Origin of the sequence: Streptosporangium sp. NPDC004379 (assembly GCF_042873875.1) — a bacterium.
In the GTDB taxonomy this organism is placed as follows: domain Bacteria; phylum Actinomycetota; class Actinomycetes; order Streptosporangiales; family Streptosporangiaceae; genus Streptosporangium.
In genome coordinates this window covers 50,358-164,533 of sequence record NZ_JBIAMC010000011.1, presented here as the reverse complement: position 1 = coordinate 164,533, position 114,176 = coordinate 50,358, and the positions used below count along the sequence as shown (strand labels likewise).

The window sequence follows — 114,176 nt, the reverse complement described above, 5'->3', positions numbered from 1 at the left end:
GACCGCCCATCGTGCCCGACCGCCCGCCGCGCCCGCATCCCAATATCCCGGCGCCCCTTCTCCCGGGCTGGAGACGTCCGGGAGAAGGGGCGGGTCTCCGGACCTCCTCGGGTCGGGAGACGCCTGGGAAAAGGGCGGGTCCCCGGACGTCCTCGGTCCGGAGACGCCCGGGAAAAGGGGCGGGTCCCCGGCCGCCGAGGCGGCCGGGGACCCGGGTGAGAGGGATCAGGAGGAGGCTAGTTGATCGCCGGGTAGGCGTTCTTGAGCAGCTCCTGGAACTGGGCGGAGAACCACTGGCCGGAGATCGGCGCGTTCGGCAGGGCACCGCTCAGGTTGTTGCCGTTGCGCGCGTTGCCGGTGTAGGTCGGGTCGCACATCCGGTCGAAGCCCTTGCCCTCGTCGTTGGGGATCGCGGAGCTGGAGCCGTCGGACTCGCCCGGAGGCTTGATCCAGACGTAGGCGTCGAGGCCGGGGGCGGGGTTGGCCTGCGGGCGCTCACCGAGGCCGGCGCCCTTCTGGTTGCACCAGTTGCCGGCGTGGATGCGCCGGTCGACCCGCGACTGGTCGACGAAGGTGTTGACGTCGGTGGAGGTGCTGGGCGCGGCCGGACGGGCCGAGCCGCCCCAGCCGTTGCGGGAGGTGTCGATCAGCATGCCGAGGGTGGACTTGAAGCCCTTCTGGATGAGCAGGTTCCGGAATGCCTGGGCGTAGCTGAGCTCGTCGACGTAGAAGTTCCAGTCGACCCACTTCGACTGGCGGACGGTCTGGCCGTTCACCGTCGTGTTGATGGTGAAGTGGGGCTCCTTCAGCGCCGAGTAGTTGGCGGTGTTGGTGATGAAGCCGTCCACGCTGTCGAAGCCGGCGGCGGTGCCGGAGACGGTGCTGGCGAACAGGTCGGCCGAGGGGCCGAAGTTGGTGTCCCAGCCCAGCCAGCCGTGGTGACCGGCGTCGACGTAGGTGTAGACGTTCTTGATCGCGTGGAGCTTGTCCAGCGCGTAGCGGACGCCGTCGACGTAGGCGCCGCTCGACTTGGCCTCCTGGCAGTCAGGCACGTTGAGGTTGGTGACCAGGTTCGGCAGCGAGTCGATCTCGACGATCGACACGATCCGCAGGGCCGCGTACTTCGGGTCCTTCATGATCGCGGCGATCGGGTCGATGTACTCGGTCTTGTAGCGGGTCAGGCCGTTCTGGGAGATGCGCAGCTCGCCGTTGGAGGCCAGCGCCGAGCAGTCGCGGTTCGGCAGGTTGTAGATGACGAACTGGACCGTCAGCGGCTTGCTGCCGTTGGCCGCGTCCTGCTTGACCGCCTCGTCGAGGTGGGCGCGCAGGCCCTTGGCCGAGGAGGTTCCCTCGATGGCGGCGATGCGGTCCAGCCACACGCCGGTCGAGATGTCGGCCACGGCGGCGCCGCCCGGCTCGGCCTTGGCCTTGGACGACCAGTCGGGGTTCACGTAGCCGGTGGCCCCGGCGTAGGGGTTGTCGACGTGCTCGCCGGGCGGCGGCGTGGTGACGTCGTCGTCGTCCTCGGTCGCGGTGACGGAGGCGCCGGTGTGGCCGGTGGCCGCGGCGGAGATGGTGGCGGTGCCGTTGACCTGGTCGCTGTCCTGGGCCGCCGAGACCGTCACGTTCTGCGCCGTGTTCCAGTTGCTGGGCGTGAAGGTCAGCGTGGACGGCGTGATCGTGATGTCGGTGTCACCCGTCTTGGTCAGGTTGACCGTGACGTTGGAGGTGGGAGCCGCGCTGAGCCTGAAACCGACCGTCTTGGAGCCGCCCTCGGGCACGGTGACCGCGGTCGAGGTGGCGATGATCGACGGGGTTCCGGTCCCGCCGCCGACGGTGAAGGGCACCGCGGCGGTCTCCTTGGACAGCGCCGGGGAGGCGTTGTCGTAGGCCTTGGCCTTGGCGGTGTGGCTGCCGGCCCCCACGTTCGCCGCCGAGAAGCTGTACGGGGCGGTGGTGTCGGTGTTGACCAGGGTGTCGTCGATGTAGAACTCGACCTTGCTCACCCCGCCGTCGTCACTGGCCGTCGCCGCGAGCGGCACGGCCGAGCCCGCCGGGATGGAGGCGCCGCTGGCCGGGCTGGTCAGGCTCACCGTGGGCGGCTGGTTGGTCGGGGTGGTCCCGCCGCAGGTGACGCCGTTGACCGTGAAGGAGGTGGGCTTGGGGTTGCTCCCGCTCCACGATCCGTTGAAGCCGATGCTGGTCGACGCGCCGGTGGCGAGGCTGCCGTTCCAGTCGATGTTCTTCGCGGTGACCTGGTTGCCGCTCTGGCTCCAGGTGGCCGACCAGCCCTGCTGCACCTGCTGGGTGCCGGGGAAGGCGAAGCCGAGGGTCCAGCCGTTCAGCGGGTCACCGAGGTTCTTCAGGTTGATGTTGGCGGTGAAACCGCCCTGCCACTCGTTGGTGGTGTAGGTGACGTCGCACGAGACGGCGGCGTGCGCCGTCGCGGCCGGGCCGGCGGCCAGGCCTGCGGCGGCCACCAGCAGGGCCGTCGAAGTCGCGGCCCGGTGCAACCAGGCGCGGCGACGCGGATGAGAGCTCATTCTCGATCATCTCCAGGACGTGGGTGGGAGCGCTCCCATAGTCCGGAGGTTTCGGGAATGTGTACAGGGTGTTGCACGGCGGAGACGGCCCGCCAGAGCCGTCCCCGCCGCTGACCTCACCGAACGCCCTTCGGGTCCGATGAAAGTTTCAGCCGTCTACGCCTTCACCGCCGCCATGGCGGCCCCCACGATGCCCGCCTCGTTCAGCAGGGCCGCCGGGACGACCGGGGTGCGCAGCCGTACCTTGGGCAGAAACTTCTCCGACTTCTTGCTGACCCCGCCGCCGACCACGATCAGCGCCGGGGAGAACAGCATCTCCACGTGCCGCAGGTACTCCTCCACCCGCTCGGCCCACTTGTCCCAGCTCAGGTCGTGCGCCTCGCGCGCATGGTCGGAGGCCCGCCTCTCGGCCTCCTTGCCGTGGAGCTCCAGGTGCCCGAGCTCGGTGTTGGGCACCAACCGGCCGTCGGCGAACAACGCGCTGCCGATCCCGGTGCCGAACGTCAGCATCAGCACCACCCCGGCCGTCTCCCTGGCCGCGCCGTGCGTCATCTCGGCCACCCCGGCCGCGTCGGCGTCGTTGAGCACCGTCACGGGCAGGCCCGTGGCCTTGGCGAACAGAGCCCGCGCGTCCAGGCCGATCCACGACCGGTCCACGTTGGCGGCCGACATCGTGACCCCGTCGACCACGACCCCGGGAAAGGTGATCCCGACCGGCCCCGTCCACGCGAAGTGCCCGGTGATCTGCGCGACCACCTCGGCGACCGCCTCCGGCGCGGCGGGGTCCGGGGTCGGGACGCGCAGCCGGTCCCGGGTCAGCCGCCCCGTCGCGACGTCCACCGGGGCGCCCTTGATCCCCGAACCTCCGATGTCGATTCCCAGCGCCTCCATGGCGTCACCTCCCTGCCGGGCTCCCTTCCCCGCGGCGGGCGGGTGATGCCCGCCCGCCGCCGCCTGTCCGGGTGACCGCGGTCGCCGGCCTCCGGGCACGGGAGCGGTCCGCGGGCCGCGTCGGTCACCGGACCGGCGGGACCCCCGGTCCCCGAGCGCGGGAGCCGTGCCCGTACCGGCCACCGGTGGTGTCAAGGCCGCTGATACTCGTCTGCAGGTGCGGTCAAGCCCGCTGAAAGCACGTCATAACACACTGCGTGCACCACCTCAGGAAAGGACCGCTCCGATGACCGCCACCCGTCTCCTCACCGGCCTCGCCCTCGCCGCCGCCGCCGTGCTCTCGGCCGTCTCGCTTCCCCCTGCCGCCCAGGCCGCCCAGGTCACCGCCCCCGCCGACACCGGAGCCGCGGCCCCGGCCACCGTCTGGGGCCCCCGGTACTCCCCGGGGCGCGGGGCCAAGGCCTCCGGCTCCCTGCGCGCCACCGGCGAGGACCACGCCGACATCCCCGCCGCCGAGACCGTCCGGATCTCCGGGCGCGTCCAGGACCTGACCCGCGCGAGCTCGACCTGCGGCCTGGCGGTCTTCCGGATCACCTACCGGACGCCCGGCGGGGACCTGCCCTTCACGCACCGGACCGTCCGCGACTGCTCGTACGGCACGCCGAAGTCGTTCACGTTCGACCACCACGACGTCTACCAGGTGGAGCTGAAGGTCTGTTCCGAGGCCAGGTCGGCCCAGCCGTCGATCAACTGCCTCTACGCCGGCACCTGGAAGGTGCTCTACCTGTCGCGCTGACCTCCCGCGCCCGGCCGTTCCGTGATCCGGCCCGCCTCGACGTGGATGTGCCGGGCGGTGTGGACCGCCTCCAGCATCCGCCGGTCGTGGGTGACGAGCAGGAGTGTGCCGGGGTAGGCGGCGAGCGCCGACTCCAGCTGCTCGATCGCGGACAGGTCGAGGTGGTTGGTCGGCTCGTCGAGGACCAGGAGGTTGACGCCCCGGCCCTGGAGCAGCGCCAGGGCGGCGCGGGTCCGCTCCCCCGGCGACAGCGTGGCCGCCGGGCGCAGCACGTGCGCGGCACGCAGCCCGAACTTCGCCAGCAGCGTCCGCACGTCGGCGGGCGTCATCTCCGGTACGGCGGCGCCGAAGGCGTCCACCAGCGGCTCGTCGCCCAGGAACAGCCCCCGCGCCTGGTCCACCTCCCCGACGACCACGCCGGGGCCGAGCGAGGCGTGGCCCTCCTGGAGGGGGAGCCGCCCGAGGAGCGCGCCGAGCAGGGTGGTCTTGCCCGAGCCGTTCGCGCCGGTGATCGCCACCCGCTCGGCCCAGCCGATCTGCAGGTCCACCGGCCCGAGGGTGAACCCGCCGCGCCGGACCACCGCGCCGCGCAGCGTGGCGACGACCGCCCCGGACCGGGGGGCCACGGCGATCTCCATCCGCAGCTCCCACTCCTTGCGGGGCTCCTCGACCTCCTCCAGCCGCTCGATCATCCGCTCGGTCTGGCGGGCCTTGGCGGCCTGCTTCTCGGTCGTCTCGGTGCGGAAGTTCCGGCCGACCTTGTCGTTGTCGGTGGCCTTGCGCCGCGCGTTCTTGACGCCCTTCTCCATCCAGGCGCGCTGCGTCAGGGCCCGCTGCCGCAGGGCGGTGACGGTGCCCTCGTACTCGTCGTAGGCGTCGCGGGCGCGCTGCCGGGCGATCTCCCGCTCGGCGAGGTAGCCGTCGTAGCCGCCGCCGTAGGAGCGGACCTGCCGCTGGGCGAGGTCGAGCTCCACGACCCGGTCGACCGTCCTGGCGAGGAACTCGCGGTCGTGGCTGACCAGGACCGTCCCGGCGCGCAGGCCGGCGACGAAGCGTTCGAGCCGTTCCAGGCCGTCGAGGTCGAGGTCGTTGGTGGGCTCGTCCAGCAGGAAGACGTCGTAGCGGCTGAGCAACAGGGACGCCATCCCGGCCCGGGCGGCCTGCCCGCCGGAGAGCGCCGCCATCGGCAGGCCGAGGTCCACCGTCAGGCCGAGCTCGGCGGCGACCTCCCCGGCCCGGTCCTCCAGGTCGGCCCCGCCCAGGGCCAGCCACCTGTCCAGGGCGACGGCGTACTCGTCGTCGGCGCCGGGCCGCCCCTCGACGAGGCCCTCGGTCGCGGTGTCGAGGGCGCGCTGCGCGGCGGCCACCCCGGTCCGCCTGGCCAGGAACGCGGCGACCGTCTCGTCCGCCCGGCGCTCACGCTCCTGGGGGAGGTAGCCGACGGACGCGGTGGGCGGGCTCAGCCGTACGGTGCCGTGCTCGGGCGGCAGCAGCCCGGCCAGGATCCGCATCAGGGTGGACTTGCCGGCCCCGTTCACCCCGACCAGGCCGACCACGTCGCCCGGGGCGACGACGAGGTCCAGGCCGGAGAACAGGGCGCGGTCACCGTGGCCGGCGGCGAGGTCCTTCGCGACGAGGGTGGCGCTCATGACGGCAACGCTATCGGCCACGCCGTCCGGACCTCTCCACGTTTTCCGACCGTACGGCGCCGCCGGACCCCTTCCGCGCCCGGCAGAACCCGCCGCTTGGGACCTTCCGCCCCTCCGAACACTCCCTAGAAGATTTCGTAAATTCCGCTGATTTCGGGAGATGGCGCACTACGCTCTGCCTAAAGATCTTCACACGGGATCTTTCGGGGCTTTCGGGCGGAGGCGGGGCATGGCAGATGAAGAGTGGGCACGCCGCGGAATCGACGTCAACACTCCCAGCGTCGCCCGCCTGTACGACTACTACCTGGGCGGCAAGGACAACTTCGCCTCCGACCGCGCCGCGGCCGAGGAGATCCTCACGGTCGCCCCCGAGGTGCGCACGGCCGCGCGGGAGAACCGCGCCTTCCTCGGCCGGGCGGTCAGGTTCCTCGCCGGCCAGGGAATCCGGCAGTTCCTGGACATCGGCACCGGCCTGCCCACGCAGGGCAACGTCCACGAGGTGGCCCGGCAGATCGCACCGGACTCCCGCGTCGCCTACATCGACAACGACCCGATCGTCCTCACCCACGCCAGGGCGTTGCTGCAGGAGGACCAGCGCCGGGTCATCGTCACCCCCGGCGACCTGCGGACCCCCGAGAGCATCCTCAAATCTCCGGAGATCCAGGACCATCTCGACTTCTCCCAGCCCATGGCCGTGCTACTCGTGGCGGTCATGCACTTCATCACCAAGGCCGACGATCCCCGCCGCATCGTGGCCACACTGCGCGACGCCCTGCCCTCCGGCAGCCACCTGGTGCTGTCCCACGGCACCCGCGACTCCCGGATCGAGGCCGTGGACAAGGGCACCAGCGTCTACAAGCGGGCCAACTCCCCCCTCGTCCTGCGGTCCCGCCAGGAGATCACCGAGCTGTTCGACGGATTCGACCTGCTGGAGCCGGGGGTGGCCTGGCTGCCGGAGTGGCGGCCGGAGGACCCCGCGCTCCACGAGGACCCCTCACGGTCACTGATCCTCTGCGGGGTGGGGAGAAAGCCCTGATGGCGGTCGGCTTCGGGCTGGCGGTGCCGCAGTACGGCCGATTCGCCCGCCCCGAGGCGGTGGTCGCCGTCGCCCGGGAGGCCGAGGCCCGGGGCTTCGACGGCCTGTGGGCGGGCGACCGGCTGCTGACCCCGCTCTCCCCCCGGGACCGCTACCCGGGCGGCGACGGCACCATCCCGCCGGAGCACCGCACGTTCCTGGACCCGCTCGCGGTCCTCACCACCGCCGCGGCCGTCACCTCCCGGATCCGTCTGGGGACCAGCACGCTGAACGCCAACTGGTATCCCCCGGTGCTGCTGGCCCGCTCGCTCACCACGCTCGACGTGCTCAGCGGCGGCCGCCTCGACGCCGGGCTGGGCCTCGGCTGGTCGAGGGACGAGTACGCCGCGGCCGGAGTGCCCTGGAAGGGACGCGCCGCGTGGCTCGACGCCACGATCGACACGCTGGAGGCGGTCTGGCGCGACGACCCGGTGGCCGTCACCGCGCCCGGCTGGAGCATCCCGCCGAGCCACATCGACCCGAAGCCCGTCCAGCGCCCCCGCCCGCCCCTCCTGCTGGCGGGTTTCTCCCCCGCCGCCCTGGAGCGCGTCGGCCGCCGTGCCGACGGCTGGCTCGCGGCCGCCATGCCGGTGCCGCTCCTTACGGGCATGCGGGACGCGATACGGCGGGCCGCCGAACGGGCCGGACGTGACCCGGACGGGATACGCGTCGTCGTACGGGCCAACCCGGTCGTCACGGGGACGGCCGGCGCGACCGTGGAGGAGGTCGGCGGGCGGCTGCGGGCCATCGCCGAGACCGGCGTGCAGGAGATCTTCGTCGATCTCCAGCTCACCGCGCGCGACCCCGCCCACCTGCTCGACCTCGCCGAGACCCTGCGCGAGACCGTCCTCCGCTAGCTGCTGTCCTCCCCTGCCGGGACGTGCTGCTCGGCGGGGCTCTCCGCACCGGGGCGGGTCACCCGGCGGCGCCCTATCGGCCGTACGGCGGTCAGCGGTCGCGCCGGGTGACCAGGCGGGCGAGCGTGGCCAGCTCGGCGACGGGCCGCCGCACCGAGCCCGCCGCCTCCAGATGGCCCAGGGCCCGGCCCAGCAGCTCACCGGCCCGCTCCCGGCTCCAGGCGCGGGCGCCCGCGGCCTCGACGAGGTCCGCGGCGCGACCCAGATCGGCCTCGGTCAGGGGCTCCTCCCTGGTGTAGAGGCCGGCCAGCTCCCGCCCCGCCGCGGTGCCGGAGGTGAGCGCCGCCACCACCGGCAACGACTTCTTACGGCTCCGCAGGTCGGAATGGACGGGCTTGCCGGTCACCGCGGGATCGCCCCAGATGCCCAGCAGATCGTCCACGAACTGGAACGCCAGCCCCAGATCCGCGCCGAAGGCCCGCAGGCCCTCGACACGCTCGGGGTCCGCGCCGCCGAACAGCGCGCCGAGCGCGCACGCGGCGGCCAGCAGCGCGCCGGTCTTGCCCGCCACCATGTCCAGGCACTCGTCCAGCTCGACGTGCCCGCGCCTTTCGAAGGCGACGTCGGAGTGCTGGCCCTCCAGCAGCTCCTGGACCGCGGCGCCGAAGATCCGGGCCGCCTCCGGAGCCGCCGGGCCCCCTGCCGCGAGCACGCCGAAGGCCAGCGTCAGCAGGGAGTCACCGGCCAGGATCGCCGGGCTCACCCCGAAGACGGCCCACGCCGTGGGGCGGTGGCGGCGGGTCCGGTCACCGTCCATCACGTCGTCGTGCAGGAGGGAGAAGTTGTGCGCCAGCTCGACGGCCGCCGCCGCGGGCAGCGCCGCCGCGGCGGCGCCCCCCACGGCCTCCGCCGCCAGCAGCGCCAGCGCGGGCCGGATCGCCTTGCCGCCGTCCGCCTCGACGGGACCGCCGTGCTCGTCCCACCAGCCGAAGTGGTAGCCGGCGATGTGCCGCATCGACGGGGGCAGCCCGTCGGCCGCCGGCCGTATGACGGACTCGACCATCCGGCGGCTCCAGGTCAGCACCTCGGCCGCCGATCGGCCCTCGGCCGCCAGCTCGACAGCGGTCATCTTTTCCCTCCAGTGTGTCCCCCGCCCCCGCGGGGGACCTCGCTCTTGCCCGCGGCCACCCCGCGGGACGGTCAGTAGTGGCCGAGCTCGACGTCCTCCAGCACACCGAGCGCGTCGGGGACCAGGACGGCGGCCGAGTAGTAGGCGCTGACCAGGTAGGAGATGATCGCCTTCTCGTCTATACCCATGAAGCGCACCGACAGACTCGGCTGGTACTCGTCGGGGATGCCGGTCTGGTGCAGGCCGACGACCCCCTGGTGCTCCTCCCCCACCCTGAGGGCGAGGATCGAGGTCGTCCGGTTCGCCGTGATGGGGATCTTGTTGCAGGAGAAGATCGGGATGCCGCGCCAGGCGGGCACCGTGTTGCCGCCGAGGTCGATGCCCAGGGGGTAGAGTCCCCGCCTGCTGCACTCCCGGCCGAACGCCGCGATGGCCGTGGGGTGGGCGAGGATGAAGTGGGTGCTCCTGCGGCGGCTGATCAGCTCGTCCAGGTCGTCCGGCGTGGGCGGTCCGCCGCGGGTGTGGATCCGCTGCTTGAGGTCGGCGTTGTGCAGGAGGCCGAACTCGGGGTTGTTGACCAGCTCGTGCTCCTGGCGCTCGCGCAGCACCTCGATCGTCAGACGGAGCTGCTCCTCCACCTGGTTCATCGGGTCGTTGTACAGGTCCGCCACCCTGCTGTGCACGCGCAGCACGGTCTGCGCCACGCTGAGCTCGTACTCGCGGGGCGCGAGCTCGTAGTCGACGAACGTGCCGGGCAGGTCGGGCTCTCCGCTGTGCCCGGCGGCCACCTCGACGGCCGCCTCGCCGTACCGGTTGCGGGGGCCCCGGGGCTCGGCCAGCAGGCGCAGGTGCGCCTGCAGCGCCTCGGAGCGGCCGTTCACCTCCTGGAAGGCAGCCAGCGGCAGGATCATCGCGATGCCCGAGGTGACGGCCCTGGCGGTGAACTCCCACTCGTCGTGGGGGTCGGTCAGGGTCTCGTCGCCGAAGTGGTCGCCGCCGGCCAGCGTCCCGAGGACGACCTCGTCGCCGTAGGGACCCGTGCCGATCTTGTTGACCTTGCCGTGGGCGATGATGACGATCTGGTCGGCCGGCTGCCCGGCCTGCACCAGGACGTCTCCGGGCGCGAACTCGCGCTGCTCGAACCGCGCGGCCAGCGCCTCCAGCGTCTCCGAGTCGTCGAAGGTCCGCAGCAGCGGCAGCTCGCACAGCTCCGCCGGGACGACGCTGATCCGCGACCCCGTGGTGACGAAGCTGACCCGCCCGTCTCCCACGGTGTAGGTGAGCCGGCGGTTGACCCGGTAGGTGCCGCCCGAGACCTGCACCCACGGGAGCATCTTCAGCAGCCACCGCGAGGAGATCTCCTGCATCTGCGGGACCGTCTTGGTCGTCGTCGCGAGATTGCGCGCCGCGGCCGTACTCAGGCTGAGCCGCCCCCGGCCCGCGTCGGACTCCGTCACAACACACACCACCTATCCGCACTCGTATCGAAAGGGGGGAGGAACGAAACATGGATCGGAAAATGCGGAATCGACAGATCGCCGGCGGTCGAATCAGCGAGACTTCCAGCGCCCGTAGCGGTCGATCATACCGACCGGCGTCACGGACGGGCTCAATTTTGGGTTCCCGTTAAATGGCCTGTCAAGCTCTGGATATCGCTTGGCAAATTACAAAAAACGCTATTTTCCCAAATCGACCGCAGATAATGAGAGGTGATTTATACCGACATCTCCGGCTCCGCACCGCCGGCCGGACAGGCTCCCGCCGACGGCCCGCCGTTCCCGCACCGCCTCGTTCCGCCCTCGTCCCGACCTGGCCGAGGCCGCGCCGGCCTCCACCGGCCCCGCCGGCCCCCGCCGATCCCCTCCGTTCCGGCCGGTGCCCACGGGCCCTCCACCGGCCCGGCCCGGCGCGACCGGCACCGGAGACGTCCCCCTGGAAACCGCGCCCCCTCCCCGCATCCGGCACGGCCGCCCGCGGAACCACCGGGAAAATGCCCTTCCAACCCGGCTGGGATCATCATCATGGAAATAATCCGAAAAAACGGCGTCGCCCGCGGAAAACCCACCGGCGCCCTCCGCCCGCGACCCGGCGGTTTTCCCGGCGGCACACCGGTGAATCCTCCGGAAACGGGTGTCCGGCCCCGCGCGGCGGGTAGGGGCACCCTCCCCGCGGCGCGGACGCGCCGTGCGGGGACGGCTCTCACCGCCCCCGCACGCGACGTCCTCCCGCGGCGCGGACGGCCCCGCCGGTACGGCGCGGCGCGGCGACGCCGTACCGGGAAGGACACACGACCGATCATGAGGAGAAGCAGGTGACCCACGAAGAACGGCCCACCGGTCCCGCCGGGGGCCGGGCCCCCTCCGGCCCCTCCGAGGACCGCACCGCCCCGGACGTCGACGACGTGACGGCCGAGGCGCTCGGGAAGCTCTCGGAGGCCCTGGAGACGACCGAGCGCGCCCGCGGGCACCTCTACTCCTTCCACCAGCTCACCGGCCATGCCGACTTCCAGCTCGACGAGGCCGTGGAGCTGCTGCGCGCGGCGGGGCACACCGAGCTCGCCGACACCCTGTCCGAGGAGCTGATCGGCCGCGACGTGCTGCCCGGCCACTGGTCGTTCCAGATCGTGGAGGGCTACGACGACTCCTACTACCGCCTCTTCACCGACCTGGAACGGCGGATCAGGGAACGGCTCGCCGGCGGCCGCCGGCACATCCACGAGGCACGGTTGCGGGAGCGGCGCCGCACCCCGGCCCCCCGCTCCGGCGGATGAGGCCCCTACGGGCGGCCGTCCCTACGGGCCACCGGTCCCGGCCTGGCACGACGCTCCGGGCCGGGGTCCCGCCCACCCGGCGGGCCCCCGGCGCACGGGCCGGGGAAGGCGCTCGCCGTGTCCCGGGGCCGCGCGCCGTACAGTGGGCCGCATGAGCGTAGTCGAAACGGTGGGGCTGGTCCTGCACCCGAGGCGCGACTCCAAGGAGGCCATCGACACGATCGTCGAGTGGGCGAGCTCGCGGGGTGTCACGGTGTACGGCCTCACCGACGAGGTCGGGCGGATCCACTGCAGCGCCGTGCCGGTCGACACCCAGCAGCTGGTGGAGCGCTGCGACCTGCTGGTCAGCCTGGGCGGCGACGGCACCATGCTGCGCACCATGCGGCTCATCGCCGGACGGCCCACCCCGATCCTCGGCGTGAACCTCGGCAAGCTGGGCTTCCTGGCCGAGATCGACGTCGACGAGCTGACCTCGGCGCTGCAGGCGATCGAGGACTACCACTACATGGCCGAGCCCCGCATGGCCATCCGGGCCACCCTGCCCGACGGGGAGACGGTGACGGCGTTCAACGACGTCGCCATGGTCCGCATCCCCGGCTGCGGGCTGGCCGCGGTGGCGGTGTCCGTGGAGGACCACCCGTTCGTCCGTTACGCGGCCGACGCCGTGATCGTGGCGACCTCCACCGGATCGACCGCGTACAGCTTCTCGGCGGGCGGGCCGATCGTCTCCCCGATGGTCGAGGGTTTCCTGGTCGTGCCGTCCGCCGCGCACTCGGCCTTCAACCGGGCGCTGATGCTCTCCGCCGACGAGAAGCTCACCCTCGAGGTGCTGCCGACAAGCGGGCAGCTCGCCCTGGAGGTGGACGGCGCGATAGGCACGCACCTGACGGCCGGCGACCGGATCACGGTCACCGCGGTGCGCGCCGCCGCCTGGGTCGTACGGCTCGGCGGCTCCAGCTTCTACGAGCGCGCCCGCCGCAAGCTCCGCGTCAACGGCAGCGCCGAGATCGACCTGTAGACGGGGACCGGCCGGCCCCCGCCCCGGACGCCTTCGGGGACGGGGGCCGGCCGGCCTGGGACGCGCGGCCCCGGTTCCCCCGGGCGGCTCAGGCGGACGGGGACGAGCCGTTCACCGTGAGGATCCGCTCGGACGTCTCGATGGCGGGGAAGGTCCCGGTGTCGATGATCCCGTGCTCCCGGTACGCGGCCTCGATGAGGGCGTGGGCGCGGGGCTCCAGCTTCCACAGCGCGCGGAGCTCCCGGGCGGCGGCCGGCGAGATGCCGGTCTCGTGGGCGATGTCGGCCGCGCGGGGGACGAACTTCCGGTCGATCTGCCGGTCCCAGTACTCCCGCGCCGCCCGGATCAGGGCCGCGCGCTGCGCCGTGTCGACGACCGGCGCGGGGTCCGGCGCCGCGCCGTCGGCGGTTGCGAGGCCCTCGTCGTCGTCATCGTCCAGCAGCACCGCCGAGGCCGGCGCGGCCGCGGGCAGCGCCCCCTGGGCGGCCGGCGCGCCCGGGGCGGCGGGCGTCTCCTGAGGCTCGGGGGCCCACGGGACGGGCGGCCGCAGGTCGATCAGCGCCGAGGTGTTGAACAGCGCCCCGATCTGGGACAGCAGCGCCTCCTGACGGGCCGGGTCGGCCGCCAGCCCGGTGTGCTCCACCGCCTGGTCCATCGCGCGGTCCAGTTTGGCGAGAGCGGCGCGCATCTTACGGTCGGACGCCCCGGCCGCGCGGAGCGCGCGGGCGCGCTTGGCCGCCAGGGCGACCCGGGTCAGCCTCCGGTGGGCGTCCACCTCGCTGGCGGTGCGGTCGCTGACCTCGGCCAGCCCGATCCGGACGAGCATGCGCTCGGGGGTCATCCGCCAGTTGATGCGGGAGCGGCCGGTGATGCGGTGCCGCTCGATCGCCATGCCGCGCTCCCACAGCCAGGCCGCCACCAGCGGGGCGGAGAGCCGGAAGACGGCTTCGGCGACGCTGCGGGCGTCCATGCTCGACAGGACGGCGGTCAGGCCGGTGAGCGCCCACACGGCGACGCCGTCGATGCCGGCGGAGAAGTTCTCCCTCATGTTGCGGCGGGCGCGCACGGCGCTGGTGACCACGGCGACCTCGATGAACGCGAACAGCAGCAGCCGCAGCGGCCCGTCGAAGCCCAGGACGTCGCCGGAGAAGCGCCACATGCCCTGGGCGGACACGCCGGTGGCGATGCTGGCCGCGACGATGGTGAGGATGTCCTCGGCGGGACGGGGCGCCACGTGGGCACGGAGGAAACGGCCGGCCGCGCGCAGGGCGGCGCGGAGCGCGAAGCAGACGAGGGCCAGGACGGCCAGGGCGAGCACACAGATGACGGCCGTCAGGACCGGCTGGTCCGAGGTGAAGGTGGTGATCTGATCGATGGGAGGCATCAGTTGCGGTCCGTCGGTCTCGGGGTCCGGCAGGAGATCTCCAGATCATCCCAGAATGTTCGCCGCGTTTCGCGTGAAACGGATACTCATTCCAGTGACTGGAGTGACATTCTGTGATGTTCCCGGCGGCCGGTCCGGGGTCAGGCGATGGTGATCAGTCTGATGAGCTGCTCGCGGAAGTGGTCGTAGTCGTCGACGGCCCCGAGCAGGATGTTCGAGGTGCGCTCCTCCCGGCGCGCCTTCGCCAGTACCTCCCGCCCGCCGGGGGTGATCTGGACGAGGAGGCGGCGGCGGTCACGCCCGTCCGTCTCGCGCGTCACGTATCCGGCCCTGCGCAGCCGTTCGATCGTCTTGCTCATCGTCTGGTCGGTCACCCGGCACAGCGTCGCGAGCTCCCGCTGCGAGAGGCGGCCCTCCACGAGGTGGTGCAGGGCGATCAGCCCGGCATGGGTGAGGTCGTGGGCCGTGAGGAAGTCGCCGAAGCGTCCCTCCACCAGCCGCGCGGCCACCGACAGCAGGCGGCCGGTCGGCCAGGAGTGGATGTCCGCGCGCACCTCGTCGGGGCGGCGGACGACCTCCCACGCGTCCTCCCTGCCCTCCGTGCCCTCCGGGTTCCTCCCGCCGTCCGCCGGACCGGGGTTCTTGCCGCCGTCCGCCGGAACCGGGTCTCTCGCGTCCTCCGCCGGGCCCCCGGCCGCCCCTTCCGCCACGGGTCCAGTTTTCCAGAACCGCGGGCCCCGCGGTCAACCGACGTCTCCGGTGACGGGCATGCCGGTCACCGGCCGCCCGGTGGCCGCCGCCACGGCCGAGGCGACGGCGGCGCTCGCGGGTGGGTAGGCCAGCTCGCCGAGCCCTCCGGGAGGGGCCGACGACGGAAGCACGGTCACGTCGATCCGCGGCACCTGGCCGATGCGCGCCCACGGGTAGTCCGCGAACGACGACTGCGTCACGCGCCCGTCGCGTACGGTGACCCGCGCGCCCAGGACGGTGGAGATCGCGTCGCAGACACCGCCCTCGACCTGGGCGCGGACGCCGGAGGGGTTCAGCGCGGTGCCGACGTCGACCGCGGCGGTCACCCGCTCGACGGTGAGGCCGCCGCCGTGTTCCCGCACGTCCGCCACGATCGCGATCGCCGAGTCGTAGTCCAGGTGACAGGCCGCCCCGCGCCCTCTTCCGCGCCCCCGCAGGGGACGGCCGGCGCGGGACGCGGCGGCGTCGAGCACCCGGCGCAGCCGGGAGCCCTCGGGCAGCAGGCGGCGGCGGAACTCCACCGGGTCGGCTCCGGCGCGCCCGGCCAGCGCGCTCAGGAAGCACTCCTCCGCGTAGACGAAGGGACCCGCGTACACCGACCGCCAGAACCCGGTGCGCAGCGGCGCCGGGCTCAGGGCGACGTCCACCTTCCCGGGGACCTCGTAGGGGAAGTGGTCGCCGCTCGCGAGAACGAGCGCCGGGTCGTTGAAGATCGGGACGGTGGTGAGCGGCCAGGTCGCGACCGAGTGGGACCGCCACGTGGGCCTGCCCGAAGCGTCGGTGACGGCGGTGAGCCGGTGGGCGGACATGGGCCGGTAGGAGTCGTGCCGCATGTCGTCCTCGCGGGTCCACACGACCTTGACCGGCGCTCCGGCCGCCCGGGAGCAGGCCACGGCCTCCAGCACGAAGTCGAACTCGATGCGCCGCCCGAACGCGCCCCCGGCGAGGGTCGTCTCGACCGTGACGGCCCCGGGGTCGAGCCGCAGGATCTGGGCGAGCCTGGCGCGCAGGCCGCCGGGGTCCTGGGTGGGCGTCCACACCGACAGGCGGCCCTCGGCGGTCAGGTGCGCGGTGGCGTTCATCGGCTCCATCGGCGCGTGGGCGAGCAGCGGCAGCCGGTAGGTCGCCTCGGCGGTGACCGGGGCGGGCGACGGCCCGGCCGGGGGCAGGGCGGCCTCCAGGCCGTCCAGCCACAGGCGGCTGTCGGCCTGGGGAGAGCCGCCCGCCCAGGTGACGGCCAGCGCGTCGCGCCCGCGCAGCGCGGCCGCCGTCGTGCGCGCCACGACCGCGACCCCGCCCGCCGTGCCGCCCGCCGGTTCGAGCCGCACGACCGTGACGACCCCGGGTACGGCGCGCGCCGCGGCGTCGTCGAGGGCGGAGACGGACGCCCCGAGCCACGGCGGCCGCCGCACGACGGCGACCAGCCCGTCCGGGCGGACGACGTCGATCCCGTAGCGGGCGCGGCCGGTGACGATGTCGCGGGCGTCGACGCGCGGCACGGGGCGGCCGACCACCCGCCAGTCCTCGCGGGGAACGGGCGTGACGGTGACCGTGGCCGGGTCGATCGCCGCCGCCTCGGCCACCAGTTCGCCGTAGGAGAGCCTGCCGTGCCGCCGATGGCGCACGTGTCCGTCACGGGCCTCGCACTGTTGCGCCGGGACCCCCCACCGCGCGGCCGCCGCCGCGACGAGCAGGCAGCGCGCGGTGGCGCTCGCCGTACGGAGCGGCTCGGTCATCTGGCGCACCGACGTGGAGTTCGCCACCATCTGCGGCCCGTACCTCTCGGTGTCGCCCGGGGCCTGCCGTACCCGCACCGTCTCCACGGCGACGCGGAGCTCCTCCGCCACCAGCATGGCGGCCACGGTGCGCAGGCCCTGACCGGAGTCGGGGCGGGGGACGGTGACCGTGATCTCGCCCTCGGCGGTGACGCGCACGAAGACGCCGGGCTCGAACGGCGCGGGAGGCTCGCCGGGGGCCGGGGCCGCCGGGGCGGGGCCGGAGCCGGCGCGCTCGGGCAGCGGCACGACGACCAGAAGGGCCGCGCCGCCCAGCGCGGAGAGGAATCCCCTCCGGTCCATCACCGCTCCTTCCTGGCCAGCCGCGCGGCCAGCCGTACGGCCTCGCGGATGCGGGTGTAGGTCCCGCAGCGGCACACGTTGTCGCGCAGCGCCCGGTCGATGGCGTCGTCGCCGGGGTCGGGGTCGGCGGCCAGCAGCGCGACCGTGGACATGATCTGTCCCGGCTGGCAGTAACCGCACTGCGCCACGTCGCGCTCCAGCCACGCCCGCTGCACGGGGTGGTCGCCATCCTCCGACAGGCCCTCGATCGTGGTGACCCGGCGGCCGTCGGTCTCTGCCACCGTGCGGACGCAGGGGCGCGCGGCCTCGCCGTCCACCAGGGACACGCATGCTCCGCAGGCCCCCACCCCGCAGCCGTACTTGGGGCCGGTCAGGCCCAGTTCCTCGCGCAACGCCCATAGCAGCGGGGTGTCGCCCGGCAGGTCGAGCTCGTGATCGACGTCGTTGACGCGCAACCGGTAGGTGGGCACTCTCGCCTCCGCGGGCGGCCGGGAACGTTCAGGTTACTGATCATCCTGTCCGGGGCGGCGGGTGTCCGCAAGGGGATGTTCAGCCGGCTGTACGATTTGGCATGATGTTCAGCGTGCTGAACGATATGCGTGCCGCGAGCCCGGGCCGCGTCCTGTTCTGGGGCGTCGCCGCCAGTGCCGTCCTGACCGGGCTCGTGTGGCTGCTGGGCCAGCGCCTGGAGGACTTCCGGCTCACCCTCCTGCCCGACCAGGGCGCGTCCTGGTACTACTGGAAACTTCCCGATCCCACCTTCTGGAGCCGGGCCACGGCGTGGATCGGCTACGCCGCCCACCAGCTCGCCGCCTGGGGCCTGATCTACTACGCCCAGACCAGGGTGCGCCGCTACGCGGTGGGCCTGCACCCGGTGAACGTCGTGGCGCTGGCGGTCAACTTCGGCTTCATCGTGTTGCACACCCTGCAGACCCACCTGTTCTACGACGGTCTCGCGCAGGATGTTTCGATCTTCAGCTCGCAGGGTTCGGTGGTGATCCTGCTGGTCGTGGTGCTGCTGATGGAGAACCGGCGCCGCGGGCTGTTCGCCGGCCGCCCGGCGCCCATCTCCGCCGAGGTGGTCGGGTTCGCCCGCAGATACCACGGCTACCTGTTCAGCTGGGCCGCGATCTACACCTTCTGGTACCACCCGATGGAGAACACCAGCGGGCACCTGATCGGCTTCCTCTACATGTTCCTGCTCCTGGTGCAGGGCAGCCTCTTCCTGACGCGGGCGCACGTCAACCGCTGGTGGACCGCGTCACTGGAGCTCATGGTGGCGGTGCACGGCACGCTCGTCGCGGTGATGACCTCCGGGCCAGGCGGGGCGTGGCCGATGTTCCTGTTCGGCTTCCTCGGCGTCTTCGTGATCACCCAGATGCACGGCCTCGGGATCCCGCGCGGCGTGCGGTGGCTGCTCGCCGCCGCCTACGTCGCCGCCGTCCTGGCCGTCTACGCCGGACGCGGCTTCGGACGGGCCGACGAGGTGGTGCGGATTCCCGCCATCGAGTACCTGCTGGTCGGCGTCCTGGCGGTGCTGCTCTGGCTCGCTCTGCGGATCGCCCGGATGTTCCGGGCGGCCGGTACGGCCGGGCCGGGCGCCGGGAAACCTCCCGGCGACGCCGTCGCCCCCGCCCGGGAGAGCCTCGGCGGACCCGTCGGAGAGACCGCGGACGGACCCGTCGGGGAGGCCTCACGCGGACGCGTCAGCCGGGCCCGGAGCGGCCGGGAGCCGTCGGAGACCGCCGCCGGCGGCGGGGACGGCGTCCCGCGGCCGTGACCGGAACCCCCGATGTCCCGCCTCCGGCCGCCTCCGGCCGTAGATCCGCACCGCACGCCTCCGGCGCGGGAAAGGACTCCTCCGGCCTGGAGAAGAACCCCGCGGTCCCCGCCCGCGGATCCGGGCGGGCCGTCCCGCGCGCCGCGGCGGACCCCCCGTCACGTCTTCGCCTGATCGCCGTCCTGCCGTCCGCGGCGTGCGTCGCCGTACCGGTGTGGGTGGTGGCGACCCGGTGGCCGAGCCTGGTCGCCGCCCACCCGGCGTACCCGGTCACGCTCGGCGTCGTCGCTCTCGCGGGAACGCTCGCGATCGTCCGGACGGCCCGGCGGCGGCGCGCGCCCACGAGGGCGGGCCACCGTACCGGGTGGATCGCGTGGACCGGCCGGGTGGCGGGCGCGCTCGTCACGGCGGCGGTGCTGTTCGCGCTCGTCTGGCTGCGCCCGTTTCCCGCCGGTGAGACCGCCGTGGCGGTGTCCGAGGGGAGGTCCGGATCCGGGACGGCGAGCGGGACCGCCGGCACGCCGCCCGAGGGGTCGTCCGGGTCCGGAACGGCGGGCACGGCCGCCGGGGCGGTCGCCGTGGTCCACTCCCCCACCCGGATCGAGCTGCGTCCGAGCGTGCCCCGGGGCCGGAGCGGCCTGGTCTTCTACCCCGGCGCTCGGGTCGATCCCCGCGCCTACCTGCCCCTGCTCCGTCCTCTCGCGGAACGGGGCCACCTCGTCGCGGTGGTCAAGGCGCCGTTCGACTTCGCCCTGCTCGCGACCGGCGCCGCCGCGGACGTGCTGGACGACCACCCGGAGGTCAGCCGGTGGGTCGTCGGAGGTCACTCCCTCGGCGGCGTGGCCGCCTCCCAGTACGTGAGCGGGCACGACGGCAGGGTGGGCGGCCTGCTGCTGTGGGCGTCCTACCCGGTCGACGACCTGTCGGGCCGGACGGATCTCTCGGTGTCCTCCGTCTCCGGCGATCGGGACGGCTTCACCACCCCGGAGGACATCCGTGCCTCCCGGGAACTGCTGCCCGCCGCGACGCGCTTCGTGACGGTGCCCGGCGCGGTGCACGCCTTCTTCGGGGACTACGGCCCGCAGCCCGGTGACGGCGAGCCCGCCACGACGCGTGCCGCCGCGCAGCGGGAGATCGTCGCCGCGAGCGCGGCGGCACTGGCGGCACTCGGCTGACCCCGGCCGGGTTGCCGGAGCGGACCGGGACCCACTCGCGATGGAGCGGACCCCGGCCATGCGGTCACCCGCCGGCCGCGAGGACCTCCAGGATGCCCTCGCCGTACTTCGCCAGCTTGTTCTCGCCGACGCCGCTCACCTCACCCAGCTCCGGCAGCGACGACGGGGAGCGGGTGGCGATCTCGCGCAGCGTGGCGTCGTGGAAGACCACGTAGGCGGGCACGCCCTGCTCCTTGGCGGTGGCCGCGCGCCAGGCGCGCAGCCGCTCGAACACCGGCAGGGCCTCCTCCGGCAGCTCGGCCGGTACGGCGGAGCGCGTTTTAGCGGCCTTGGCGGGCTTCGCGGCCCGCGCCGCCCGCGCGGGATCGCGCCGCAGCGGGACCTGCCGCCTGCGGCCCAGCACCTCCCCGCTCGCCTCGGTGAGCACGAGCGTGCCGTAGTCGCCCTCGACGGTCAGCAGGCCCTGCGCCAGGAGCTGGCGCACGACGGCGCGCCACTCGCCCTCGCCCAGCTCGGTGCCGATCCCGAACACCGTCAGGGAGTCGTGGCCGTGCTGGAGGACCTTGGGGGTGCTCCGGCCGAGGAGGATGTCGATGATCTGCCCGGCGCCGAACTTCTGGCGCCGCTCGCGCTGGAGCCGGAACACCGCCGACAGGAGCTTCTGGGCGGCGATCGTGCCGTCCCACGCCTCCGGCGGCGTGAGACAGGTGTCGCAGTTGCCGCAGGCGTCGCCCCGCTGGCCGAAGTAGTCGAGCAGCCGGGTCCGGCGGCACTCGACCGTCTCGCAGAGCGCGAGCATGGCGTCGAGGTGGGAGGCCAGACGGCGACGGTGGGCGTCGTCGCCCTCGGAGGTGTCGATCATCCTGCGCTGCTGCACGACGTCCTGCAGGCCGTAGGCCAGCCAGGCGGTCGAGGGCAGGCCGTCGCGCCCGGCGCGGCCGGTCTCCTGGTAGTAGCCCTCGATGGACTTGGGCAGATCGAGATGGGCGACGAACCGCACGTCGGGCTTGTCGATGCCCATGCCGAACGCGATGGTGGCGACCATGACGACGCCGTCCTCGCGCAGGAAGCGCGACTGGTTGGCGGCGCGGGTCTGCGCGTCGAGCCCCGCGTGGTAGGGCAGCGCGGTGAACCCCTGCTGGACCAGGAACTCGGCGGTCTTCTCCACCGAGGCCCGCGACATGCAGTAGACGATGCCGGAGTCGCCGGGGTGCTCGGCGCGCAGCAGCTCCAGCAGCTGCCGCCTCGGCTCGTTCTTCGGGACGATGCGGTACTGGATGTTCGGGCGGTCGAAGCTCGCCACGAAGTGGCGGGCCTCCCCGAGGTTGAGCCGGGTTGCGATCTCCGCGTGGGTGGCCGGGGTCGCGGTCGCGGTGAGCGCTATCCGCGGGACGTCGGGCCAGCGCTCGTGCAGGGTGGACAGCGCGAGGTAGTCGGGCCGGAAGTCGTGGCCCCACTGGGCCACGCAGTGCGCCTCGTCGATGGCGAACAGCGAGATCTTGCCGTTGCCGAGCAGACGCAGCGTCTGCTCGGACCGCAGCCGCTCCGGCGCGAGGTAGAGCAGGTCGAGCTCCCCGGCGACGAACGCCTCCTCCATCCGGGCGCGCTCGTCGGACTCCTGGGTGGAGTTGAGGAAACCGGCGCGCACCCCGAGCGCGGTCAGCGCGTCGACCTGGTCCTGCATCAGCGCGATGAGCGGCGAGACCACCACGCCGGTGCCCGGCCGGACGAGGGCCGGGATCTGGTAGCACAGGGACTTGCCGCCGCCGGTCGGCATCAGCACCAGCGCGTCGCCGCCCGCGACGACGTGGTCGATGATCTCCTGCTGGCCCTCCCGGAACGAGGGGTAGCCGAAGACGCGCTGCAGCACCCGCGCCGCCTCGCTCACCTCGGAGCCCACTCCGGAGCCCGGCTCGGGATCCACCTCGAAGCCCGGCTCGGGGCTCACCCCGGGGCTCACCCCGGGGCCCGGCTCGGGACTCGGCTCGGGACTCGGCTCGGGACCGCTCTCAGGCGAAGACATCGCGTCATTCTATGAGGCCCCCGGAGCCTTCCGGGGAACACCGGCCACACCGGTCCCCATCCGGACACGCGACTCCGTGACCCCGGTGACCCCGGTGACCCCGGTGACCCCGGTGACCCCGTGGTCGGGTGCCTCGCGAGAGAGGCCCGCCCGTTCGGAGCGGCCCGCGGGTCCGGGAACGGCCCGCGTTCCGGCCGCGAGAAGGCGGCCCCACCCCAGGCCGACACCGGAACTTTATCTTTGCTTTATCCGTCATCAGGAAAAAGCCGGATCCTTCCTAAAAGAAAGGTGGAACGCCGATCGACGCTTCAGGTCCGCTTTCCGGATACGAAGGGGAGCTCCGCCCGCGGAGCGATCACACCGGCCGGTCGTCACGCCCGGAGACCGTGCTCACCTGGGACGGCGACACGCTCGTGGCGGCCGACCCCGCCAACGCGCGGACGGTGCGGCTCACGCCCGCCGCGTTCCGCCACTACTGGTACGAGCAGGCGCTCGCCGAGGTGAACGGCAAGAAAAAGGAGCCCGCGGTCGTCGGCGGGCTCGCGTTGCTGGACGGCGACGGCCTGGTGCTCCTCGACCTCCCGGGCGAGTGGCGGGGGTGGGAGGTGCGACGCTTCGCATCCGTGCGAGGGGTGCCCGTGCACGAGGGGCCCACGGGCCGCCCGGAGCCGGTGCGGGTGGCGCTCGCCAGGCGCGCGCCCGGGTGGACGCGGCTCACCGGACGCTCGCACCCCCGGCCGTCCCGGCGGCGAAGGATCGCGGTGCTCTGCCTGGGCGTCGGGGGTCTGCTGGTGATGGCCTACGTCACGGCGACGCTGGGCGGAGCCGCCTGGCGCGCGCTGTCCTGGCTGGGCCGGTTGCTGCTGGACGGCGTGGAGCACAAGTGGCTGCTGGTCGTCTTCGGCCCCCTGGCCCTCCTGACGGGCCCGCTGCGCCAGAGGCTCCACCGTCTGTTTCATCGTCTGCACACCAGGCGCGGCACCGCCCTGGGACCGCCCGGCGGCCCCTTCCTCTTCATCGGCAGGGGCGACGTGCTGCGCATCCACCCCGCTCCTCCGCTGGCCGCCGACAGGCTGGCCATCGGCCTGGGGCCCCGGGACGTGGCGGGTCTGCTGCTCTACCGGTACGAGAGCCTGCGCGGGCTCTTCGTCTTCGATGTGAACGGCCGCCCGCTGCGCCACCTGCCCGGCCCCTGGCCGCCGGAGGAGACGTATCGCTTCGCCGTACGGCACGGCCTGGGCTGCGAGATCCGCGCCCTGAGCCGGGAGGAGTACCTCGACCTCACCGCCCGCGTCCGCGACGCGCTCCCCTGACACCGTGACCGTCCGCCCCGCGCGAATCCGCAAGGGGCCCTCCGTCCGACGGCGGCCGGGGTCCCGGCCGGGACCGGCGGGAGCGGAACCTTGGCACCGCGGAGCCCCCTCCGCCAGGATCGGATCATGGACTACACCGTGGAACCCGTCGCCCACGTGGTGGGCGGGAGGGCCGAGAGGTTCGAGGACCACTGGCGGGACGTGACCGCCGTGATCCGCGTGGCGGACCACGTGCCCGCCGACGCGACGCTCGGCCTGTCGGACTTCTCCCACCTCGAGGTGGTGTTCCTCTTCGACCGGATCGATCCGGCCACCATCGACCCCACCGCCGCCCACTCCCGCGGCAACCCCGCCTACCCCGTGGTCGGCATGTTCGCCACCCACCGCCCCCACCGGCTCAACCGGCTCGGCGTCTCCCGCTGCCGCCTGCTGCGCGTCGAGGGCCGCGACCTCCACGTCGCGGACCTGGACGCGCTGGACGGCACCCCCGTCCTCGACATCAAGCCCTACATGCGGGAGTTCGCCCCGCAGACCCCCGTCCGCCAGCCCGGGTGGAGCAGCGACCTCATGCGCGACTACTACCGCTCCCCCGGAGAGGACCCAACGTGACCCTGGTACTGATCCACGGCGGGCTGTGGGAGGACGGCATGGACGCGGAACGGTTCTGGGCCGCCTCCGGCGTCATGGGCGCGTTGCGCGGGCACGGCCTCGCCGTACACGCACCGGACCGGCCGGAACGGCCGGAGAGCTGGGATGAGGAGGCCTCCTGCCTGGAGGAGACGCTCCCGGACGGACCGCTGACCGTCCTGGGCGCCTCCAACGGCTGCACGACCGCGGTACGGCTGGCACTGACCCGTCCCGGCCATGTCACCCGGCTGATCCTGGCCTGGCCCGCGACCTGCGGAGATCCGAGGGCCGACGGTTACGCCCGCGAGCACCTCGCCGCGCGGGGCGCGTCCACCGGCACGATCGACCGCCTGCTGGCCGGGCAGACCCTGCGCGGCGTCACCGACGCCGAACTGGCCGGGCTCACCGTCCCCGTGGGGGTGGCACCGCCGATCCCCAACCCGTTCCACCGGCGCTCGACCGTGGACGCGCTGCTCACACTGGTCCCCGACTCGGTCGAGATCGGGCCCGGGACGCCCGAGCCGCCCCGGCCGGACTTCCCCGCCCACCGGGAGGCGTTCGTCTCCGCCGTGCTCGGCTTCGTCCGCTGACCGCTGACCGCTGACCGCCGCGTCCGGCGGCCGGGGACGCGGAGGGTCCGGGCGGGGAGTCGTCCCGCCCGGTTCCTCCGGTCACGCGGTCACGCGGTCACGCGGCCATGCGGCCCCGGAGCGGCGGTCAGTCCTTCCGGAGGGCGATGCGTGCGATCCGCTCGGCGGTGCTGAAGTCTCCGGCCGAGACGAGGTTCTTCATCACGCCGACGCTGGTCCCGGTGGCGGTGTCCGCGAAGGCCGCGGTGCCCCCGCTGCCGCCCATCCCGAACACGGTCGGCCCGAGGTCGAACAGGCCGACCGCGTAGCCCAGCCCCATCTTCGCGGGGTTGCCGGCGACCTCGTCGACGCCCTCCACCGCCACCGACGACAGCTCGCGCAGCCGTCCGGGTGACACGAGCGCCCCGTTCAGCAGCGCGTCGTACATCCGCGCCACCGCGCGGGCGGTCATGGTGCCGCCCGCGGGGATGTCGGAGGTCAGCACGTCGGCGCGGTTGCCGAACGCGGCGTCCGGCATCGCCGCCATGGGCGCCGCCGTGTAGCCGTCCACCACCCGGAAGAACGGGATCTGCGCCAGCATCTCGGCGGGCATCTCCATCGCGGGCGTGGCGTCCTCCAGCCGGGCGAGCCGGCCGAGCTCCGGCTCCGGGACGCCGAAGAACAGCTCCCCGGCCACGCCGAGCGGTTCGGCGATCTCCTCCCTGAGCACCTCGGAGATGCGCCGGCCGGTCACCCGGCGGACGACCTCGCCGAGGATGTAGCCGTAGGTCTGGGCGTGGTAGCCGAACCGGGTTCCCGGCTCCCACCACGGCGCGGCGGCGGCGATCGCGGCGCACATCCGGTCCCAGTCGCACAGGTCCTCGGGCGTGGTGTCGACCGGCAGCCCGGGAACCCCGGTCGAGTGGGTCAGCGCGTGCCGTACGGTCGCCTTCTCCTTGCCGTGTGCGGCGAACTCGGGCCACACGTCGGCGATCGGCGTGTCGTAGTCGAGGGCGCCGCGCTCGGCCAGCACGTGGACCACGGCCGCGGTCACGCCCTTGCCCGTCGAGGTGGCGTAGACGGGGGTTCCGGCGGTGAGGGGGCGGCCCGTCTCCGTGTCGGCGACGCCCGCCACGACGTCGGCCACGAGCTCGCCGCGCCGGTAGACGGCCACCTGCACGCCGCGCTCCGCTCCGGACCCGACGAGCTCGTCGACGGCCGCCCGCAGGTCACGCTGAAGATCGGTCATGGTGGTTCCTCTCTCGAAGTCCCCTGTTCGGGGTCACCCACCCATGAGACGAGGGAGACACGGAAAAGGAATCGGTCGCCGCGGCACGGCTTTCCCGGGACCGGCCGCCGCGGCACGCCCACCGTGGCCGTCCGCGCGGCGCCGGGTCATCCGTACGGCGGGCTCGTACGGATGACCCGGCGCCGGGCGGCTCACAGCGCGGGTGGCAGCCCGAACCGGTCGAAGACCTCGTTCCCGTACGTGGTCACCTGGGTCACCAGCCCGTCCTCGATCCGCAGCACGCCGAGCCAGGAGGGGCGGAAGTCCGGATCGCCGGCCCGGCGCAGGTACGCGGCGGCGGCGGGCTGGCGGTTCGCCCGGACGGGCAGGACCCGCCAGTCCCCCCACGCCTCGGGGCCGATCATGGCCGGGGTCCAGGCCGCGACGAAGGTCTCGCGGCCCAGCAGCCAGATGGGCCGCGGCGGCATCGTCTGCAGGACGTCCTCGCGGAGCACCTCCAGCAGGACGGCGGGGTCGGCGTGTTCGATGGCGTCGATGTAGCGCCGCAGGACGGCGCGTTCCCGCGCGGTGGGCTCGGCGGAAGGGGCCCACTCCAGCCGCCGTGCGGGCAGGTGCCTGCGGAGCGTCGGCCGGGCCCGCTGCAGGGCGCTCTTCACCGCCGCGACGGTGAGGTCCAGCGCCTCGGCGGCCTCCTGCGCCGGCCAGCCGAGCACGTCGCGCAGGATCAGCACCGCGCGCTGCCGGGGCGGCAGGTGCTGGATCGCGACCAGGAAGGCCAGCTCGATCGTCTCGCGCTCGATGACGGTGTCGGCGGCGTCCAGCAGCGTGTCGGGGTACGGCTGCAGCCACGGGACCGCGCCGGAGGACGGCGGGTCGAGCCCGGGGTCGGCCGCGGCGGGCGCCGGTCGCGGCTCCGGACGGCGAGGGTGTGCCCGCAGGTGGTCCAGGCAGGCGTTGGTGGCGATCCGGTACAGCCAGGCCCGCAGGCCGTCGCCGTCGCGCAGCGTGTCGCGGCGGCGCCACGCCCGCAGGAGCGTCTCCTGCACCAGGTCCTCGGCCTCGTCGAAGGAGCCGAGCATCCGGTAGCAGTGCACGTGCAGCTCCCGCCGGTGCTCCGCCAGGCGCTCGTCCAGCCCGTCCACGGCCGTCACCCCGTCCGGGGCGGCCGTCCGGCCCGGCGGACGTCCCTCCGGGGCCCGGGGGGCGTCCGGGGCGGGCGGTCTCGTCCCGATCTCCACCATGGCGGGCATGCTAGCCGTTCCGCCCGCTCTGCGGCCTTGCATCCGGATGCCGCCCACGATGAACGTCAACCCATGGTTGACGACCCTTAATCGTCAACTTATGGTTGACGATATGGAGAACCCGATCAATCCCACGAACCCGGTCAGGCTCGACGACATGATCGAGGCGATCAGAAGGGCGCACCCCGACGCGCTCGACCAGCTCTCCGACGCGGTCATCGCCGCCGAGCACCTCGGCGAAGTGGCCGACCACCTCATCGGCCACTTCGTGGACCAGGCACGCCGGTCGGGCGCGTCCTGGACCGATATCGGCAGGAGCATGGGCGTCAGCAAGCAGGCGGCCCAGAAGCGTTTCGTCCCGAAGGTCTCGGACGAACCGTTCAACCTCGACCCCGCCCAGGGGATGAGCCGGTTCACCGAGCGGGCGCGCAACGTCGTGGCGGCGGCCCGCCGGGAGGCCCACGAGGCCGGCGACGATGAGATCCGCCCGGAGCATCTGACGCTCGGGCTGCTGAGCGAACCGCAGGCCATCGCCGCCAGGGTGCTCGCCGAGCACGGCGCGCCGCCGGACGCCGTACGGCGGGCCGCCACCGCCACGCTGCCCCCGGCGGCCGACCAGGTGCCCGATCCCGTCCCGTACGGCTCGCAGACCCGCAAGGCCCTGGAACTGACCTACCGGGAGGCCCTGCGGCTGGGCCACAACTACGTGGGGACCGAGCACATCCTGCTCGGGCTGCTGGAGCTGGAGAACGGCACCGGCCCGCTCTCCGGGCTCGGCGTCGGCAAGGCCGCCGTGGAGGCGGACATCATCGCCGTCCTGGCCGCCTTCACAGCCCGGAAGCAGAGCTGACGGCCGGGAGACTAGTGACGCACCCGTTCCGGTGGTGACGGGCTCCCGGCCCGGAGACCCGTCACCTCGGAAGCCCGCCGGTCCGGGAGTTCGCGCCGCGCACGGACCGGGGAGAGGAAGACCGGCAGAAAGGCCGTCGCCAGCAGGACTCCGCCCGTCCAGAGGGTGACGCGTACGCCGGCCAGCTCGCCGACCAGGGCGGCCACGGCCGCGCCGACCGCGAGGGCGCCGGTGAGCAGGAACCGGAAGGTGGCGTTCATCCGGCCGAGGAGGGCGTCCGGGGTCATCCGTTGCCGCAGGCTCACACCGAGCACGTTGTCCATTCCCGTCTTGAACATGGCCAGCAGCCAGCCCGCCCCCGCCACCCACAGCCAGGCCCCGCGGCCGACGAGCGGCACGAGCAGTCCCGCCGGGGCCAGGCACAGACCGGCGACGCCGAGCGTGCGGCCGTAGCCGAGCCGCCCGGCGCACGGCGGAGTTCGCCCGGACGAGCCCCTCACGGCCGACCAGCTGCGGCAGCACGCTCTGCGAGCCGACGTCGAAGAACACGGTGGCGCAGCCGTTCAGCAGGACGACCGCGTAGAGCTGCCCGAGTGTGAGCGCCCCCAGCCACCAGGCCAGCGGGACGGAGGCGAACAGCGCCGCCCGTACCAGGTCCGCGGCGATCAGCACGCGCCGGTGACGCATCCGGTCCACCCACGCTCCGGCCGGCAGGCCGATGAGGAGGAAGGCGGCGGTGCTCAGCGCGGCGAGCGTTCCGACCTGGCCCGGGCCCGCGTCGAGGGCCGACACGGCGATGAGCGGGACGACGACGTAGCCGACGTTCGTGCCGAGCTGGCTGAGGGCGGTCGCGGTGAACAGCGTCCTGAAGTCGGAGGACCGCCACGGGGAGTCGAGGTTCACGACCCGCTCTCAACGGGGGTACGGTTCCCGGCCGCCGTCCTGCCCACCGCGGGGGTCTCGCCCTCCACGGGGGCCTCGCCGCCCGCGGAGGCCTCCCTTCCCGAGGGGACCTCACCGCTCACGGAGGCCTCGCTCTCCGGAGAGACCTCGGACCTCGCGGGAGCCGGCGACGACGGTCGCCCGCGCCTCCGGCTCATCCCGACGCCGACGACCACGACGATCATCCCCGTCATGACCCGGGGCCCGAGATCCTCGCCGAGCACGACGGCTCCCAGCATCAGCGAGACGACCGGCAGCAGGTACCCGACGGCGGCGGCGCCGGTCGGGCCCTCGTCGGCGATGAGCCGGTAGTTGAGGTAGAAGGTGAACCCGGTGCTGAAGATCCCGAGGATGACGACGGCGGCCACCGCCTCGGCGCCGAGGGCCGCCGGGACCGCGCCCCCGGTGAGCAGGACCGGCACGCTCAGTCCCGCGGCGGCGGTGAGCTGGGCCGCCGAGAAGGCGATGGGAGCACCGCCCTTCCCGGTGAGCGTGCGGTCCATGTACGCGAAGGCGACGGCGTAGCTCGCCGCCGCGCCGAGCAGGGCGAGGGCTCCCCAGCTCAGCAGCCCGGCCCGGTGCCAGGGAGCGAAGATCAGCAACGTGCCGGCGAACCCGAGCAGCAGCCCGGCCAGCCGTACCGGATGGAGCCCGCGCTCGGTGCCGGTGGCGAAACCGATCAGCAGGGACCACAGCGGGGTCGTCGCGTTCAGGACCCCGGCCACTCCGGAGTCCACGGTCTGCTCGCCGACGCCGAAGAGGAAGAACGGCAGGGCGTTGCAGAAGAACGCGGCCACGACCAGGTGTCCCCAGGTCGCCCGGTCCCGCGGGAGGCGCTGGCGCGCGGCGCGGGCCAGCACGAACAAGACGCCCGCGCCGAGCGCGGCGCGGGCGAAGGTGATCTGGATCGGGGTCAGCCCGTGGTTCAGCGCCAGTTTGATCCACAGGAAGGCCGACCCCCACAGCAGCGCCAGCATGCCCATGCGCACCAGCGAGCCTCGTTCACCGAACATCCTTTTCCTCCCGTTCCCTCTGGCATGCACGCTGCCGAAGTTCACCTGGAAGGACAAGTGAAAAGTTGTGGACCAACCTTTAAACTCTGCTACATGCTTGATGTGCGGCGCATGCAGGTCCTGCGCGCGGTGGTCACCAGCGGGTCGGTGACCGCCGCGGCGGCGAATCTCGGATACACCCCTTCCGCCGTCAGCCAGCAGGTGGCGGCGCTGGAGAAGCAGGCCGGCATCGCACTGCTGGAACGCGTCGGGCGCGGCGTGCGGCCCACGGCGGCCGGGCGGTTGCTGACCGAGCACGCGGCGGCCATCGGCAGGCAGGTGGCCGCGGCGGAGACCGCCCTGGCCGACCTGCGCGACGGGCGCACGGGGCGCCTGACGGTCCGCTACTTCGCCACCGCGGGCGCCACCGTGATGGCCCCCGCGCTCGCCCGGCTGCGTGAGGAGCACCCGGGCGTGCGGGTCGACCTCGCGACGACCGACCCCGCCGATCCGCTGCCGGAGGTGACGCGGGGCCACGCCGACCTCGCCATCGTGGTCCGGCCCCACGGCGGTTCCCATGAGGGAGTACGTTTCGTCCACCTGCGCGACGACCCTTACCGCGCCGTCCTGCCCAAGGGACACCGGCTCGCCGCCAAGCGGGTCCTGGACCTGGCCGACCTGGCGGCCGAGCCGTGGGTCGGCGGGGAACGGCCCGGCCCCTGCCTCGACGCCGTGATCGACGGCTGCGCCGCGGCGGGCTTCAGCCCGAACGTCGTGGTGGAGGGCGACGACTACGCCACGGCGCAGGGATTCGTCGCCGCCGGCCTCGGAATCAGCCTGATCCCCGAGCTGGGGCTGACCCGCCGCCACCCCTCCGTCACCGTGCGGAGGATCCGCAGGCCGGAACCGGTACGGGCCATCCACGCCGCGGTGCGGGAGACATCGCTGGGCCAGCCCGCCCTGGAGGCGTTCCTCGCCGCCCTGCGGAGCGCGGCCGCGCGGTGACCGTACCGCTATCGTCCGGTCTCGACCACGGGCGGTCCCACCTCGTGCTCTTCGATCAGCCGTTTGGGCGCCGTGAGGCACCACGCCTCGGTGACCAGCTCGAACAGCTCCTCGGCGTCGATCCCGGCCAGGTGCACGACGACCCAGCCGAACCGCCCGGCGGTGAACTGGACCTCGAAGACCTCCGGCCGCTCGGCCACCAGCGCGATCTGCTCCTCGATCGTCGCCTTCAGCCCGACCGTCTCGGTCCTCTCCCACAGGTAGCCGAATCCGTTGCCCCGCACCTTCAGCGAGATCCAGTCACCGCCGGGGCTCTGCTGGACCTCCGGCAGCCGGTCCAGCATCCCCAGGAACTCCTCAACACTCACACCCATGGCCGAAGACCTACCAGAGCCCTCCGACATTCGGCGCGTTCCGCCGCCTCACCCCGGTACGGCCCGCCGGAAACGAGCGACGAATCCGGCACGCCGCACCGCAGGCGGGAACCTTCCGTCCTCGGATGCGAGACGCCGTAGGGCCCCGGGCTGCCGGCGGGGATGACAGACGGGGCGGGACGCCGGAACTGTCGGTGGGGCGGGGGATGATGCCCCGATCGAGTCACGCGCCCGAGGAGAGGAGCCCGTCATGGAGACCGTGGTCTCGGCGGACGGCACCCGCATCGCCTTCGAGAGGCTGGGCGAGGGTCCGCCCGTCGTCGTGGTGGGCGGTGCGACCTGCGACCGTACGGTGACCCGCCCGCTGGCGGAGAGGCTGGCCCGGCGCTTCACCGTGATCAACTACGACCGGAGGGGCCGCGGCGACAGCGGGGACACCACTCCGTACGCCGTCGAGCGCGAGGTCGAGGACATCGCGGCCCTCATCGTCGCGGCCGGCGGCACCGCGTTCGTCTACGGCCACTCCTCCGGCGCCGCCCTCGCCCTGCACGCGGCGGCCCGCGGCCTGCCCGTCGGCAGGCTCGTCCTGCACGAGCCGCCCTTCTCCCCCGGCGGCGAGCGGGGGCGCGTGATGCGCGAGACCGCGGACGAGGTCGGGAAGCTGCTGGCGGAGGACCGGCGGGACGACGCGCTCGCACTGCATCTGTCGATGACGGGCATGCCGCCGGAGGCGGTCCGGGAGATGCGCCACCGGTCATGGTGGGCCGGCTGGGCGGCGAAGGCGGTCACGCTCCCCTACGACTACGCGGTCCTCGACGAGGCCGGCCGGGGCGGTGTGACGCCGGCCGAGCAGGCCCGCGGCGTGTCCGCCCCCACCCTGGTCGTCTGCGGCGGGGCGAGCCCGGCGTGGCTGCTCGACGAGGACCGGCGGGTCGCCGACGCCCTGCCGGACGGACGGTACGTGCTCCTGGCGGGTCAGGAGCACGTCGTTCCTCCGGAGGTCCTCGTCCCGGTGCTGGCGGAGTTCTTCGCCGGCTGACCGAGCGGGCGGTCGTCGGCGGGCTCCGCCGGACGGGCGCGTAGGGCGCCGTGTGACGACGACACCCGCCACGGGATACGGCGGCTGTCGTCCCGTCTCGTCCCGGAGGCCGAGCTGAGGCCGAACCCGCGGAGCGGATCGCAGGAGCGGTGACACCTGGGGCAGGTGGTGCGCATAAGCGCGTTGATCACGGGTAGTCCGGGCTGGCCCGAACGAGACGAAAGGAGTCTCCCATGTCCACCCTCACCCTTCTCCTGCTGATCCTCGCCCTCGCCTGCTTCGTGCTGGCCGCGTTCAACATCGGCGGTCCCCGGGTCAACCTCATCGCCCTCGGCCTGGCCCTGTGGGTGCTGACCGAGCTGATCCCGAAGCTCGGCGACCTCTGACCGCGCGGCGGGAGGCCGTTCCCTCCGCGTGAGCCCTCCCGCGGCGCACGCCGCGGGTCACGTCCTCTCCGCCCGCGTCCGCCCTCCCCGTCGGCGCTCGTCTTCCCCGCAGTCGCCGTACGGGTGAGGGCGGACGCCGGGCGTCAGAGGCGGTAGACCCGCGTGGCCGTCCCGCGGAACACGGCGTCGCGCTCGGCGGGTGACAGTCCCGCGTCCGCCAGCAGCGACGCGGCGGCGTCCGTCCAGGCGGGCAGCGACCCGGCCAGGAGGCAGACGGGCCAGTCCGAGCCGAACATCAGCCGGTCGGGCCCGAAGGCGTCGAGCACGACCTCCGCGTACGGCCGCAGCCGCGCGGCGTCCCAGTCGTCCCACCGCGCCTCGGTGATCATTCCGGAGAGCTTGCAGGTCACGTTGGGCAGGGCCGCCAGCTCGCGGATCAGCCCGGCCCAGGGGTCGAGCCGCCCGTCGGCGATCGGCGGCTTGGCGACATGGTCCAGCACGAGACTCAGGCCGGGCAGCGCGCGTGCCGTCTCGATGGCGGCGGGCAATTGGCAGGGCAGGACCAGCAGGTCATAGCTCAGCCCGGCGTCCGCCACCCGCCGCAGTCCCCGTCGCACGTCGTCGCGGGCCAGCCAGCGCGGGTCGGACTCGGCCTGGACGAGGTGCCGGATGCCGCGCAGCAGTTCTCCTCCCGGTGAGGCGCGCAACGCGTCGAGTTCGCCGGCGAGGTCGGGCCGGGTCAGGTCCGCCCAGCCGACGACGGCGCCGACGGGGCCGGGCCGCGCCGCCGTCGCGAGGAACTCCCGGGTCTCCTCCGCGTCGGGCAGCACCTGCACGAGCACCGACGCGCCGATGCCCGCCCCGGCCGCGGCCTCCGCGTAGTCGGAGAGCGTGAAGTCGCGGCGGATGGGCGACATCCCGGCGGGGTCCAGCCATGCCTGGGGACGCCGGGCCAGGTCCCAGAGGTGATGATGGGCGTCGACGTACGTCATCGCAGTGCCTCCCGCGCCAGCTGTCTGAGGGGTCTGCCGGTGGCCGCGGCGAGCTCGGCCAGGTCGTCGTACTCGGGTTTGGCTCCCCACGGCCCGTGTTTGATCCGGACCGTCCGGCCGTACAGCTCGACGGTCTCGAAGCGCCGGGGCAGCATGAGCTTGTCCACCGTGCCGCGGCGCAGCCCGAGGGTGCCGGTCTCGGTGAAGATCAGGTCGCAGAGGCGGTCGGCCAGCGCGGGATCGGCCAGGACGTGCAGGACATGGGCGGGACGGCCCTTCTTCATGACGGCCGGGGTGACCCAGGCGTCGGCGGCGCCGGCCGCGAGGGCCCGCTCGATGACATGGCCGAGGGTCTCGCCCGTCACGTCGTCCAGGTTCGTCGACAGGACCACCTGGGCCCGGGACTCGTACACCGGTTCCGGCGCCGTCCCGGCCGCGGGCCCGGCGGCCGACCCGGCCTGCGGCGTCCCGGCCGCGGACTCCGGAGCGGTCCCGAGCTCAGGAGCGGTCCCGGGCTCCGGAGCGGTCCCGGGCTCCGGAGCGGTCCCGCCGGTCGGTCCGGGCCGCGTCGTGCCGGTCGCGGGCCCGGGTACGGCCTCGGCCGCCGGTCCGGCCTGCGCCGTCCCCTCCGGGGGTTCGCCGAGGATCGCCACCGTCACGTTGGGCCGGTCGGGCAGCACGCGGGTGCCCGCGCCGTACCCCGTGGCCCGGAGGGTCATCTCCGGCGGGGGGCCGTACACCGTGTGGAGCGCGCGGAGCAGGGCCGCCCCCGTCGGCGTGACCGTCTCCCCCGGCGCCGCGTCGCCGCGGACCCGGGCCCCGGCGAGGAGCGCGAGGGTGGCGGGCGCGGGCACCGGCAGCACCCCGTGCCGGGTCCGTACGGTGCCGGAGCCCATGGGCAGCGGCGCGCAGTGGACGCGCGTGACGCCGAGTTCGGCGATCGCCGCCGCGCAGCCGACGATGTCGACCAATGTGTCGTGCCCGCCGAGCTCGTGCAGGTGCACCTCGGCGACCGGCACGCCGTGCAGGGCGCTCTCGGCCTCGGCGATCGCGGTCAGGGCGGCGCCGGCGACGGTGAGCCCCGTCCGGGCCGCCATTTCGATCAGCTCCGAGGCGGCGCGTTCGGTGGCGTCGTCGTCGACCTCGACCCGGACGCGGGTGGCGACGAGCGCGCCGGTGCGGACCCGCTCGGCGTCCAGCCGCCAGCCGGTCAGACCGGTCGCGGCGACCGCCTTCCGCACGCCGTCGAGCGAGGCGCCGGCGTCCAGCAGCGCGGCGAGCAGCATGTCCCCGGCGAGGCCGGTGAAGGGGTTCAGATAGAGGATCATGGCTGTTCCCCGACCGTCGTCTCCGACGGGGAACCCACGGTTTTCCCGGTGAGAAGGATCATGCCTGTTCCCCGGCCGCCGTCTCCGTCGGAGAGCTTGCCACCGTCTCCCGTGAGGAGCACGCCGACGTCTCCGGTGAGGAGCCCGCGGCCGTCTCCTCTGGGGAGTACGCCGCCGTCCTCGCCGGCTTCCTCGTGAGGCGGTAGGCGGCGAGGGCCGCGCCGAACCCGGAGTCGATGTTGACCACGGTGATCCCGGCCGCGCACGATGTGAGCATGGCGAGCAGGGCCGTCACGCCCTCCAGCGCGGCGCCGTACCCGGTGGACGTGGGCACCGCGATCACCGGCGTCTCGACCAGGCCGCCGACGACGCTCGCCAGCGCCCCCTCCATGCCCGCGATGACGATCACGCTGTCGGCCGCGCGCAGGTCTCCGGCGGCGGCGAGCACCCGGTGCAGCCCCGCCACGCCCACATCCCTGATCACCGTGGTCCGCAGGCCGAGGGCGGACGCGACGGCCGCGGCCTCGGCGGCCACCGGGCCGTCCGCGGTTCCGGCCGTGACCACGGCGACCGTGTGCCCGATCGGCCGTGCCCGCCGCCAGGTCAGCAGCCGCGCGTCCCGGTCGTACCGGCCGCCGGGGACCCGCTCCGTCACGGCCTCGGCGGCGTCCGGTCCGACCCGGGTCACGAGGACGGGCCCGGTGTTCCGGTCCAGCAGCGCGGTGACGATCCCGATGATCTCGGCCACCTGTTTGCCCGGGCCGTAGACGATCTCGGGCAGTCCCTGGCGGGCCTCGCGGTCGAGGTCGAGGCGCGCGTATCCGAGGTCGAGGGCGCCGCTCACGGCTTCTCCTCTCGCGGCGGTCTCCGGCGGAACACGGTCACCCTCCGGCGAGGTAGGGGATGGTCATGGGCCCCTCCGGCAGGACGCAGACCCGTCCGGGCAGGGCGCGCACGGTGGCGGCGACGTCCTCGGTTCGCTCCAGGTGGGCGGCGGCGAGGTCGGCGTCGCCGAGGTGGGAGGTGTGCATGATCACGCGGGCGTGCCGCTGGATGCGGGCCTGGATCTGCACCTGCCACTGGTCGGGCACGGTCTCGGTACGGCGGGAGATCTCCTCGAACAGCGCGTCCGGGGAGGCCGCGGAGGTGAGGACCTCCCGGTAGGAGCCGTGGTCGGGGAAGCCGTCCCGGCACTCGGCGGCGCAGACGATGGTCCCGCCGGGCCGGACGACCTGGGCGGCGGCGCTCATGCCCTTGACCGCCTGGTAGAGGTTCTGGTCGAGCGGGAAGCCCGCGTTCGTGGTGACGACCACGTCGAAGGGCTCGGCGACCGGGCGCATCGCGGCGGCGCGGGCGGCGGCCGTGGCGGCGGCGTGCATCGGCGCCAGGTCGCCGCCGAACGCCCGCACGATCCGCTGCTCGCGGTTCAGCACGACGTCGAGGGCGAAGGTGACGCCGGTCGCGGCGGCTATGGCGCGGACGTCGTCGTGGACGGGGTTGCCCTCGATGACCCCCCAGGTGGCCCGGGGGTCTCCGATGCGGGCCGCGTCGTGCAGGGTGAGCACGGTCTCCAGGGCGGCGAGGCCGGGCGCGACCAGCTTCGGGCCGCCGGAGAACCCGGCGAAGAAGTGCGGCTCGACGAACCCGGTGGTGATCCGCACGTCGGCGTCGGCCCACTCCCGGTTCAGCCAGACGGGGACGTCCCTGCCGTGGCGGCCCATCCACTTCAGGGAGGAGGCGTCGCGGGCGTCGTGGTTGACGATCCGTACGGTGTCCGCGACCTCGTCGCCGAACATCGCGCGCAGCTCGGCTTCGGTGTTGCCGCGGTGCGTGCCGGTGGCCACCAGGATCACGACGTCGTCCAGGCCGACGATTCCGTCCAGCTCGGCCAGGATCGCCGGGATCATCAGGTGGCGCGGCTGGGGTCTCGTGCCGTCGCAGGCGGAGATCGCCACCGTCTGGCCTGGGCGCACCCGCTCGCGCAGCGGCGGGCCCGCGACGGGTTCGCGCAGGGCCCGTCGCAGCTCGGCGGCCTCGTCGGCCACGGCGGGCCGGGCGACGGGTGTGATCACTGTCGTGCGGTCGTCCGGCAGGTCCACCGCGAGACCGTCGGTGCCGTAGGCGAGCTCAACCCGCATCGTCCAGCTCCCTCCACAGTTCTCCGGGCACGGGGACGGCGGCGAGGTCGAGGTCCTCCCGGATCTCCTCCGCGCTGCGCGCCCCGATCAGGACCGTGGTGACGGCCGGGTGCCGGTGCGGGAACCGCAGGGCCGCGGCGGGCAGCGGCACGCCGTACGAGGCGCAGATCCGCCCCAGCCGCCGGGCGCGCTCCACCACCTCGGCCGGGGCGGTGTCGTAGTCGTAGGTTGTGCCACCGGCCAGGACGCCGCTGTTGAAAACCCCTCCGGCGATCACGGCGACACCGCGCCGGTCGCACTCGGGCAGCAGTTCCCCCGCGGCGGAGCGGTCGAGCAGCGTGTACCGTCCGGCGACGAGCACCGCGTCGAGGTCCGTCTCACGGACGAACCGGGTGAGCATCCCGGCCTGGTTCATCCCGGCGCCGATCGCGCCGACGACCCCCTGGTCGCGCAGCTCGGCCAGCGCCGGGTACGCCTGGCCCGCGGCCTGCTCCCAGTGGTCGTCGGGGTCGTGGATGAACACCAGGTCGAACCGGTCGAGCCCGGTGCGCCGCAGGCTGTCGTCCAGCGAGCGCAGCACGCCGTCGCGGCTGTAGTCGCGCACCCGCACGTAGCCGGTGCTGCCGGGGAAGCCGTCGGCCTCGCCCTCGCCGGGGACCAGGACGCGGCCCACCTTCGTGGACACGACCGCCTCGGCCGCGCCTTGCGGCAGGCCGCGCAGGAAGCGGCCGAGGCGCTCCTCGGCGAGGCCGGTGCCGTAGTGCGGCGCGGTGTCGAAGTAGCGGATCCCCGCCTCCCACGCGGCGGCGAGGGTCCGCTCGGCCTGCTCCTCGCTCACCGGGGAGAACAGCCCCGCCAGCGGGGCGGTGCCCAGGCCGTACGGTCCCAGCCGGGCCGCGAGGCCGGGGCCCGGCCGGGCCCCGGACGCCCCGGAGGCACCTGGTGCGGCTTCCGGAGCGCCGGGGCCGGAGTCGGCCGCCGCTTCCGGGGCACCGGAGCCGGAGCCGGGCACCGATTCCGGGGCACCGGGGCCGGAGCCCGCCGTCATGACGACACCGGCCGCAGGCGCAGGCCGGCCATCCCGCCGTCCACGGCCAGCTCGATCCCGACCGTCGACCCCGACCTCGGGCTCGCAAGGTACGCCACCGCCTGGGCGACCTCCTCGGCCGTCACCAGGCGGCCGTGCGGCTGGCGCGCGGACAGCGCGGCGCGCTCGGCCGCCGGGTCGGGGGCGGCGTCCAGCAGCCGCCCGACCCAGGGGGTGTCGACGGTGCCGGGGTTGACGCAGTTGACGCGGATGCCCTCGCGGATGTGGTCGGCCGCCATCGCGCGGGTCAGCGCGAGCACCGCTCCCTTGGACGCCGAGTACAGCGCCCGCTGCGGCAGCCCGGCCGTGGCGGCGATCGAGCAGGTGTTGACGACCGCCGCGTGCGGGGACTCACGCAGGTACGGCAGCGCCGCCCGGGTCACGCGGGCGATCCCCACGACGTTCAGGTCGAACACGCGCAGCCACTCGGCGTCGTCGTTGTCGGCGACCGTGCCCTGCGCGCCGATGCCCGCGTTGTTCACCAGCACGTCGATCCGGCCGTACCGCTCCGCCACCGCCGTGACGGCCGCGCGCACGGCGGCGTCGTCGGTCACGTCGCAGACGAACTCGGTGTCCCGCAGGTCCAGGACGGTCACCCGGGCGCCCCGCGCGGTCAGCTCCTCGGCGACGGCCCTGCCGATGCCCGAGGCGCCGCCGGTGACGACGGCCACCAGACCGTCGAACTCCCCCTGGCTCATGCCGCCCCCTCGCGAAGCACCCCGCGCCCGGCGATCCGCCCGGTCATGCCGCTCCCTCGCCTAGAGGCTCGGGATCGCATTCGCGAAACGCCCCGTACTCACTGATTCGCTGGCTCATGCCTGCCCCATCCGCTGACGCTGACGGCCCAGGCCGTCGATCTCCAGCTCCACCACGTCGCCCTTGCGCAGGTACGCCTCCGGGCCGCGGCCGAGCGCCACCCCCGCCGGGGTGCCGGTGTTCACCACGTCGCCCGGCTCCAGCACCATGAACTGGCTGAGGTACCAGATCACGTGGTGCACGCCGAAGATCTGGTTGCCGGTGCTCCCGTCCTGGCGGAGCTCGCCGTTCACCCACAGCCGCAGGCCGAGCGCCTGCGGGTCGCCGACCTCGTCCGCCGTGACCAGCCACGGGCCGAGCGGGTTGAACGTCTCACACGACTTGCCCTTGTCCCACTGGCCGCCGCGCTCGTTCTGGAACTCGCGCTCGGACACGTCGTTGGCGATCGCGTACCCGGCGAACACGTCCGCCGCCTCCTCGGGGGAGGACAGGTAACGGGCCGTGCGGCCCAGGACCACCGCGAGCTCGACCTCGTAGTCGGTCTTCACGCTGCCGCGCGGGACCAGGACCTCGTCGTCGGGGCCGACCATCGTGTTGGACGCCTTCATGAAGACGACCGGCTCGGCGGGGATCGCGGCCCCGGTCTCCTCGGCGTGGTCGGAGTAGTTCAGGCCGATACAGATGATCTTTCCGGGCCTGGCGACCGGCGCGCCGATCCGCTCGTACGGCCCGGCCTCGGGCAGCTCGCCGGCGTCGAGAGCGGACCGTACGCGTTCGAGGCCCCCGCCGGCGAGGAACGCCCCGTCGATGTCCGCCGTCAGCGACGACAGATCGAGCACCCGGCCGTCCGGCCCCAGCGCACAGGGCCGCTCCCGGCCCTCCGGTCCCACTCTCAGCAGCTTCACGGTCGCCTCTTCCAGCAATTCACCCGATGTATCGGACCGGTCGAGCCTCCCATATTCATCGGGTCGAAGTAAAGCTTCTCCCTTACCATCACGCGGGCATGGCTTGACCGCATCTGGAGCGCAACGTACTGTCCGCCGTATTCGTTGGATGAATTTGGAGCAGGCATGCCCACCATCACCTCCGTAGACGTGATCGACATCAGGTTCCCCACCTCGGCCACCCTCGACGGGTCGGACGCGATGAACCCCGACGGCGACTACTCGGCCGCGTACGTCGTCCTCGGCACGGACGGCGATCTGTCGGGGTACGGCCTGACCTTCACGATCGGGCGCGGCAACGACCTCTGCGTGACGGCGGCGCGGCAGATCGGCGCCCGGCTGGCCGGCCGCGACGTGGACGAGCTGGCCGGGGACCTCGGCGGCCTCTACCGCGAGATCATGGCCGACAGCCAGATGCGCTGGCTGGGCCCGGAGAAGGGCGTGGTGCACCTGTCCGCCGCGGCCGTGCTCAACGCCGCCTGGGACCTCGCCGCGCGCCGGGCGGGCAAGCCCCTGTGGCGGTTCGTCGCGGACATGTCGCCCGAGGAGCTGGTGGCCGCCTGCGACCTCAGCTACCTGTCGGACGTGCTCACCCCGGCCGAGGCCGTGGAGATGCTCGCCGCGCTCGCGCCCACACGCGGGGAGCGGATCGCCGAGCTCACCGGACACGGCTACCCCGCCTACACCACCTCCCCGGGCTGGCTGGGCTACGACGACGGCAAACTGCGGCGCCTGTGCCGTGAGGCGGTCGCCGACGGCTGGACCCATGTCAAGCTCAAGGTCGGCGCGGACGTCGAGGACGACGTGCGCCGGCTGTCCATCGCCCGGGAGGAGCTGGGCGACCGCACGCTGATGATCGACGCCAACCAGGTGTGGGACGTCCCGCAGGCCGTCGAGTGGGTGAACCGGCTCGCGCCGTACGGGCCGCTGTGGATCGAGGAGCCGACCAGCCCCGACGACGTCCTCGGCCACGCCGCGATCCGCAAGGCGGTCGCCCCCGTCGGCGTCGCCACCGGAGAGCACTGCCACAACCGCGTCATGTTCAAGCAGCTCCTCCAGGCCGGGGCCATCGACTTCTGCCAGATCGACTCCTGCCGCCTGGCGTCGGTCAACGAGATCGTCCCGGTCCTGCTGATGGCCGCGAAGTTCGGCGTGCCGGTGTGCCCGCACGCGGGGGGCGTGGGCCTGTGCGAGCTGGTCCAGCACATGTCGATCATCGACTACGTCTGCGTGAGCGGCAGCCTGGAGGGGCGGGTCCTGGAGTACGTGGACCACCTGCACGAGCACTTCACCGACCCCGTCCGCATCGTCCGGGGCCGCTACCTGCTGCCCGAGGGGCCCGGCTACGGCGCCCGGATGCACCCGGAGTCGGTCGCCGCGTACCGTTACCCCGACGGCGAGCAGTGGGGGGTGTAGCGGGATGGGCGTCGTGGAGACCGCCATCGACACCGTCAAGCAGCTGATCATCGATGGCGAGCTGCGGCCGGGCCAGAGGCTCCCGGTGGAGAAGGACCTGGCCGAGCAGCTCGGCGTCTCCCGCAACACGCTCCGCGAGGCCGTACGGGCCCTGACGGCGATGCGGGTGCTGCAGACGCGCCAGGGCGACGGGACCTACGTCACGAGCCTGTCCCCCGGCCTGCTCCTGGACGGGATGAGCTTCGTCGCCGACCTGCACCTCGACGCGGGCGCACGGCAGTTCCTGCACGTCCGCCGGCTGCTGGAGCCGGAGGCGACCGCCCTCGCCGCGACCCGCCTGCCCGGTGACGTCCTGGACCGGCTCGGCGACGTGCTGGCGGAGGCCGAGCGGCTCGCCGGACGACCGGACGTGGACCACGACAAGCTGATCGTCCTGGACCAGGAGTTCCACAGCCTCATCACCGCCCACTGCGGCAACCCGGTGCTCGCCGCGGTGATCGAGAACATGTCCGGCCGCACGGTGCGGGCGCGGGTCTGGCGCGGGATGACCGATCCCGGCGCCCTCCTGCGCACGCTGGGCGAGCACCGGTCGATCCACGCGGCGCTCCTCGCGCGGGACCCCGACCGGGCGCGCCTGTACGCGGCCGTCCACATCCTGGGCGTGGAGGAGAGCCTGGCCGGCGACGCGCCGACGGAGACGGGAGACCCGGATGAGTGACGAGACCCGGACGGACGACAAGGCTCCGGCGGGCGGCGAGCCCCCGGCGGACGACGAGGCCCCGGCGACGACGGACGAGGCGATCGACCGCCTGACCGGGCGATTGCGGCGGGAGAGCGGCGTGGTCGTCGCCTACTCGGGCGGGGCCGACTCGGCGCTGCTGGCCGTCATGGCCTCCCGCGTGCTCGGCGCGCGGGCGCTCGCGGTGACCGCCGTCTCCCCCAGCCTCGCCGCCTCCGAGCGGGCCGCCGCCCGCGGGTTCGCCCGCCGGTACGGCCTGGCGCACCTGGAGGTGTGCACGGACGAGGCCGACCGCCCGGAGTACGCCGCCAACGGCGCGGACCGCTGCTACCACTGCAAGTCGGCGCTGTTCGACGCCCTCGGGCCGCTGGCGGCGGCCATGGGGGCCCGGATCGCCCTCGGCACCAACCTCGACGACCTCGGCGACCACCGGCCGGGGCAGCGGGCGGCGGCGGAGCGCGGGGCGATCGCGCCGCTGGTCGACGCCGGCCTGACCAAGGCGGACGTCCGCGCGCTCAGCCGCGAGCTCGGGCTGGTCACGGCGGACAAGCCCGCCGCGCCCTGCCTGGCCTCGCGGGTGAGCTACGGCGACCCGGTCACCCCGGAGGTGCTGCGCCGGGTCGAGGTCGCGGAGGCGGCGCTGCGCGACCTCGGTTTCCCGGTGTGCCGGGTGCGCGCCCATTCGGGCGGCACGCTCGCCCGCGTCGAGGTCCCGCGGGACGACATCCCGCGCGCGGGCGAGCTGCGTGAGCGCGTCGACGCGGCCGTCCGCGGCGCGGGCTTCACCTTCTGCTCGCTGGACCTGTCGGGCTTCGCCTCCGGCCGCCTCAACGCGTTGCTGCCGCTGCTCCCTTCCTAGGTTCTGTTCTGTGGACCTTTTCGCCCGCCGCGGTCGTCCAGGCGGGGATCCGCAGAACAGCACCCGGATTCCGTTCCGGTACGGCCTCCGGTCAGCCCACGGCGTAGGCGCGGGTGATCGTCTGGGTCAGGCGGGTGCCCGCCGTGTCGGTCACGGCCGCGCGCAGGGAGACGAACCCGGCCGCGGACGGGTTCCGCAGCACGGCGGTCCAGCCGGAGCCGGTGCGGACGAGCGGGACGGGACGCCAGCTCGCCCCGTCGTCGGCGGACATCTCCAGGCGGATCGACCTCGTCTCCGCCGCGGCGGCGCCGGGGTTGCGCTCGATCCACACGGACATGCGCGTCACGCCGCCCCGCTTGGCGCGGTTCGAGTCGTCCAGGCCGTCGGGGCCGTAGCGGACCGCCGTCAACGGCAGCGGCTGCGGCTTCTCCGTGTTCGCGGACCGGAACGTCCAGGTGGACTCCACCCCGGTGGAGAGCGCCGAGTGCGACACCTGCCTGCGCATCGAGGCGGTGAGCGTGTAGGCGCCGGCCCCGGCGGGGAGATCGGCGTGGAGTTCGCATCCTTCCGGCCGGTAGATCTCACAGCCGGCCAGGTCGGCGCGGGCCAGTGTCTTCCCGTCCCGGGTCAGGGTGGCGGCGCCGGTGGCGGCGGTGTCCGACCCCGTCCTGCCCGGACGCCCGTCGGCGAACAGGCCGACTCCCGAGAAGGTCAGCTCGTCGCCGGTACGGTTACCGCCCGGCAGCAGGAACGACGGGCCGGTGACCGCCGCGTTCCAGACCTCCCCGCTCTCCCCGCGCTTCGCGCGCCGACCGCCGTCGAAGGTCAGGGAGGTGCCGGTCTGGAGGCCGCTCTCGTAGGTCACCCCGGGGGTCCGGTACTGGACGAGTGTGCCGGGCAGGGGGAGGTCATAGACCAGCGGTGTCAGGGACGAACCCGGGAACTCGGGAAAGAGCGTTCCGGCCAGCGGCATCCCCGTGGCCGCCACGCCCGAGGCCCGGTAGGTCGTGGAGATCTTCGCCAGTTCCTTCCGCCTGGCACGGTGGACGGGGTCGCCGGGGATGCCGTCGGTGTGACGGTCGACGAGATCATAGACGTACGGGCTGGGCGAGACGTCCCTGCTCAGCCACAGGGTCCTCAGCGTGTAGGTCAGGCCGGGCCGGCGGACGGGGACGACGAAGAACCCGGTGTTGGGGTCCAGGCTCGTGAACATGTTGAAGTTCCACGCGCCGTGGGCCAGCCCGAACTCGAAACCGCGCCGGATCTGGGCGCTCGGGTCGTCGAGCGTGACCCCGGTCGCCCTGCCCTGACGCGCGTCCACCGTCAGCCGGACGCCGTCTCCGTCGACCCTGAGCGGGGAGTCGGCGGCGGTGTCGGCCCGCTTCCCGTCGATCTTCTCAAGGGTCTCGGTGTAGACGTTCCAGTCGCCCTTGGGGAGCCGTACCGTGGCCGTGCCGTCGTGGAACACCGGCTCGATGACGGTCCCGGTCGCCGGGTCGTAGATCTGCGCCATCCAGGGATCGACCGGTTGCCCCTGCCTGCCGACGACGGTGACGGTGACGTCGTAGGACTCGGGCTCGACGTAGGCGCCGGCCACGGTGCGGATCACCGTGTCACCCGCGTTGGCGGTGACCGTGCCGGCGTAGTCGCCCGGGGCCTTGCCGGTGGCGTCGATGGTGAGCGTGACCGACGCCTGTCCCCCGGCGGGCACGTCGAGCTTCCGGACGCCGAGTCCGACCGCCTCTCCCCCGCCGGTCAGGTCGAGGCTCACCGGCGTGTCGCCGGAGTTGGTGTAGGTGATGGTCCCGGTCCTGCGGCGCTCCTTCGGGCCGTCCCAGGGGAAGGCCGCCCAGGCATCCGTCGCCTGCGCCGTGACCTGCTGCCTCAGGGAGCGGGCCACGTCCACCCGCCCGGTGCCCTGCCGGTACGGCGTGGCCCCGGCCGAGGGTGCGGCGCCGCCGGTCAGCGCGGCCTTGAGCCGCTGCCCCGTCCAGTCGGGGTGACGCTGGGCGAGGATCGCCGCGGCCCCCACCACGTGCGGCGTCGCCATCGAGGTTCCGGACATCGCCACATGCGTGCCCTCGGCGGTGCCCGCGGCCGCCGCCGCGACGATCTCGACGCCGGGCGCGGTGAGATCCGGTTTCACGGCGTGGTCACCCACCCGGGGGCCGGCGCTGGAGAAGCCCGCCACCCGGTCGTCCCTGTCGACGGCGCCGACGGTGAGGGCCGCGTCCGCGCTGCCCGGACTGCTCACCGTGCCCGGTCTGCCGTTGTTCCCGGCGGCCACGACGAACAGCGTGCCGGTCCGTTCCGACAGCGTGTTCACCGCCTGTTCCAGGGGGTCGAGTCCCGGCTCGTCGGGGCTTCCCAGGCTGAGGTTGACGACCTTGGCCCTGACCTCCAGGGCGGCCCACTCCATGCCCGCCAGGATGGCGGAGTCGACGGGCCCGGCCGGTCCGCCGACCTTCCCGATGGCCAGCCGCGCGCCCGGGGCGACGCCCCGGTACCTCTCGTCGTTGCCCGCGATGGTCGAGGCGACGTGGGTGCCGTGGCCGAGGTCGTCGCGGACATCGGGCTCGTCGCTGAAGTTGCGCGCCTGCGTCACCACGCCCTTCAGATCCGGATGGTCGGGGTCGTAGCCGGAGTCGAGGACGGCGACCGTGACGCCCTCCCCGGTCATCCCCTGCTTCCACGCCTCGGTGGCGCCGATCTGCGCGGTGCTCCGGTCGAGGGTGAAGGACCGGCGGCCGTCCAGCCAGATCTTCGCCGTGCCCGCGGCCAGCGTACGGGCGCCGCCCGCCATGTCCTTCCACGCCTGGGCCGCGCCGCTCTTCGGCAGGCTGAGCGTGGTCATGCCGAGGCCGGCGAGCCCCTTGACGTCCTGCGCGCTCCTGAGGGCGGGGGCCTGGCCGGTGCCCGACTGCGTGATCAGCGGGATGTCGGCCCGGTCGGCGTCGCCGTACCGCCACGCAAGCAGCCGGGTGACGTCGAACAGCCGCCGGTCGAGCGTCCCCCTGGTGAGCAGGGGCTGGGCGTCGGACGGCACCACGTACAGGTGCCCATCACGCACCTGGCTCCTGAAGCCGACGTCCTGGCGGCCGGGGCCGGGCTCCACCCGGTGCCCGCGGCCGGTCACCACGACCCGGTCACCGGTGATCAGGGTCACCCCGTTCGGCTGCCGGGAAGGGGCCTGTGACGCGGGGGCGGGTGTGGGCGTGGGGGCGGCGCTCGCGATCGCCGTCATCGCCACGACGGCGGCGAGGAGCGGTCTTCCAAGGATCATGACCCGTCACCGCCCGTCTGCGGAAGCCGGTCCGTCCAGTCGGTGGTCAGCAGGAGGAGTTCGTAGGGGGACCCCGACACGCTTCCGTCGTTGCCCAGGAGGTAGTTCGTCCGGGTCACCCGGGCGGTCTCGGGATCGACGACCAGCGTGATCTCCTCTCCGACGTCGGGGTTGGGGATCAGCAGTTTCCGGCCGCCCTCCACCGCTCCCGCGTCCCGGACCCCCGGGACGGCGGCGAGGCTCCGGAACGCCGCGGAGCGGGCCTTCGGCGGCGTCGGCAGCTCCGAGATCAACGCGATCAGAGGAATGGTGGGGTCCCCTCGCTGTTCGGAGAGGAGCATGTTCTCCTCACGTCCCCGAAGCCCGGCGATCCACGCGTTCAGCGCCTCGGGATCCTCCGGCAGCCCTTCGAGGTCCTCGAAGCCCACCTTGGCGCCCTTGAGCATGAACGGGTCCGGGTCCGGGTTCGGGGCCGGTACGACGGCGTCGGGTGGATCACCCGGCTCGCCCCTGGTCCAGCGCCTGCCGTCCCGGACGGTCCAGCTGTCCATGGGCGGGATCTCCGGATCCTGCCAGTCGGACCTGACGTGCCAGTAGGTCCCGGAGTCCTGCGGCGCTTTCTCCGCGCTGACGGCCGCCATGAGCAGGACCTCCCTGCCCTGGGCCGGCGTACCGGCGGGCGTGGTCCCCCCGGTGGCGAGCACGGCGACGGCCGCCGCGGCGGCGACGGCGGCCAGGCCGAGCCCCTGCGTGAACCACCCGATCCGCCGGGGCGCGCGGCCTCGCATCCCGGCCTGGAGCCGCCGCCTGCTGCGAGCGACCGCCTCGGCGGGCGGTTCGGGCTTGGCCAGCAGGCCGGCGAGCGGGGTCAGGTCGTCATCCACGGATCATCTCCTTGTCGATGAGGGCGAGCATCTTCGCGCGGGCCCGGCTGAGCCTGGAGCCCACGGTGCCGACGGCGATGCCGAGTGCCTGGGCGATCTCCTCGTAGCCGAGCTGGCCCAGCGCCACGAGAAGCAGGACGTCGCGCTCGCCCCCGGAGAGCGCGGCGAGTGCCCTGGCCAGGTGCGGCTGCATGCGCTGGGCGGCGACGGAGGTCACGACCCGGCTCTCGTGGCCTTCCGCGTCCGGTTCCGGCCCCAGCCGGGCCAGCGCCCGGTAGTGGCGGGTCTCCTTGCGCCGGTGCCTGGCGATGAGGTTGGTGGCGAAGCCGAACAGCCAGGGCCGCAGGCTCCCGAGTTCCGGGTCGAACCGGTCGCGCCGGCCGAAGGCCAGCAGGAACGTCTCGGCGGTGATGTCCTCGGCGATCTGCGTGTCCAGCCGGCCGGCCACGTACCGGTAGATGTCGCGGTAGTAGCGGTCGTGCACCTCGGTGAACAGCTCGGGGTCACGCCGGTACCGGGCGACGAGTTCGGCGTCGGTGACCGGTTCGCTCACTGCCGCGATCAAATTCTCTTCTCCGACATGAGCCTTCCTTCCGGATTTCGGTTGCGATCACCCATCCTTCGCCGCAGGACCGGATCTTCTTCCCATTCGGCCGGATCCGGCGTATCACCGCTGGAACGCGAGGTGGGGAGCCGGAGACACGACGGACACGACGAACCGGGCCCGCCGTTCAGGCGGACCCGGTGAGTGCCTCTCCGGTGTGCGGTTCCTCGCCGCTCAGGCGAGCCCGGCGGATCCCTTCCCGGCTCCCGGGACGCGGCCCTCCCGGCCCGGCAGGCAGAGCCAGGCCGAGACCAGGCCGCCGAGCGCGCAGACGGCCCACAGCGCCCACTCGTCCAGGGCGTACACCGCGCCGCCGATGATCGGTCCGACGCCGGTGCCCGCCGCGATGGCGGCGCCGTACAGGCCCTGGTAGCGCCCGGCCATGGCGGGCGGAGCGAGGTCGCTCAGGTGGGCGCTGGCCATCGAGGCGTACAGCATCTCCCCGAGCGTCCACAGCAGTACGGTGGCCGCCAGCCAGCCCATGCCGCCCGCCAGGCCGGTCAGGGCCAGGCCGGCGCCGGTCAGGACGTTGCTCAGCGCGAGGACGTAGCCGGGGGTGCGGCGGGAGACCAGGCCGGTGACCGGCAGTTCGAGCAGCAGGACCAGCACGCCGTTGAGGCCCATCAGCAGGCCGAAGTCGGCCGCGGACAGGTGGTGCGCGTCGATGTGCAGCGGCAGGCCGACGGTGGACTGGATGTAGACGAACTCGGCGATCAGCGTCATGAGCAGGAAGCGCCGCAGGCGGCGGTCGGCGAGCGCCCGGCGGTAGCCCGGCTGCGGCGTCCCGGCGGCGGGGTCCGGCTCCGGGTCGTCCGGGGCGCGGGCCACGTCCCGCAGCAGGACGGCCGCTATGGCGGCGAACAGCAGGCAGGCCACGGCGTTCCCGACGAACAGCGCCACGTAGGACACCGTGGCCAGGAACCCGCCGAGCACGCCGCCGATCGCGGCGCCGACGTTCATCGCGAAACGGTGCACGGCGAAGGCCGCCAGCCGCTGCTGGGTGGTCGTCGTGGCGTCCATGAGCAGCGCGGCCGACGCGGGCCGGTAGACCTGGGAGGCCGTACCGGCGAGGAAGGCCAGCGTGACCAGCACGGGCAGCGAGTCCGACGCCGGGATGGCGGCCGTCGGCCCCGCCGTCGCCAGCATGGACGCCACGATGGTCCAGCGGCGCCCGATCCGGTCGGCGAGGTAGCCGCCGACCGCGTTGCCGAGGACGTTGCCCAGCCCGGCGCCGCCGAGCACCAGCCCGGCCGCCGCGGGCGGGATGTCCCGGCTGGTGAGGTAGAGGACCATGAAGACCGGCAGGAAGTTGCCGACCCGGACGACCAGCATGCCGAGGCCGAGGATCCACACCGGCGCGGGCAGCCGCCGTACGGTGTCGCGGAAACGGGGACTGCTGTCGTCCGACTGCGGCGCGCGTACGCTCACGGGACCGCCTCGGTGCGGATGGCGACCATCGCCGCCAGCCGCTCGCACGCGGCGGCGGCCTCCTCGGCCGTCCCGCCCCGCGCCAGGACGTGCCCGACCCGCTCCTCGCTCCAGGTGAGCGGGGGCACCTCGTCCCCCGGCCGGACCGAGATCTCCAGCTCCACCAGCGCGGGGTCGGCGAGGACGTCCTCGACGCCGGTCACCTCGGTCACCCTCCCCGGGGGCGGGGTGAGGAAGCGGATCGCGGCGCCGGCCCGCGGCAGGGGCGACCTGGTCAGCGGCTCGATGAGCCCGAGCCGCGAGCCGAGCGCGTGGCGGTCCATGTCGACGCCGTAGGCGATCTCGGTCAGCTCGTTGATCCGGTCGCCGCCGATGCGGGTGTGCGACTCGATGATCCGCGGTCCTCGGCCGGTCAGCTTGACCTCGGTGTGGCCGGGGCCGTCGCTCAGGCCGACCGCGTCGAGGAAGGTCATGACCAGCCGTTCGACCTCGCGCAGCAGCGGCTCGGGGTGCCGGCTGGGACAGGAGTGGCCGACCTCCACGAAGCCCGGCCCGCCGAGCACCTTGTCGGTCACGCCGACGAGGACGTGGCGGCCGCCGAAGCTCAGCGTCTCCACGCTGATCTCCGGCCCGTCGAGGAACTCCTCCATGAGGAACCGGTCGAGGGGCCCGGCCAGGTCGGACCTGTCGAACCGCGCCTCCAGCTCGCGGAAGCGCGCCGGGATCGCCGCGAGGTCCGCCTCGTCGCGTACGGCGAACACGCCGATGCTGCCCGCCTCGCAGACCGGTTTCACGAAGATCGGCAGCCCGTGGGCCGCGACGAACTCCCGCAGGTCCCGCTCGGTCTCCCCCACGGCGGCGGCGACCGGGCTGACGCCCAGTTCGTTGAGCCGCCGCCGCATCCGCCACTTGTCCAGCAGCAGGTCAACCGTCTCCAGCGAGTGCCAGCCCAGCCCGAGCATCCGGTCGATCTCCGCGGCGGGCCGGACGCCGAGCTCGTACAGCGACACCACGCCGTCGAAGGGATACGCCCGGTGGAGCGCCCGCACCAGCGGCAGCAGCCGTCCGGTGTCGGTGTAGTCGACGAGCAGCGCCTGGTCGACGTAGGGCCAGTGGGCCCGGTCGTACTGGCCGGGCTGCTGGATGTAGACGACGCCCATGCCGAGCTCGTGGGCCTTGCGCACGAGCTTGGGCCGGCCGCCGATCAGGGCTATCCTCGGCCGTCCGGTCCCGTCGCCGGTTCCGTGTGACGTCGCGTGCCCGGTCTCATGTGACATCGTCGGTCCTCCTCCGGTCGGCCCGCGCATCGGCGAAGGGCATCTCCGCCAGCGCCGCACGATCGATCTTCCCAGGCCGGTTCAGGGGAAGACGGTCAAGCCACACGTGGAAACGCGGAACCATGTGCCGCGGCAGACGGTCGCGGAGGCGGCCGGAGATCTCCTCATCGGACAGCGGCGTGCCGGCCAGGAAGGCGACGAGGGCCGCGCCTCCGGGGGCGTCCCGGCGCAGCAGCACCGCCGCGTCGGCCACCCCCGGGCATTCGCGCAGGGCGTGTTCCACCTCTCCGATCTCGACGCGGAACCCGCTGATCTTGATCTGGTCGTCGGTGCGGCCGAGGAAGACGTACTCCCCGTCGGGCCGCCGCCGTACGCGGTCCCCGGTGGCGTACATGCGCCGGCCGGGGGCGCCGGCGAACGGGTCGGGCAGGAACACCGCCGCAGTACGGCCGGGCAGCCCGAGGTATCCCCTGGCCAGGCCGGCGCCCCCGATGTACAGCTGGCCCGCCGCCCCGTCGGGGACGGGGTTCAGCTCCTCGTCGAGGACGTAGGCCCGGACGCCCCGGATCGGCCTGCCGATCGGCGCCCAGCGGGGCGTGGACTTGTCGCAGCGGTACCACAGGGGCGCGACCGAGGTCTCGGTGGGCCCGTAGCCGTTGTACACGACCAGCGGATCGGCGTCGGCGAGGCCGGGCCCGTCGAGCTGGGAGCCGCCGGTGATCACCAGCCGTACCCCGGCCCCGGCCAGCCGCGGCAGCAGCGACCCGCCGTAGGGGCCGAGCACCGCGGCCGGGATCTCCAGCACGGTCGCCCCCAGCGCCCGTACGGCGTGCGGCATCCTGGTCGCGGGCAGGTCGCCGGGGTCGGGGACGGCGACGCAGCCGCCGCAGCACAGCGGCATCAGCACGTCGTGCATCGTGCTGTCCACGGTGACCGCGAGCGTCCACAGCATCACGTCGTCCGGCCTGATGAGGTCGAGGTCCTCGATGGAGGCCGTCACCAGGTTGGCGAGGCCCTCGTGCGGCACGCCCACGACCTTCGGGCGGCCGGTCGAGCCGGAGGTGGTGATGGCGTAGGCCAGGTCGAGCGGGTGCGGCGCGGCCGGTGGGACCTCCGCCTCGTCCTCCGGGTCCGCCAGCGTGGGGTCGTCGATGAGCTGGGCTCCGGGCAGCCACCCGGCGGGGGCGGCGGCGAGCACCTGGCGGCATCCGGCGCCGTCGAGGATCTCCCGGTTGCGCGGCGGCGGGTCGCCGGGGTCCAGCGGCAGGCAGGCCGCTCCGGAACGCAGGATGGCGACGATGCCGATCAGCGCCTGCGGCCCGCGCGGCGCGACCAGCCCGATGATCCCGCCGGGCCCGGCGCCGCCGCGCCGTAGCCGGGCGGCGAGGCGGGCCGTGATCCGGCCGAACTCCGCGTAGGTCCACGACCCGCCGGAGGTCCTGACCGCGGTGGCGTCCGGCCGTTCCCGCACCTGCCGTTCGAACAGGTCGCACACGGTCGGCGTCACGTGGCCTCCCGCAGGCTCCGCGGCCGCATGTCGGTCCAGTTCGCGTCGATGCGGGCCAGGCACTCCGCCTTCGGCGCCGGACTCCCCACGGGCCGCCAGCCCGCGGGCAGGTCGCGGCCGGCCGGCCATATCGAGTACTGGTCCTCGTCGTTGACCACGACGAGGAACTCTCCGTCATCGGACATCTCGCGCTCGGTCCTCTCTCAACGCCCAGGAGATCGCCTCCGGGAGCACCGACTCCCAGGCGGCGTAGGTGTGGCCGCCGTCGCCGTACTCGCACCGCACCGCGTGGCCGGCGGCGGTCAGCTCCTCGCCGGTGCGTTTGACGGCCTCGACCAGGTCGAGGCCGTCGTCGAGCATGATGTCCGCCTCCTCCCGGCTCGCGTACAGGAAGAGCCGGGCCGGGGCGGAGGCCGCCGGGCCGAGCCGGTGCTCGCTCAGCGGGCCGGACAGCGCGACCGCCCCCTCGAAGGCGTCGGGGCGGCGCAGCGCGGCGCGGACCGCCGCGACCGCGCCGAGGCTCGCGCCGACCGCGACCGCCCGGCCCGGCCGCCACCGGTCACCCAGCCGGTCGCGCAGTACGGGCAGCAGCTCGTCGGCGAGCAGGTCCGGGTAGGCGTCGTCGAGGAGCTCCCGGCGGCGGGACGACCAGTCGGCGGGGCTGAGGAAGACCGCCGCGGCCGCGGGGACGCGGCCGTCGCGGACGAGCCGGTCCAGGACCGCCGGGAGGCGCATGACGTCCGCGAAGTCCGAGCCGTCGAGGACGACCAGGGTCCTCGTCACCGCGGCCGTGCCGTCCGGGACGAACAGGTCCACCCGCCGGTCGCCGCCCAGGGTCCGGCCGTGCCAGGTCCGCCGTTCCAGGCGGAGGCCGGCGTCGAGGGCGGCGTCGGCGGCGGGCAGGGTCTCGGTCAGGAGCGCCGCGGCGTAGGCGGCCGGCGTCCGGTGGCGCATCATGAGGCGGAGCGGCACCTCCCGGCCGAGCAGCCGCCGGACGGCCGCGGTGGCCCGCGGCACCAGCAGCGAGTGGCCGCCGTGGTCGAAGAAGTCCTCTCCGGCCGCGAGGGGGCGGCCCAGCACCCGCGACCAGGCCCCGGCGACGTTCGCCTCCAGGCCGTTTCCCGGCGGCGCGGCCGTACCGGGGTGGGGCGGGGCGGTCGACAGGTCGACCGGTGGCAGGCTCGCGCGGTCCACCTTGTTGTTGGGGGTCAGCGGGACGCGCGGGATCCGGACGAGGTGGTCGGGGATCATATAGGCGGGCAGCGTCTCGCGCAGCCGGTCACGCAGCGCCGCGACGTCCCCGGACCTGTCCGCGCCGTCCGTCACGACGTAGGCGACCAGGGCCGGGCCGGTGGCCGTCTCGGCGCGGACCACGACGGCCGAGACGGCCCCGTGGCGCAGCAGGGCGTGCTCGACCTCGCTCGTCTCGATCCGGTAGCCGCGGATCTTCACCTGGCGGTCGGCGCGGCCGAGGAAGTCGACGGCGCCGCCGGGCAGCCGGCGGCCCACGTCCCCGGTGCGGTACATGCGGGACCCCGGCGGGCCGTACGGGTCGGGGAGGAACGCCTGCGCGGTCAGCCCCGGACGGTCGTGGTAGCCGCGGGCCAGGCCGTCGCCGGCGAGGTGGATCTCGCCGCGCATGCCGTCCGGGACGGGGCGGAGGTCGCGGTCCAGGAGGTACAGGCGGGTGTGGGGGATGGGGTGGCCGATCGGCACGCGGCCGTCGCCGGGCTCCCCGTCGAAGACGGTGGCCAGCACGGTGCACTCGGTGGGCCCGTAGGAGGCCGTGACCCGGCAGCCGGGCAGCAGCTCGCGGGCGGCGCGGAAGCTCCTGGGGTTGACCACGTCGCCGCCGACGACGAGCTGCCGCAGGCCGGACAGTCTCCGCAGGTCCCGTTCGGCGAGGAGGTCGAGCTGCGGGGAGACCAGTTTCAGCGTGGTCACGCCGTGGTCGCGGACGACGGCCTCCAGGTCCTCCAGCAGGGCGCCGGTGCCGGTCACCACCACGCGCCCGCCGTGCGCGAGCGGGGCCCACTCCAGGACCGACACGTCGAAGGTGAGCGGCCCGGCCTGCAGGAACGTCGTGCCGGGGCCGATGTCGAGGTAGCGCGGGGCTCCGGCGACGAGCCTGCTGAGCGCACTGTGCGGAACGGCGACCGACTTGGGGGCGCCGGTCGAGCCGGAGGTGGAGATCAGGTAGGCCAGGTCGCCCGGACGCGCGGCCGTCGGCGGGTTCCCGGCGTCATGGCCGTCGTCCGGGCCGGGATCGCCGAGCACCAGCGGCGGCGCGACGCCGGCATCGGGGACGGGGACGGCGTCGGCGTCGGCGTCGGCGTCAGCGTCGGCGTCAGCATCGGCGTCGAGGATGGGGACGGTGGGGACACGGTGGGCCAGCGACGGGCTGACGACCGTGAGGACCGCCCCGGCGTCGGAGAGCATGAACCGCAGCCTGCCGGGCGGGAAACCCGGGTCGAGCGGGAAGTACGCGGCGCCGCACTTGGCGATGGCGAGCAGCACGACGAACCGGTCCGTGGTCTGCTCCAGGCAGACGGCCACGACCCGCCCCCGTTCCACGCCGCAGGCCGAGAGGTCCCTGGCCAGCCGGTTCGCCCGCCGGTTCAGTTCACCGTAGGAGAGCTCCTCCCCCGCGAGCTCCCCGGCGGTGCCGGTCACCGCCGTCTCCCGGGGGCGGCGCGCGGCCTGCGCCTCGACCAGCTCCACGATCGTGGCCCGCGGCGCCGGGTCGGCGGCGGCCGTCGCCGCAGCGGGTCTCCCGGCGAGATCCAGTTCGCGCAGCGGCCGGTCGGGCGCCGCCGACCCCTGGGTGAGGAGCCGGACGTAGCGCTCCGCCAGCGCGGCGATCGTCGTCTCGTCGAACAGGGCGGGACGGTAGACGAAGGTGGCGCGCAGCCGTCCGTCCACCGTCTGCGTGGTGAGCGACAGGTCGAACCGGGCGGTCACCGGCAGCTCCGGGTACCACCACTCCGGCGCGCCGGGGGCCTCCGCCAGCGCCGTACGGTCCCCCGCGTGGTTCACCACGACGTCGAAGATCGGGTTGCGCCGCTCCCCGGAGCCGGCCCGCACCGCCCCCACGATCCGCTCGAAGGGCACGTCCTGGTGCGCGTCGGCCGCCAGCCACACGTCGCGGGTACGGGTCACCAGCTCGCGGAAGGTCGTCTCCCGGCCGGACACGTCCACCCGCAGGACCACGGTGTTGACGAAGAAGCCGATCAGGTCCTGCAGCTCCGGGCGGGGACGGTCGGAGACGATCGCCCCGATGACGACGTCGTCCTGCCCGGTGAACGCGCCCAGCGCCGCGACCAGCGCGGCCGTCACCACCACGCCGGGACTCGCCCTGGCCCGCCAGGCGACCGCCGTCATCGCCGCGGTGTCCTCCTCGGACAGTTCCACCACGAGACTCGCGCCGGTCGCGTCGTCCCGCGCGGTGCGCGGCCGGTCGGTGGGAAGCTCCAGCCGCTCGTGACCGGCCAGCGTCCGTTCCCAGTACGCGAGCCCCGGCCCGAGCAGGTCGTCCGTCAGCAGGCGCCGCTGCCAGCGGGCGTAGTCGCCGTACTGGACCGGCAGGGCGGGCAGGCCCGGCGCCCGCCCCGACGCCGCCGCGCCGTACAGCTCGAAGAGGTCGCGGGCCAGCACGTCCATCGACCACCGGTCGGTGACGATGTGGTGCAGCGCCGCGAACAGGCCGTGCCCGTCCTCCAGCTCCGCCGTGACCACCCGCAGCAGCGGGGGCCGTGACAGGTCGAACGGCTCGGACGCGGCCCGTTCGACGGCCGCCCGCCACTCGCGGCCCGCCCGGACGACGGGCACCTCCACCTCGTCGGCGACCTCCTGCTCGGTCGTCCCGTCGGGCCGCAGGACGAACCGGGTGCGCAGGATGTCGTGGCGGCGGGTCAGGCCGGCGAGCGCGGCGGTGAGAGCCGGGAGATCGAGCCCCGCAGGAAACCGCCAGCCTCCGGTGATGTGGTACTGGTCGTGCGACGAGTCCAGCTGGCGCAGCCACCACAGGCGCTCCTGCCCCGCCGACAGCGGGAAGCGGCGCTCCGCGGGGTCGTGGAGCAGCGGGGACGGATTCGTCGGGCGCGGCTCGATCCTCGGCATCGTCTCCTACACCCTCCCCTCGGACTTCTCGCGCTCCTCGTGCGCCTCGTGCGCCGGCATGGCGGCCTCGACGGCCGCGGTGATCGTGCCGACGGTGCGGAAGGTGCCCTCCCGCAGCGCCTCCTCGGGCAGCTCGATCTGGAAGGTGTCCTCGACGGTGAGCATGAGCCCCATACAGGTCAGCGAGGTCATGCCCATGTTCCACAGGTCGTCGTCGACGCGGAGCTCGTATCCGTGGGCGGACAGGTTGAGCTGTTTGTCGACGATCCGCCGGACGGTCTCCGCCACGGGTTCCTGAGAGACGGTCATCGCCGCGCCTCCCCCGCCCCCGCGCCCACCGGCCGCGAACCGTTCCGGCCGGACAGGCGGTGGAAGTAGCGCGCGACCCGGCGCGCGCCCAGCAGGCTGCCCTGCGCGTACCAGAGGATGTCGGGGCCGAGCGCGTAGCCGATGTCCATCGTGTCGTAGAACTTCACGGCCATCGCCCGGTAGTAGTCGGCGATCTGCGTCGTGGTCATCTGCGGTGCGGCCTCCGCGCCCGTCTCGAACCAGGCGGCGAGGTTGTGCTCGACGTACTCGTCGATGGACCACTCGATGGTCCTGGTCTCGATCGGCGCGCGGGTCGGCCGGAACATCGGGTCGATGGTCCCCGGCTTGCCCTGCAGCTCGTTGGCGACGTGCTCGGCCAGCAGCGGGGCGCAGTGGAACCCGTCGCGGTAGGTCCCGGTCAGCAGGTACAGGCCGGACAGGGGCAGCCACCCGATCAGCGGGAAGCCGTCGAGCGTCACCGGGCGGTTCCCGGCCAGCCACCTGACGACCTCGTGCGAGGCGACCCGCTCGTCGAGCTGCTGCATCGAGTACTGGGCCAGGAAGCGGACGTCGGCCATCCAGGTCACGCTGGAGACCTGGTCCACCAGGCGGTTGGTGGCGCCGTAGTACTCCAGGTCGCCGGGGCCCGGCACGACGTGCAGCCCGCAGGCGAAGCCGCGGTTCGGCGTGCGGACCACGCTGCGGAACGGCTCGCCCCCGGTACGGCGGGCCAGCATCGCGAAGCCCAGCCCGGGGAAGGTCGGGACCATGTCGAGGTCGTCCAGGGCGGTCCGCACCAGCGCCTCACTGCGCGCGCCCGTCGCGACGACCACGGTGCCCGCCTCGATGACGTGGCCGTCGTCCAGCTCGACGCCGGTCACCGCCCCGTCGTCCCTGACCAGCGTGCGCACCGTCTGGTCGATCATGATCGTGTCGGTCTCGCGCAGCCGGGCCTCCAGCGCGTCCAGCACGCCGCGCGCGTCCACGGCGCCCTCGGCGGGCAGGTGGACCGCGCGCAGGGCGCGGGTGTCCCGCCTGGGCCGGAAGCCGGGGATCCCCTCGGGGTCGATCTCCTCCCACGGCTTTCCGTACTCGTCCAGAGCGTCGATCATGGCTGTGAAGTTGACCGTGTCCAGGTCGGCGCCGATGGAGTTCAGCACCACATGGGAGTCGGGGGCGACCAGCAGCGGTGAGCCGGTCGAGGAGTACCTCTCCAGCCGGTCGAGCACGTCGGGCCAGCGGTCGTGGGCGGCGACGCCGAGCTCGAACCTGGTACGGGAGGCGTCGGTGCGCAGCGACTCCGTGGTGGTCTCGCCGAAACAGCCCATCATGGCACCGGCGGCCTGGCTCGCGCCGCCCTCGCGATCGCTCGGGCCGACCACGACGACGGAGCCGATGCGGCGCTCGACCAGTTCGTCGGCCAGGAACAGGCCGAGAGCGCCGTTGCCGACGATGACGACGTCGGCCTGGGAGGGTCGTTCCGTTCTACTGACAGTCTCTTTGCGCACAGCAACCCCCTTGAAAGGGAAATGGGAATGACAGTGGTGCGAATACCGGAGTGATTACGGGCGGCACGGTGCCGCATTCAGAACGGATCACCCGGCGACGCGGCGCGGAACACGCGGGCGCATGACGTCTCCTGCCCGGCCACCGGCACGAGGAAAGGCCGACGACCCCGGAAAAGAACGGCGGCGCAAGGGCTCGCCGCGGGCAGGATGGTGCTAGCTAGGAGCCAGTCTCACTCTCCAGACCAGATGGGTGGCAACCGTCCTCGCTCAGGCGGCCCGGCCTGACGACGTCGGCCACCCTGCACAGTTGCCCACCATAAGCACGCCCCGGGAATACCGCAAGAGATTCCCGTAATTGTTCACACAGTGACTTAGCTCATTGTTAGAGATGATATTTACAAATATTCACGACCGAAAAGAAAGCAGCGGGTCAGAGGCCGGTCAGAAGCTCCCGCATGATGTCCAGCCCCGCCGGTCCGCTGCGCAGGGCGCGGGTGTGGAAGTCCTTCAGGTCGAACTCCGCGCCCCGGGCGGCCCTGACCTCCTCGCGCAGATCGAGCCAGAGCCGCTCCCCGAGCTTGTACGAGGACGCCTGCCCCGGCCAGCCGAGGTAGCGGTCGATCTCGTCGGCCGCGCGGTCCGGGTCCGTCAGCGTCCTGGTGCGCAGGAACTCGGCCCCCAGCTCGGGCGTCCACCGCTCCCCCTCGTGGAAACCGGCGCCCGCCGGGATCTCCAGCCTCAGGTGCATGCCCGCGTCGAGCACCACGCGCGCGGCCCGGAACAGGCTCTTGTTCAGCATGCCGAGCAGGGCGGCGTCGTCGAGCCGGCCGAACTCGCGCATCAGCCGCTCGGCGTAGAGGGCCCAGCCCTCGCCGTGGCCGTCGATGAAGCACAGCAGCCGCTGGAACCGGTTGAGGCCGGGCGTCGCCACCGCCGTGCCGATCTGCAGGTGGTGTCCGGGCACGCCCTCGTGGTAGAGGGTGCTGGCCTCACGCCAGGTGGGGAACTCCTCCCTGCCCGGCGGCAGCGACCACCAGATCGTGCCCGGCCGGCTGAAGTCCTCGGCCGGGTTGGTGTAGTAGGCACCCGTCCCGCCGCCCGGCGGCGCGATCCGGCAGTCCAGCCGCATCAGCTCGTCCGGGATGTCGAAGTGACCGCCCCGCAGGTCGGCCAGCGCCCGGTCGGACAGCTCCCGCATCCACGCCCGGAACCCGTCCTCCCCGCGCACGCGGTGGCGGGGGTCGGCGTCCAGCGCCGCCGCGGCCTCGGCGGGACCGGCCCCCGGCCGGATCCTCCCGGCGACCAGGGCCATCTCCGCCTCGACGCGGCGGAACTCCTCCAAGCCCCAGGCGTACGCCTCACGGGGGTCCACCCTCGCACCGAGGAACGTCCGCGACCACAGCCCGTACGACTCCTCGCCGACCGCGTCCCCGGCCGCCGCGGCCCTCGGCCCGAGCTCGTCCCGGAGGAAGACGGCCAGCTCCGCGTAGGCGCCGGCCGCCGCGTGCGCCCCCGCCCGCAGGTCGGCGCGCAGCGCGTCCCCCACGTCGGCCGGCCGGACGAGGCCGGCGAAGAAGCCGTCGGGGGCCGACCAGGTCTCGCACTGCGCGATGACCCGCCGTACCTGCCGCGCCGCCGCCACCCGGCCCCTTCCGGCCTCGGCCGACAGCGACGCCCGGTATCCGGCGAGCGCCCGCGGCACCGCGCCCAGCCGCCTGGCGATGACCTCCCAGTCCTCGGGGGTCTCCGCGGGCATCAGGTCGAACACCCATCGGATGCTCTGGACGGGGCTGGCGACCACGTTGAGGGCCGCCTGCGGCAACCCGGCCTCGTGCGTCTCCACCTCCAGGCCGATCCGTTCGGCGAACACCGCCCGCGCGACGCGTTCGCTCCCGTCGGCCGGGTGCGCGGCCGAGACCCGGGCCAGGGCGCTCCGGGCGAGCTCCGCGCGGGCCTCGTGGCCGTCCGGGGAGAGGTCGGGAAGCCGGTCGTCGTGACCGCCGATGCCGGCCTCGGTGGCGGCCACGGGGTTCAACCGTGCGTAGTCGTCGACGTAGGAGTCGCAGATGTCGTGCACAGTCAGGGGGCTCATGCCCCGCACGATAACCCCGGGAAACCGCCCCCGCCCGCGACTGTCCGCTCCCGGCCTCCGGGCACATGACCGTCACCCGGGAATTCGGGTCACCCCGTACGGCGTCCGCGAGGCGTGTCGAGCACCATGACCGAGTCCCCGAAATCAGCCACAATCTTGAGTTGGCCTCCCAGCGCCGTCACATAGGCGGCCAGGGTGGCGACTTCACTGATCGCTCCGCTTTCGATCTGTGAGACGCGAGCCTGGGACACGCCCATCGCCTGGGCGACGTCCTCCTGCCGCAGGCCGAGCTCACGCCGCGCCTCGGCGAGGCGGTAGGCCCGCTGGCGGGCCATCAGCTCCTCACCGAACCGGGCGACCTCCCCCTCGTCTTCGGGGCGGATGAGCTCGGCCCGCAGTTCCTCCCATGTCACCGCACGATCGCTCATTGCTTCCCCTCCTTGAGGTACAGGGCGAAACGCGCCTCCGCCGTCTTGATCGCCACGTCGTACCAGCCGTTCCAATCATCGGACTTGTCCCCGGCGACCAGGAAGACGGCTTGCCGCCATGGATCGAAGACGAAGAGCAGTCGCACTTCGCTCCGCCCACTGGATCCAGGTCTCAGTTCCTTGAGGTTACGGATGGTCGACCCTTGGAGCGTGTCCACCAGGGGCCGCCCCAGGCCGGGCCCTTCTTCGGCGACCCGGTCCAAGGCGGCAGCGATCAGTGAGAGTGTCCGCCGATCCACCTTCCGCAGCTCATGAAGCCAGTTACGAACCTCTGGGACCACCACTATCTGCCAGCTCACCTCAGCATAATAAATTTCTTATGTTGATCCAAGCAGGGGATTCGACCACTCAGTGCATCGAGCTCGTGACGATCGGCATGTGCACCCGTCCGGGTGATGCGATGCATCTCGGCCGACAGCCTGCGACCATGGCCACAGGCCTTTCACGGCGGCGCGGGTCGCTCTCAGCCGCCGTCCGGCCGTCGCCCGGCCGTGGCACGACGGCAGCGGGCCAGTTCGGCGCGCAGGTCACGCCGCAGCCCCCGGTCCAGGTCCGGCTGGGCGAGCGCGTGAGCGAAGTCGCGGGCGGCCTCGTCCCACCGTTCCAGCCGCATCAGCGCCGTGCCCCGGTTGTAGCGGGGCACCGGCGCCGCCGACAGCGCCACCGCCCGGTCCAGGTCGGCCACGGCGGCGACCGCGTCGCCGCGTTCGAACCGGACGGCGGCCCGGTTCGTCCACGCCTCGACCAGCTCGGGATCCCCGGCCAGGGCGCGGGTGAGCAGCTCGTCGGCTTCGGCGAGGCCGCCGCGCTCCGAGCGGATCAGCCCGAGGGTGCACAGCAGCGCGGGTTCCTGCGGGGCCAGCGCCAGCCCGGCCCGTGCGCCCGCCTCGGCCTCGTCGAGCGCGCCGTGCTCCATCTGCAGGTTGACCAGGGCGATCCTGGCGTCGAGGTGCCCGGGGTCGATGGCGAGCGCGCACTCCAGGTCGCCGCGCGCCCGCGTGGAACGGCCCCGCTCCTGCTGGAGCACGGCCCGGTTGTAGTACGCCTCGGGCAGGTGCGGTCCCAGGCGGATCGCGGTGCCGTAGTCCCTGATCGCGGCCCGGGAACGGCCCGCCGCGCGGTGCAGGGCCGCCCGGTCCACGTAGTACTCGCAGTTGCCGGGGTCGTGTGCGATCACGGTGTCGAGGTCGGCCAGGGCCCGCGCCGGATCGCCCAGGGCCAGGTGCACCTGCGCCCGGTTGTGGCGTAACCGGGCCAGGTCCTGCGGGCGCTCCCCTGGGGCGAGCACCGCCTCCAGCCGGGCCAGCCCGTCGTCGATCATCCGCAGCGCGCGGGCGGGCTCACCGGCCTTGGCGTCCAGCAGCGCCAGGCCCTGCTCGTAGAAGACGGTGGACAGCGTCCGCCGCCGCGGGTCGTCCAGTCCGGCGGCGAGATGGAGCGCCCGTTCCAGCCAGTGCCGTGCCCGCGCCGGATCCTGCTCCGCCGCCGGCAGGTGCCTGGCGTACAGCATGGCGGTGGCGTATGCGGCCGACATGGTGATCTTCGGGTCGTCGGTGGCGGCGCGCGCCTCATGGTAGAGGTCGAGTGCTTCGGCGGCGCGATCCAGCGCCGCCAGGGCGGTGGCCAGCCCGGTGGTGAACGCCCACCAGTGCCGCAGATCGCCGCCCGGGGTCACCATGGCGCGCCCGCTCCGGGCGACCCGGGCCGCGTGGTGGTAGAAGCCGCGGGCCAGGCTGTCGCCCAGGGCCGCACGGATCTCCTCCGGCCCCGGGCCTTCCGCCGCCGGCTCGCGGGCGCCGCCGTCCCGCAGGTCCAGGCGCACCGGGGACGACCCGACCCGGCGGGTCAACGCGTCCAGCAGTTCGCGGGTGGTCTCGTCGGCGTCGCCGACGTGGTCGAACCGCACCGTGACCGGGTGCCGGAGCGTATCCGCCCAGGCCGCCACGAACTCCGCCGCGCCGTAGGCCAGAAAGGCGGTGCGCCGGGCGGGGTGGAACCGGATCGGCTCCTCCTCGGCGGCCGGTCGTGCCGCGTGGTCGAGCCAGGGTGCGATGGCGTGCAGTTCGACCCGGTGGCGGGACGCCAGACGGGGACGGTCGGCGGCGATCCGGCCGAGGAAGGCCGCGACCCCCGCGTACGGTCCGTGGTCGCGATGGCAGTCGTAGCCGTCCGGCTCGCCGGTCACGGCGGAGCCGATCACCGCAGGGGCGGGCGCCCGGGAGCGCCCGCCGTCTCGGCAGCTACCAGCACCACTCGATCCAGAGCCGGCGGGCGCCGGACAGCAGGCGCACCGCACTCTTGCGGCGGACGGTCATCTTTCGCATGGACACCTCCGTGTGATCCGCTTCAGGACGCTTTGAGTGTAATCCGGCATACCGAAAATATGTAGGTCCCTCATGTTTTTAACCGGGACCCGGCGGTTCCAGCGCTTACCGGTTCGCTCTGAAGACCGCCCAGCAGAATGTGAGCCGACAGCTCCCCGTCCAGGTCGTCAGGAGATCGGGCGATTCATCGGGCGGGATCCCCGGTGAACGATGTGGCGTGGTCGGTGGCCCACTGGCGGAAGGTCCGCGCCGGCCTCCCGAGGAGGTCGGACACCGTCGAGGTGACGTACGCCGGGTGTCCCGTCGCGGCGTTCCACGCCGCCAGGAGCATGTCCACGGCCGGGCGCGCGGCTTCCGGGGCCTCGCGCCGGAACTCGTCGGGCGGCAGTTCCTCGAACGTCAGCCGGCGGCCCAGCGCGTCTCCGATGACGCGTACCTGTTCGGCCTGGGTGAGCGACTCGGGGCCGGTCAGGACGTAGTCGCCGCCGGTGTGTCCGTCCTCGCGCAGGATCCTCGCGATGACCTCGGCCACGTCCCGATCGTCGACCGGGGCCGTCTCGGCCGCGCCGTACGGCCATCGGACCACGCCTTCGCCACGGATCGCGGCGGCCCACCACATCAGGGCGTTCGACGCGAACATCCCCGGCCGGACGATCGTCGCGTCGAGCCCGGTGGCCGCGATGAGCCGCTCGATCTCGGCGTGCAGCGCCGCCATCGGGTTCGGCTGCCGGAAGAACGGGTGCGGGGTCCGGTGCGGTGCGGACAGGTAGACGACCCGCTGTGCGCGGGCGGCCAGCCGGTCGACGACGGCCGCCGCGGTCTGCGGCGGGGCGGTCCAGACCAGGAAGACCGTGCCGACGGCGTGCAGCGCGGCGTCCAGTGATTCGGGCACCGTGAGGTCGCCGGTGACGATCTCGACGCCGGCGGGCAGCGTCGCCGCCGACTCGGGGCGGCGCATGAGGGCGCGGACCGGCACGCCCGCGTCGGTCAGCAGGTCGACCACGGCGCGGCCGATACGTCCGGTCGCCCCGGTGACGAGCACCGGAGACCCTTCCGCGGGTGTCATGGCGGCCTCGTCATCACCGGAGGAGTGCGGTGGGTGTCTGTCCGTCTGTTCCATGGCCGCCACTTTTCCGTTACCGGGTTAAAAAAGCAACCTAGTAACAAATGTTACCCTGATGAGGTGAGCGAGCCGGTCGGGCTGCGGGCCCGCAAGAAGGTACGAACCCGGGACGCGATCGCCGACGCGGCGATCTCACTGTTCCTGGCGCACGGGTTCGACCAGGTGTCGGTGTCCGACATCGCCGCGGCGGCCGAGGTGTCGAAACCGACGCTGTTCCGCTACTTCGCCACCAAGGAGGACCTGATCCTGCATCGCTTCGCCGACCACAACGGTGAGGCCGCACGCGTGGTCCGCGACCGGCGCCCCGGCGTCACGCCGATGACGGCGCTGCACCGGCGTTTCCGGGAGGGTCTCGATCGCTTCGAGCCGGTCACCGGCCTCAACGACCACCCCGAGGTGGTGGCGTTCCATCGGCTGGTGTTCACCACCCCGAGCCTGGCGGGACGGCTCCTGCAGTACATGCTCGACGACGAGGACGCGCTGGCCGCCGTCCTCGACCCGGGCGTCCGGGGCCGGCTGCAGGCCGCCCAGGTGATCGCGGTTCAACGCGTACTGGCCCGGACCAACTGGCAGAGGATCGCCGACGGGCGGACCGCGCACGACGTGCGACCCGAGGCGGTCGCCGACGCCGACCGCGCCTTCGCCGGACTGCGCCACGCGACGGACGACTCCTGGCCCGCCTCTCCCTCTGAGTGATCCCTCCAGGACGGCCGAGCGGCCGGCGCCTCTCGAATCGCGCTCCGTCCGGGATCCCCAACCGAGGGTCCGGGCCGCGTCGACCGGATCAATTGCAAGATCGTGATGAAAGTTTCAATTGCTCTTATCGGCGATTTCCTGTGCCGACACACCACAGGACGCGTATATGCCGGAGTGGGTCGCCGAAATTTTTACACGGATCTTGACACGTTTCAGAGGCGTTTCCACACTGAGTCCCCGGCGCGGTTCCCACTATCGGGTGGTGATGCAGAGGCCGCCGATCACGACGCCCTCGTGGTGCGCGTTCCGGTGCCGGGACGAGGAGGCGACCGGTGCGGAGCGGAGCCTCCGCACCGAAGACCACTCGGCGATGGCCGCCACGTGCTGATCCCGATGAGGGGCTCACCCGAGGAGAAGGAACACCACAGTGCGACGACGTGTGAGTGAGACTCCGGCGCCTCGTGCCGCCGGGAGGGTCCGATCAGAGCCCGGGTCACAGAACGGGTGGGTGAGGCGTGCGATGGCCGCGGCGGTCGTCGTCCTCGGGCTGCTCGCGGTGACCGTCGCGACCCGGCCGGCATCGGCCGCCGACAATCCCTATCAGCGAGGTCCCGACCCCACCCTGGCCAGTGTGTCCGCCACCAGGGGGACCTTCGCCACCGCGCAGATCAGCGTGCCGTCCGGGAACGGCCTCGGCGGTGGGGTGATCTACTATCCGACGGACACCGGCCAGGGGACCTTCGGCGCGGTCGCGATCGTGCCCGGCTATTCCGCCCTGTTCGCCAACGAAGAGGCCTGGATGGGTCCCTGGCTCGCGTCCTTCGGTTTCGTCGTCATCGGAATCGAGACCATCAGCCGTACCGACGGCGCCGACGCCCGAGCGACCCAGCTGCTCGCCGCCCTGGACTATCTCACTCAGCGGAGTCCGGTACGCGACCGCGTCGACCCCAGCCGGTTGTCGGTGGTCGGCCACTCCGCGGGTGGCGCCGGCGCCCTCACCGCGGCGCTCCGGCGGCCCTCACTGAAGGCCGCGGTCGGGCTCGCACCCGGCTCGCCCACGGGGAACCTGAGCCTGGCCGACAACCGGGTGCCCACGATGTTCATCTCCGGGCAGAGGGACACGGTGGTCACGCCGTCCTACCTCAACGGGTTGTACAGCACTCTCCCGGCCACGGCGCAGAACGCCTGGGTGGAGATAGCCGGCGTGGACCACCTGTTCGCGACGAGGGCGAACACGACCGAGATGCGGACACTGATCCCGTGGCTGAAGATCTTCGTTGACGACGACATCCGGTACACCCGGTTCCTGTGTCCGTTGATGGACTCCACCGGCATCTCGATGTACCGCGACAAGTGCCCGTACGTGCCGCCGGGCGGCCCGTCGACCTCGCCCTCGCCCTCGGTCACCCCCTCATCCTCACCTTCGGTCACCCCGTCGGCCTCCCCGTCTGCGGGCGCCTGCACCGCGAGCTACCGCACCACGAACTCGTGGCCGGGCGGCTATCAGGGTGAGGTCACGGTGACGGCGGGCGGCTCGGCGATCAGCGGATGGACCGTCAGATGGACGCCGGGCAACGGCCAGACGGTCAGCCAGGTGTGGAACGGCACGCTGGCCGCCGACGGCTCCGCGGTAACGGTGACGAACGCCCCTTACAACGGCTCGCTCCCGGCGTCCGGCACGACCACCTTCGGCTTCCTGGCCGGCGGTACGCCGTCGCCCCCCTCCCTCACCTGCAGCAGCCGCCCGTGACACCCGTCCGGCACGGCGGCCATCAGCCGGCAGGGGCCGCTGCCCCCTGCCGTGACGCTGAGCCATCTCTCCGTGCCCGAAATCCCGGCTGCGTCATCGGCTAGTGTCCTGAGTCAGGAGTTCTGTCCATATATGTAGGCTGGGTTCATGACGTGTGATATTCGCGCATACCGAGGCCCAGATGACGCCACAGCGACCTTCGATGTCTTCCAAGCCGCGATTCGCCAAACGGCCTCGTTGGTTTACGGACCGCGCCAGGTGGACGCATGGGCTGGCCCCGCTCGCACCGACCTGAGCGATTGGGACAGACGGCGGCAAGAAGCGTCGACCCTGGTGGCAGAAGTTGATGACACTGTCGTGGGGTTCACGGACCTGCTGCCGGACGGCTTGGTTGACATGCTGTTCGTTCATCCACGATCAGGGGGCAGGGGTGTTGCACGCGCCCTGCTCACTGCCATCATGCGCGAGGCGCGTGCCCGTGGGCTCACCGAACTGCGGACCTTGGCCAGTCGGAGTGCTCAGCCTGCGTTCGAACGCCTCGGATTCACTGTGGTCGCCCATCGCCCGGACAACACGGTCCGTGGGGTCGTCGTCCCCAACGTAGAAATGCGTCGCCGCCTCTAGCATCCTGAGTCAGGAATTCTGTTCATAACTCTACGCTGGTGTCATGGCGAGTACGGGGCGGCCGAAGGCCGAGCTGGTGTTGTCCGAGGACGAGCGGGCGGCGCTGGAGGGTTGGGTGCGGCGCAGGTCGACGCCGCAGTCGTGGGCGTTGCGATGCCGGATCATCCTGGAGTGCGCGACGGGCGCGACGAACAAGGACGTCGCGCAGCGGCTCGGGTCGACGCCTCACGCGGTCGGGCGGTGGCGGGCCCGGTTCGTCGAGCATCGGATCGCGGGCCTGGGTGACATGCCACGCTCGGGCGGGCCCCGGTCGGTGACCGACGAGCAGGTCGCGGCACTGGTGACCAAGACCTTGGAGAGCACACCGAAGAACGCGACGCACTGGTCGACCCGGTCGATGGCCAAGGAGATCGGCATGTCGCAGTCGACGGTCTCGCGGGTCTGGCGGGCGTTCGGCCTGCAACCCCACCGGGTCGAGGAGTTCAAGCTGTCCACCGACCCGTACTTCGTGGACAAGGTCCACGACGTCGTCGGGCTCTACCTGGATCCGCCCGAGCGGGCGCTGGTGTTCTGCGTGGACGAGAAGTCGCAGATCCAGGCGTTGGACCGCTCCCAGCCCGTGCTGCCGATGATGCCCGGAATCCCGCAGCGCGTGACCCACGACTACGTCAGGGCCGGCACCACGACCCTGTTCGCCGCCCTGGAGATCGCATCCGGCAAGGTCATCGGGTCCCTGCACCGCCGTCACCGCGCCGAGGAGTTCAAGAAGTTCCTGATCACCTTGGACAAGCAGACCCCCGCGGACCTGGACATCCACCTCGTGCTCGACAACTACGCCACGCACAAGACGCCCGCGATCCGCACCTGGCTGGTCGCCCACCCGCGGTTCCATCTGCACTTCACCCCGACAGGGTCGTCCTGGCTCAACCTCGTGGAGCGGTGGTTCGCCGAGCTGACGAACAAGCAGATCCGCCGCGGCGTGCACAAGTCCGTCCAGGCCCTGGAGAAGGACATCCGCGACTGGATCTCGACCTGGAACACCGAGCCGCGGCCCTACGTCTGGACCAAGACCGCCGACGAGATCCTCGAACGCCCCGCCGGATATCTGAACAGAATTCCCGGCTCAGGACACTAGTGGCACGCCAATGGCACGACGCCCCGTTTCCATGATCGGAAACGGGGCGTTTCTGCTGGTGGGCACTACTGGGTTCGAACCAGTGACATCTCGCTTGTAAGGCGAGCGCTCTACCGCTGAGCTAAGCGCCCCGGGCCGTCCCGTCCATGGGACGGGATAACACCTTACGCCACGTCGGGGGATTTGGGCACATCAAGCCGCCAGGTGGCGCCCGCGCCGGGGTCTCCGGCCGCCTGCCAGCCCAGGAGGGCGGCGCCCAGCATGCCGGCGTTGATCCCGAGGGCGGCCGGGCGGATCGGCGGGGCCTCGCGGAAGGTCAGGAGTTCGCGCAGGCGGCGGGAGAGCGGGTCCGACAGCAGGGGGCCCGCCTCGGACAGGCCGCCGCCCAGGACGATCACCGAGGGGTCGAGGAGGAGGGTGTAGGTGGCCAGGGAGAGGGCCAGCGCCTCGACGGCCTCTCCCCAGATCCGCGTGGCCACCGGGTCGCCCGCCGCGGTCAGCGCCGCGACCTGCTCGGCCGTGACCGCCGCGGTCCCGCCGCCGGCCGTCGGGGAGGTGGGGAGGGGCAGGCCGGAGGGGGCGGGCGCGGTGAGGGAGGCGGCGCGGGCCGCGTAGCGGCGGGCGACCGCCGAGGCGGAGGCGTAGGTCTCCAGACAGCCGATCTGCCCGCAGGCGCACGTCTCGCCGTCGGGGAAGACGGGGATGTGGCCGATCTCGCCGCCCCAGCCGGAGGCCCCGCCGTACGGCTCGCCGTTCACGATCATCGCGCCCGCGATGCCGGTGCCGATGGGCAGGAACAGGAAGTCGGAGGCCGTACGGCCGGCGCCGAGGACGCTCTCGGCGAGCCCGCCGGTGCGCACGTCGTGGCCGAGCATGACCGGGGCGTCCAGCGGGACGAAGGCGGCGGCGGGGACGTCGCGCCAGCCGATGTTGGCCGAGTACAGCGCGGCGTCGGCGGCGACCAGGCCGGGTACGGCGAGGCCGACCCCGGCGGGGGCGCCGCCGCCCCGGGCGGCGAGGTCGCCGATGAAGGACCGGATGGTCTCGACGACGGCCTCGGGGCCCCGCTCGCGCGGGGTGGCCCGGCGGTCGGTGAGGAGGATCTCACCGGTGCTCGTGACGAGCCCGCCCTTCATCGAGGTGCCGCCGACGTCAAGGGCCACAACGAACGAGCTCATGCATGCATCCACCGGGTCGAAGGGGCGAGGCCGAGGCCGACCCTAGCGCATGGCCGACGACCCGTTACGGCCCGCATCCGGAGGAACGGCGACGGAGGCGGGTGGACATCCTCGGGACGCATCCCAGGGGTGAGCGCGTCCCGGGGACGGCTTCACGCAGGTGACGAGAGCGCTCCGGGAGGCGGACGAGCCCGGAGGCGAGGTCAGCGGGTGCGGCCCAGGACCCGTTCCAGGGCGGCCTGGACCTCGTCGGCCAGGCCGGAGGCGTCCGGGACGTCCGGGGCGCCGGGAGCGGCGGCGTTCCCCGCGGGGACGGGCCGTCCGGACCGGGCGAGCCGTACGGACCCGCAGGAGCGGCATTCGACCTCGCCGAGCCGGCAGATGAGGGCGGCCGACCCGCACGCGGCGCACGTGTCGAGGTCCAGGTCGTGGGCGCGCTGGCAGTCCGGGCAGATGAGCACCTGGGTCTCCCGGCGCACCCCGCGCTTCCACGGGCTGGCGCCACGGACCGGGTCGGTCTGCCTGGCCCCGCAGGAGAAGCAGGGCATGATCGCCTCCGGAGGGGTCGAGAGCGGCGGACGCCCCCCGGGCGCCCGCCGGATCACCGCTGGGGAGCTCAGAGCTCGGCGAGGACCTTGCGGTACTCGGCGATGTCGCGCGCCTCCGGAATGGGGTTCACCACGCTCCACCGGACGACGCCGTCACCGTCGATGATGAAGGTGCCCCGGTTGGCGAGGCCCTTCTCCTCGTCGAACACACCGTACGCCTGCGCGACCTGACCGTGCGGCCAGAAGTCGGAGAGCAGCGGGAAGGTGTAGCCCTCCTGGTCGGCCCAGGCGCGGTGGGTGAACACCGAGTCCACCGAGACCGTCAGCACCTGGACGTCCTCGGGCGCGGTGGCGATGAACTCGTCGCGCAGCGCGCAGAGTTCGCCGTGGCAGACGCCGCTGAACGCGAGGGGGTAGAAGATCAGCACGACCTTCTTGCCCCGGTGGTCGGAGAGCTTGACCGGGGTGCCGTGCTGGTCCTTCAGCTCGAAGTCCGGAGCCGGGGAACCTACCTCGACCGCCATGTCGAAAGGTCCTTTCGTCGGATGATGGGCGACACCATCATCCTGCCGTACGACTCACATGAGCCGTACGGCAGGGCGGACCCCTTACCGGCGGGTCCGCGGAGGAGCCAGTCGGGTGCCCGACCAGTCGGGCGCGGCGCCGATGCTGCTGGTCTGCGAGAGACCGGCGGTCGTGGCGTCCTCCCCGATGTCGCTGGGCTCGACGTGGCCTTCGCGGCCGGCCTTGGGAGTGAGCAGCCAGATCTGGCCGCCTGCACTCAGGTTGGTCAGCACCCCGCTGAGGGCGTCGAACAGGTCGCCGTCACCGTCACGCCACCACAGCAGCACGACGTCGACGACGTCCTCGTATTCCTCGTCGACCAGCTCGTTACCGGTCAGCTCCTCGATGGAGTCGCGCAGATCGTCGTCGGCGTCCTCATCCCAGCCGACTTCCTGCACCACCTGACCCGGCTTGAGGCCGAGTCGTTCGGCCAGGCCGCGTTCGCCCCGAGCCTGACCCGCGGTCGCGCTCACGTTTGTCCCTCCTGCTTGGATGACACCGCGATCACACGGTGCTCAGAATGCTTCGGCACAGTCCACACGCTGTGACCCTCGGTCGTCAACGGTCGCCACGGCAACGAGTGGGCTACGTATGAATTAGTCCGACAAAAATGACAAACGGATCTGGCGTTCCGGATTGTCGACGTTGAGATCCACCAGGGCGATGGACTGCCAGGTGCCCAGCGCGAGCCGTCCGGACAGGACCGGGACCGTTGCGTAAGGGGGGACGAAAGCCGGCATGACATGCGAGCGTCCATGCCCCCTGGATCCGTGTGCATGCTTCCACCGGTCGTCGGCCGGCAGGAGATCCTCCAGCGCCGCGAGCAGATCGTCGTCGCTGCCCGAGCCGAGCTCGATCAGCGCGATCCCCGCGGTGGCGTGGGGGACGAAGACGTGCAGCAGCCCGTCTCCCCCGCATGAGCGGACGAAGCTCTCGCACTCGGAGGTGATGTCATGGATCCGCTCTCGGGAACCGGTCACCACCTCGATCGTCTGAGATCTCACATACCCGATCCTACGATCCGCGCTGAGCTGGGACGACGGCCCCGCCCTTTTCTCCGGGGCCCTCAGCCCCCTCCCCGGGGCGGCGGGGGCCGTCCACAGCGGAGAGTGCGCCGCTCAAACCGCTTCGCCCCCGCTTCGCGCATCATTATCGTCACGATCCCTCAAAGATCTTCGATTTCCCGCGAACGGCCACCGGAGATCTCCGGTGAATACGGCGATCCCCGATGATCCCCGGTGATCCCCGGCCACGGGGGCGCGGGATCCGGAGGCGGCCCGGCCTCGCACCCTGCGGCCGAGCCGGGAATCGGCGGAGGCGGCCCGCCTCGCGCCGGCCCGGCCGGACCTCCCACGGTCCGGCCCCGGCTAGATTCGTACGGCAAGGGCGGATTCGTCCCCGTCCCCGGAAAAGGACCGGGCAGCGTGTACCCTGTGGGAGAAATTCGTCCTACCATCGGTGGTCTAGGCCATTTTCACGCCCCTGCCAGCGGGGACCTCCTGGTTACCGGTCAGTAGAGATGCACTTTCCGGGGTAAGCGACCAGGATGGAAGGCGACCTACACCAGACAAAAGTCCATCCTCGGAAGGCGAGACCCAGTGGCTTCCGGACGCCAGCGTTTCTCGATCATCAGTGACGGCCTACCCAGCCAGCTTCCTGATGTCGACCCCAGCGAGACCCAGGAGTGGCTCGAGTCCCTCGACAACGTCGTCAAGACGGAGGGGCGGACCCGGGCCCGTTATTTGATGCTCCGCCTGCTGGAGCGGGCCCGGGAGCACCAGGTCGGCGTCCCCGGCCTGCGCAGCACCGACTACATCAACACGATCCCGCCGGAGCGCGAGCCCTGGTTCCCCGGCGACGAGTACGTCGAGCGGCGGATCCGCGCCTACATCCGGTGGAACGCGGCGGTCATGGTCACCCGGGCCAACGCCCGCACCAACGTCGGCGGCCACATCGCGACCTACGCGTCGGCCGCCTCCCTCTACGAGGTCGGCTTCAACCACTTCTTCCGCGGCAAGGACCACGGGGAGTCGGGCGACCAGGTCTTCATCCAGGGCCACGCCGCGCCGGGCATCTACGCCCGCGCCTTCCTGGAGGGCCGCCTCAACGAGGCCCAGCTCGACGCCTTCCGGCAGGAGCTGTCGCACGGCATCCGGGGCCTGCCGTCCTACCCGCACCCGCGCCTGATGCCCGACTTCTGGGAGTTCCCCACGGTCTCCATGGGCCTGGGCCCGATCTCGGCCATCTACCAGGCGCGGTTCAACCGCTACCTGCTGAACCGGAAGATCAAGGACACCAGCCGCAGCCACGTCTGGTGCTTCCTCGGCGACGGTGAGATGGACGAGCCCGAGTCGCTCGGCGCGATCGGCGTCGCCGCCCGCGAGGAGCTCGACAACCTCACGTTCGTCATCAACTGCAACCTGCAGCGCCTCGACGGCCCGGTCCGCGGCAACGGCAAGATCATCCAGGAGCTGGAGTCCTACTTCCGCGGCGCCGGCTGGAACGTCATCAAGGTCGTCTGGGGCCGCGACTGGGACCCGCTGCTCGCGGCCGACGTCGACGGCGTCCTGGTCAACAAGATGAACACCGTGCCCGACGGCCAGTTCCAGACCTACTCCGTCGAGTCCGGCTCCTACATCCGCGACAGCTTCTTCGGCGACGACCCGCGCCTTCGCAAGATGGTCGAGCACCTGTCGGACGAGGACATCCGCAAGCTCTCGCGCGGCGGCCACGACTACCGCAAGGTCTACGCGGCCTACAAGGCGGCCCGTGAGCACGTCGGCCAGCCGACGGTCATCCTCGCCCAGACCATCAAGGGCTGGACGCTGGGCAAGGACTTCGAGGCGCGCAACGCGACGCACCAGATGAAGAAGATGTCCAAGGCCGAGCTCAAGGAGTTCCGCGACCGGCTCTACCTGCCGATCCCCGACTCCGCCCTCGAGGGCGACCTGCCGCCCTACTTCCACCCGGGCGAGAACGACCCCGAGATCGAGTACATGAAGGAGCGCCGCGCGGCCCTGGGCGGCGTCCTGCCCAAGCGCGTGGTCCGCGCCAAGCCGGTCAAGCTGCCCGGCGACGCCGCCTACGCGCAGATGAAGAAGGGCTCCGGCAAGCAGAACGTCGCCACGACCATGGCGTTCGTCCGCCTGCTCAAGGACCTCATGCGCGACAAGGAGATCGGCCACCGGTTCGTGCCGATCATCCCCGACGAGGCCCGCACCTTCGGCCTCGACGCGATCTTCCCGACCGCGAAGATCTACTCGCCGCACGGCCAGACCTACGAGGCCGTCGACCGCGAGCTGCTGCTGTCGTACAAGGAGTCGACCGAGGGTCAGATCCTGCACGAGGGCATCAGCGAGTCCGGTTCCATGGCCTCGGTGGCCGCGGCGGGCTCGGCGTACGCCACGCACGGCGAGCACATGATCCCGGTCTACATCTTCTACTCGATGTTCGGCTGGCAGCGCACCGCCGACCAGATGTGGCAGCTCGCCGACCAGATGGGCCGGGGCTTCCTGCTGGGCGCCACGGCCGGCCGCACCACGCTGAACGGCGAGGGCCTGCAGCACGAGGACGGCCACACCCCGCTGACCGCCTCCACCAACCCGGCGGCGGTGTCCTACGACCCGTCGTGGGCCTTCGAGGTGGCGCACATCGTCCAGGACGGCCTGCGGAGGATGTACGGGGACACCCCCGAGAACATCTTCTACTACCTGACCGTCTACAACGAGCCCTACCCCCAGCCGGCCGAGCCCGAGGGCCTCGACGTCCAGGGCCTGCTGAAGGGTCTGTACCGGTACGCCGAGGCACCCGCCGTGTCGGGGCCGAAGGCCAACATCCTGTCCTCGGGCGTGGCCGGCCCCTGGGCCGTGGAGGCCCAGCGCATGCTGGCCGAGGACTGGGGCGTTGCGGCCGAGGTGTGGTCGGCAACCTCCTGGACGGAGCTGCGCCGCGAGGCGCTGGCCGCCGAGGAGCACAACCTGCTCAACCCCGACGCCGAGCGGCGGGTGCCGTACGTGACGCAGGCGCTGTCGCGGGCCCAGGGCCCGTTCGTCGGCGTCAGCGACTACATGCGCGCGGTGCAGGACCAGATCGCCCAGTGGGTCCCGGGTGACTGGACCTCCCTCGGCACCGACGGCTTCGGCCTGTCGGACACCCGGTCGGCGCTGCGCCGCCACTTCCATGTGGACGCCGCCTCGATCACCCTCGCCGTGCTCACCCAGCTGGTCCAGCGGGGCGAGCTGAACGAGGAGGTGCTGCGCGAGGCCATCGTGAAGTACCACCTGAAGAACGGCGTGACCGAGGCCGGCGGGGTGGAGAGCAACGACACCCAGTCCATGGGACTGTGACGTGACGCCGGGCGGGTCCTTTTTTTGAAAGGGCCCGCCCGGCTAGTGTTGGATCGCTTCCCCCGGCATCCGATTCGAGGGAGCATCACGTGCGAAAAGTCCTGGCGGTGGCGACCGCGGCGACCGTCCTGTCCGGCCTGTTGACCGCCTGCAGCGACCCGGCCCGCAACAGCGGGCTCGGCCCTGTCGACCCGTCCTCACCTGCCGGGGGGACCGCCGCGCCGTCGGACACGACCGGGACTGCGGGCGCGACCGGGCGCATCGCGTGGGGACCCTGCACCGACGTCCGGGGGCCGAACGGGCAGATCCCGGCCAAGCCCGACCCCACGCTGCGGTGCGGCTCACTGCGGGTGCCGCTCGACTACGCCAAGCCGGACGGCGAGACGCTGGACATCGCGATGATCCGCATCCCGGCGACCGACCAGGCCAGGAGGATCGGTTCCCTGGTCTTCAACTTCGGCGGCCCCGGCGCCTCGGGCGTCGACACCATGGCCCAGGCGGCCAAGGCGTTCTCCAGCCTCAACGCCCGCTACGACCTGGTCAGCTTCGACCCGCGCGGGGTGGAGCGCAGCTCCGGCGTCAGGTGCGACGGTAACCAGGTCATGGACCGCTACACCTCGATGAACACGATCGCCGTCACCGAGGCCGACTGGGAGCGGCAGGGACGCATCATCAAGGACTTCACCGCCGCCTGCGAACGGACCTCCGGGAAGATCCTGCCCTACGTCGGCACGGTGAACGCCGCCCGCGACATGGACCGGATGCGCGAGGCCCTCGGCGAGCCCAGGCTCAACTACTTCGGCATCTCCTACGGCACACAGCTCGGCGCCGTCTACGCCACCGAGTTCCCGAAGAACGTGGGCCGTTTCGTGCTGGACGCCCCGCTGGACCCGAGCGTCCCGATGGACAGGCGCACCGTGGTGCAGTCGGCCGGGTTCCAGCACGCCTACGACGACTTCCTCAAGGACTGTGTCAAGGGGCCGGGCCAGTGCGACGTCGGCGCCGACGAGACCATCGCGAACAAGCACGTCGAGAAGTTCATGAACGACGTGGAGGACGAGCCGCTCAAGGTCGGCCCCCGCGAGCTCACCCAGGGACTGGCCAACACCGGCGTCGCCGCCGCGCTGTACTCGAAGCTGACGTGGCCCCTGCTGGAGCAGGGACTGACGATGGCCTTCAAGGACGACGGGCGGCTCCTGCTCAGCCTCGCCGACAACTACAACGGCCGCCTGCCCGACGGGTCCTACACGACCCTCATGAGCAGCTTCCCGGCCATCAGCTGCGCGGACACCGCGGAGCGGCCGGACCTCGCGCAGCTGAAGCGCACCCAGCGGGAGTCGCTGAAGGTCTCCCCGCTGTTCGGCAGCGCCGGCATGGGGCTGATCTGCTCCTCCTGGCCGGTCAAGGGCAGCGACCAGGCCAGGAGGATCGACGCGGCGGGCTCGGCGCCGATCGTGGTGATCGGCGGCACCGGCGACCCGGCCACGCCGTACGAGTGGGCGCCGAAGCTGACCGAGCAGCTCGGCACGGGCGTGCTGGTCACCTACAAGGGCGAGGGCCACGGGGCGTACATCTCCGGCGACCAGTGCGTCAAGAAGGTGACCGACAGGTACCTCCTCGACGGGGACGTCCCGGCCAAGGGCATCACCTGCACGTCCTCCTGACCGTCCTTCCACGGCCGAGCCGTACGGTGCGGCGGTTCTCCCCGTACGGTGCGGCGGTTCTCCGCCCGGAGCCCGCACGGGTCCGGGCGGCTCTCCACGCCGGGCCGTACGGCTCAGCCGCAGCCCTCCATGCGGGGCCGCGCGGTCTCGTGGCGGAAGCCGACGCCGGAGAAGTGCTCTTCGAGCAGCGACTCGATCGTCCCGTCGGCGTACATGGCGCCGATCGCATCGTTGATCGCCCGGCAGGCGACCGGGTCGCCGCGCCGGAGCGCCACGCCGTACCGCTCGGTGGTGAGGCGGAGCCCGGCGACCTTGAGGCGGGCCCCGCGCAGCCGGGCGCCGAACCCGGCGAGCACCAGGTCGTCGTCGGGCATGGCGTCGGCCGTGCCGCCCGCCACCCGGGCGGCGCACCTGGCGGAGTCCTTGTCCTCAAGGATGTCGAAGCGGACGCCCCGGTCGCGGATCATGGCCGCGGTGGCCGATCCGCCGAACACCACGCACATGGTCCTGCCGCCCAGGTCGGAGGGCTTGGAGATCTTCATCCCGGCCCGGACGAGCACGTCGCGGTGGGCCACGTAGTACGGCCCGGCGAACGCGGCCCGGGAGCGGTCGGCGGTGTCGATCGAGAGGTTGGCGACCACGATGTCCACCTCACCGCGCTGGACCTTGGCCTCACGCTCGGCGTAGCCCACCCGCACGAACCGCACCCCCTTGGCGGGCACCCCCAGCTCCCCGGCGATGCGGCGGGCCACGTCGATCTCGAACCCCTCGGGCGGACGCTTCCCGTCGGCCAGCGCGACGCCGGGCAGGCCGCCGCGGTAGCCCACCCTGATCGTGTGCGTGGCCCGGATCCGGTCGAGCAGGCGCGACCCCGTGGAGGGCGTCCCGGAAGGCGACGGGGACGACGGGGACGACGGGGACGCTGCGGGGCTCCCCGAGAGTGAGGGGATCGCGGCGGTGCCGTCCGGCGTGCCGGCGAGCTGGAGCGCGAGCAGCGCCGCGGCGATCGCGGCGAGGGCCGCGGACGCCCCGGCGACGGTCCGGCGCCGCCGCCGGGCCCCGGGCGGGTCCGGCGGGCTCGATGAGGCCGGCGGGTCCGGCGGGTCCGGCGGGTCCGTCCGGGCGAGGTCCAGCGTGGCGGCCTGAGCGCCCTCGGCCAGCTCCTCCCGGGACGCCTCGCCGTCGTCCACCGGATGTCCGAGCAGGCGTTTGAGCACCTCGTCCATGGACGGCCGCAGCGCCTGGTCCTTGTTCAGGCAGCGGGCGACGGTCCGGCGCAGGTCCTCCGGCAGCGCGCCGAGGTCGGGGGCGTGGTTGACGACGCGATTGAGCGTCGCCATGATCGTCTCCGCCGCGAAGGGCGCCCGGCCCGTGGCGGCGAAGACCATGGTCGCTCCCCAGGCGAACACGTCGGCGGGCCGGCCGACGCGTTCCTCGGCGATCTGCTCGGGCGCCATGTAGGCGGGCGTCCCGACGGCGCGGGTGGTGATCGTCCCGCTCTCGTCGATGATCTTCGCGATGCCGAAGTCGACGACGCGGGGGCCGTCCGGGGCGAGCAGCACGTTGTCCGGTTTGAAGTCGCGGTGGGCGATCCCCGAGTGGTGGATCGCGGTCAGGGCGGTGGCCGTGCCGGTGGCGAGCCGTTCGAGGGCCTCACCGTCCAGTGGCCCGTCGCGCTCGACGGTCCGGCGCAACGAGGGACCGTCGATCAGCTCGCTGGCGATGTAGGGGGTCTCGCCGTCGAGGTCGGCGGCGAGCACCCGGGCGGTGCAGAAGGCGTCCACCCGCCGGGCCGCGGCCAGCTCCCTGGCGAAGCGGGAACGGGCGTGGTTCTCCCCGGTGAAGCGCACGTGCAGCAGCTTGACGGCGGCACGCCGGCCGTCTTCGGCCTCCCCCAGGTACACGACGCCCTGGCCGCCCTCACCCAGCCTGCCACTGAGCGTGAAGTCCCCCAGCCGCGGCGGATCCCCGGGCCGCAGCGGTTCGATCTCCGGCATCGACGACCCCTCGTGTGCCCCTCGCGTGCGCCCCTCGCCACGCTCGCCGGGTTCAGCATGGCACAACCCGCCGGGGAAGATCCGCTGCTTTGACAACCGCGACGAATGCGGACGAAACCAGCATTCTCCGGGGCTCTCCCGGATCTCTCCGCCCGCCCTCCCGGATCCGCCAGAATGTTCCACCGACAGGGAGAACCCACCTCATGGAGACCTGGAGACGGGGGCGACTCATGCAGACGCCGGGGACGATCGTCCGCCCGGCCACGCCGGCGGACCTGCCGGCCGTGGCCGGGATCTACACCCACTACGTGGTCGGCAGCGTGGCCACGTTCGAGGAGACGCCGCCACCGATCGCCGACTGGTGGAGCAGGCTCGACGACCTCGCCGGCCGGGGGCTTCCGTTCCTGGTGGCGGAGGTGGACGGCGAGGTGGCCGGATACGCCTACGCCGCCCCCTGGCGGCCGAAGCCGGCCTACCGGCACACCGTCGAGGACTCGATCTACCTCGCCCCGGACCGCACCGGCCGGGGTCTGGGCGGCGCGCTGCTGGGGGCGCTGGTGGAGCGGGCCGAGCAGGCCGGCGTGCGCCAGATGATCGCCGTCATCGCCGGCACGGGGAGCGAGGCGTCTGCCGCCCTGCACCGCAGGTTCGGCTTCTCCACCGCCGGTCTGCTGGCGAAGGTGGGGCACAAGCACGGCCGCTGGGTCGACACCCTCCTGATGCAGCGGGAACTGGGCGGCGGAGGGAGCTGACCGGACGGGCCTCCGACGCACGAGCACTCGACATGCGGACGCTCAACACACGGGTGCTCAGCGCAGCTGCCGGAGGCCGCCACCGTCCAGCTGGAGATCATCAAGCGCGCCGGACGGCTGAAGGCGCCCGCCGCTGACCCGCCCCGCCGTACGGCCGGGTCCTCCGCACGGCCCCCTACGGCCGGGTCCTCCGCACGGCCGGCTCACTTCGGCCGGGTCCTCCGCACGGCCGGGTCCCGGGGCGGCGGCTACTCCGGCTCGGCGGACCCCCGCAGCACGCCGGGGAGACCGGCGGCGTATCGTTCCGGCGGCTGCTCGGGAGCGGTCTCCCCGGTCTCCTCGGCCCAGGCGATGCGGTCGAGCTTGAAGACCCGGACGTCCCGGCGGAGCCGGTCCATGCCCATGAGGTACCAGTGGCCGCCGCGCCCGCCCATGAAGACCGCCGGCTCCACCTCGCGGACGGTGGACCGGCCCTTCCGGTCCTCGTAGCCCAGCCGCAGCACCTTCCGGCGCAGCAGCGCCCCCTCGATCACCGCCGCCACCCGGGGGTAGGGCTCCGGCTCGGCCGCCGGACGGGCGGGGACCGCCGGCCACACCGTCCCGCCGTCCTCTCCGCCACCGGCCGCCCGCCCCGGACCGCCGTCGGCGGGCGGCCGCTCCGCCCGCCCGCTCCCGCCGCCACCGGCCGCGCCCTCTTCCCCGGCGTCCCCGGGGGACGGCATCGCCGCGGCGAGCCGGCGCAGGGCGTCGCCGGCGGGGCCGGTCGGCGGGGTGCCGGCGGCCCGGATGAGCGCCACGGCGACCGCGGCCGCCTCCTCGGCGGTGAAGGCGACCGGGGACGGGACGGCGGACACGTCGAGGGCGTGGCCGCCCCGCCCGCCGGGCTCTGCGCGCACGGGGACCCCGGACTCCCGCAACACGGCGAGATCGCGCTCGACGGTGCGCTCCCCCGCCCCGAGCCGGTCCGCCAGCTCGCGGACCCGCAGGAACCCCGGCGCGGCGGCGCGGAGCTCTTCGACCAGGGCGCAGAGCCGATCGGTGCGGTTCACACCTGTGACGTTACGCGCCGGCGCCGGCATCCTCCACGCCCCGGCCGGCCCATGACCACCGAAACGCGCATCGATCCTGTTACGGCGGTTGAATGGTCAAAACGACGCCGATAACCTGTCCCGACGCATCTCATTGGAGCTCGATGGCAGCAGGACCGAACCACCCCATGGGCATGGACCCCGCCCACTCGTCCTCCCCCTCCTCCGGGAAGGACTCGAAGGGTTCGAAGGCGTCCAAGGGCATCGTGCTCGGCGGCGTCGCCGTCGTCACGCTCCTGCTCATCGGCTACTGCAGCGCGCAGAACGACGACTACGACGAGGTCAACGCCGAGTGCGTCGACCTCGACAGCCGACAGCCCGACGGCTCCTACACCGTCGTGGACGAGGACTACTGCGACGACGACGGCGGCTCCCACTACCACGGCTCGCACGGCGCCTACGGGTGGTACTACGGGGGCGCTCGGTCCGGGGCCCGCATCCTGCACGGCACCACGGTGCGCCCCGCCGATGTCAGGATCACCAGCCGCCAGGGCACCGTGATCCAGCGCGGCGGCTTCGGCTTCCGCGGCAGGAGCGGAAGCTGAGCGCGGGCGGATGAGACGCGAGACCTCCGTCCCCAGGGACGGCTGGGAGGAGATCGTCGAGGGTCAGGGGCTGGCGTTCCACCGCTCGGCCCACCCCGGCGGCCTCGACCGCCCCTACTGGGACGAGTCCGTGCAGTACGTCTTCTCGATGGACGAGATCCTCGCCCTGGAGGAGCAGGTCGAGGAGCTGCACCGGATGTGCCTGGCCGTGGTGGACCATGTCGTCCGCCACGACCGCTACGCCGACTTCGCGATCCCCGAATGGGTGCGGCCGGAGATCGCCCGGTCCTGGGAACGGGCCGACCCCCACCTGTTCGGCCGGTTCGACCTGCGCTACGACGGCACCGGCCCCGCCAAGCTGCTGGAGTACAACGCCGACACCCCGACCAGCCTCCTGGAGAGCTCGGTCGTGCAGTGGTTCTGGCTGCAGGACCGCCACCCGGACGACGACCAGTGGAACTCCATCCACGAGCGGCTGATCGACCGGTGGCGGGAACTCGCGGAGGTGCTGCCCACCGGGCCGGCGCACTTCGCCTGGACGAAGATGGACGAGACCGGCGAGGAGGCGATGACCCTCGCCTACCTCCAGGAGACCGCCGCCCAGGCGGGCCTGAACACGGTCGCGGTGGCCATGGAGGACATCGGCTGGGACGGCCTCAACCTGCGGTTCGTGGACATGGAGCGGAGGGTGATCCGCTCCATGTGCAAGCTGTACCCGTGGGAATGGGCGGTCGCCGACACGTTCGGGGCGCGGGCGGTGACCCAGCAGGTGTCGATGACCTGGATCGAGCCGCTGTGGAAGATGCTGCTGTCCAACAAGGCGCTGCTGGCGCTGCTGTGGGAGCTGTACCCGGGGCACCCCAACCTGCTGCCGGCCTACCTCGGCGGACCGCGTGACATGACGTCCTACATCGTCAAGCCGCTCCTCGGCCGGGAGGGGGCGGGCATGCGGGTCGTCACGCCCGGCGGCGTCGTCGAGACCGGCGGCGGCTACGGCGCCGAGGGCCACGTCCACCAGGAGTTCCTGGCGCTCCCCGACTTCGACGGCTGGCGTCCCGTGCTCGGCGCGTGGGTCGTCCACGACGAGGCGGCCGGCGCCGGCATCCGCGAGACCTCGGGGTTGATCACCGACGACACCTCGTCGTTCGTCCCGCACCGGATCGAGCTGTGACCCGAGTTGTGACCCGAGCCGCGATCCGCACCCCCCGTCCGATCCCGACAAGCATCATCCCGAGCCCCGGAGAGAACCCATGAGCCCCAGCTCCCTGCCGGTCGCGATCCAGGCCGCGGCCGACGCCCAGACGCTCTCGCTCGGCGAGACCCTCGGCCGCGGCGCCCTCGCGATCGTCGCCTACGCCGTACTCGGCCTGGTCCTGATGATCGTCGGCTTCTTCGTCATCGACCTGGCCATCCCCGGCAAGCTCAGCCGGCTGATCAAGGTGGACTGCAATCCCAACGCCACCCTGCTCACCGGGTCGGGGCTGACCGCCGTCGGGCTCATCGTCGCGGCCTCCATCTGGTCCGCCGGCGGCGCCCTGCACGAGGGCCTGCTGACGACGCTGGTGTTCGGCCTGGTCGGCATCGCCGTGCAGACCGTGGCGATGGTCGTCTTCGACAAGGTCGTCGGGATCTCCGTACGCGACCTGGTGAAGGAGAGCGACCCGCAGCCCGGCGCCCGGCTCCTCGCGATCACCCACCTGGTGATCGGCCTGATCACCGCCGTCGCCGTCATCTGACCACGGCGAACCCGGATCCGGGCCGGTCCGGCCCCGTTCCCGGTCTCCGCCGTCGCCTGACCGCGCCGGGACCGATCCGGCCCGTTCCCGGTCTCCGCCGTCGTCGTCCGGCCGCGGCGGGCTCTGTCCCGCCCGCGTTCCGGGCCCGTTCCCGCGGCGCCGAAACGCGGGCCGGCGGGTACGGCGGCTGGCGCATCTCGTCCGACCTGGCACTCTTAGTGACGTGAGGGAGCGGATCGAGGAGGCCGGCGGCGACGGCCGGGCCGGTGGGACCACCGTCAGGATCGACGGGGAGGAGCCCGGCCCGGACCCCGGAGGCCCGGAGCAGGATCGGATACGGCAGGACACCACCCGCAGGCTGGAGCGGGCCATGGGCTCGCTGGGCACTGCCGCCATGGCCCGGATGGACGACCGGCTCATGTGGTTCCGGGCGCTGTCGGCGGAGGACCGCTCGTGGGTCGGGCTGGTCGCCCAGGCCGGGATCGCCGCGTTCGTGGAGTGGTTCCAGCACGCCGGCGAGGACCGGCCGACACCGAGCATCGAGTTCTTCGGCACCGCCCCCAGGGAGCTGAAGCGGTCGATCTCGCTGCAGCAGACCGTGGACATCGTGCGGACCGTGGTCGAGGTGGTCGAGGCGCAGACCGCGGAGCTGGCCGCGCCCGGCGGGCGGGAGCAGCTGCAGCAGGCGATGCTCCGCTACACCCGTGACGTGGCCTTCGCCGCCGCCCAGGTCTACGCCCGGGAGGCGGAGGCGCGCGGCTCCTGGGACGCCCGGCTGGAGGCGCTGATCGTGGACGCCCTGGTCCGCGGTGAGGTGGACGACGGCCTGCACTCGTGGGCCGCCGCGTTGGGCTGGACCTCCTCCCCCGTGGTCGTGCTGGCCGGGCAGGCGCCCGACGACGACCCGCAGGCGGTGGTCGACGGGCTGCGCGAGCGCGGGCGCAGGTCCGCGCTCGACCTGCTGGCGGGGGTGCAGGGCGACCGGCTGATCGTGATCGTCGGCGGGGCCGACAGCGTCGGGGCCGCGGCCCGGTACGTGGTGCCGCGCTTCGGCCCGGGGCCGATCGTGATCGGCCCGGAGGTCGGCGACCTGCACGCGGCGGCGAGCTCGGCGCGGGCGGCGATGGCGGGCCTGCGCGCCGCGCCCGCCTGGCCGGACGCCCCCCGGCCGGTCCACGCCGAGGACCTGCTGGCCGAGCGCGCCATCGACGGCGACGGCGACGCCCGCGCCCAGCTCATCGAGAACGTCTACCGGCCGCTGACGGGCACGCCGCTGCTCGACACGCTCGCCACCTACCTGGAGCAGGGCACGTCCCTGGAGGCCACGGCCCGGCTGCTGTTCGTCCATCCCAACACGGTCCGCTACCGGCTGCGTAAGATCACCGAGTTGACCGGGTACCAGCCCACCGAGGGGCGGTCGGCCTTCACCCTGCAGGTCGGGCTCATCCTCGGGCGCCTGTCCGAAACCTCGGTGACGTAGCCGTCTTTACTTAACGTCCGGGAAACTCCCACTGTAGGTTTCCTACAAAATTTTACGGAAGAACTTCGTCCGGATCCTTACCCGGATATCGAACCCCTACAGGGCAGTCTGGATTTCGTGCTCGCCATCGTCGCTCCGGGCCAAGGCGCCCAGACCCCAGGTTTCCTGACCCCATGGCTCGAGATACCGGGCCTGGCGGACCGGCTGTCCGCCTGGTCCGACCTGGTCGGCCTCGACCTGATCGCGTACGGCACCACCGCCGGCGCCGAGGAGATCCGCGACACCGCGGTCGCCCAGCCGCTGCTGGTGGCCGCCGCCCTGGCCGCCGCCGAGGCCCTCGGCGCGACCCCGGCCGTCGTGGCCGGGCACAGCGTCGGCGAGTTCGCCGCCGCCGCCCTGGCGGGGGTGCTCACCCCCGAGGAGGCCCTGACGCTGGTCCGCGAGCGCGGGCAGGCCATGGCCAAGGCCGCCGCCGTCACCGCCACCGGCATGACCGCCGTGCTGGGCGGCGACGAGGCCGAGGTCCTGGCCGCCCTCGACCGGCACGGCCTGACCCCGGCCAACGTCAACGGCGCCGGCCAGATCGTCGCCGGGGGCACCCTGGAGCAGCTGGAGGCCTTCGCCGCCGACCCGCCCGCGCGCGCCCGGCTGCGCCCGCTGCAGGTCGCCGGGGCCTTCCACACCGTCCACATGGCCCCGGCCGTCGACGCCCTGCGCGCCGCCGCGGACGGCCTCGCCCCCGCCGGCCCCCGGGTCACCCTGCTGTCCAACGCCGACGGCGCGGCCGTGGACGACGGCGCCGAGTTCCTCCGGCGTCTCGTCGCCCAGGTCGCCGGCCCGGTCCGCTGGGACGCCTGCATGGCCGCCATGACCGCTCTGGGCGTCACCACGATGATCGAGTTGACCCCCGGCGGCACGCTCACCGGCCTGGCGCGGCGCGGGATGCCCGGGATCACCACCGTCGCGCTGAAGACCCCCGACGACCTGAACGCCGCTCGAGAGGTTCTCTAGATGAAGACGACCCAGGGTGCTCCGGGCGCGAAGATCCTGGCCCTCGGCCACTACCAGCCGTCCAAGGTGGTCACCAACGCCGACCTGTCGGCGACCATGGACACCAACGACGAGTGGATCCAGAGCCGGGTGGGCATCAAGGAGCGGCGGATCGCCACGGCCGGCGAGTCGGAGATCGACCTGGCCGTGCAGGCCGGCGGCAAGGCACTGGCCGCCAGCGGCCTGTCGGCCGGCGACATCGACCTGGTGATCGTCGCCACCTGCACGCTGGAGGCGCAGATCCCCAACGCCGCCGCCCGGGTCGCCACCCGCCTCGGCATCGACGCCCCCGGCGCGTTCGACGTCAACACCGCCTGCTCCGGCTTCTGCTACGCCCTCGCCCTGGCCAACGACGCCGTCCGCGCGGGATCGGCCGTCAACGTGCTGGTCGTCGGCACCGAGAAGCTCTCCCAGTGGATCGACTGGACCGACCGCAGCACCGCGGTGATCTTCGCCGACGGCGCGGGCGCCGCGGTCGTCGGCCCGTCCGACGTCCCGGGCATCGGCCCGGTGGTGTGGGGCAGCGCCGGCGACAAGGCCGACGCCATCATGATCAAGGACCGCGACTCGTTCCTCCGGCAGGAGGGGCAGACCGTGTTCCGCTGGGCGACCACCGCGCTCCACCCGGTGGCCAAGGAGATCTGCGAGCGTGCCGGGGTGGACCCGGCCGACCTCGCGGCCTTCGTGCCCCACCAGGCGAACCTGCGGATCATCGAGGCCATCGCCCGCCGGCTCGGCGCCGACAAGGCCGTCATCGCCAAGGACATCGTGCTGGCGGGCAACACCTCGGCCGCGTCGATCCCGCTGGCCCTGTCCCGGATGGTCGAGCGCGGCGAGGTCCGGTCGGGCGGGCTCGTCCTGCTGCTGGGCTTCGGCGCCGGGCTGACCTACGCCGGCCAGGTCGTCGAGATCCCCTGAAAGCCTGTACGGCCCCGCCGTACGGAAAACCGCAACACCACATCGATTCCCAAGGAGAACACGCGACATGGCTCAGATGACCGAGCAGGAGATCCTCGCCGGCATCGGCAAGATCGTCAACGAGATCACCGGTGTCCCGGCCTCCGAGGTCACGCCGGAGAAGAACTTCGTGGACGACCTCGACATCGACTCGCTGTCCATGGTCGAGATCGCCGTCGCCGCCCAGGACGAGTTCGGCGTCGAGATCCCCGACGACCAGCTCAAGCACCTCAAGACCGTCAAGGACGTCATCAACTTCATCCAGAGCTGAGACGTCCCGACGCCTCCCGGCCCTGACCAGCGATTCGCAAGGAGCAAGAACGTGAGTACAGACCAGGTACGTGTCGTCGTCACCGGGCTCGGCGCGACGACGCCCCTCGGCGGAGACGTCGCCTCGACCTGGTCGGCGCTCCTCGCCGGTCGGAGCGGGGTCCGCGACCTCACCACGGACTGGGTCGACTCGGTCCCGGTGAAGTTCGCTGCCGTCGCCGCCGTGGACCCGACCGAGGTGCTGCCCCGGCCGGAGTCGCGGCGGCTGGACCGGGCCGAGCAGTTCGCGCTGGTCGCGGCCCGCGAGGCCTGGAAGGACTCGGGGATCGAGAAGGTCGACCCCGAGCGACTCGGCGTGGTGGTGGGCAGCGGCATCGGCGGCATCACCACCATCCTCGCCGCCTACGACACCTTCAAGGAGCGGGGCTGGCAGCGGCTCTCGCCGTACACCGTGCCGATGCTGATGCCGAACGGCGCCGCCGGCTGGATCGGCATCGAGGTCGGCGCCCGCGCCGGCGTGCACGCGACGGTCAGCGCCTGCGCCACCGGCGCCGAGTCGATCGGCTACGCCATCGAGATGATCCGCTCCGGCCGCGCCGACGTGGTCGTGGCGGGCGGCACCGAGGCCGCCATCCACCCGCTGAACATCGGCTCCTTCGCCGCCATGCGCGCGATGTCGCTGCGCAACGACGAGCCCGAGCGGGCGTCCCGGCCGTGGGACAAGAACCGCGACGGGTTCGTGCTCGGCGAGGGCTCGGGCATCGTCGTCCTGGAGTCCGAGGAGCACGCCCGGGCCCGCGGCGCCCACATCTACGCGGTGGCCGCCGGGGTGGGCTACTCCGCCGACGCCCACCACATCGCCCAGCCCGAGCCGACCGGCGCGGGGGTGATGCTCGCCATGCGCCGCGCCCTGCAGGACGCGCGCCTGGCCCCCGAGGACATCAGGCACGTGAACGCGCACGCCACCTCCACCCCCGCCGGAGACGTGGTGGAGACCATGGCGATCAAGGAGATCGTCGGCGGTCACCCGCTGGTCACCTCCACCAAGTCGATGACCGGGCACCTCCTCGGCGGCGCCGGGGGCATCGAGTCGGTCTTCACCGTCCTCGCCCTGCAGGAGCGGGTCGTCCCCGCCACGATCAACGTGGACGACCTCGACGACGGCGTCGAGGTGGACATCGTGCGCCGCGACCCGCGCGAGCTCCCGGGCGGACGCATCGCGGCGATCAACAACTCGTTCGGGTTCGGCGGCCACGACGTCGCCGTGGCCTTCACCAGCGTCTGACAGGAGCCTCGAATGACCGTGCTCGACAACAGGGTGGTGAGCGGCTCCCCGGACGGGGAGGCGGCCGATCCCCGCGACCCCCAGGTGCGGATGGCGGCGCTGCTCGACGAGGGCTCGATCCGGCTGATCACCCCGGTCGACCGCAGCGGCGTCCTGGCGGCCATGGGCCGCGTCGAGGGCGTGCCGGTCGTGGTCTTCGTCAGCGACGCCCGGGTCCAGGGCGGCGCGATGGGCTCGGCGGGATGCGAGCACATCGTGCACGCCTACGACGTGGCGGTCCGCGAGCGGGTCCCGGTCATCGGGGTGTGGCACTCCGGCGGCGCGCGGCTGGCCGAGGGAGTCGAGTCGCTGCACGCGGTCGGCCGCGTCTTCGCCGCGATGACCAGGGCCTCGGGCGTGGTGCCGCAGCTGTCGGTCGTGGTGGGCCCCGCGGCCGGCGGCGCCGCCTACGGCCCGGCGCTGACCGACATCGTGATCCTCGCGGACGAGGGCCGCATCTTCGTCACCGGCCCCGACGTGGTGCGCAGCGTCACCGGTGAGCAGATCGACATGGCCGCCCTCGGCGGGCCGGAGCCGCACAGCAAGCGCAGCGGCGTGGTGCACGTGGTGACCAAGACCGAGACCGAGGCGTACGTCCAGGCCCGGCGCCTGGCCGTGCTGCTCGGCCACCAGGGCGGCTTCCGCGGCGAGGTCGAGGAGGTCGACTTCTCGAACCTGCTCCCCGAGAACCCCCGCCGTGCCTACGACATCAAGCCGCTGGTCAAGGGCCTGCTGGACGAGCCGGGCGTGGAGCTGCAGCCCAAGTGGGCGCCGAACATCGTCACCACGCTGGGCCGCCTCGGCGGCCGGACCGTCGGGGTCATCGCCAACAACCCGATGCGGCTGGGCGGCTGCCTGGACGCGACCTCCGCCGAGAAGGCGGCACGGTTCGTCCGCATGTGCGATGCCTTCGGGGTGCCGCTGGTCGTGGTGGTGGACGTCCCCGGTTACCTCCCGGGCGTCGGCCAGGAGCACGACGGCGTGGTGCGCCGCGGCGCCAAGCTGCTGCACGCCTTCGCCGAGGCGTCCGTGCCGCGCGTCACGCTGGTCACCCGCAAGGCGTACGGCGGCGCCTACATCGCGATGAACTCCCGCGCCCTGGGCGCGACCAAGGTGTTCGGCTGGCCCACCACGCAGATCGCGGTGATGGGCTCGGTGGCCGCGGTGCGCATCCTCAAGCGGAGGGAGCTGGCGGCCGCCCCCGAGGCGGAGCGGGCGGCGCTGGAGACCCGGCTCGCCGAGGAGCACGAGATCACGGCGGGCGGCCTGGACCGGGCGATCGAGATCGGCGTGGTGGACGAGGTGATCAAGCCGGAGGAGACCCGCGGCGCCATCGCCAAGGTCCTCGCCCAGGCCACCCCGGCGCGCGGCGCCCACGGCAACATCCCGCTCTAGGTGTATTGATCACAAGCGTTGTCGACACCGACGAGGCTTGATCATGGCGAAGACCTCCGGTGTGGTGGAGCTGTCCGGGAACGCACCGCCCGGAGGTCCTCGTGTCCCGCCGTAACGCCCGGTTGACCGTTCATGGCGGGCGTCTGCTCATCGAGCGTGTCCGTTCTGGCCGCCCCGTCGCCCCTGTAGCCGCCGAGAAGGGCATCTCCCGCGCCACAGCGCGCAAGGTCTCATCCGACGCGGCGCGCGCTCCAGCGCGGCGGCGTACTCGGAAAGGACGGTGTCGTGGGCGGGCGAGAGCCGGGTGAGGCGGGCACACAGGCGCCGCTTCATGATCTCGGAAGCGGATTCAGGCTCCTGAGACGCCCCGCTGTGCGTCATCTCGGAAGTCACACCTGGGAGGGTGCTTCCGAGATGGCGTAAATCTCGGAACTGCGACGCGGCCCGGCAGGCGCGCGAGTGCGGCCGGAGGGATCGCGGTTGCGACGTCCATCCAGCTTCGTCATCTTCGAGTCCCCTGGGTCGAACACGGACCGGCGATCAGTGCGTCGCGTTGCCCGGAGCTCAGGCGGTCCGGCCTCGGGGTGACGGCGTACGCGCCGCGCCCGAGCCGCTCCACGGTGAGCGGGTCGGAGAGGATCGGACGACGACTGATCGCGTCCAGAGCGTCGGCCGTCCGCTGGACGGACCAGTCCAGAGCCGTGGCGAGTTCGTCCACGGTGAGTGGCCGGGCGGCGCACACCAGCGCGGCCAGCACCGTCAGCGCGTCGCGGACGACGGCGTCGGTGAGGCCGCTGTCGTTCATCTGCTCGCTGATCCAGGTGAAGAACCGAGCCATCCGGCTCAGCCGGACGCCGACGGGCGTGCCGGCGCCGAAGATCTCGATCCCGTGCCGCGCGGTCGCCGCGACCTCGGCGTGTGTCCCGATGTCGGCTTTGAACGCCCGGAGCCAGACGTCGTCGTCGATGACGTACCGCTCGCGGCGACCGGAATCCCGGGTGCGCCCGACCAACTCGATCGCCTCGAGGAAGCCGATGGCCTTGGACACCGACGCCGGGCTGACCTGTAGCCGCCGTACGAACTCGGCGGACGTCAGGCCCCCGGAGTCGGAGGTGAGCAGGCAGACGAACACGCGAGCGGGCATCCGGGGAAGGCCGATCCCCACCAGCAGCGTCGCGAACTGCTCCACGAAACCGCGCACGGACTCGGCCGGCCGCCCGTCGGCCGGCGGCTCCGTTGCCCGAACCGGTCTGCGGCGGCGGGCGCGCTGCCCGGCGGCCTGCTGGGCGCGATCGGCCAGGTAGCCGCCGGGCGCGCTGTTGCGCGCCACTTCGCGACTGATCGTGGACGTGGGCCTGCCCAGCCGCCGGGCGATCTCGGCGTATCCCAGTCCTTCGACCAGCCAGGTCGCGATCTGCTGGCGATCCTCGCGGGTCAGCCTGCCTCCGGGCATGGGTCCGCCCTCCTGTCGGTTCGGGTCCGCGGGTGCGTTCACCAACAGTACATTGCAACGACTGGTTGGCGGGGGTTGCATTTACTAACAACCCTGTTGCAACGATCAGCGCGAAAGACCAGTACTGGAGCACATAATCGGAGGCATATCGTTGACTGTAGTTGAAATGCAACGTAGCCTTTTCTCGTTCCGAAAGAACCAGGAGGGACGAGGAACCCCTTATGGCAAGAGCGTTGGATGTGTCCCGGATACGAGCTCGCGTCTCCGAGCTGCTCGCGGAGTACCGGATTCCGAGTGCCGTGATCGGCGTCCTCAGCGACGGGGAGATCACCGACTTCGCGGTCGGCGTCAAGGACATCTCCACGTGGGAGCCCGCGACGACCGACACCATCTACCAATGCGGCTCCGTATCCAAGACATGGACCGCCCTCGCCTTCATGCAGCTCGTCGACGAGGGGAAAGTCGCCCTGGACGAGCCGGTGCGGGCCTACCTTCCTGATTTCCGGGTCGCCGACCTCGACGTCAGCGCCAAGGTCACACCCCGCCATCTCCTCAACCACACCAACGGCATCGAGGAGAGCTACGGAGATCCGGGCGAGGACGACGATGTGTACAAGCGCATGGTGGAGAACATCGCCAGCGCACGCCAGGTCCACCCCTTGGGCCACACGCACGGCTACAGCGCGGCCCTGGGCTACGCGATCCTCGCCCGCATCATGGAGGTGATCGACGGCAAGCGGTGGGACGACATCATGAAGGATCGCCTGTTCGACCCCTTGGGACTGACCTCGACGAGCAGCCGGCATGAGCACGCGGACCGGAACCGGGCCGCGACCGGATACCTGATCCGATCCCTCGAAGAAGGCCCCGTCCTCTCACCGCTGGGTCATCTGCCGCGCTCCTTCGGCCCCGGAGGCAACGTCAACACGACAGCCCGGGAATTGCTCACGATGGCGTACGTCTTCCTCAACGAAGGAAAAGCACCGAACGGGACCAGAATCGTCTCACCCGGCATCATCCGTGAAATGACGGAGTCGCGCGTCCCCGTACCTGACCCGTACATGTTCGGGCCGGAATGGGCACTCGGCCTCATCGTGTGCGATTGGCACGGTCAAACCGTCTACGCCCACGACGGCAGCACAGTCAGCCAAAGCGCCCGCCTGCGGATCCTGACGGAATCGAACATCGCCATCTCGATGCTGGCGAACGCCGGGCCGCGCGACAGCTTCTACCGGAAGGTTTTCAACGAAATCCTGACCGATCTCGGCGCGGTCACGATCCCCGGCCTGCCGGAGCCCGACCCGACCCTGACCCTCGATCCGTCCAGATACGAAGGATCCTACGAGCGCCCTGGCACCCGTTACGAAGTGGCGGCCGACCACGGAGAACTCCGCCTCAAATTCACCCTGAACCCCATGGAGGCGCAGCTCCTCAATAAACCAGAACAGCTCGAATACGAGCTGCATCCGATCAGTGCGACTCACTTTTTGATGCCTTCGGACGATCCGCTCGAGGACCCTCAAACCGTCGCGATATACGACTTCAAGAATGGCGCCGCACAATTTCTTCACATCAATTGCCGGGTAAATCCGAGAGTCAATGAGGAGAGTGCAAAAATGCACGTCATGGCTGTTTCCACGATTTCTGACGACAACGGTTTCTGGGATTCCCTGAAGAAGGCGCACGGCCGGCTTCCCAAGGGTGCCAAGTGGACGCTGGCGGTGGCGAGCACCGACGGGACCAAAGCGGTGAACGTCATCGTCCATGACTCGATCGACGGCGTCAGGAGCTTCTTCGAAGATCATGCCGGCCTCTTCGCCACGACGGAATACTTCGAGGCCGACGCGTCCAACGCGGTCGGCCTCCCGACGACCTGACCGCTCCTTGCGCCGCCGTCCGCCCAAGCCGCGACGGCGGTGCACCATTCAGATCCATGCGGCCGTCGTCCTGCTTGGAGGTACGTGCGGTCCTCGGCCACAACTCCGTCCGGTCACCCAGAGTAATCACCCCAGGTCGGCGCTTCCTTGCGGGTTCCCTCGCCGATTCGGTCACTTGAACCGATCGGAGCACAGATCAGAGCGCAGGCCAGCGGTTGCGGCTACGGCGCGGACTCCGGCTGACAGCGGCCGAGCGGGGCCGCTCTCGGGGCGGAAAGCCATCCGGCCGGCCTGCGCCTCCGCGGAGCCCCCTTGCGGATCCGAACCCTTCAGCCCGCCTGAAGACCCGAAGTCCGTACAGGCCCGTCCCCTTCCGGGAATCCGGGAACCGCGAGCCCCGGGAGACCCGCGTGACGCGCGACGCCCCCACCGGCCGAGGCCGGTGGGGGCGTTCTGTTCGTACGGGGAGGGAACGGCGTGCCGTGGCACGTCCGGGGAGACCGGGGCCGCCGGAGGACCGCGCCGGGAGGGACCGCGCGCCGCCGGGCGGCCACGGGGCAGGGCGGCGCCGCCGGACGACCGCGCGGCGCGCCGTAGGGCGACCGCGCGGAGAGGGTTCGCGCGCCGTCAGACGGCGGCGTGCAGCCAGCGGACCGGCGCGCCCTCGCCCGCGTACCTGAACGACTCCAGCTCGGCGTCCCACTGCTTGCCGAGCAGCTTGTCGAGCTCCTCCTCCAGGACCACCCTGCCCTGCCGCGCCATGAGCATGACCGAGCGCAGGCGGTCCTCGGGCACCAGGATGTCACCCGAGGCGCCGATCACCGCCGTGAAGGCGCCGAGGGACGGCGTGTAGGCGTGCCGGGACCCGTCGGCACCCGGCGAGGGGTCCTCGGTGATCTCGAACCTGATGCGCTGCCAGCCCATCAGGGACGAGGTGATGGCCGCCGCCGTCCCCGGGCGGCCGACCCATTCGGCCTGCGCGCGCACGTGGCCGGGCGCGGCCGGCTGCGGGGTCCAGTTCAGGTCGACGGGCACGCCGAGGACACCCGCGACCGCCCATTCGATATGCGGGCACAGCGCAGGCTGAGCCGAGTGGACGTAAAGCACGCCACGAGCAGACACCGGACCTCCCGTTTCGTACGAGGTGCGCCTTCCCCAACGGCCTCGACCAGGATGATCACAAGTGACTGTAGGAGAGACTACCGTCGGTTGTGACGCCGCACCAGAGGGGGGTCATACCGAGATGCCGTGCGACCGGCCTCCGGCTGGGGCATGCTCGGAGTGAGACGATCCGACGATCCGCCGCCCGACCCCCCGGAGAGCCACATGGACGCCGACATCGAACGGGTGGAGCCCGTCCCGGGAGAACCGGCTCTGATCAGGCGTGACCAGCTGCTGACGGACGCCCCCGGCATGGCGGCCGTCGCCCGGTGGACCGCGGCGGTGACCGAGGCCGACGGCGTCTTCCGGATACGGCTGGTGCCCGGCGTCGACGTCTGCGACCTCGCCGCCACGGTCCGGGACCGCGGGCACGCGGCCTCCCCCAACCACATCCTGGTGGGCCAGCCCCTCTTCTTCGGAGGCCCGGCCTCCCGGCCCTTCCCGGCGCCTCCGCCTCCGCCTCCCGGCGCGGCGCCGGGAGGCGGACCGGACGGACCCGGGGGCCCCGGGAACGTCAGGGGCGACGGGGGCGACGGGGACCGCGAGGGCGGCGGGGCCCCCCGCGACATCCCGGGCGGGTCGGACAGACCCAGTGGACCCGGCGGCCCCGGCGGCCCCGGCGCGCCGGTGACCGTCGCGGTCGCCGACACCGGTCTGGCCGCGCACCCGTGGTGGCGGGACCTCCCGTGGTTCCTCGAACGGCGGCGCGAGGCCGCCGAGGTGCCCGACGCCGACGGCGACGGGCGGCTGGACCCCCAGGCCGGGCACGGCACGTTCGTCACCGGACTGATCCTGCGGTCGGCACCCGAGGCGCGGGTGCGCCCGCTGCGGGTGCTGGACGGCCGCGGCGTCGGAGACGAGGCCGGGCTGCTGCGGGCGCTGACGCGGCTGCGGGACGAGCCGCCCCAGGTGCTCAACCTCTCCCTGGGCGGGCACACCTACGACGACCGGCCCTCACCCCTTCTTGAGGCCGCCCTGGCCGGCCTGCCGGGCACCGTCGCGGTGGCCTGCGCGGGCAACACGGCCTCCGACCGGCCGTTCTGGCCGGCCGCGCTGCCCGGGGTGATCGCCGTCGGCGCGCTGGACGCGGCCGGACGGGACCGGGCGCCGTTCTCGGCCCACGGCCCCTGGGTCGACGCCTGCGCCCCCGGGGAATGGCTGACCAGCTCCTTCCTGGAGCACGGGGCGTTCCACGGCTACGCGCGCTGGAGCGGCACCTCCTTCGCCGCCGCCGTGGTCAGCGGCGCGATCGCCGCGGCGACCCAGGGGCGGACACCCGCCGAGGCCGCGGCGCACGTCCTCGATCCGGAACGGAACCGAAAAATCTCAGATCTGGGCGTCGTCGTAGCCGGGCCAAGGTAAAGTCTCACCCAAAGTCACCACTGAGACACGAAGAGTGTCCAGGACGGCTTCGGAGGCTCCGGTGAGCGACCAGCACACGATCGACGCCGCGCTGGCGGGCGACCAGGAGGCGTGGGACACGCTGGTGAACCGGTTCTCCGGTCCCCTGTGGTCGGTGGCCCGCGCCCACGGCCTGAGCGCGGCGGACGCCGCGGACGCGGTGCAGGGCACCTGGCTGCGGCTGCTGGAGAGCCTGCACACCATCCGCGACCCCGGCCGGCTCGGCTCGTGGCTGTTCACCACGGTCCGGCGGGAGGCGTCCCTGCTCCGCAGGCGGAGCCGCGGCGAGCGGCCGGTCGCCGACCCGGCCGACGCCGGCGAGGTCCGCCCCGGTCCGTCACCCGCCGAGGCCGCCCCCGACCCGGCCCTGATCGTGCTCAGCGCCGACGAGGGCCGCCGTCTCTGGCTGGCCGTCGAGGCGATGCAGGAGCCGTGCCGCTCGCTGTTCCGGCTGATGGCCACGGCTCCCGACGCGGGCGTCCACCAGCTCGCCGGACGCCTGGGCATGCCCAGCGGCAGCTACGGCCCCACCCGGGGCCGGTGCCTGAACCGACTACGCACCATGCTCACCGCTCAGGAGGCCGCATCTTGACCCGACGTTCCGCCGCGATCGACGACGAGTCCCTGATCGCCGCGCTCCGCCTGGCGGCCGGCCGCGACCCCGTGCCCGGTCACATCCCGGCGGCCGCGCGCGCGGCCTTCGGCCTGCGGCTGCCCGGCGCGGCCACGGCCCTGCCCGTGGCCGCGCCGGCGCCGCGGGACGTCCGCGACGGCGGGCAGGACCGGCTGCTCCGCTTCACCGCGGCCGGGCTCACCGTCGACCTGGAGGTCACCGCGATGGACGGCCTGGTCGACCTGGCCGGGCAGGTCTCCCCCTGCCCCGAGGAGGGCACGCGGGTCGAGGTCCGCACCCCGCACCTCACCGAGGCGCGGGAGCTGTCGGCGACCGGCCAGTTCGCCGTGACGGGCCTGCCGCCGGGCTGGTTCAGCGTGGTGTGCCACCGGCCGGGGCAGGTCCCCGTCGTCACCAGCTGGACCAGAATCCGCCCGTAGGTGGCCCCCGACGAAGCGCTCGCCGCCGCCGAGCGAGCACTGGAGCTGTCCGGCAGCGACCCGGCCGCCGCGCGGGAGCTGGCGCGCGACATGCTCCGTGCCGCCCTCCCCGCGGAGGCCGCGGCGGTCGCCCACCGGGCGCTGGCGGTGGCCGCGCGGGAGCTGGGAGATCTGCCGCTGGCCGAGGAGCACCTGCGGAGCGCGGTGCGCGTGGCGCTGCGGGCGGGCCTGCCGTACCGGGCGGCGCAGGCGCGGCTGTCGCTGGTGCACGTCCTCACCGAGCTCGGCCACCCCCGGCGGGCGCTGGCCGTCGCGGCGGCGGCCGAACCATGTCTGCCGCCGGCCGAGACGGCCAGGCTCGCCGTGCACCGGGCCGGGGCGCTGACCCGCCTGGGCCGCTACGCCGAGGCCCTCGCCCAGTGCGACCGGGCCGTGGGCGCCCTGGACGGCGACGCCTACTATCTCGCCGGGGCCCTGCTGAACCGGGGGCTGAGCAGGGTGTTCCTGGGGCACTTCGGGGAGGCCGAGGCCGACCTGCGCCGCTGCGCCGAGCTGGCGCGGGACGCGGGCCTGGACCACGTGCTCACGCTCGCCGAGGGCAATCTGCCGTTCCTGGCGGCCCGGCGCGGTGACCTGCCCGCCGCGTTCGCCGCCTACCGGCGCGCCGAGAGCAGCCTGTTCGGCTTTCCCGAACGGCTCGCGGCGATGCGCTGCGACCTGGCGGAGGCATTGGTCGACGCGCACCTGCCGGGTGAGGCGCGGGCGCTGCTCGACCTGGCGGTTCCGGAGCTCGCGGCGGCGGGGGCGGAGGTGGCGCTGGCCGACGCCCGGCTGCTGCTCGCCCGGGTGGAGCTGCGCACCGGCGACCCGCGCCGCGCCGCGGAGCACGCCGAGCCGGCCGCGTCCGCCCTGGCGGCGCAGGGCAGGACGGCGCTGGTGCCGCTCGCCGCCGAGGTGCTGCTGCGGGCCCGTCTGGCGTCCGGCCCGCCGTCCCCGGAACTGGCCGCCGAGTTGCTCTCGTGCGCGGCCGACCTCGACGGCGCGGGCCGCCCCGACCTCTCCCGCGAGTTGCGGTTCACCGCGGCCGAGACCGTCCTGCGGCTGGGCGACCGGGCGTCCGCCCGCGAGCGGCTCGCCGTCCTCGCCCGCGGAGCCCCGGGGCTGCTCCGCCACCGGGCCGCCGCGCTGCACCGGGCGCTGTCCGGCGACCGGCGCGGCGCGTTCGCGGCCGTCCGCGCCGGACTGGCCGAGGCGGGTTCCACCGCGGCCGCCCTCGACGACCCCGCGATCCGGGCGTACGCCGTCGGCGCCGGTGAGCCGCTGGCCCGCTTCGGGCTGGAGCTCGCGCTGGAGACGGGGCGGGGCCGCGCGGTCCTCGCCTGGGCCGAGCGGTGGCGGGCGGTCGCCGGGGGCCCCGGGCGGCCCGTGGCGCCCGGCGTCGAGGAGTTGCGGGCCGCCCTGGGGGAGGCGGCGCTGGTGGAGTTCGTCCGCGACGGCGACGGGCTGGTGGCCGTCGCCGTCACCCCCGAGCGCGTCGCGTTGCGCCGGCTCGGCCCCTTCGCCGCGGTCGCCGAGGCCACCGTGCGGCTCCGGTACGGCCTGCGCCGGGCGCACCTGCGCGACGGCCGGGCCCCGGCGCTGGACGGCGACGCGGCGCTCCTGGAGCGGCTGCTGTTCGGCGCGCTGCGCCGGCCGCTCGGCGACCGGCCGCTGGTGATCGTGCCGACCGGTTCGCTGCACACCCTGCCCTGGCCGGTGCTGCCGATGAACGCCGGCCGTCCCGTCACCGTGGCGTCCGCCGCGGCGGCCTGGCTGGCCGGGCAGCGGGCGCCCTCCGTACCGGGCGGGAGGACCGTGGCGGTCGCGGGTCCGGCGCTGCGCTGCGCCGGGGCCGAGGCCGCCATGGTCGCCGCCCGCCGTCCCGGCACGGAGGCGGTGGCGGCGCGGCGGGCCGAGGTGCTGGCGGCGCTGGAGGGCGCCGAGGTGGCGCACCTGGCCGCGCACGGGGTGTTCTCCCCGGGCAGCCCGCTGCTGTCCAGCATCCACCTCGACGACGGGCCGCTGATGGCCTACGACCTGCTGCGGCTGCGCCGGCCGCCCGCGCTGGCGGTGCTGTCGGCGTGCGATGCGGGCATGGCGCGGGTGCCCGCGGACGGGGCGCCGCTGGGGCTGGCCGGCGCCTTCCTGTCGGTGGGCTCGCGGTGCGTGGTGGCCAGCCTGGTGCCGGTGCGCGACGAGCCGGCGCTGGCGCTGATGGAGGTCTTCCACGAGCTGCTGGCCACCGGGCGTCCGCCGGCCCGCGCGCTGGCCGCGGCGAGCGCGAAGACCGGGGTGGCGGGGTTCGCCTGCTTCGGGTACGGCGACCTGCCGATGCCGGCCGGGAGAGGTCAGCCGGTGGCGACCGGCCGGGAGGGGTCGGCCACCCAGTTGGACCAGGAACCGACGTAGAGGGCGGCGGGGACGCCCGCCACGTCCAGCGCGAGCACCTGGTGCGCCGCCGTCACGCCTGAGCCGCAGTAGGCGCCGACCGCGACGCCCGGCACGGCGCCCAGGGTGTTGAACCGCTCGCGCAGGAACTCCGGCCGGTGGAAGCGCCCGGCGGGATCGACGTTCTCGAAGGTGGGGGCGCTCACCGCACCGGGGATGTGCCCGGCGACGGGGTCGATCGGCTCGACCTCGCCCCGGTAGCGTTCGGCGGCGCGGGCGTCCAGCAGCACCCCCTCGCCTGCCAGCTCCAGCGCCTGACCGGCGTCGAGGACGGGCATCCCGCCGGGCCGCGCGGTGAAGTCGCCGGGCCGTACGGACTCCTCGCCCGCCGCGACGGGCCGCCCCTCGGCCGCCCAGGCGCGCAGGCCGCCGTCGAGGACGCGGACGTCGGGGTGCCCGAAGTAGCGCAGCGTCCACCACGCCCGCGCGGCGGCGGTGGCGTCGGCCTCGTCGTAGACGACGACCGTACGGGAACCGGACACGCCCAGGCGGCGCATCGCCTCCTGGAACGCCCCGGCCTCCGGCAGCGGGTGGCGGCCCTGCGGTCCGGGCGGCGCGGCGAGGTCGGCGTTGAGGTCGCAGAAGACCGCGCCGGGGATGTGGCCCTCGCGGTAGGCGTCGGCCCCGGGCGGGCCGCCGAGCTTCCAGCGCACGTCCAGGACGGCCGGGCCGTCCAGGGCCTCCAGCTCGGCCGGAGTGATCAGCGGGCTCATCAGGGTCTCCCCTTCGCAGAGGTTCGGGATCCGGGACGGCGCGGAGCCGGCCCCGGGAGGGCGCCGGACACCGCGGCGGAGGAAGCGGCGAGGCGGTGGAACGGCGGGCCGGCGATCGCGCCACGGCGACGCCATGGCGTTACGGCGGCGGTACGGCGGCCTCCCGGCCGCCGGGCATCGGCCGGGAGGCCAGGAAGCCGGGAAGCCAGGAAGCCGGGAAGCCGGTTACGAGGCGGCGCGGGCGGTGGCCTCCGACAGGGCCTTGGCGAAGGTCAGCACGTGGGAGACCGCCTCGGGACCGTCGGCCGCCTCGCTCACGCGCAGCGACAGGTCGTCGGCCGTGACGGCCCCGGTGTAGCCGTGGTCTGCCTCGCAGTTCTCGTCGCCGCAGGTGGCGGGCTCCAGGTCGACGTGGGAGATGGCCCCCCAGCCGATGGTGAGCGTCACCTCCGTGGGCGGCACGCCCGGCACATAGGAGGCGGGGTCGGGGACCACCCGGGTGACGGAGACCGACTGGATCCGGCTGAGCCGTACCGCCTCGGTGGTCGTGGAGGCGTGCGACGCCGAGACCCCCTCCACCGCGGGGTGCTCGTCGGTGTGGCAGACGAGCAGCCGGGTGGGTGTGAGAACCAGGACGGTGACGTGCCTGCGCACCTCCATCGCCGGGTCGAAGGTGGCCTCGTGGTGCACGACGTACGCCGTCACCTGCTCCTTGCCCAGAGCGGATTCGACCGCGTCGGTGACCAGGTCGGGGTAGTAGCCGCTGCGGTCGATGGCGTCGCGCAGCCCGGTTGCCGAGAGTCGGGTATCCCTCATGGGTCCATCCTGCCCTGTCCGGGGCAGCGCTTTCACCTCCAGCACGCCCTCTCCCGCCGGACGCGTCGGCCCGTGGACGCCCGCGGCCCGTGGCCCGCGCCGTCCGGTCCGGCACGGCACGGGCCGTGACCCGGCCGTACGGCACGGCGATCCGCCGCGGGCCGCCTCAGGAACCAGGCCGTACGGCACGGCGGTCCGCCGCCGCGGATCACCTCAGGCCGGGAACCCGCCCAGGCGGCGCGGGCCGCCGTCGATCCGCGGTCCGGGCGGTTCGCGCAGCACGGCGCGCGCCCCCAGGACGATCGCCTCCGACTCCCCCACGAGCACCGGGTCGAGGTCGAGCCTGGCCACCTCGGGCAGGTCGTCGGCCAGCCGCCCGACCCGGACCAGCAGGTCCGTGAGGGCCTCCACCGCGACGGGCGGATAGCCGTACCCGCCGAGCAGCAGGGGCGCGGTGCGCGGCGCCCGCACCAGGGCTCCGGCGTCCTCCCGGGTGAGCGGGGCGAGCCCGTACACCTCGTCGCGCAGCAGCCGGGCGGTGACCTCGCCCAGCCCGAACGACACGACCGCGCCGAACGCGGCGTCCTCGACGACGCCGATCACCGTCGGCACCGCGGGCTGCGGGACCATCCGCTGCACCGCGAGCGCGGCGTCCCGGCCGAGCTGCCGGGACAGTCCCTCGAACGCCTCACGCACCCCGTCGGGGCCGGTCAGGCCGAGCCGTACGGTCCCGGCGCGCTTGGCCGCCTCGGGGTCGGCGGCCTTGAGCGCCACCGGCCAGCCCAGCCGTTCGGCCGCCGCCACGGCGCGTTCCGCGGAGTCCACCCGCTCGGCCGGCCACACCCGCACCCCGTAGCAGGCGAGCAGCCCGGCGGCGTCGATCTCAGCCTTCTCCCCCCACGGCCCGGCGGCGTCGATCCCGGTCGTCTCCCCCGGCGGCGCGGCGCCGGTCACGACCGTCTCCTCCGGCGGTACGGCGCCGGTCCCGGCAGGGTCTTTCCGCAGCGCGGCCCGCACCAGCCGCCGCGCGGCCGCGGTGTCCACGCCCTCCGGCTCCTCCGGGATCCCCGCGGGCCGCTCCCGCCAGCGGGCGTACCGCACGGCGTGGGACAGCGCGCGGACCGCCTCCTCCGGCGCCGGGTACGACGGGATCGACCCCCACCCGGGCACCGAGTCCGTCCGCAGTTCCGGCGGCATGCCCGTCCGGCCCTCGAACGTGGCCAGCACCGGCTTGCCGTGGTCGCGCGAGACCCGCAGCAGCTCGGCGGCCACCTCGGCGGCCGGGCCGGGGATCGGCGGCATGTAGATCACGACGACCGCGTCCACGTCCGGCAGCACCGACGCGAGGCCCGCGCCGAACTCCGCCGCCCCCGCGGCCGCGCCGAGGTTGACCGGCGGCCTGGGTTCCAGCCCGGCCCGCACGCAGGCGTCCGCCGCGAGCAGCGCCATCGCGTCGGAGTTGCTGACCAGGCCCACCCGGGGCCCGGCCGGCAGCGGCTGGTGGGCCAGCAGCTGCGCCACGTCGAACTGCTGGACCAGGTCGTCCACCCGGATCACCCCGGCCTGCTCGAACAGCGAGCTGAGCGCGGTGTCGGGCAGGCCGAGCACCGGCGCGGCGTGACCCGTCGGCACGTTCTGAGTGGTTCCGCCGCTCTTGACCACCACGATCGGCTTGCGGCGGGAGATCCGCCGGGTGAGGCGGGCGAACTTGCGGGGGTTCCCCAGCGACTCCAGGTAGAGGAGGATCACGTCGGTGGCGGGGTCCTCCTCCCAGTACTGCAGCAGGTCGTTGCCCGAGACGTCGGCCCGGTTGCCCGCCGACACGAACGAGGAGATGCCCATGCCTCGCTGGGCCACCCGCTGCAGCAGCGCGGTGCCCAGCGCGCCGGACTGGCTGAAGAAGCCGACCCGGCCGCGGCCTGGGACGGTCGCGGCGAGCGTGGCGTTCAGCCGGACCGCCGGGTCGGTGTTGGCGACGCCGAGGCAGTTGGGGCCGACGACGCGCAGGCCGTACGCGCGGGCGATGCGGACCAGCTCGTCCTGCCTGGCGCGCCCCTCGGGGCCGGTCTCGCCGAATCCCGAGGAGACCACGATCAGCCCGCGCACGCCCTTCTCCGCGCACTCCTTGACCACCTCGATCACCCCCTCGGCGGGTACGGCCAGCACCGCGAGGTCCACCTCGCCGTCGATGGCCGTCACGCCGGGATAGGCCCGCACCCCGGCGACCGCGCGGGCCTCGCGGTGCACCGGGTACACCGGTCCGGTGAAGTCGGCGGCGAGCAGGTTGCGCAGCACGGTCTGCCCGACGCCGCCGGGCTCCCGGCCGGCGCCGACGACCGCCACCGACCTCGGGGACAGCAGCCGCTCGATCGAGCGCGCCTCGGCCCGGTGCTCGCGGGCGGCGGTCACCTCCTGGGAGGTCTCGGTGGGGGTGAGGTCGAGGATCATCCGGACCACGCCGTCGGCGAAGCGGCTCTGCGCGGTGTAGCCGGCCTGCTTCAGGACACCCATCATCTTCTGGTTGGCCGGCAGGACGTCGGCGACGAACCGGGAGATCCCCCGCTCCCGGGCCGTGGCGGCCAGGTGCTCCAGCAGCACCGAGGCGACCCCGCGGCCCTGGTGGGCGTCCTCGACGAGGAAGGCCACCTCGGCCTCCGCCGGGTCGATCCGGTCGTAGCGGATGACCGCCACCATCTCCGTGCCGATCGTGGCGATCAGCGCGACCCGGTCGGTGTAGTCGACGTTGGTGAACCAGGTGATCTCCCGGTCCGAGAGGCGGGGTCTGGGGCCGAAGAAGCGGAAGTAGATCGACTCCTCCGACAGCCGCGAGTAGAACGCGCGCAGCAGATCGGCGTCGGCCGGATGGATCGGTCGGACATGGGCGGTCCCGCCGTCCGACAGGACGACGTCCGCCTCCCAGTGGGCGGGGTACTGAGCAGCCTCCACAGTCCCGAGAGTAAACGCGAATCACACAAGCCGGACCTGCTGGGCGGATTCCCGCAACGCTTGTGCATCGACTGCGCCCCGCTCTCCGCTCCCGACCCCATACGCGGTCCGGAAGCTGTTAAGTTTTTCGCGGCTAGAGGCACTTCAGCATCGAAGGCAGCAAGGTGGTGACATCATGGCGCGGGTGGTCGTGGTGGGCGATCTCATGACCGACGCCGTCGCGCGGGCTCGCTACCCGCTGGCCCGGGCCAGCGACACACCGGCGATCGTCACCATGCACGGAGGCGGCTCGGGGGCCAACATCTCCTCCTGGCTCGCCGTCGAGGGCGCCGAGGTCGCCTTCATCGGGCGCCGCGGCGCCGACATCACCGGCCGCAACCGCGACATGGAGCTGATGGGCTACGGCGTCGACGCCCGCCTGGTGATGGACCCCGAACGGCCGACCGGAACGTGCGTGGTGCTCATCACCCACAAGGGCGAGCGCACCATGCTGTCCGACCCCGGTGCCAACGCCGCGCTGTCGCCCGAGGACCTGCCGCGCGACCTGTTCCTCCAGGGCGGTCACCTGCACCTGTCGGGTTACACCCTGATCAACGAGGGGTCCCGCGAGGCGGGGCTCGCCGCCCTGAAGCTGGCCGGCCGCGCCGGGATGACCGTCTCGGTCGACTGCTCCTCGTCGGCGCCTCTTGAGCGGACCGGCGCCGAGCCGTTCCTGGAGTGGACCGAGGAAGCCACGCTGCTGTTCGCCAACGCCGACCAGGCCAAGGTGCTGACCGGCCGCGACGACCCCGCCGCGGCGGCCAAGGTGCTCACCGCGTGGTTCCCCCAGGTCGTCGTCAAGCTCGCCGCCGAGGGCGCCCTGTGGTACGCCAACGGCCGCGGCGAGCCGGTGAGGTGCCCGGCCGAGACGGTGAACCGCGTGGTCGACGGCACCGGCGCCGGCGACGCCTTCGTCGCCGGGTTCCTGCCCTCCTGGCTGGAGAAGAAGCCTCCGGCGGAGGCGCTCTCCGCCGGCTGCCGGCTGGCCGCCAAGGCGATCTCGCACCTCGGCGCCCGCCCCCGCCTCTGACCCTCCGTACGGCCCGGCTCGTCCCGGCCCGCCCGGTACGGTTCACCCGTGACCGGCCGCGCCCGGCCGCGCTCGCCGTACGCGCGGGCCGGCCGCGGGCTCAGGTCAGCTCGTCACGGCGAGGACCAGCGGCAGCACCGCCGGGGCTCCGGCGTGGCGGATCATCGCGGCGGCCAGGGTCACGCTCCAGCCCGTGTCGACGCGATCGTCGACCAGCAGGACCGGCCCGCCCGCCTCGGCCACGGCCGCGGCGAGCGCCGAGGGCATGGCCAGGGTGGCGCGGACCGCCTGGACCCGCTGGGCGCTGTTGAACTGCCGGCCCGGCGGACCGGAACGGTATCCCAGCTCGCCCAGGAAGGACAGCCTGCCGACCTGGGCCAGCCGCTCGGCCAGGCTGCGGACGAGCAGCGGCCTGCTCGCCGAGGGCATCGCGACCACCGCCGTCGGCCGCTGCTCCCATTCCCACGACGACAGCACCTTCACCACCGCGGCGAAGACGTCGTCGGGCACCGGGCCGTCGGGGGCGTTCTCGGCCAGCAGGCCGCGCAGGCGGTTGCCCCAGCCGATGTCGGTCAGCCGGCCCAGCGCCCGGCCGGTCCCCGCGCCCAGCTCCGGCTTGATCCGGCCCTTGAGGTCGGTCAGCCCGGTCGGCCACTGCCTGCGGGGCTCGATCTCCACGCCGGGACGGTGCAGGGTCGCCGCCGCCCGCTCCACAGCCTCCGCGGCCACCTCGGGCGAGCGGTGCGCGCCGGTGCAGTTGTCACAGCGTCCGCAGGGCACGGCGGCGTCGTCGTCCAGGCAGCGGCGCAGGAACACCTCGCGGCACTCGGTGGTGCCGAGGTATTCGAGCATGGCCTTCTGCTCGGCCTCGCGGGCCTCGGTCACCCGGGCGTAGCGGTCGGTGTCGTAGTGCCACGGCTCGCCGGTGGCCTCCCAGCCGCCCCTGACCCGGCGCACCGCGCCGTCCACGTCGAGGACCTTGAGCATGGTCTCCAGGCGGCTGCGGCTGAGGTCGACGCGGTTCTCCAACGCGGCCGTGGACAGCACGCCGCCCTCTTCCAGGGCCGCCAGCACGGCCCGCACGACCGGCTCCGGGGGGAAGGCCAGGGAGGCGAAGTAGGCCCAGATCTCGCGGTCCTCGGGGCCGGGCAGCAGGATCACCTCGGCCCGCTCGACCCCGCGGCCGGCCCGGCCGACCTGCTGGTAGTAGGCGACGGGCGACTGGGGCGCGCCGACGTGGACGACGAAGCCGAGATCGGGCTTGTCATATCCCATGCCGAGCGCGGAGGTGGCGACCAGCGCCTTGACCTTGTTGTCCAGCAGGGCCTGCTCGGCGGCCAGCCGTTCGGCCTGCTCGGTCTGCCCGGAGTAGGCGATCACCTCGTGGCCCTGCCCGCGGAGGTAGGCGGCGATCTCCTGGGCCGCGGCCACGGTGAGGGTGTAGACGATGCCCGAGCCCGGCAGCTCGTGCAGCGTCTGCGCGAGCCAGGCCATGCGCTCCTCGGCGCCGCGCAGCCGTACGACGTTCAGGTGGAGGCTCTCGCGCTCCAGCGCGCCGCGCAGGACGAGGGTCTCCTCGCCGAGCTGTTCTGCGACGTCACGGGTGACGCGGGCGTTGGCGGTGGCGGTGGTGGCCAGGACCGGCACGCCCTCGGGCAGCCCCTCGAACATCGTGCGCAGCCTGCGGTAGTCGGGGCGGAAGTCGTGGCCCCAGTCGGAGATGCAGTGCGCCTCGTCCACCACGACCAGGCCCGCGCTCTCGGCCAGCTCGGGCAGGACCTGGTCGCGGAACTCGGGGTTGTTGAGCCGCTCGGGGCTGACCAGCAGTACGTCGACCATGCCCTCGGCGACCTGGCCGTAGACCTGTTCCCACTCCTCGGGGTTGGCGGAGTTGACGGTGACGGCGTGGATCCCGGCGCGCTCGGCGGCGGCGATCTGGTTGCGCATCAGGGCCAGCAGCGGCGAGACGATGACGGTCGGCCCCTCGCCCAGCTCGCGCAGCAGGGCGGTGGCGACGAAGTAGACCGCCGACTTGCCCCAGCCGGTGCGCTGCACCACGAGCACCCGGTGGCGCTCCATCACCAGCGCCTTTATCGCCGACCACTGGTCCTCGCGCAGCCGGGCGTGCTCACCGGCCAGCGCCCGCAGCCGCTCCTCGGCCTCTTCACGCAGCATCTGCTCTTCGCTCACGGCTCATTGCTACCAGTTCCGGCGGACTGTTTTCCGCATCACCCGGATCTCCCGGGTTCCCGGGCGGCGGACCGGCGATCCCCCGCGGCGTGGTTGGATGCAGGCATCATGGACGTGACCACCTGGTACCTCGAACAGACCTCCCCCTCCGATCTGATCCCGGCCAGGCCCCCGGCGATCGCGCTCGACATCGCGCTCGCCGAGGTGCCCTCCCCCGAGTTCAGCCGGTTCCTGTACACGGCGGTGGGCGGCGACTGGCACTGGAGCGAACGGCTCCCGTGGACCTGGCAGCAGTGGGCCGATCTGCTGGCGGGCGGGGTGGAGACCTGGGTGGCCTACCACCGCGGCACCCCGGCGGGATACGTGGAACTGCTGCCCTGCGACGACGGGGCGGTGGAGATCACCTCCTTCGGCCTGCTGCCGTGGGCGATCGGCAGGGGCGCCGGCGGGCGCCTGCTGGAGGCCGGTACGGCCCGCGCCTGGGACATCGCCGACCGCCGGCCGAGCCTCGCGCCGACCCGGCGGGTGTGGCTGCACACCTGCTCCCTCGACGGCGCGGCCGCGCTGCCCAACTATCAGGCGCGGGGGTTCCGGATCTACGACACGAAGGTCAACGCCCCGGGCGACGCCTATGACGGCCCGCCGGCCGGCGCGTGGCCGGGAGCGGGGCAGCGGCCGTACGGGGGCCCGGGTGCCGCCCCGGAGCGCGGGCGGGACGAGGAGGGCGCTCCCGGGCGCGGGTGAGCCCGGGGGGCCTCCGGGCCGCCGGTGGGGCGTCGGGGACGCTCCCGGCGCCGCTCCCGGGTGTTCCCGGCCGAGTCCGGCGCGCCCGGCGGCGCGCGCGAACGTCCGGAAGTGTCACCGGGCGTGAGTATGGTAACGACACGCGGAACGGCCGCCGACGCCGTCCGCGTGAGCCCCGCGCACCACCCGGGCACCTCCCGGGCGCGCCGGGGCCCGGCGGTTGTGACACCACGAAGACGAGGAAGACGACAAGGAGGACGCGCTTCCCTCTCGGCCTCCGGGCCGGGGCCCGCGCGAGGAGAATCTGATGGCCCGACGGACGACCAAACCCCCGACTGAGGATTTCGAGGAGCGGATCGTCGACATCGACGTGTCCGCCGAGATGCGCACCAGCTTCCTCGAATACGCGTACTCGGTCATCTACCAGCGCGCGCTGCCGGACGCCAGGGACGGCCTCAAGCCCGTCCAGCGGCGCATCCTCTACTCGATGAGCGAGATGGGCCTGCGGCCCGACCGGGGACACGTCAAGTCGTCGCGGGTCGTCGGCGACGTGATGGGCAAGCTGCACCCGCACGGCGACACCGCCATCTACGACGCGCTGGTCCGCATGGCCCAGCCGTTCTCGATGCGGCTGCCGCTGGTCGACGGGCACGGCAACTTCGGCTCCCCCGACGACCTGCCCGCCGCGATGCGTTACACCGAGGCCCGCCTGGCCTCCGCGGCCATGGCCATGGTGCAGTCGATCGACGAGGACACCGTCGACTTCAAGCCCAACTACGACGGCCAGGAGACCGAGCCCACGGTCATGCCGTCGGCGTTCCCGAACCTCCTGGTCAACGGCGCCACCGGCATCGCGGTCGGGATGGCGACCAACATGGCGCCGCACAACCTCGTCGAGGTCGTCGCCGCCGCCCGGCACCTGATCAAGAAGCCGGACGCCACGCTCGACGACCTGATGCGGTTCGTCCCGGGCCCCGACCTGCCGACCGGCGGCATCATCATCGGCCTGGACGGCATCCGCGACGCCTACGCCCGCGGGCGCGGCACCTTCCGGATGCGCGCCAAGTGCGCCGTCGAGCAGGTCAGCCCCCGCCGCAAGGGCATCGTCGTCACCGAGCTGCCGTTCAACGTCGGCCCCGAGCGGGTGGTCACCAAGATCAGGGAGTTGGTGACGGCCAAGAAGCTCCAGGGCATCTCCGACCTGAAGGACCTCAGCGACCGTCACAGGGGCCTCAGGCTGATCATCGAGATCAAGAACGGCTTCATCCCCGAGGCCGTGCTGGAGGAGCTCTACCGCCTCACGCCGATGGAGGAGAGCTTCGGCATCAACAACGTGGCGCTGGTCGACGGCCAGCCGCGCACGCTGGGCCTGCGTGAGCTGCTCCAGGTGTACGTCGACCACCGCCTCGACGTGGTCCGCCGCCGCTCGGCCCACCGCCGCCGCAAGCGCGAGGAGCGGCTGCACCTCGTCGACGGCCTCATCATCGCCCTGCTCAGCATCGACGAGGTCATCCAGGTCATCCGTTCCTCCGATGACTCGGCCCAGGCCCGCGCCCGGCTGATGGAGATCTTCGACCTGTCGGAGATCCAGGCCGCCTACATCCTCGACACCCCGCTGCGCCGGCTGACCCGCTTCGACAAGCTGGAGCTCGACCGGGAGAAGGAGACGCTGCAGGCGGAGATCGCCGAGCTGACCGAGATCCTGTCCTCCGACACCCGGCTGCGCAAGGTCGTCTCCGACGAGCTGGCCCAGGTCGCCAAGACCTTCGGCACGCCGCGCCGTACGGTCCTCCTGGAGTCCTCCGGCGTCACCAGGAGCGCCGCGGTGACCCTGGAGGTCGCCGACGACCCGTGCCTGGTCCTGTTCTCCTCCACCGGCCTGCTGGCCCGCACGACCGACGCCTCCCCGCTGCCGGGCGAGGGTGAGCGGTCCGCGCACGACGTGCTGGTGTCGGTGGTGCGCAGCACGGTCAGGGGCGAGGTCGGAGTGGTCACCAGCGAGGGCCGGATGATCCGCGTCCAGGTCGTCGACCTGCCGACGCTGCCCCCGACGGCCGACCCGCCCTCGCTCTCCGGCGGCCACCCGGTGTCGGAGTACGTCAGCCTCTCCCCGGGGGAGACGGTCGTCGGCATCGGCTCGCTCGATCCCGACGGTCCCGGCCTGGCGCTGGGCACCGTGCAGGGAGTGGTCAAGCGGGTCGTCCCCGACTACCCGGCGAACCGCGACGAGTTCGAGGTGATCGGGCTCAAGGACGGCGACCGGGTGGTGGGCGCCGCGGAGCTCACCTCCGAGGACCACGACCTGGTGTTCATCACCTCCGACGCCCAGCTGCTCCGTTACCCGGCGACCAGCGTCCGCCCGCAGGGCCGCCCCGCCGGCGGCATGGCGGGCATCCGGCTGGACGGCGACGCCTCGGTGATCTGGTTCGGCGTGATCGACCCCGCGCGCGAGTCCAGGGTGGTGACGATCGCGGGGTCCTCCACCGCCCTGCCCGGCACCCAGATCGGCGGCGCCAAGATATCCGACTACGCCGAATACCCGGCCAAGGGCCGCGCCACCGGAGGCGTCCGGGCACAGCGCTTCCTGAAGGGCGAGGACGTCCTGCTGCTCGCCTGGGCCGGCCCGGCGCCGGTCCGCGCGGCCTCGGCCGTCGGCAAGCCCGTCCCGCTGCCCGAGGAGCTGGGCCGCCGCGACGGCTCGGGGGTGCGTCTCACCCACACGGTGGCGGCCGTGGGCGGGCCGATCGGCCCTGCCGGCGACGTGCCGGACGGCGCGTCAGGCGGGGCCCCGGGTGCCGGACAGGTCCCCGCGCCGACGCCCGCGCAGGACTGACCCGCGTCCCGCCCGGAGCGTGGCCCCGGGCGGGACGGCGGTCGTCAGATGATGCAGAGGCAGAAGGGGTGCCCGGCGGGGTCGAGGAAGACCCGGAAGTCGTCGTCCTCCTCGTCGGGCTGGTGGGAGTGCTTGACCGCGCCCAGCGCGAGCGTCCTCGCCTCGGCCTCGTCCAGGTCGTCCACGGCGAAGTCCAGGTGGAACTGCTGGGGGATCCCGGAGTCGGGCCAGGTGGGCGGCCGGTGGCCGGGGGCCAGCTGGAAGCAGAGGCGCCGGCCCGACTCCCCGTCGGTGAGCGTCACCCAGTCGTCCTCAACATTGGTGATCTTCCAGTCCAGAAGCGCACCGTAGAAGCCGGCGAGGCCCTTCGGGTCGGGGCAGTCGAGGACCACCGACCGCATCCTTGCTATCGCCATGTTCTCTCCTGAAAGTGGTGTCGGCCCGGGGCGACGGTGCCCGTGACGCGGCCGCCGCGTCTCACCTTGCTTCCCGGCGGCGGCGAAGCAAACCCCGGCCGGACACGTGCGCCCTCACCCGGGGCGTACGCCCTCACGCCGCGGGTGCGCCCCCGGCCGCGTGTGGCGCCCCTCCCGCCGGGCTCATGCGCCCCCGGTTCCCCACGCCGCGCGTGCGTCCCCCTGGCGGGCTTGTGCGCCCCCGCCGGGCGGCGGGCGCCGGTCCGGGGCATGCGCGCCACGATGGGCCGCTGGGCCGCTCAGACCGGTGCCTCCTGCACGGCGAGGCCGATCCTCGCCAGCAGCTCCTGCGGGTCGCCCGACTCCCAGGAGCGCACGATCCGGACGACCTGCTCGCCGGGCCGGAACTCCTCGTGCCCCGACGGTCCGAAGCAGCCCGCGCCGGCGAGGACGGCGACCAGGGGGTCGTCGTCGCCGAGCGACCGGGTGTGGACCGCGGCGTCGAGCAGCGCGAGCGCCGAGCGCGCGTTGCGCCCTCCGTCGCGGACCTCCACCCGGTCCAGTTTCCGCCTGCCCTCGGCACGCAGATAGTCGGCCAGGGACTCGATCCTGCTCATGGCAAGCTCCAGCTTTCCGTACGCGATGTCACAGAGCGATCACGCACAGTCAACCACGCCTGCGGGATCTCCATGAAGTCGGCACGGACGGGACCCCGGAAACTCCTGTGAAAAGGACATGCAGGATCATTAGCTCATCGACCACGACCGTAGGGGGTTCAATGCCGCACGGGTTTTCCGGAGGCGTCTTCGACGATCTGCTGGCGGCCAATGAGAGGTTCTCGGCCACGTTCACGGACTCCGCGCTGACCGGCCGGGCCGCCCGCGGGCTGGCGGTGGTCACCTGCATGGACTCCCGGATCGACCCGCTGGGGGTCTTCGGGCTCAGGCCCGGTGACGCCAAGATCCTGCGCAACGCCGGGGCGCGGGTCACCGACGACGTCCTGCGCACGCTGGTGCTCGCGGTCTACCTGCTGGGCGTGAACCGGGTGCTCGTCATGCCGCACACCGACTGCGGCATGGCCAAGGCGACCGACGAGGACGTGCACCAGCTCGCCGCCCGGCAGGGCGTCGACACCAGGAGCCTGGAGTTCCACACCGTCCCCGACCAGGACGCCGCGCTGCGTCACGACCTGACCCGCATCAGGACCAGCCCGTTCCTTCCGGCGGACCTGGCCGTCGGAGGCGCCATCTACGACGTGCGCACCGGGAAGCTCGCGCCCGTCGAGGCGGACTCCGGCTCCTGAGACGCCCTCAGGGCGGGTCCTGAGGCGTCTCCGACGCCTCAGGACCCGCCCTGCCCGGTATGGGCCGCGGTCGAGCCTCAGGCGTCGATGTGGTCGCGGTCGACCTCGGCGGCGCTGCCCACGATGAACTCCCGGCGCGGGGCCACGTCACTGCCCATCAGGAGGGCGAAGATGTTCTCGGCCGCCTCGACGTCCTCGATCCGCACCCGGCGCAGGGTGCGGTGGCGGGGCTCCATGGTGGTCTCGGCGAGCTGGTCGGCGTCCATCTCCCCGAGGCCCTTGTAGCGCTGCACCGGGTCCTTCCAGCGCTTGCCGCGGCGCTCCAGGTCACGCAGGACCCTCTGCAGCTCGGCGTCGGAGTAGCAGTAGACGTACTTGTCCTGCCCCCGGCCAGGGTTGGTGATCTCGATCCGGTGCAGCGGCGGGACCGCCGCGAAGACCCGGCCCGCCTCGACCATCGGCTTCATGTAGCGGTGGAACAGGGTCAGCAGCAGGCAGCGGATGTGGGCGCCGTCGACGTCGGCGTCGGCCATGAGGATGACCTTGCCGTACCGGGCGGCCTCGATGTCGAACGAGCGGCCCGAGCCCGCGCCGATGACCTGGATGATCGCGGCGCACTCGGCGTTCTTCAGCATGTCGGCGACGGACGCCTTCTGCACGTTCAGGATCTTGCCGCGGATCGGCAGCAGCGCCTGGAACTCCGAGTCGCGGGCGGCGCGGGCGGTGCCCAGCGCCGAGTCGCCCTCGACGATGAACAGCTCGGTGCGGTCGACGTCGTCGCTGCGGCAGTCGACCAGCTTGGCGGGGAGCGCCGAGTTCTCCAGGGCGGTCTTGCGCCGCTGGTTGTCGCGGTGCTCGCGGGCGGCGATGCGGGCCTTGGCCGCCGCGACGATCTTCTCCAGGACCGCCCGCATCTGCTGCTTGGCGCGGCGCGGCGGGTCGGTGAACAGCTCTTTGAGCTCGCGGGAGACGACGTGTGCGACGATCCGGGAGGCCGCGGCGGTGCCGAGGACCTCCTTGGTCTGCCCCTCGAACTGCGGCTCGGGCACCCGGACGGTCACCACCGCGGTGAGGCCCTCCATGATGTCCTCGCGGGTGACCGGGGCGTCGCCGTTCTTCAGCAGGCGGCTCTCGCGGAGCAGTTCGTTGAGCGTGCGGACCAGCGCCCGCTCGAAGCCGTTGACGTGGGTGCCGCCCTTGGGGGTGGCGATCACGTTGACGAACGACCGGACGGTGTTGTCGTAGCCCTTGCCCCAGCGCAGCGCCACGTCCACGGTCAGCTCGCGCTGGATCTCGGTGGGGGTCATGTGGCCGAGGTCGTCGAGGACCGGCACGGTCTCGTGGAAGTGGCCGACGCCCTGCATCCGCAGAACCTCGCAGAGCGCCTCGTCGCGGGCGAGGAACTCGGTGAACTCCGAGATGCCGCCGTCGAAGCGGAACTCCTCCTCGACCGGCTCCTCGCCGCGGCTGTCGCGCACGGACAGGGTCAGGCCGGGGACCAGGAAGGCGGTCTGGCGGAGGCGGACGTGGATCTCGTCGAGGGAGACCTCGGCCTCGGGGAGGAAGATCTGGCGGTCGGCCCAGAAGCGGACGCGGGTGCCGGTGGCCTTGCGGGGGACCGTGCCGGTCTCGCGCAGGCCGGACTTCTTCTTGAACTTACCGGTGGGGCCGTCGCCGTCGAAGACACCCGGGACGCCGCGCCGGAAGCTGATCGCGTGGGTCGTGCCGTCACGGTCGACCTCGACGTCGAGCCGGGAGGACAGGGCGTTGACCACGGAGGCGCCGACGCCGTGCAGGCCGCCCGACGCGGCGTAGGAACCGCCGCCGAACTTGCCGCCGGCGTGCAGCTTGGTGTAGACCAGCTCGACTCCGGCGAGGCCGGTCTTGGGCTCGATGTCCACCGGGATGCCGCGGCCGTCGTCGCGGACCTCGATCGACCCGTCGGGGTGGAGCTCGACCTCGATGCGGGCGCAGTGTCCCGCCAGGGCCTCGTCCACGCCGTTGTCGACGATCTCCCAGAGGCAGTGCATGAGGCCGCGGCTGTCGGTGGACCCGATGTACATGCCCGGGCGCTTGCGGACGGCCTCCAGCCCCTCCAGCACCGACAGATGCCGAGCGGTATAAGCCGTCTCCGTACTGACCGCGGTCACGCCCACTCCACTTCGCTCGAACACGTGTGCGCAGCCTACCGTCCTTCCCGCCGCGCCGTGTACAAGCTTGCCACCCGGGGGCCTCCGGCGTTACCTCCGGTGTGATCTCTCTTACCCCTGGGCACTTTCCGCTCTGGGCGTAGCGGGGGCCCGGTTGGGAACGTTCGCATCGGGTTAGATGTTCTCTCAAGTGACTGACGCCAGATCCCTCCAATCGGGGATGACCTGAAAGGCGATACGTGACTGGAATTCTCGCCCCCACCAAGCAGCTGACGGCCGCGGATCGTTGCGACCGGTGCGGCGCACAGGCCTACATCCGCGCGACCCTGCCCGCGGGCGGAGAGCTGTTGTTCTGCGCCCACCACGGCCGGCAGCACGTGGCCGTGCTGCGCGACAAGGGCGCCGACATCCAGGACGAGTCGGCGCGCCTCAGCGACACCCCTTCGAGTGCGAAAGAAGACGAACGCTAGAAGCCGACGGGAGCCGGTAGTGATATCGCCCCACCACGGCGCCCTCCCGCCGCCCGTCCGGCGGCCGGGCCGGGCGTCCGGCTCTGGCTTGATCCGATATATCCGCCGCGCCGCCCTGCCCCGGCCCCACCGGGGTGGGGAACGCGCTCTCACCCGTCCATGGCCGTGGGGGGCCCCCCCCGGGGGCCCCCCCCCGCGGGGGGGGGCGCCCCCCCCCCCCCCCCCCCCCCCCCCCCCCCCGGCGGGCGCCCCCCCCCCCCCCCCCCCCCCCCCCCCCCCCCCCCC

96 protein-coding genes, 1 tRNA gene and 2 pseudogenes are annotated in these 114,176 nt (G+C 73.0%); 44 read left to right on the top strand and 55 right to left on the bottom strand.

What is annotated here, in order from left to right:
- Positions 1-236: 236 nt before the first annotated feature.
- Positions 237-2,543 carry a glycoside hydrolase family 6 protein gene (locus ACFYSC_RS23940; RefSeq protein ID WP_389965561.1) on the bottom strand — a complete coding sequence of 769 codons (2,307 nt, stop codon included), beginning with the start codon at positions 2,541-2,543 and terminating at the stop codon, positions 237-239.
- 156 nt (positions 2,544-2,699) lie between these two features.
- A complete protein-coding gene (gene ppgK, locus ACFYSC_RS23935; RefSeq protein ID WP_389965559.1) occupies positions 2,700-3,434 on the bottom strand; it encodes a polyphosphate--glucose phosphotransferase in 735 nt (244 codons plus the stop codon).
- Between the two features lie 286 nt (positions 3,435-3,720).
- Here ppgK and ACFYSC_RS23930 point away from each other — a divergent pair, with 286 nt between their 5' ends.
- Positions 3,721-4,230, top strand: a complete 510-nt coding sequence (locus tag ACFYSC_RS23930) for a hypothetical protein (protein ID WP_389965556.1) — start codon at positions 3,721-3,723, stop codon at positions 4,228-4,230.
- Here the strand turns inward: ACFYSC_RS23930 and ACFYSC_RS23925 are convergent.
- Positions 4,215-5,879, bottom strand: a complete 1,665-nt coding sequence (locus tag ACFYSC_RS23925; RefSeq protein WP_389965553.1) for an ABC-F family ATP-binding cassette domain-containing protein — start codon at positions 5,877-5,879, stop codon at positions 4,215-4,217. The two genes, ACFYSC_RS23930 and ACFYSC_RS23925, sit on opposite strands and share 16 nt — an antisense overlap.
- Positions 5,880-6,108: 229 nt before the next feature.
- Here ACFYSC_RS23925 and ACFYSC_RS23920 point away from each other — a divergent pair, with 229 nt between their 5' ends.
- Together ACFYSC_RS23920 and ACFYSC_RS23915 are read left to right on the top strand one after the other, a co-directional pair.
- Complete coding sequence (locus ACFYSC_RS23920; protein WP_389965550.1) at positions 6,109-6,915, top strand: SAM-dependent methyltransferase; 807 nt, start codon at positions 6,109-6,111, stop codon at positions 6,913-6,915.
- Positions 6,915-7,811 carry a TIGR03619 family F420-dependent LLM class oxidoreductase gene (locus tag ACFYSC_RS23915; protein WP_389965547.1) on the top strand — a complete coding sequence of 299 codons (897 nt, stop codon included), beginning with the start codon at positions 6,915-6,917 and terminating at the stop codon, positions 7,809-7,811. Before ACFYSC_RS23920 ends, ACFYSC_RS23915 begins: the two co-directional genes overlap by 1 nt.
- Positions 7,812-7,902: 91 nt before the next feature.
- Here ACFYSC_RS23915 and ACFYSC_RS23910 read toward each other — a convergent pair whose 3' ends face one another.
- A complete protein-coding gene (locus ACFYSC_RS23910) occupies positions 7,903-8,940 on the bottom strand; it encodes a family 2 encapsulin nanocompartment cargo protein polyprenyl transferase (protein WP_389965544.1) in 1,038 nt (345 codons plus the stop codon).
- A 71-nt stretch (positions 8,941-9,011) separates the two neighbouring features.
- Positions 9,012-10,397, bottom strand: a complete 1,386-nt coding sequence (locus ACFYSC_RS23905) for a family 2B encapsulin nanocompartment shell protein (protein ID WP_362935393.1) — start codon at positions 10,395-10,397, stop codon at positions 9,012-9,014.
- An 854-nt stretch (positions 10,398-11,251) separates the two neighbouring features.
- Between ACFYSC_RS23905 and ACFYSC_RS23900 the strand changes: the two genes are divergently transcribed.
- On the top strand, positions 11,252-11,710 hold the full coding sequence (locus tag ACFYSC_RS23900; RefSeq protein WP_389965540.1) for a hypothetical protein: 459 nt from the start codon (positions 11,252-11,254) through the stop codon (positions 11,708-11,710).
- 151 nt (positions 11,711-11,861) lie between these two features.
- Positions 11,862-12,728 carry an NAD(+)/NADH kinase gene (locus ACFYSC_RS23895; RefSeq protein WP_389965537.1) on the top strand — a complete coding sequence of 289 codons (867 nt, stop codon included), beginning with the start codon at positions 11,862-11,864 and terminating at the stop codon, positions 12,726-12,728.
- Between the two features lie 88 nt (positions 12,729-12,816).
- On the opposite strand, the gene ACFYSC_RS23890 is transcribed toward ACFYSC_RS23895, so the two are convergent.
- The 4 genes from ACFYSC_RS23890 to ACFYSC_RS23875 all read right to left on the bottom strand — a co-directional run bounded on the left by ACFYSC_RS23890 (position 12,817) and on the right by ACFYSC_RS23875 (position 17,410).
- Positions 12,817-14,112, bottom strand: a complete 1,296-nt coding sequence (locus ACFYSC_RS23890) for a hypothetical protein (protein WP_389965534.1) — start codon at positions 14,110-14,112, stop codon at positions 12,817-12,819.
- Positions 14,113-14,252: 140 nt separating this feature from the next.
- A complete protein-coding gene (locus ACFYSC_RS23885; RefSeq protein ID WP_389965531.1) occupies positions 14,253-14,822 on the bottom strand; it encodes a MarR family winged helix-turn-helix transcriptional regulator in 570 nt (189 codons plus the stop codon).
- A gap of 33 nt (positions 14,823-14,855) precedes the next feature.
- Positions 14,856-16,940, bottom strand: a complete 2,085-nt coding sequence (locus ACFYSC_RS23880; RefSeq protein WP_389965528.1) for a molybdopterin cofactor-binding domain-containing protein — start codon at positions 16,938-16,940, stop codon at positions 14,856-14,858.
- Complete coding sequence (locus ACFYSC_RS23875) at positions 16,940-17,410, bottom strand: (2Fe-2S)-binding protein (protein ID WP_389965524.1); 471 nt, start codon at positions 17,408-17,410, stop codon at positions 16,940-16,942. Before ACFYSC_RS23875 ends, ACFYSC_RS23880 begins: the two co-directional genes overlap by 1 nt.
- Positions 17,411-17,523: 113 nt before the next feature.
- Here ACFYSC_RS23875 and ACFYSC_RS23870 point away from each other — a divergent pair, with 113 nt between their 5' ends.
- Together ACFYSC_RS23870 and ACFYSC_RS23865 are read left to right on the top strand one after the other, a co-directional pair.
- Positions 17,524-18,720, top strand: coding sequence for a hypothetical protein (locus ACFYSC_RS23870; protein ID WP_389965521.1), 1,197 nt, complete (start codon positions 17,524-17,526; stop codon positions 18,718-18,720).
- Positions 18,717-19,895 (top strand): alpha/beta hydrolase, encoded by a 1,179-nt coding sequence (locus ACFYSC_RS23865; protein ID WP_389965518.1) that lies wholly within the window; start codon positions 18,717-18,719, stop codon positions 19,893-19,895. The genes ACFYSC_RS23870 and ACFYSC_RS23865 overlap by 4 nt, the downstream gene beginning before the upstream one ends.
- 64 nt (positions 19,896-19,959) lie before the next feature.
- On the opposite strand, the gene recQ is transcribed toward ACFYSC_RS23865, so the two are convergent.
- Positions 19,960-21,918: a DNA helicase RecQ gene (recQ, locus tag ACFYSC_RS23860; RefSeq protein WP_389965515.1), complete on the bottom strand. Its 1,959-nt coding sequence runs from the start codon at positions 21,916-21,918 to the stop codon at positions 19,960-19,962.
- A gap of 386 nt (positions 21,919-22,304) precedes the next feature.
- Here recQ and ACFYSC_RS23855 point away from each other — a divergent pair, with 386 nt between their 5' ends.
- The 3 genes from ACFYSC_RS23855 (at position 22,305) to ACFYSC_RS23845 (ending at position 24,448) form a co-directional block, all read left to right on the top strand.
- A complete protein-coding gene (locus ACFYSC_RS23855) occupies positions 22,305-23,231 on the top strand; it encodes a hypothetical protein (protein WP_389965512.1) in 927 nt (308 codons plus the stop codon).
- Positions 23,232-23,357: 126 nt separating this feature from the next.
- Positions 23,358-23,840 (top strand): SAM-dependent methyltransferase, encoded by a 483-nt coding sequence (locus ACFYSC_RS23850; RefSeq protein WP_389965509.1) that lies wholly within the window; start codon positions 23,358-23,360, stop codon positions 23,838-23,840.
- Entirely contained in the window at positions 23,837-24,448 is a 612-nt protein-coding gene (locus tag ACFYSC_RS23845; protein ID WP_389965506.1) for an alpha/beta hydrolase, read from the top strand. Before ACFYSC_RS23850 ends, ACFYSC_RS23845 begins: the two co-directional genes overlap by 4 nt.
- A 127-nt stretch (positions 24,449-24,575) precedes the next feature.
- On the opposite strand, the gene ACFYSC_RS23840 is transcribed toward ACFYSC_RS23845, so the two are convergent.
- Together ACFYSC_RS23840 and ACFYSC_RS23835 are read right to left on the bottom strand one after the other, a co-directional pair.
- Complete coding sequence (locus tag ACFYSC_RS23840; protein WP_389965503.1) at positions 24,576-25,676, bottom strand: serine hydrolase domain-containing protein; 1,101 nt, start codon at positions 25,674-25,676, stop codon at positions 24,576-24,578.
- Between the two features lie 191 nt (positions 25,677-25,867).
- Positions 25,868-26,917 carry an RNA polymerase subunit sigma-70 gene (locus ACFYSC_RS23835; RefSeq protein ID WP_389965501.1) on the bottom strand — a complete coding sequence of 350 codons (1,050 nt, stop codon included), beginning with the start codon at positions 26,915-26,917 and terminating at the stop codon, positions 25,868-25,870.
- A 100-nt stretch (positions 26,918-27,017) separates the two neighbouring features.
- Between ACFYSC_RS23835 and ACFYSC_RS23830 the strand changes: the two genes are divergently transcribed.
- Positions 27,018-27,767 (top strand): Clp protease N-terminal domain-containing protein, encoded by a 750-nt coding sequence (locus ACFYSC_RS23830; RefSeq protein ID WP_389965498.1) that lies wholly within the window; start codon positions 27,018-27,020, stop codon positions 27,765-27,767.
- Between the two features lie 11 nt (positions 27,768-27,778).
- Here ACFYSC_RS23830 and ACFYSC_RS23825 read toward each other — a convergent pair whose 3' ends face one another.
- From ACFYSC_RS23825 to ACFYSC_RS23815, 3 genes and pseudogenes are all read right to left on the bottom strand, one after another.
- Complete coding sequence (locus ACFYSC_RS23825) at positions 27,779-28,267, bottom strand: hypothetical protein (RefSeq protein WP_389965495.1); 489 nt, start codon at positions 28,265-28,267, stop codon at positions 27,779-27,781.
- Positions 28,268-28,298: 31 nt separating this feature from the next.
- Positions 28,299-28,670: pseudogene (locus ACFYSC_RS23820) on the bottom strand (MFS transporter); the annotation flags it as partial.
- Positions 28,667-29,722 (bottom strand): DMT family transporter, encoded by a 1,056-nt coding sequence (locus ACFYSC_RS23815; protein ID WP_389965492.1) that lies wholly within the window; start codon positions 29,720-29,722, stop codon positions 28,667-28,669. The gene ACFYSC_RS23815 and the pseudogene ACFYSC_RS23820, both read right to left, overlap by 4 nt.
- Before the next feature lie 93 nt (positions 29,723-29,815).
- On the opposite strand from ACFYSC_RS23815, the gene ACFYSC_RS23810 reads away from it, so the two are divergent.
- Positions 29,816-30,706: a LysR family transcriptional regulator gene (locus tag ACFYSC_RS23810; RefSeq protein WP_389965490.1), complete on the top strand. Its 891-nt coding sequence runs from the start codon at positions 29,816-29,818 to the stop codon at positions 30,704-30,706.
- An 8-nt stretch (positions 30,707-30,714) separates the two neighbouring features.
- Here the strand turns inward: ACFYSC_RS23810 and ACFYSC_RS23805 are convergent, their stop codons facing one another.
- A complete protein-coding gene (locus ACFYSC_RS23805; RefSeq protein ID WP_362935443.1) occupies positions 30,715-31,080 on the bottom strand; it encodes an MmcQ/YjbR family DNA-binding protein in 366 nt (121 codons plus the stop codon).
- Between the two features lie 250 nt (positions 31,081-31,330).
- On the opposite strand from ACFYSC_RS23805, the gene ACFYSC_RS23800 reads away from it, so the two are divergent.
- The gene (locus ACFYSC_RS23800; protein ID WP_389965486.1) at positions 31,331-32,119 is read left to right on the top strand and encodes an alpha/beta fold hydrolase; all 789 of its coding nucleotides are present in this window, start codon (positions 31,331-31,333) and stop codon (positions 32,117-32,119) included.
- A 233-nt stretch (positions 32,120-32,352) separates the two neighbouring features.
- Positions 32,353-32,505: a hypothetical protein gene (locus ACFYSC_RS23795; RefSeq protein ID WP_362935450.1), complete on the top strand. Its 153-nt coding sequence runs from the start codon at positions 32,353-32,355 to the stop codon at positions 32,503-32,505.
- A gap of 143 nt (positions 32,506-32,648) precedes the next feature.
- On the opposite strand, the gene ACFYSC_RS23790 is transcribed toward ACFYSC_RS23795, so the two are convergent.
- The 7 genes from ACFYSC_RS23790 to ACFYSC_RS23760 all read right to left on the bottom strand — a co-directional run bounded on the left by ACFYSC_RS23790 (position 32,649) and on the right by ACFYSC_RS23760 (position 39,711).
- A complete protein-coding gene (locus ACFYSC_RS23790) occupies positions 32,649-33,497 on the bottom strand; it encodes an amidohydrolase family protein (protein ID WP_389965482.1) in 849 nt (282 codons plus the stop codon).
- On the bottom strand, positions 33,494-34,825 hold the full coding sequence (gene larC / locus ACFYSC_RS23785) for a nickel insertion protein (protein ID WP_389965479.1): 1,332 nt from the start codon (positions 34,823-34,825) through the stop codon (positions 33,494-33,496). Before larC ends, ACFYSC_RS23790 begins: the two co-directional genes overlap by 4 nt.
- A gap of 58 nt (positions 34,826-34,883) precedes the next feature.
- The gene (larB, locus tag ACFYSC_RS23780; protein WP_389965476.1) at positions 34,884-35,669 is read right to left on the bottom strand and encodes a nickel pincer cofactor biosynthesis protein LarB; all 786 of its coding nucleotides are present in this window, start codon (positions 35,667-35,669) and stop codon (positions 34,884-34,886) included.
- Between the two features lie 37 nt (positions 35,670-35,706).
- Positions 35,707-36,963, bottom strand: coding sequence for a nickel-dependent lactate racemase (gene larA, locus ACFYSC_RS23775; RefSeq protein WP_389965473.1), 1,257 nt, complete (start codon positions 36,961-36,963; stop codon positions 35,707-35,709).
- On the bottom strand, positions 36,953-38,011 hold the full coding sequence (locus ACFYSC_RS23770; RefSeq protein ID WP_389965470.1) for an aldo/keto reductase: 1,059 nt from the start codon (positions 38,009-38,011) through the stop codon (positions 36,953-36,955). Before ACFYSC_RS23770 ends, larA begins: the two co-directional genes overlap by 11 nt.
- Positions 38,008-38,748, bottom strand: coding sequence for an SDR family NAD(P)-dependent oxidoreductase (locus ACFYSC_RS23765; RefSeq protein ID WP_389965467.1), 741 nt, complete (start codon positions 38,746-38,748; stop codon positions 38,008-38,010). The genes ACFYSC_RS23770 and ACFYSC_RS23765 overlap by 4 nt, the downstream gene beginning before the upstream one ends.
- Before the next feature lie 114 nt (positions 38,749-38,862).
- Entirely contained in the window at positions 38,863-39,711 is an 849-nt protein-coding gene (locus ACFYSC_RS23760) for a fumarylacetoacetate hydrolase family protein (protein ID WP_389965465.1), read from the bottom strand.
- A gap of 165 nt (positions 39,712-39,876) precedes the next feature.
- Between ACFYSC_RS23760 and ACFYSC_RS23755 the strand changes: the two genes are divergently transcribed.
- The 3 genes from ACFYSC_RS23755 to larE are packed head-to-tail and all read left to right on the top strand — an operon-like array spanning position 39,877 to position 42,764.
- Positions 39,877-41,166, top strand: a complete 1,290-nt coding sequence (locus ACFYSC_RS23755) for an L-fuconate dehydratase (RefSeq protein ID WP_389965462.1) — start codon at positions 39,877-39,879, stop codon at positions 41,164-41,166.
- A gap of 4 nt (positions 41,167-41,170) precedes the next feature.
- A complete protein-coding gene (locus tag ACFYSC_RS23750; RefSeq protein ID WP_389965459.1) occupies positions 41,171-41,884 on the top strand; it encodes a FadR/GntR family transcriptional regulator in 714 nt (237 codons plus the stop codon).
- Complete coding sequence (larE, locus tag ACFYSC_RS23745; protein WP_389965456.1) at positions 41,877-42,764, top strand: ATP-dependent sacrificial sulfur transferase LarE; 888 nt, start codon at positions 41,877-41,879, stop codon at positions 42,762-42,764. The genes ACFYSC_RS23750 and larE overlap by 8 nt, the downstream gene beginning before the upstream one ends.
- 91 nt (positions 42,765-42,855) lie before the next feature.
- On the opposite strand, the gene ACFYSC_RS23740 is transcribed toward larE, so the two are convergent.
- The 15 genes from ACFYSC_RS23740 to ACFYSC_RS23670 all read right to left on the bottom strand — a co-directional run bounded on the left by ACFYSC_RS23740 (position 42,856) and on the right by ACFYSC_RS23670 (position 63,653).
- Complete coding sequence (locus ACFYSC_RS23740; RefSeq protein ID WP_389965453.1) at positions 42,856-46,047, bottom strand: S8 family serine peptidase; 3,192 nt, start codon at positions 46,045-46,047, stop codon at positions 42,856-42,858.
- Positions 46,044-46,931 (bottom strand): CU044_5270 family protein, encoded by an 888-nt coding sequence (locus ACFYSC_RS23735; RefSeq protein ID WP_389965450.1) that lies wholly within the window; start codon positions 46,929-46,931, stop codon positions 46,044-46,046. The genes ACFYSC_RS23740 and ACFYSC_RS23735 overlap by 4 nt, the downstream gene beginning before the upstream one ends.
- Positions 46,924-47,496 carry an RNA polymerase sigma factor gene (locus ACFYSC_RS23730; RefSeq protein ID WP_389965448.1) on the bottom strand — a complete coding sequence of 191 codons (573 nt, stop codon included), beginning with the start codon at positions 47,494-47,496 and terminating at the stop codon, positions 46,924-46,926. Before ACFYSC_RS23730 ends, ACFYSC_RS23735 begins: the two co-directional genes overlap by 8 nt.
- Before the next feature lie 213 nt (positions 47,497-47,709).
- Positions 47,710-48,963, bottom strand: a complete 1,254-nt coding sequence (locus ACFYSC_RS23725; RefSeq protein WP_362935492.1) for an MFS transporter — start codon at positions 48,961-48,963, stop codon at positions 47,710-47,712.
- Positions 48,960-50,240 carry an ATP-grasp domain-containing protein gene (locus ACFYSC_RS23720; RefSeq protein ID WP_362935495.1) on the bottom strand — a complete coding sequence of 427 codons (1,281 nt, stop codon included), beginning with the start codon at positions 50,238-50,240 and terminating at the stop codon, positions 48,960-48,962. The genes ACFYSC_RS23725 and ACFYSC_RS23720 overlap by 4 nt, the downstream gene beginning before the upstream one ends.
- Positions 50,230-51,747 (bottom strand): amino acid adenylation domain-containing protein, encoded by a 1,518-nt coding sequence (locus ACFYSC_RS23715; protein ID WP_389965443.1) that lies wholly within the window; start codon positions 51,745-51,747, stop codon positions 50,230-50,232. The genes ACFYSC_RS23720 and ACFYSC_RS23715 overlap by 11 nt, the downstream gene beginning before the upstream one ends.
- Positions 51,744-51,932 carry an MbtH family protein gene (locus ACFYSC_RS23710; protein WP_389965440.1) on the bottom strand — a complete coding sequence of 63 codons (189 nt, stop codon included), beginning with the start codon at positions 51,930-51,932 and terminating at the stop codon, positions 51,744-51,746. The genes ACFYSC_RS23715 and ACFYSC_RS23710 overlap by 4 nt, the downstream gene beginning before the upstream one ends.
- Positions 51,922-55,866 carry an amino acid adenylation domain-containing protein gene (locus ACFYSC_RS23705; RefSeq protein WP_389965437.1) on the bottom strand — a complete coding sequence of 1,315 codons (3,945 nt, stop codon included), beginning with the start codon at positions 55,864-55,866 and terminating at the stop codon, positions 51,922-51,924. Before ACFYSC_RS23705 ends, ACFYSC_RS23710 begins: the two co-directional genes overlap by 11 nt.
- Positions 55,867-55,872: 6 nt before the next feature.
- Positions 55,873-56,175 carry a phosphopantetheine-binding protein gene (locus tag ACFYSC_RS23700; protein WP_389965434.1) on the bottom strand — a complete coding sequence of 101 codons (303 nt, stop codon included), beginning with the start codon at positions 56,173-56,175 and terminating at the stop codon, positions 55,873-55,875.
- Positions 56,172-57,683, bottom strand: a complete 1,512-nt coding sequence (locus tag ACFYSC_RS23695; protein ID WP_389965431.1) for an NAD(P)/FAD-dependent oxidoreductase — start codon at positions 57,681-57,683, stop codon at positions 56,172-56,174. The genes ACFYSC_RS23700 and ACFYSC_RS23695 overlap by 4 nt, the downstream gene beginning before the upstream one ends.
- 430 nt (positions 57,684-58,113) lie before the next feature.
- Positions 58,114-59,775: a DUF885 domain-containing protein gene (locus ACFYSC_RS23690; protein WP_389965428.1), complete on the bottom strand. Its 1,662-nt coding sequence runs from the start codon at positions 59,773-59,775 to the stop codon at positions 58,114-58,116.
- 89 nt (positions 59,776-59,864) lie between these two features.
- Positions 59,865-60,203: a helix-turn-helix domain-containing protein gene (locus ACFYSC_RS23685; RefSeq protein WP_389965426.1), complete on the bottom strand. Its 339-nt coding sequence runs from the start codon at positions 60,201-60,203 to the stop codon at positions 59,865-59,867.
- A complete protein-coding gene (locus tag ACFYSC_RS23680) occupies positions 60,200-60,502 on the bottom strand; it encodes a type II toxin-antitoxin system RelE/ParE family toxin (RefSeq protein ID WP_389965903.1) in 303 nt (100 codons plus the stop codon). Before ACFYSC_RS23680 ends, ACFYSC_RS23685 begins: the two co-directional genes overlap by 4 nt.
- A gap of 224 nt (positions 60,503-60,726) precedes the next feature.
- Positions 60,727-62,448: a tetratricopeptide repeat protein gene (locus tag ACFYSC_RS23675; protein ID WP_389965423.1), complete on the bottom strand. Its 1,722-nt coding sequence runs from the start codon at positions 62,446-62,448 to the stop codon at positions 60,727-60,729.
- Between the two features lie 323 nt (positions 62,449-62,771).
- Positions 62,772-63,653, bottom strand: a complete 882-nt coding sequence (locus ACFYSC_RS23670; RefSeq protein ID WP_389965420.1) for an NmrA family NAD(P)-binding protein — start codon at positions 63,651-63,653, stop codon at positions 62,772-62,774.
- A gap of 117 nt (positions 63,654-63,770) precedes the next feature.
- Between ACFYSC_RS23670 and ACFYSC_RS23665 the strand changes: the two genes are divergently transcribed.
- The 4 genes from ACFYSC_RS23665 (at position 63,771) to ACFYSC_RS23650 (ending at position 67,915) form a co-directional block, all read left to right on the top strand.
- Positions 63,771-64,406, top strand: coding sequence for a TetR/AcrR family transcriptional regulator (locus ACFYSC_RS23665; RefSeq protein WP_389965417.1), 636 nt, complete (start codon positions 63,771-63,773; stop codon positions 64,404-64,406).
- 508 nt (positions 64,407-64,914) lie between these two features.
- Entirely contained in the window at positions 64,915-66,156 is a 1,242-nt protein-coding gene (locus ACFYSC_RS23660; protein ID WP_389965414.1) for a cellulose binding domain-containing protein, read from the top strand.
- Positions 66,157-66,303: 147 nt separating this feature from the next.
- On the top strand, positions 66,304-66,780 hold the full coding sequence (locus tag ACFYSC_RS23655; protein WP_352356362.1) for a GNAT family N-acetyltransferase: 477 nt from the start codon (positions 66,304-66,306) through the stop codon (positions 66,778-66,780).
- 43 nt (positions 66,781-66,823) lie between these two features.
- Positions 66,824-67,915 (top strand): IS630 family transposase, encoded by a 1,092-nt coding sequence (locus tag ACFYSC_RS23650; RefSeq protein WP_389965411.1) that lies wholly within the window; start codon positions 66,824-66,826, stop codon positions 67,913-67,915.
- A 56-nt stretch (positions 67,916-67,971) separates the two neighbouring features.
- Here the strand turns inward: ACFYSC_RS23650 and ACFYSC_RS23645 are convergent.
- The 6 genes from ACFYSC_RS23645 to ACFYSC_RS23620 form a co-directional block, all read right to left on the bottom strand.
- Positions 67,972-68,046, bottom strand: a tRNA-Val gene (locus tag ACFYSC_RS23645).
- 33 nt (positions 68,047-68,079) lie between these two features.
- Positions 68,080-69,093 (bottom strand): ROK family protein, encoded by a 1,014-nt coding sequence (locus ACFYSC_RS23640; protein ID WP_389965408.1) that lies wholly within the window; start codon positions 69,091-69,093, stop codon positions 68,080-68,082.
- A gap of 203 nt (positions 69,094-69,296) precedes the next feature.
- Positions 69,297-69,641 (bottom strand): hypothetical protein, encoded by a 345-nt coding sequence (locus tag ACFYSC_RS23635; protein ID WP_389965405.1) that lies wholly within the window; start codon positions 69,639-69,641, stop codon positions 69,297-69,299.
- Between the two features lie 68 nt (positions 69,642-69,709).
- Positions 69,710-70,165, bottom strand: coding sequence for a peroxiredoxin (locus tag ACFYSC_RS23630; protein ID WP_389965402.1), 456 nt, complete (start codon positions 70,163-70,165; stop codon positions 69,710-69,712).
- A gap of 84 nt (positions 70,166-70,249) precedes the next feature.
- A complete protein-coding gene (locus ACFYSC_RS23625) occupies positions 70,250-70,678 on the bottom strand; it encodes a DUF3052 domain-containing protein (protein ID WP_362935558.1) in 429 nt (142 codons plus the stop codon).
- Positions 70,679-70,801: 123 nt separating this feature from the next.
- Positions 70,802-71,209: a secondary thiamine-phosphate synthase enzyme YjbQ gene (locus ACFYSC_RS23620; RefSeq protein WP_389965397.1), complete on the bottom strand. Its 408-nt coding sequence runs from the start codon at positions 71,207-71,209 to the stop codon at positions 70,802-70,804.
- 594 nt (positions 71,210-71,803) lie between these two features.
- On the opposite strand from ACFYSC_RS23620, the gene aceE reads away from it, so the two are divergent.
- Together aceE and ACFYSC_RS23610 are read left to right on the top strand one after the other, a co-directional pair.
- Positions 71,804-74,551, top strand: coding sequence for a pyruvate dehydrogenase (acetyl-transferring), homodimeric type (gene aceE / locus ACFYSC_RS23615; RefSeq protein WP_389965394.1), 2,748 nt, complete (start codon positions 71,804-71,806; stop codon positions 74,549-74,551).
- Between the two features lie 89 nt (positions 74,552-74,640).
- Positions 74,641-76,215 (top strand): alpha/beta hydrolase, encoded by a 1,575-nt coding sequence (locus tag ACFYSC_RS23610; RefSeq protein WP_389965391.1) that lies wholly within the window; start codon positions 74,641-74,643, stop codon positions 76,213-76,215.
- Between the two features lie 113 nt (positions 76,216-76,328).
- Here ACFYSC_RS23610 and ACFYSC_RS23605 read toward each other — a convergent pair whose 3' ends face one another.
- Entirely contained in the window at positions 76,329-78,212 is a 1,884-nt protein-coding gene (locus ACFYSC_RS23605) for a serine/threonine-protein kinase (protein WP_389965388.1), read from the bottom strand.
- 203 nt (positions 78,213-78,415) lie between these two features.
- Between ACFYSC_RS23605 and ACFYSC_RS23600 the strand changes: the two genes are divergently transcribed.
- Positions 78,416-78,964: a GNAT family N-acetyltransferase gene (locus ACFYSC_RS23600; RefSeq protein ID WP_389965385.1), complete on the top strand. Its 549-nt coding sequence runs from the start codon at positions 78,416-78,418 to the stop codon at positions 78,962-78,964.
- 248 nt (positions 78,965-79,212) lie between these two features.
- Here the strand turns inward: ACFYSC_RS23600 and ACFYSC_RS23595 are convergent, their stop codons facing one another.
- On the bottom strand, positions 79,213-80,013 hold the full coding sequence (locus tag ACFYSC_RS23595; protein WP_389965382.1) for a helix-turn-helix transcriptional regulator: 801 nt from the start codon (positions 80,011-80,013) through the stop codon (positions 79,213-79,215).
- Positions 80,014-80,156: 143 nt separating this feature from the next.
- Between ACFYSC_RS23595 and ACFYSC_RS23590 the strand changes: the two genes are divergently transcribed.
- From ACFYSC_RS23590 to ACFYSC_RS23545, 10 genes and pseudogenes are all read left to right on the top strand, one after another.
- Complete coding sequence (locus ACFYSC_RS23590) at positions 80,157-80,597, top strand: hypothetical protein (RefSeq protein WP_389965379.1); 441 nt, start codon at positions 80,157-80,159, stop codon at positions 80,595-80,597.
- A gap of 10 nt (positions 80,598-80,607) precedes the next feature.
- Entirely contained in the window at positions 80,608-81,768 is a 1,161-nt protein-coding gene (locus ACFYSC_RS23585; protein ID WP_389965376.1) for a glutathionylspermidine synthase family protein, read from the top strand.
- Between the two features lie 79 nt (positions 81,769-81,847).
- Positions 81,848-82,333 carry a DUF350 domain-containing protein gene (locus ACFYSC_RS23580; protein WP_362935591.1) on the top strand — a complete coding sequence of 162 codons (486 nt, stop codon included), beginning with the start codon at positions 81,848-81,850 and terminating at the stop codon, positions 82,331-82,333.
- A 370-nt stretch (positions 82,334-82,703) separates the two neighbouring features.
- Positions 82,704-83,813, top strand: a complete 1,110-nt coding sequence (locus ACFYSC_RS23575; RefSeq protein ID WP_389965900.1) for a PucR family transcriptional regulator — start codon at positions 82,704-82,706, stop codon at positions 83,811-83,813.
- A gap of 117 nt (positions 83,814-83,930) precedes the next feature.
- A complete protein-coding gene (locus tag ACFYSC_RS23570; protein WP_389965372.1) occupies positions 83,931-84,824 on the top strand; it encodes an ACP S-malonyltransferase in 894 nt (297 codons plus the stop codon).
- Positions 84,825-85,781, top strand: coding sequence for a beta-ketoacyl-ACP synthase III (locus ACFYSC_RS23565; RefSeq protein WP_362935598.1), 957 nt, complete (start codon positions 84,825-84,827; stop codon positions 85,779-85,781).
- Between the two features lie 67 nt (positions 85,782-85,848).
- Positions 85,849-86,091, top strand: a complete 243-nt coding sequence (locus ACFYSC_RS23560; RefSeq protein ID WP_179826710.1) for an acyl carrier protein — start codon at positions 85,849-85,851, stop codon at positions 86,089-86,091.
- Positions 86,092-86,142: 51 nt separating this feature from the next.
- A complete protein-coding gene (gene fabF, locus ACFYSC_RS23555; protein ID WP_389965368.1) occupies positions 86,143-87,375 on the top strand; it encodes a beta-ketoacyl-ACP synthase II in 1,233 nt (410 codons plus the stop codon).
- Between the two features lie 12 nt (positions 87,376-87,387).
- Positions 87,388-88,809: a carboxyl transferase domain-containing protein gene (locus tag ACFYSC_RS23550; protein ID WP_389965364.1), complete on the top strand. Its 1,422-nt coding sequence runs from the start codon at positions 87,388-87,390 to the stop codon at positions 88,807-88,809.
- Between the two features lie 101 nt (positions 88,810-88,910).
- Positions 88,911-89,036: pseudogene (locus ACFYSC_RS23545) on the top strand (IS481 family transposase); the annotation flags it as partial.
- A 275-nt stretch (positions 89,037-89,311) separates the two neighbouring features.
- On the opposite strand, the gene ACFYSC_RS23540 reads toward ACFYSC_RS23545, so the two are convergent.
- A complete protein-coding gene (locus ACFYSC_RS23540; protein WP_389965361.1) occupies positions 89,312-90,262 on the bottom strand; it encodes a helix-turn-helix domain-containing protein in 951 nt (316 codons plus the stop codon).
- Between the two features lie 221 nt (positions 90,263-90,483).
- Here ACFYSC_RS23540 and ACFYSC_RS23535 point away from each other — a divergent pair, with 221 nt between their 5' ends.
- A complete protein-coding gene (locus ACFYSC_RS23535) occupies positions 90,484-92,139 on the top strand; it encodes a serine hydrolase domain-containing protein (protein ID WP_389965358.1) in 1,656 nt (551 codons plus the stop codon).
- A gap of 627 nt (positions 92,140-92,766) precedes the next feature.
- Here the strand turns inward: ACFYSC_RS23535 and ACFYSC_RS23530 are convergent.
- The gene (locus tag ACFYSC_RS23530) at positions 92,767-93,261 is read right to left on the bottom strand and encodes a DUF3145 domain-containing protein (RefSeq protein WP_189245526.1); all 495 of its coding nucleotides are present in this window, start codon (positions 93,259-93,261) and stop codon (positions 92,767-92,769) included.
- Positions 93,262-93,387: 126 nt separating this feature from the next.
- On the opposite strand from ACFYSC_RS23530, the gene ACFYSC_RS23525 reads away from it, so the two are divergent.
- From ACFYSC_RS23525 to ACFYSC_RS23510, 4 genes are all read left to right on the top strand, one after another.
- Complete coding sequence (locus ACFYSC_RS23525) at positions 93,388-94,662, top strand: S8 family serine peptidase (protein ID WP_389965354.1); 1,275 nt, start codon at positions 93,388-93,390, stop codon at positions 94,660-94,662.
- A gap of 61 nt (positions 94,663-94,723) precedes the next feature.
- On the top strand, positions 94,724-95,293 hold the full coding sequence (locus tag ACFYSC_RS23520; RefSeq protein ID WP_362942579.1) for a sigma-70 family RNA polymerase sigma factor: 570 nt from the start codon (positions 94,724-94,726) through the stop codon (positions 95,291-95,293).
- Entirely contained in the window at positions 95,290-95,754 is a 465-nt protein-coding gene (locus ACFYSC_RS23515) for a hypothetical protein (protein WP_389965349.1), read from the top strand. Before ACFYSC_RS23520 ends, ACFYSC_RS23515 begins: the two co-directional genes overlap by 4 nt.
- On the top strand, positions 95,755-98,202 hold the full coding sequence (locus ACFYSC_RS23510) for a CHAT domain-containing protein (RefSeq protein WP_389965346.1): 2,448 nt from the start codon (positions 95,755-95,757) through the stop codon (positions 98,200-98,202). It begins immediately after the preceding gene.
- Here the strand turns inward: ACFYSC_RS23510 and ACFYSC_RS23505 are convergent.
- The 3 genes from ACFYSC_RS23505 to ACFYSC_RS23495 form a co-directional block, all read right to left on the bottom strand.
- A complete protein-coding gene (locus tag ACFYSC_RS23505) occupies positions 98,142-98,954 on the bottom strand; it encodes a sulfurtransferase (RefSeq protein ID WP_389965343.1) in 813 nt (270 codons plus the stop codon). The genes ACFYSC_RS23510 and ACFYSC_RS23505 overlap by 61 nt on opposite strands.
- 225 nt (positions 98,955-99,179) lie before the next feature.
- Complete coding sequence (locus ACFYSC_RS23500) at positions 99,180-99,770, bottom strand: DUF5998 family protein (RefSeq protein WP_189245531.1); 591 nt, start codon at positions 99,768-99,770, stop codon at positions 99,180-99,182.
- A 213-nt stretch (positions 99,771-99,983) separates the two neighbouring features.
- Positions 99,984-102,716, bottom strand: coding sequence for a GNAT family N-acetyltransferase (locus ACFYSC_RS23495; RefSeq protein WP_389965339.1), 2,733 nt, complete (start codon positions 102,714-102,716; stop codon positions 99,984-99,986).
- Between the two features lie 175 nt (positions 102,717-102,891).
- On the opposite strand from ACFYSC_RS23495, the gene ACFYSC_RS23490 reads away from it, so the two are divergent.
- Positions 102,892-103,785 carry a carbohydrate kinase family protein gene (locus ACFYSC_RS23490; protein ID WP_389965336.1) on the top strand — a complete coding sequence of 298 codons (894 nt, stop codon included), beginning with the start codon at positions 102,892-102,894 and terminating at the stop codon, positions 103,783-103,785.
- 105 nt (positions 103,786-103,890) lie between these two features.
- On the opposite strand, the gene ACFYSC_RS23485 is transcribed toward ACFYSC_RS23490, so the two are convergent.
- Positions 103,891-105,960 carry a RecQ family ATP-dependent DNA helicase gene (locus tag ACFYSC_RS23485; protein WP_389965897.1) on the bottom strand — a complete coding sequence of 690 codons (2,070 nt, stop codon included), beginning with the start codon at positions 105,958-105,960 and terminating at the stop codon, positions 103,891-103,893.
- A 123-nt stretch (positions 105,961-106,083) separates the two neighbouring features.
- Here ACFYSC_RS23485 and ACFYSC_RS23480 point away from each other — a divergent pair, with 123 nt between their 5' ends.
- Positions 106,084-106,719, top strand: coding sequence for a GNAT family N-acetyltransferase (locus tag ACFYSC_RS23480; protein WP_389965333.1), 636 nt, complete (start codon positions 106,084-106,086; stop codon positions 106,717-106,719).
- A 307-nt stretch (positions 106,720-107,026) separates the two neighbouring features.
- Positions 107,027-109,552: a DNA topoisomerase (ATP-hydrolyzing) subunit A gene (locus ACFYSC_RS23475; protein ID WP_389965330.1), complete on the top strand. Its 2,526-nt coding sequence runs from the start codon at positions 107,027-107,029 to the stop codon at positions 109,550-109,552.
- Between the two features lie 44 nt (positions 109,553-109,596).
- On the opposite strand, the gene ACFYSC_RS23470 is transcribed toward ACFYSC_RS23475, so the two are convergent.
- A complete protein-coding gene (locus ACFYSC_RS23470) occupies positions 109,597-109,968 on the bottom strand; it encodes a VOC family protein (RefSeq protein WP_362942626.1) in 372 nt (123 codons plus the stop codon).
- Positions 109,969-110,267: 299 nt separating this feature from the next.
- Positions 110,268-110,585, bottom strand: a complete 318-nt coding sequence (locus ACFYSC_RS23465; protein ID WP_389965327.1) for a hypothetical protein — start codon at positions 110,583-110,585, stop codon at positions 110,268-110,270.
- Positions 110,586-110,746: 161 nt separating this feature from the next.
- Between ACFYSC_RS23465 and ACFYSC_RS23460 the strand changes: the two genes are divergently transcribed.
- Positions 110,747-111,271 (top strand): beta-class carbonic anhydrase, encoded by a 525-nt coding sequence (locus tag ACFYSC_RS23460; RefSeq protein WP_389965324.1) that lies wholly within the window; start codon positions 110,747-110,749, stop codon positions 111,269-111,271.
- Positions 111,272-111,348: 77 nt separating this feature from the next.
- On the opposite strand, the gene ACFYSC_RS23455 is transcribed toward ACFYSC_RS23460, so the two are convergent.
- Positions 111,349-113,421, bottom strand: coding sequence for a type IIA DNA topoisomerase subunit B (locus ACFYSC_RS23455; protein WP_389965894.1), 2,073 nt, complete (start codon positions 113,419-113,421; stop codon positions 111,349-111,351).
- A 239-nt stretch (positions 113,422-113,660) separates the two neighbouring features.
- On the opposite strand from ACFYSC_RS23455, the gene ACFYSC_RS23450 reads away from it, so the two are divergent.
- The gene (locus tag ACFYSC_RS23450) at positions 113,661-113,891 is read left to right on the top strand and encodes a hypothetical protein (RefSeq protein ID WP_362942635.1); all 231 of its coding nucleotides are present in this window, start codon (positions 113,661-113,663) and stop codon (positions 113,889-113,891) included.
- Positions 113,892-114,176 lie beyond the last annotated feature (285 nt).

What these genes read in the sequence shown, in the direction of transcription:
- ACFYSC_RS23940 (WP_389965561.1), bottom strand. Translation starts at nt 2,543, where the DNA reads ATGAGCTCTCATCCGCGTCGCCGCGCCTGGTTGCACCGGGCCGCGACT.
- ppgK (WP_389965559.1), bottom strand. Translation starts at nt 3,434, where the DNA reads ATGGAGGCGCTGGGAATCGACATCGGAGGTTCGGGGATCAAGGGCGCC.
- ACFYSC_RS23930 (WP_389965556.1), top strand. Translation starts at nt 3,721, where the DNA reads ATGACCGCCACCCGTCTCCTCACCGGCCTCGCCCTCGCCGCCGCCGCC.
- ACFYSC_RS23925 (WP_389965553.1), bottom strand. Translation starts at nt 5,879, where the DNA reads ATGAGCGCCACCCTCGTCGCGAAGGACCTCGCCGCCGGCCACGGTGAC.
- ACFYSC_RS23920 (WP_389965550.1), top strand. Translation starts at nt 6,109, where the DNA reads ATGGCAGATGAAGAGTGGGCACGCCGCGGAATCGACGTCAACACTCCC.
- ACFYSC_RS23915 (WP_389965547.1), top strand. Translation starts at nt 6,915, where the DNA reads ATGGCGGTCGGCTTCGGGCTGGCGGTGCCGCAGTACGGCCGATTCGCC.
- ACFYSC_RS23910 (WP_389965544.1), bottom strand. Translation starts at nt 8,940, where the DNA reads ATGACCGCTGTCGAGCTGGCGGCCGAGGGCCGATCGGCGGCCGAGGTG.
- ACFYSC_RS23895 (WP_389965537.1), top strand. Translation starts at nt 11,862, where the DNA reads ATGAGCGTAGTCGAAACGGTGGGGCTGGTCCTGCACCCGAGGCGCGAC.
- ACFYSC_RS23890 (WP_389965534.1), bottom strand. Translation starts at nt 14,112, where the DNA reads ATGCCTCCCATCGATCAGATCACCACCTTCACCTCGGACCAGCCGGTC.
- ACFYSC_RS23880 (WP_389965528.1), bottom strand. Translation starts at nt 16,940, where the DNA reads ATGGACCGGAGGGGATTCCTCTCCGCGCTGGGCGGCGCGGCCCTTCTG.
- recQ (WP_389965515.1), bottom strand. Translation starts at nt 21,918, where the DNA reads ATGTCTTCGCCTGAGAGCGGTCCCGAGCCGAGTCCCGAGCCGAGTCCC.
- ACFYSC_RS23850 (WP_389965509.1), top strand. Translation starts at nt 23,358, where the DNA reads ATGGACTACACCGTGGAACCCGTCGCCCACGTGGTGGGCGGGAGGGCC.
- ACFYSC_RS23840 (WP_389965503.1), bottom strand. Translation starts at nt 25,676, where the DNA reads ATGACCGATCTTCAGCGTGACCTGCGGGCGGCCGTCGACGAGCTCGTC.
- ACFYSC_RS23835 (WP_389965501.1), bottom strand. Translation starts at nt 26,917, where the DNA reads ATGGTGGAGATCGGGACGAGACCGCCCGCCCCGGACGCCCCCCGGGCC.
- ACFYSC_RS23830 (WP_389965498.1), top strand. Translation starts at nt 27,018, where the DNA reads ATGGTTGACGATATGGAGAACCCGATCAATCCCACGAACCCGGTCAGG.
- ACFYSC_RS23815 (WP_389965492.1), bottom strand. Translation starts at nt 29,722, where the DNA reads ATGTTCGGTGAACGAGGCTCGCTGGTGCGCATGGGCATGCTGGCGCTG.
- ACFYSC_RS23810 (WP_389965490.1), top strand. Translation starts at nt 29,816, where the DNA reads ATGCTTGATGTGCGGCGCATGCAGGTCCTGCGCGCGGTGGTCACCAGC.
- ACFYSC_RS23805 (WP_362935443.1), bottom strand. Translation starts at nt 31,080, where the DNA reads ATGGGTGTGAGTGTTGAGGAGTTCCTGGGGATGCTGGACCGGCTGCCG.
- ACFYSC_RS23800 (WP_389965486.1), top strand. Translation starts at nt 31,331, where the DNA reads ATGGAGACCGTGGTCTCGGCGGACGGCACCCGCATCGCCTTCGAGAGG.
- ACFYSC_RS23795 (WP_362935450.1), top strand. Translation starts at nt 32,353, where the DNA reads ATGTCCACCCTCACCCTTCTCCTGCTGATCCTCGCCCTCGCCTGCTTC.
- ACFYSC_RS23790 (WP_389965482.1), bottom strand. Translation starts at nt 33,497, where the DNA reads ATGACGTACGTCGACGCCCATCATCACCTCTGGGACCTGGCCCGGCGT.
- larC (WP_389965479.1), bottom strand. Translation starts at nt 34,825, where the DNA reads ATGATCCTCTATCTGAACCCCTTCACCGGCCTCGCCGGGGACATGCTG.
- larA (WP_389965473.1), bottom strand. Translation starts at nt 36,963, where the DNA reads ATGCGGGTTGAGCTCGCCTACGGCACCGACGGTCTCGCGGTGGACCTG.
- ACFYSC_RS23770 (WP_389965470.1), bottom strand. Translation starts at nt 38,011, where the DNA reads ATGACGGCGGGCTCCGGCCCCGGTGCCCCGGAATCGGTGCCCGGCTCC.
- ACFYSC_RS23765 (WP_389965467.1), bottom strand. Translation starts at nt 38,748, where the DNA reads ATGAGCCAGGGGGAGTTCGACGGTCTGGTGGCCGTCGTCACCGGCGGC.
- ACFYSC_RS23755 (WP_389965462.1), top strand. Translation starts at nt 39,877, where the DNA reads ATGCCCACCATCACCTCCGTAGACGTGATCGACATCAGGTTCCCCACC.
- ACFYSC_RS23750 (WP_389965459.1), top strand. Translation starts at nt 41,171, where the DNA reads ATGGGCGTCGTGGAGACCGCCATCGACACCGTCAAGCAGCTGATCATC.
- larE (WP_389965456.1), top strand. Translation starts at nt 41,877, where the DNA reads ATGAGTGACGAGACCCGGACGGACGACAAGGCTCCGGCGGGCGGCGAG.
- ACFYSC_RS23740 (WP_389965453.1), bottom strand. Translation starts at nt 46,047, where the DNA reads ATGATCCTTGGAAGACCGCTCCTCGCCGCCGTCGTGGCGATGACGGCG.
- ACFYSC_RS23720 (WP_362935495.1), bottom strand. Translation starts at nt 50,240, where the DNA reads ATGTCACATGAGACCGGGCACGCGACGTCACACGGAACCGGCGACGGG.
- ACFYSC_RS23710 (WP_389965440.1), bottom strand. Translation starts at nt 51,932, where the DNA reads ATGTCCGATGACGGAGAGTTCCTCGTCGTGGTCAACGACGAGGACCAG.
- ACFYSC_RS23705 (WP_389965437.1), bottom strand. Translation starts at nt 55,866, where the DNA reads ATGCCGAGGATCGAGCCGCGCCCGACGAATCCGTCCCCGCTGCTCCAC.
- ACFYSC_RS23700 (WP_389965434.1), bottom strand. Translation starts at nt 56,175, where the DNA reads ATGACCGTCTCTCAGGAACCCGTGGCGGAGACCGTCCGGCGGATCGTC.
- ACFYSC_RS23690 (WP_389965428.1), bottom strand. Translation starts at nt 59,775, where the DNA reads ATGAGCCCCCTGACTGTGCACGACATCTGCGACTCCTACGTCGACGAC.
- ACFYSC_RS23685 (WP_389965426.1), bottom strand. Translation starts at nt 60,203, where the DNA reads ATGAGCGATCGTGCGGTGACATGGGAGGAACTGCGGGCCGAGCTCATC.
- ACFYSC_RS23670 (WP_389965420.1), bottom strand. Translation starts at nt 63,653, where the DNA reads ATGACACCCGCGGAAGGGTCTCCGGTGCTCGTCACCGGGGCGACCGGA.
- ACFYSC_RS23655 (WP_352356362.1), top strand. Translation starts at nt 66,304, where the DNA reads ATGACGTGTGATATTCGCGCATACCGAGGCCCAGATGACGCCACAGCG.
- ACFYSC_RS23650 (WP_389965411.1), top strand. Translation starts at nt 66,824, where the DNA reads ATGGCGAGTACGGGGCGGCCGAAGGCCGAGCTGGTGTTGTCCGAGGAC.
- ACFYSC_RS23640 (WP_389965408.1), bottom strand. Translation starts at nt 69,093, where the DNA reads ATGAGCTCGTTCGTTGTGGCCCTTGACGTCGGCGGCACCTCGATGAAG.
- ACFYSC_RS23635 (WP_389965405.1), bottom strand. Translation starts at nt 69,641, where the DNA reads ATGCCCTGCTTCTCCTGCGGGGCCAGGCAGACCGACCCGGTCCGTGGC.
- ACFYSC_RS23630 (WP_389965402.1), bottom strand. Translation starts at nt 70,165, where the DNA reads ATGGCGGTCGAGGTAGGTTCCCCGGCTCCGGACTTCGAGCTGAAGGAC.
- ACFYSC_RS23605 (WP_389965388.1), bottom strand. Translation starts at nt 78,212, where the DNA reads ATGCCGGAGATCGAACCGCTGCGGCCCGGGGATCCGCCGCGGCTGGGG.
- ACFYSC_RS23600 (WP_389965385.1), top strand. Translation starts at nt 78,416, where the DNA reads ATGGAGACCTGGAGACGGGGGCGACTCATGCAGACGCCGGGGACGATC.
- ACFYSC_RS23590 (WP_389965379.1), top strand. Translation starts at nt 80,157, where the DNA reads ATGGCAGCAGGACCGAACCACCCCATGGGCATGGACCCCGCCCACTCG.
- ACFYSC_RS23585 (WP_389965376.1), top strand. Translation starts at nt 80,608, where the DNA reads ATGAGACGCGAGACCTCCGTCCCCAGGGACGGCTGGGAGGAGATCGTC.
- ACFYSC_RS23580 (WP_362935591.1), top strand. Translation starts at nt 81,848, where the DNA reads ATGAGCCCCAGCTCCCTGCCGGTCGCGATCCAGGCCGCGGCCGACGCC.
- ACFYSC_RS23575 (WP_389965900.1), top strand. Translation starts at nt 82,704, where the DNA reads ATGGGCTCGCTGGGCACTGCCGCCATGGCCCGGATGGACGACCGGCTC.
- ACFYSC_RS23565 (WP_362935598.1), top strand. Translation starts at nt 84,825, where the DNA reads ATGAAGACGACCCAGGGTGCTCCGGGCGCGAAGATCCTGGCCCTCGGC.
- ACFYSC_RS23560 (WP_179826710.1), top strand. Translation starts at nt 85,849, where the DNA reads ATGGCTCAGATGACCGAGCAGGAGATCCTCGCCGGCATCGGCAAGATC.
- ACFYSC_RS23550 (WP_389965364.1), top strand. Translation starts at nt 87,388, where the DNA reads ATGACCGTGCTCGACAACAGGGTGGTGAGCGGCTCCCCGGACGGGGAG.
- ACFYSC_RS23540 (WP_389965361.1), bottom strand. Translation starts at nt 90,262, where the DNA reads ATGCCCGGAGGCAGGCTGACCCGCGAGGATCGCCAGCAGATCGCGACC.
- ACFYSC_RS23535 (WP_389965358.1), top strand. Translation starts at nt 90,484, where the DNA reads ATGGCAAGAGCGTTGGATGTGTCCCGGATACGAGCTCGCGTCTCCGAG.
- ACFYSC_RS23505 (WP_389965343.1), bottom strand. Translation starts at nt 98,954, where the DNA reads ATGAGCCCGCTGATCACTCCGGCCGAGCTGGAGGCCCTGGACGGCCCG.
- ACFYSC_RS23500 (WP_189245531.1), bottom strand. Translation starts at nt 99,770, where the DNA reads ATGAGGGATACCCGACTCTCGGCAACCGGGCTGCGCGACGCCATCGAC.
- ACFYSC_RS23490 (WP_389965336.1), top strand. Translation starts at nt 102,892, where the DNA reads ATGGCGCGGGTGGTCGTGGTGGGCGATCTCATGACCGACGCCGTCGCG.
- ACFYSC_RS23485 (WP_389965897.1), bottom strand. Translation starts at nt 105,960, where the DNA reads ATGCTGCGTGAAGAGGCCGAGGAGCGGCTGCGGGCGCTGGCCGGTGAG.
- ACFYSC_RS23480 (WP_389965333.1), top strand. Translation starts at nt 106,084, where the DNA reads ATGGACGTGACCACCTGGTACCTCGAACAGACCTCCCCCTCCGATCTG.
- ACFYSC_RS23475 (WP_389965330.1), top strand. Translation starts at nt 107,027, where the DNA reads ATGGCCCGACGGACGACCAAACCCCCGACTGAGGATTTCGAGGAGCGG.
- ACFYSC_RS23470 (WP_362942626.1), bottom strand. Translation starts at nt 109,968, where the DNA reads ATGGCGATAGCAAGGATGCGGTCGGTGGTCCTCGACTGCCCCGACCCG.
- ACFYSC_RS23465 (WP_389965327.1), bottom strand. Translation starts at nt 110,585, where the DNA reads ATGAGCAGGATCGAGTCCCTGGCCGACTATCTGCGTGCCGAGGGCAGG.
- ACFYSC_RS23460 (WP_389965324.1), top strand. Translation starts at nt 110,747, where the DNA reads ATGCCGCACGGGTTTTCCGGAGGCGTCTTCGACGATCTGCTGGCGGCC.